96 protein-coding genes and 1 other annotated feature (1 of these 97 running past the window's edge) are annotated in these 115,343 nt (G+C 62.8%); of the genes, 60 read left to right on the top strand and 36 right to left on the bottom strand.

The genetic code is table 11. The annotated features are described in order from the left end of the window. Positions 1-142: 142 nt before the first annotated feature. Both B5F27_RS00910 and B5F27_RS00915 read right to left on the bottom strand, forming a co-directional pair. The gene (locus B5F27_RS00910) at positions 143-814 is read right to left on the bottom strand and encodes a P-II family nitrogen regulator (protein ID WP_087363987.1); all 672 of its coding nucleotides are present in this window, start codon (positions 812-814) and stop codon (positions 143-145) included. Then, positions 815-2,344, bottom strand: a complete 1,530-nt coding sequence (locus B5F27_RS00915) for a DUF1538 domain-containing protein (RefSeq protein WP_242962013.1) — start codon at positions 2,342-2,344, stop codon at positions 815-817. Positions 2,345-2,756: 412 nt separating this feature from the next. On the opposite strand from B5F27_RS00915, the gene infC reads away from it, so the two are divergent. From infC to B5F27_RS01030, 23 genes are all read left to right on the top strand, one after another. After that, positions 2,757-3,308: a translation initiation factor IF-3 gene (infC, locus tag B5F27_RS00920; protein WP_087248107.1), complete on the top strand. Its 552-nt coding sequence runs from the start codon at positions 2,757-2,759 to the stop codon at positions 3,306-3,308. Between the two features lie 20 nt (positions 3,309-3,328). Then, complete coding sequence (gene rpmI / locus B5F27_RS00925; protein ID WP_087248105.1) at positions 3,329-3,532, top strand: 50S ribosomal protein L35; 204 nt, start codon at positions 3,329-3,331, stop codon at positions 3,530-3,532. Positions 3,533-3,591: 59 nt separating this feature from the next. Then, positions 3,592-3,942: a 50S ribosomal protein L20 gene (rplT, locus tag B5F27_RS00930; protein WP_087248103.1), complete on the top strand. Its 351-nt coding sequence runs from the start codon at positions 3,592-3,594 to the stop codon at positions 3,940-3,942. Positions 3,943-4,120: 178 nt separating this feature from the next. After that, positions 4,121-4,903, top strand: coding sequence for an RNA methyltransferase (locus tag B5F27_RS00935; RefSeq protein WP_087363993.1), 783 nt, complete (start codon positions 4,121-4,123; stop codon positions 4,901-4,903). Beyond that, positions 4,900-6,039 (top strand): DNA-processing protein DprA, encoded by a 1,140-nt coding sequence (gene dprA, locus B5F27_RS00940; RefSeq protein ID WP_242962015.1) that lies wholly within the window; start codon positions 4,900-4,902, stop codon positions 6,037-6,039. The genes B5F27_RS00935 and dprA overlap by 4 nt, the downstream gene beginning before the upstream one ends. Before the next feature lie 141 nt (positions 6,040-6,180). Further along, positions 6,181-8,274, top strand: a complete 2,094-nt coding sequence (topA, locus tag B5F27_RS00945) for a type I DNA topoisomerase (protein WP_087363996.1) — start codon at positions 6,181-6,183, stop codon at positions 8,272-8,274. A 4-nt stretch (positions 8,275-8,278) separates the two neighbouring features. After that, entirely contained in the window at positions 8,279-9,643 is a 1,365-nt protein-coding gene (gene trmFO / locus B5F27_RS00950) for a methylenetetrahydrofolate--tRNA-(uracil(54)-C(5))-methyltransferase (FADH(2)-oxidizing) TrmFO (protein WP_087363999.1), read from the top strand. An 85-nt stretch (positions 9,644-9,728) separates the two neighbouring features. Then, on the top strand, positions 9,729-10,760 hold the full coding sequence (gene plsX, locus B5F27_RS00955) for a phosphate acyltransferase PlsX (RefSeq protein WP_087364002.1): 1,032 nt from the start codon (positions 9,729-9,731) through the stop codon (positions 10,758-10,760). Positions 10,761-10,777: 17 nt separating this feature from the next. Then, on the top strand, positions 10,778-11,452 hold the full coding sequence (gene rnc, locus B5F27_RS00960; protein ID WP_087248093.1) for a ribonuclease III: 675 nt from the start codon (positions 10,778-10,780) through the stop codon (positions 11,450-11,452). A 3-nt stretch (positions 11,453-11,455) separates the two neighbouring features. Continuing rightward, on the top strand, positions 11,456-15,013 hold the full coding sequence (gene smc / locus B5F27_RS00965; RefSeq protein WP_087364005.1) for a chromosome segregation protein SMC: 3,558 nt from the start codon (positions 11,456-11,458) through the stop codon (positions 15,011-15,013). Positions 15,014-15,058: 45 nt separating this feature from the next. After that, positions 15,059-15,991, top strand: a complete 933-nt coding sequence (gene ftsY, locus B5F27_RS00970; RefSeq protein WP_087248089.1) for a signal recognition particle-docking protein FtsY — start codon at positions 15,059-15,061, stop codon at positions 15,989-15,991. A gap of 2 nt (positions 15,992-15,993) precedes the next feature. Next, a complete protein-coding gene (gene rdgB, locus B5F27_RS00975; RefSeq protein WP_087364170.1) occupies positions 15,994-16,632 on the top strand; it encodes an RdgB/HAM1 family non-canonical purine NTP pyrophosphatase in 639 nt (212 codons plus the stop codon). Positions 16,633-16,677: 45 nt separating this feature from the next. After that, complete coding sequence (locus B5F27_RS00980; protein ID WP_087248087.1) at positions 16,678-16,974, top strand: YhbY family RNA-binding protein; 297 nt, start codon at positions 16,678-16,680, stop codon at positions 16,972-16,974. Continuing rightward, positions 16,971-17,636: a nicotinate (nicotinamide) nucleotide adenylyltransferase gene (gene nadD / locus B5F27_RS00985; protein WP_087248085.1), complete on the top strand. Its 666-nt coding sequence runs from the start codon at positions 16,971-16,973 to the stop codon at positions 17,634-17,636. Before B5F27_RS00980 ends, nadD begins: the two co-directional genes overlap by 4 nt. 26 nt (positions 17,637-17,662) lie before the next feature. Beyond that, a complete protein-coding gene (yqeK, locus tag B5F27_RS00990) occupies positions 17,663-18,238 on the top strand; it encodes a bis(5'-nucleosyl)-tetraphosphatase (symmetrical) YqeK (RefSeq protein ID WP_087248083.1) in 576 nt (191 codons plus the stop codon). Positions 18,239-18,498: 260 nt separating this feature from the next. Next, positions 18,499-19,998 (top strand): LCP family protein, encoded by a 1,500-nt coding sequence (locus tag B5F27_RS00995; RefSeq protein ID WP_242962017.1) that lies wholly within the window; start codon positions 18,499-18,501, stop codon positions 19,996-19,998. A 22-nt stretch (positions 19,999-20,020) separates the two neighbouring features. Beyond that, the gene (rsfS, locus tag B5F27_RS01000; RefSeq protein WP_087364011.1) at positions 20,021-20,407 is read left to right on the top strand and encodes a ribosome silencing factor; all 387 of its coding nucleotides are present in this window, start codon (positions 20,021-20,023) and stop codon (positions 20,405-20,407) included. 71 nt (positions 20,408-20,478) lie between these two features. Beyond that, on the top strand, positions 20,479-23,028 hold the full coding sequence (leuS, locus tag B5F27_RS01005) for a leucine--tRNA ligase (protein WP_087248078.1): 2,550 nt from the start codon (positions 20,479-20,481) through the stop codon (positions 23,026-23,028). Positions 23,029-23,190: 162 nt separating this feature from the next. After that, positions 23,191-23,367, top strand: coding sequence for a 30S ribosomal protein S21 (rpsU, locus tag B5F27_RS01010; protein WP_087170910.1), 177 nt, complete (start codon positions 23,191-23,193; stop codon positions 23,365-23,367). A gap of 117 nt (positions 23,368-23,484) precedes the next feature. Next, a complete protein-coding gene (locus B5F27_RS01015) occupies positions 23,485-23,988 on the top strand; it encodes a YqeG family HAD IIIA-type phosphatase (RefSeq protein WP_087248076.1) in 504 nt (167 codons plus the stop codon). Next, positions 23,985-24,854 carry a TIM barrel protein gene (locus B5F27_RS01020; RefSeq protein ID WP_087364014.1) on the top strand — a complete coding sequence of 290 codons (870 nt, stop codon included), beginning with the start codon at positions 23,985-23,987 and terminating at the stop codon, positions 24,852-24,854. The genes B5F27_RS01015 and B5F27_RS01020 overlap by 4 nt, the downstream gene beginning before the upstream one ends. Before the next feature lie 113 nt (positions 24,855-24,967). Then, complete coding sequence (gene efp, locus B5F27_RS01025; protein ID WP_087248073.1) at positions 24,968-25,525, top strand: elongation factor P; 558 nt, start codon at positions 24,968-24,970, stop codon at positions 25,523-25,525. A 71-nt stretch (positions 25,526-25,596) separates the two neighbouring features. Next, complete coding sequence (locus tag B5F27_RS01030) at positions 25,597-26,145, top strand: CD1247 N-terminal domain-containing protein (protein ID WP_087364017.1); 549 nt, start codon at positions 25,597-25,599, stop codon at positions 26,143-26,145. Between the two features lie 125 nt (positions 26,146-26,270). Here B5F27_RS01030 and B5F27_RS01035 read toward each other — a convergent pair whose 3' ends face one another. The 3 genes from B5F27_RS01035 to B5F27_RS01045 form a co-directional block, all read right to left on the bottom strand. Then, positions 26,271-26,561, bottom strand: coding sequence for a hypothetical protein (locus tag B5F27_RS01035; RefSeq protein WP_087248069.1), 291 nt, complete (start codon positions 26,559-26,561; stop codon positions 26,271-26,273). A gap of 452 nt (positions 26,562-27,013) precedes the next feature. Next, positions 27,014-30,277: an FtsX-like permease family protein gene (locus tag B5F27_RS01040; RefSeq protein WP_242962019.1), complete on the bottom strand. Its 3,264-nt coding sequence runs from the start codon at positions 30,275-30,277 to the stop codon at positions 27,014-27,016. A 6-nt stretch (positions 30,278-30,283) separates the two neighbouring features. Continuing rightward, positions 30,284-30,988: an ABC transporter ATP-binding protein gene (locus B5F27_RS01045; RefSeq protein WP_087248067.1), complete on the bottom strand. Its 705-nt coding sequence runs from the start codon at positions 30,986-30,988 to the stop codon at positions 30,284-30,286. A 1,038-nt stretch (positions 30,989-32,026) separates the two neighbouring features. After that, positions 32,027-32,298 (top strand) — a binding site (T-box leader). An 88-nt stretch (positions 32,299-32,386) separates the two neighbouring features. On the opposite strand from B5F27_RS01045, the gene B5F27_RS01050 reads away from it, so the two are divergent. From B5F27_RS01050 to B5F27_RS01075, 6 genes are all read left to right on the top strand, one after another. Then, positions 32,387-34,039 carry a 2-isopropylmalate synthase gene (locus tag B5F27_RS01050; RefSeq protein WP_087246463.1) on the top strand — a complete coding sequence of 551 codons (1,653 nt, stop codon included), beginning with the start codon at positions 32,387-32,389 and terminating at the stop codon, positions 34,037-34,039. Positions 34,040-34,064: 25 nt separating this feature from the next. Next, positions 34,065-35,324 (top strand): 3-isopropylmalate dehydratase large subunit, encoded by a 1,260-nt coding sequence (gene leuC, locus B5F27_RS01055; RefSeq protein ID WP_087364020.1) that lies wholly within the window; start codon positions 34,065-34,067, stop codon positions 35,322-35,324. A 21-nt stretch (positions 35,325-35,345) separates the two neighbouring features. Continuing rightward, positions 35,346-35,840, top strand: coding sequence for a 3-isopropylmalate dehydratase small subunit (gene leuD, locus B5F27_RS01060; protein ID WP_087246465.1), 495 nt, complete (start codon positions 35,346-35,348; stop codon positions 35,838-35,840). Positions 35,841-35,855: 15 nt separating this feature from the next. Next, positions 35,856-36,932, top strand: coding sequence for a 3-isopropylmalate dehydrogenase (leuB, locus tag B5F27_RS01065; RefSeq protein ID WP_087246466.1), 1,077 nt, complete (start codon positions 35,856-35,858; stop codon positions 36,930-36,932). Positions 36,933-37,166: 234 nt separating this feature from the next. After that, positions 37,167-38,372, top strand: a complete 1,206-nt coding sequence (gene ilvA / locus B5F27_RS01070) for a threonine ammonia-lyase (protein WP_087364023.1) — start codon at positions 37,167-37,169, stop codon at positions 38,370-38,372. Between the two features lie 382 nt (positions 38,373-38,754). After that, positions 38,755-39,126, top strand: coding sequence for a RidA family protein (locus B5F27_RS01075; protein ID WP_087364026.1), 372 nt, complete (start codon positions 38,755-38,757; stop codon positions 39,124-39,126). A 72-nt stretch (positions 39,127-39,198) separates the two neighbouring features. Here the strand turns inward: B5F27_RS01075 and B5F27_RS01080 are convergent, their stop codons facing one another. After that, positions 39,199-40,197 carry a GDSL-type esterase/lipase family protein gene (locus tag B5F27_RS01080; RefSeq protein WP_087246469.1) on the bottom strand — a complete coding sequence of 333 codons (999 nt, stop codon included), beginning with the start codon at positions 40,195-40,197 and terminating at the stop codon, positions 39,199-39,201. A gap of 180 nt (positions 40,198-40,377) precedes the next feature. Here B5F27_RS01080 and B5F27_RS01085 point away from each other — a divergent pair, with 180 nt between their 5' ends. The 4 genes from B5F27_RS01085 (at position 40,378) to B5F27_RS01100 (ending at position 45,202) form a co-directional block, all read left to right on the top strand. Beyond that, positions 40,378-41,529: a cysteine desulfurase family protein gene (locus B5F27_RS01085; RefSeq protein WP_087364029.1), complete on the top strand. Its 1,152-nt coding sequence runs from the start codon at positions 40,378-40,380 to the stop codon at positions 41,527-41,529. 77 nt (positions 41,530-41,606) lie between these two features. Then, complete coding sequence (gene thiI, locus B5F27_RS01090) at positions 41,607-42,806, top strand: tRNA uracil 4-sulfurtransferase ThiI (RefSeq protein ID WP_087246471.1); 1,200 nt, start codon at positions 41,607-41,609, stop codon at positions 42,804-42,806. A 14-nt stretch (positions 42,807-42,820) separates the two neighbouring features. Further along, the gene (locus tag B5F27_RS01095) at positions 42,821-44,137 is read left to right on the top strand and encodes a competence/damage-inducible protein A (RefSeq protein WP_087364032.1); all 1,317 of its coding nucleotides are present in this window, start codon (positions 42,821-42,823) and stop codon (positions 44,135-44,137) included. Between the two features lie 87 nt (positions 44,138-44,224). Continuing rightward, positions 44,225-45,202, top strand: coding sequence for a hypothetical protein (locus B5F27_RS01100; protein ID WP_087364035.1), 978 nt, complete (start codon positions 44,225-44,227; stop codon positions 45,200-45,202). A 113-nt stretch (positions 45,203-45,315) separates the two neighbouring features. Here B5F27_RS01100 and B5F27_RS01105 read toward each other — a convergent pair whose 3' ends face one another. From B5F27_RS01105 to B5F27_RS01130, 6 genes are all read right to left on the bottom strand, one after another. After that, a complete protein-coding gene (locus B5F27_RS01105) occupies positions 45,316-46,758 on the bottom strand; it encodes a TrkH family potassium uptake protein (RefSeq protein WP_087364038.1) in 1,443 nt (480 codons plus the stop codon). Further along, entirely contained in the window at positions 46,755-48,131 is a 1,377-nt protein-coding gene (gene trkA / locus B5F27_RS01110; protein ID WP_087246475.1) for a Trk system potassium transporter TrkA, read from the bottom strand. The genes B5F27_RS01105 and trkA overlap by 4 nt, the downstream gene beginning before the upstream one ends. Positions 48,132-48,294: 163 nt before the next feature. Next, positions 48,295-49,029 (bottom strand): J domain-containing protein, encoded by a 735-nt coding sequence (locus B5F27_RS01115; protein WP_087246476.1) that lies wholly within the window; start codon positions 49,027-49,029, stop codon positions 48,295-48,297. 161 nt (positions 49,030-49,190) lie between these two features. Then, positions 49,191-50,024, bottom strand: a complete 834-nt coding sequence (locus tag B5F27_RS01120; protein ID WP_087364041.1) for a DUF5685 family protein — start codon at positions 50,022-50,024, stop codon at positions 49,191-49,193. A gap of 1 nt (position 50,025) precedes the next feature. Next, on the bottom strand, positions 50,026-50,421 hold the full coding sequence (locus B5F27_RS01125; protein ID WP_087364044.1) for a hypothetical protein: 396 nt from the start codon (positions 50,419-50,421) through the stop codon (positions 50,026-50,028). 215 nt (positions 50,422-50,636) lie between these two features. Further along, on the bottom strand, positions 50,637-53,045 hold the full coding sequence (locus tag B5F27_RS01130) for a glycoside hydrolase family 2 TIM barrel-domain containing protein (RefSeq protein ID WP_242962020.1): 2,409 nt from the start codon (positions 53,043-53,045) through the stop codon (positions 50,637-50,639). A 225-nt stretch (positions 53,046-53,270) separates the two neighbouring features. Between B5F27_RS01130 and rsmD the strand changes: the two genes are divergently transcribed. The 12 genes from rsmD to B5F27_RS01195 all read left to right on the top strand — a co-directional run bounded on the left by rsmD (position 53,271) and on the right by B5F27_RS01195 (position 67,715). Next, positions 53,271-53,843 carry a 16S rRNA (guanine(966)-N(2))-methyltransferase RsmD gene (gene rsmD / locus B5F27_RS01135; protein ID WP_087246479.1) on the top strand — a complete coding sequence of 191 codons (573 nt, stop codon included), beginning with the start codon at positions 53,271-53,273 and terminating at the stop codon, positions 53,841-53,843. Continuing rightward, the gene (locus B5F27_RS01140; RefSeq protein WP_087246480.1) at positions 53,840-54,298 is read left to right on the top strand and encodes an ATPase; all 459 of its coding nucleotides are present in this window, start codon (positions 53,840-53,842) and stop codon (positions 54,296-54,298) included. The genes rsmD and B5F27_RS01140 overlap by 4 nt, the downstream gene beginning before the upstream one ends. Before the next feature lie 351 nt (positions 54,299-54,649). Next, complete coding sequence (gene mraZ, locus B5F27_RS01150; RefSeq protein WP_087246481.1) at positions 54,650-55,069, top strand: division/cell wall cluster transcriptional repressor MraZ; 420 nt, start codon at positions 54,650-54,652, stop codon at positions 55,067-55,069. A 215-nt stretch (positions 55,070-55,284) separates the two neighbouring features. Beyond that, entirely contained in the window at positions 55,285-56,253 is a 969-nt protein-coding gene (rsmH, locus tag B5F27_RS01155) for a 16S rRNA (cytosine(1402)-N(4))-methyltransferase RsmH (RefSeq protein WP_087364049.1), read from the top strand. Positions 56,254-56,292: 39 nt separating this feature from the next. After that, positions 56,293-56,814, top strand: a complete 522-nt coding sequence (locus B5F27_RS01160) for a cell division protein FtsL (RefSeq protein ID WP_087364051.1) — start codon at positions 56,293-56,295, stop codon at positions 56,812-56,814. A gap of 118 nt (positions 56,815-56,932) precedes the next feature. Further along, complete coding sequence (locus B5F27_RS01165; RefSeq protein ID WP_087364054.1) at positions 56,933-59,425, top strand: penicillin-binding protein 2; 2,493 nt, start codon at positions 56,933-56,935, stop codon at positions 59,423-59,425. A gap of 135 nt (positions 59,426-59,560) precedes the next feature. Continuing rightward, a complete protein-coding gene (murF, locus tag B5F27_RS01170; RefSeq protein WP_087364057.1) occupies positions 59,561-60,961 on the top strand; it encodes a UDP-N-acetylmuramoyl-tripeptide--D-alanyl-D-alanine ligase in 1,401 nt (466 codons plus the stop codon). A 26-nt stretch (positions 60,962-60,987) separates the two neighbouring features. Next, positions 60,988-62,013, top strand: a complete 1,026-nt coding sequence (locus tag B5F27_RS01175) for a hypothetical protein (protein ID WP_087246486.1) — start codon at positions 60,988-60,990, stop codon at positions 62,011-62,013. A 66-nt stretch (positions 62,014-62,079) separates the two neighbouring features. Next, positions 62,080-63,405, top strand: coding sequence for an FtsW/RodA/SpoVE family cell cycle protein (locus B5F27_RS01180; protein ID WP_087364060.1), 1,326 nt, complete (start codon positions 62,080-62,082; stop codon positions 63,403-63,405). Between the two features lie 97 nt (positions 63,406-63,502). Then, positions 63,503-64,630: an undecaprenyldiphospho-muramoylpentapeptide beta-N-acetylglucosaminyltransferase gene (gene murG, locus B5F27_RS01185; RefSeq protein WP_087246488.1), complete on the top strand. Its 1,128-nt coding sequence runs from the start codon at positions 63,503-63,505 to the stop codon at positions 64,628-64,630. 146 nt (positions 64,631-64,776) lie between these two features. Next, positions 64,777-66,222, top strand: a complete 1,446-nt coding sequence (locus tag B5F27_RS01190; protein WP_087364063.1) for an FtsQ-type POTRA domain-containing protein — start codon at positions 64,777-64,779, stop codon at positions 66,220-66,222. Positions 66,223-66,236: 14 nt separating this feature from the next. After that, on the top strand, positions 66,237-67,715 hold the full coding sequence (locus tag B5F27_RS01195; protein ID WP_087364066.1) for a UDP-N-acetylmuramoyl-L-alanyl-D-glutamate--2,6-diaminopimelate ligase: 1,479 nt from the start codon (positions 66,237-66,239) through the stop codon (positions 67,713-67,715). Positions 67,716-67,795: 80 nt separating this feature from the next. Here B5F27_RS01195 and B5F27_RS01200 read toward each other — a convergent pair whose 3' ends face one another. Then, a complete protein-coding gene (locus B5F27_RS01200) occupies positions 67,796-68,956 on the bottom strand; it encodes a phosphoglycerate dehydrogenase (protein ID WP_087246491.1) in 1,161 nt (386 codons plus the stop codon). A 24-nt stretch (positions 68,957-68,980) separates the two neighbouring features. Continuing rightward, positions 68,981-70,063, bottom strand: a complete 1,083-nt coding sequence (serC, locus tag B5F27_RS01205) for a 3-phosphoserine/phosphohydroxythreonine transaminase (RefSeq protein ID WP_087246492.1) — start codon at positions 70,061-70,063, stop codon at positions 68,981-68,983. A 307-nt stretch (positions 70,064-70,370) separates the two neighbouring features. Here serC and B5F27_RS01210 point away from each other — a divergent pair, with 307 nt between their 5' ends. The 3 genes from B5F27_RS01210 to B5F27_RS01220 all read left to right on the top strand — a co-directional run bounded on the left by B5F27_RS01210 (position 70,371) and on the right by B5F27_RS01220 (position 72,348). Further along, the gene (locus B5F27_RS01210) at positions 70,371-70,790 is read left to right on the top strand and encodes a BlaI/MecI/CopY family transcriptional regulator (protein WP_087246493.1); all 420 of its coding nucleotides are present in this window, start codon (positions 70,371-70,373) and stop codon (positions 70,788-70,790) included. A gap of 259 nt (positions 70,791-71,049) precedes the next feature. Beyond that, on the top strand, positions 71,050-71,514 hold the full coding sequence (locus B5F27_RS01215; protein ID WP_087364069.1) for an Hsp20/alpha crystallin family protein: 465 nt from the start codon (positions 71,050-71,052) through the stop codon (positions 71,512-71,514). Between the two features lie 369 nt (positions 71,515-71,883). Beyond that, the gene (locus tag B5F27_RS01220; RefSeq protein ID WP_087364072.1) at positions 71,884-72,348 is read left to right on the top strand and encodes an Hsp20/alpha crystallin family protein; all 465 of its coding nucleotides are present in this window, start codon (positions 71,884-71,886) and stop codon (positions 72,346-72,348) included. Between the two features lie 163 nt (positions 72,349-72,511). On the opposite strand, the gene B5F27_RS01225 is transcribed toward B5F27_RS01220, so the two are convergent. Further along, positions 72,512-73,381 (bottom strand): phosphoribosylaminoimidazolesuccinocarboxamide synthase, encoded by an 870-nt coding sequence (locus tag B5F27_RS01225; RefSeq protein ID WP_087364075.1) that lies wholly within the window; start codon positions 73,379-73,381, stop codon positions 72,512-72,514. A 222-nt stretch (positions 73,382-73,603) separates the two neighbouring features. After that, positions 73,604-74,491, bottom strand: a complete 888-nt coding sequence (locus B5F27_RS01230; protein ID WP_343214620.1) for a YitT family protein — start codon at positions 74,489-74,491, stop codon at positions 73,604-73,606. A gap of 464 nt (positions 74,492-74,955) precedes the next feature. Here B5F27_RS01230 and B5F27_RS01235 point away from each other — a divergent pair, with 464 nt between their 5' ends. The 5 genes from B5F27_RS01235 to B5F27_RS01255 all read left to right on the top strand — a co-directional run bounded on the left by B5F27_RS01235 (position 74,956) and on the right by B5F27_RS01255 (position 81,177). Continuing rightward, positions 74,956-76,632: a glutamine--tRNA ligase/YqeY domain fusion protein gene (locus B5F27_RS01235; protein WP_087246497.1), complete on the top strand. Its 1,677-nt coding sequence runs from the start codon at positions 74,956-74,958 to the stop codon at positions 76,630-76,632. A gap of 38 nt (positions 76,633-76,670) precedes the next feature. Then, on the top strand, positions 76,671-77,069 hold the full coding sequence (locus B5F27_RS01240; protein ID WP_087364078.1) for an FMN-binding protein: 399 nt from the start codon (positions 76,671-76,673) through the stop codon (positions 77,067-77,069). 69 nt (positions 77,070-77,138) lie between these two features. Next, a complete protein-coding gene (locus tag B5F27_RS01245) occupies positions 77,139-78,164 on the top strand; it encodes a leucine-rich repeat protein (RefSeq protein ID WP_087364081.1) in 1,026 nt (341 codons plus the stop codon). A gap of 26 nt (positions 78,165-78,190) precedes the next feature. Continuing rightward, positions 78,191-79,624, top strand: coding sequence for a VWA-like domain-containing protein (locus tag B5F27_RS01250; RefSeq protein WP_087364084.1), 1,434 nt, complete (start codon positions 78,191-78,193; stop codon positions 79,622-79,624). An 11-nt stretch (positions 79,625-79,635) separates the two neighbouring features. Then, positions 79,636-81,177: an ATP-binding protein gene (locus B5F27_RS01255; RefSeq protein ID WP_087364087.1), complete on the top strand. Its 1,542-nt coding sequence runs from the start codon at positions 79,636-79,638 to the stop codon at positions 81,175-81,177. 78 nt (positions 81,178-81,255) lie between these two features. On the opposite strand, the gene B5F27_RS01260 is transcribed toward B5F27_RS01255, so the two are convergent. The 12 genes from B5F27_RS01260 to B5F27_RS01315 form a co-directional block, all read right to left on the bottom strand. Beyond that, entirely contained in the window at positions 81,256-81,858 is a 603-nt protein-coding gene (locus B5F27_RS01260) for a VTT domain-containing protein (protein ID WP_087364090.1), read from the bottom strand. Positions 81,859-81,964: 106 nt separating this feature from the next. Beyond that, positions 81,965-82,963, bottom strand: coding sequence for a 3'-5' exonuclease (locus B5F27_RS01265; RefSeq protein ID WP_087364093.1), 999 nt, complete (start codon positions 82,961-82,963; stop codon positions 81,965-81,967). A gap of 20 nt (positions 82,964-82,983) precedes the next feature. Continuing rightward, positions 82,984-83,811: a Cof-type HAD-IIB family hydrolase gene (locus B5F27_RS01270; RefSeq protein ID WP_087246504.1), complete on the bottom strand. Its 828-nt coding sequence runs from the start codon at positions 83,809-83,811 to the stop codon at positions 82,984-82,986. Between the two features lie 183 nt (positions 83,812-83,994). Beyond that, entirely contained in the window at positions 83,995-85,917 is a 1,923-nt protein-coding gene (locus B5F27_RS01275; protein WP_087364097.1) for an ABC transporter ATP-binding protein, read from the bottom strand. Continuing rightward, the gene (locus B5F27_RS01280) at positions 85,917-87,668 is read right to left on the bottom strand and encodes an ABC transporter ATP-binding protein (protein WP_087364100.1); all 1,752 of its coding nucleotides are present in this window, start codon (positions 87,666-87,668) and stop codon (positions 85,917-85,919) included. Before B5F27_RS01280 ends, B5F27_RS01275 begins: the two co-directional genes overlap by 1 nt. Positions 87,669-87,889: 221 nt before the next feature. Continuing rightward, a complete protein-coding gene (locus B5F27_RS01285) occupies positions 87,890-88,378 on the bottom strand; it encodes a MarR family transcriptional regulator (protein WP_087246507.1) in 489 nt (162 codons plus the stop codon). Positions 88,379-88,547: 169 nt separating this feature from the next. Next, positions 88,548-89,588, bottom strand: a complete 1,041-nt coding sequence (locus B5F27_RS01290; protein ID WP_087246508.1) for a glycerophosphodiester phosphodiesterase family protein — start codon at positions 89,586-89,588, stop codon at positions 88,548-88,550. Positions 89,589-89,807: 219 nt separating this feature from the next. Further along, on the bottom strand, positions 89,808-91,205 hold the full coding sequence (locus B5F27_RS01295; RefSeq protein ID WP_087364103.1) for a glycoside-pentoside-hexuronide (GPH):cation symporter: 1,398 nt from the start codon (positions 91,203-91,205) through the stop codon (positions 89,808-89,810). Positions 91,206-91,596: 391 nt separating this feature from the next. Then, on the bottom strand, positions 91,597-92,559 hold the full coding sequence (locus B5F27_RS01300) for a carbohydrate kinase (protein WP_087364108.1): 963 nt from the start codon (positions 92,557-92,559) through the stop codon (positions 91,597-91,599). 156 nt (positions 92,560-92,715) lie between these two features. Further along, the gene (locus tag B5F27_RS01305) at positions 92,716-94,110 is read right to left on the bottom strand and encodes a glycoside hydrolase family 32 protein (protein WP_087364110.1); all 1,395 of its coding nucleotides are present in this window, start codon (positions 94,108-94,110) and stop codon (positions 92,716-92,718) included. Beyond that, complete coding sequence (locus B5F27_RS01310; protein ID WP_087246512.1) at positions 94,107-95,495, bottom strand: PTS transporter subunit EIIC; 1,389 nt, start codon at positions 95,493-95,495, stop codon at positions 94,107-94,109. The genes B5F27_RS01305 and B5F27_RS01310 overlap by 4 nt, the downstream gene beginning before the upstream one ends. A 186-nt stretch (positions 95,496-95,681) precedes the next feature. Next, on the bottom strand, positions 95,682-96,698 hold the full coding sequence (locus tag B5F27_RS01315; RefSeq protein WP_087246513.1) for a LacI family DNA-binding transcriptional regulator: 1,017 nt from the start codon (positions 96,696-96,698) through the stop codon (positions 95,682-95,684). Between the two features lie 210 nt (positions 96,699-96,908). Here B5F27_RS01315 and B5F27_RS01320 point away from each other — a divergent pair, with 210 nt between their 5' ends. Then, positions 96,909-99,692, top strand: a complete 2,784-nt coding sequence (locus B5F27_RS01320; protein WP_087364112.1) for an insulinase family protein — start codon at positions 96,909-96,911, stop codon at positions 99,690-99,692. A 75-nt stretch (positions 99,693-99,767) separates the two neighbouring features. On the opposite strand, the gene B5F27_RS01325 is transcribed toward B5F27_RS01320, so the two are convergent. The 5 genes from B5F27_RS01325 to B5F27_RS01345 form a co-directional block, all read right to left on the bottom strand. Further along, complete coding sequence (locus B5F27_RS01325; protein ID WP_087364114.1) at positions 99,768-100,373, bottom strand: helix-turn-helix domain-containing protein; 606 nt, start codon at positions 100,371-100,373, stop codon at positions 99,768-99,770. A 184-nt stretch (positions 100,374-100,557) separates the two neighbouring features. Further along, positions 100,558-102,033, bottom strand: a complete 1,476-nt coding sequence (locus B5F27_RS01330) for a glycoside hydrolase family 32 protein (protein WP_087364116.1) — start codon at positions 102,031-102,033, stop codon at positions 100,558-100,560. Between the two features lie 74 nt (positions 102,034-102,107). Further along, on the bottom strand, positions 102,108-103,772 hold the full coding sequence (locus B5F27_RS01335) for a substrate-binding domain-containing protein (RefSeq protein WP_087364118.1): 1,665 nt from the start codon (positions 103,770-103,772) through the stop codon (positions 102,108-102,110). Between the two features lie 42 nt (positions 103,773-103,814). After that, complete coding sequence (locus tag B5F27_RS01340; protein ID WP_087364120.1) at positions 103,815-104,723, bottom strand: carbohydrate ABC transporter permease; 909 nt, start codon at positions 104,721-104,723, stop codon at positions 103,815-103,817. Positions 104,724-104,736: 13 nt separating this feature from the next. Then, a complete protein-coding gene (locus B5F27_RS01345; RefSeq protein WP_087364122.1) occupies positions 104,737-105,684 on the bottom strand; it encodes an ABC transporter permease subunit in 948 nt (315 codons plus the stop codon). Positions 105,685-106,001: 317 nt separating this feature from the next. Between B5F27_RS01345 and B5F27_RS01350 the strand changes: the two genes are divergently transcribed. From B5F27_RS01350 to B5F27_RS01365, 4 genes are read left to right on the top strand one after another with little or no spacing between them, the layout of a single operon-like run. Then, positions 106,002-107,060 (top strand): LacI family DNA-binding transcriptional regulator, encoded by a 1,059-nt coding sequence (locus tag B5F27_RS01350; RefSeq protein WP_087246520.1) that lies wholly within the window; start codon positions 106,002-106,004, stop codon positions 107,058-107,060. Next, the gene (locus B5F27_RS01355) at positions 107,057-107,704 is read left to right on the top strand and encodes a DUF624 domain-containing protein (protein WP_087246521.1); all 648 of its coding nucleotides are present in this window, start codon (positions 107,057-107,059) and stop codon (positions 107,702-107,704) included. Before B5F27_RS01350 ends, B5F27_RS01355 begins: the two co-directional genes overlap by 4 nt. Beyond that, positions 107,691-108,314 (top strand): hypothetical protein, encoded by a 624-nt coding sequence (locus tag B5F27_RS01360; RefSeq protein WP_087364124.1) that lies wholly within the window; start codon positions 107,691-107,693, stop codon positions 108,312-108,314. Before B5F27_RS01355 ends, B5F27_RS01360 begins: the two co-directional genes overlap by 14 nt. 22 nt (positions 108,315-108,336) lie before the next feature. Further along, positions 108,337-109,269 (top strand): carbohydrate kinase, encoded by a 933-nt coding sequence (locus tag B5F27_RS01365; RefSeq protein ID WP_087364126.1) that lies wholly within the window; start codon positions 108,337-108,339, stop codon positions 109,267-109,269. A gap of 127 nt (positions 109,270-109,396) precedes the next feature. On the opposite strand, the gene B5F27_RS01370 is transcribed toward B5F27_RS01365, so the two are convergent. From B5F27_RS01370 to B5F27_RS01380, 3 genes are all read right to left on the bottom strand, one after another. After that, positions 109,397-110,245: a carbohydrate ABC transporter permease gene (locus B5F27_RS01370; protein WP_087246524.1), complete on the bottom strand. Its 849-nt coding sequence runs from the start codon at positions 110,243-110,245 to the stop codon at positions 109,397-109,399. Positions 110,246-110,247: 2 nt separating this feature from the next. Beyond that, positions 110,248-111,591 (bottom strand): extracellular solute-binding protein, encoded by a 1,344-nt coding sequence (locus tag B5F27_RS01375; RefSeq protein WP_087364128.1) that lies wholly within the window; start codon positions 111,589-111,591, stop codon positions 110,248-110,250. 134 nt (positions 111,592-111,725) lie between these two features. Further along, positions 111,726-114,080 carry an AraC family transcriptional regulator gene (locus B5F27_RS01380; RefSeq protein ID WP_087364130.1) on the bottom strand — a complete coding sequence of 785 codons (2,355 nt, stop codon included), beginning with the start codon at positions 114,078-114,080 and terminating at the stop codon, positions 111,726-111,728. A 202-nt stretch (positions 114,081-114,282) separates the two neighbouring features. On the opposite strand from B5F27_RS01380, the gene B5F27_RS01385 reads away from it, so the two are divergent. Both B5F27_RS01385 and B5F27_RS01390 read left to right on the top strand, forming a co-directional pair. Further along, positions 114,283-114,558, top strand: coding sequence for a hypothetical protein (locus tag B5F27_RS01385; protein WP_087248059.1), 276 nt, complete (start codon positions 114,283-114,285; stop codon positions 114,556-114,558). Continuing rightward, positions 114,555-115,343: the 5' portion of a phage terminase large subunit gene (locus B5F27_RS01390; RefSeq protein ID WP_164488766.1), read on the top strand. The gene runs 657 nt beyond the window's last position; only the first 789 of its 1,446 coding nucleotides appear in the window; the start codon lies at positions 114,555-114,557; its stop codon lies off the right edge, out of view. The genes B5F27_RS01385 and B5F27_RS01390 overlap by 4 nt, the downstream gene beginning before the upstream one ends.

A 115,343-nucleotide genomic window follows, 5' to 3' on the forward strand; every position in this document is an offset into this window, starting at 1 on the left:
CTTGGATATGTGTGTATTTTTGTCTGGACATACGAACACCCCCTGTATAGGTTTATTTTCCTACACAGGGGGCGTTTTGTCTATTGTCCGTTTTTACTGGTTCGGTTCAGAAGGGCGGGGGCTGTCTTTATAAGGGGAACAATCAGTTGTCGTCCATCTTCCGCAGGCCGATGACCTGGGAGACCGGCAGCGAGAAGCAGATGGCGCCGGCCTTGGTGCCTGCGCCGGTGGTCTTGTTGATGGCGGTCATGATGGCGGCCTTCTGCTGGGCCGTGGCCACAATGTACAGGATGTCCTTCTCCTCGGCCAGCGAGACGCCGAAGAACTTTTCCGCCTGTTTGGTGCCGGTGCCGCGGGCGTGCAGGACGGTGCCGCCGCCGGCGCCCGCGGTGCGGGCCGCGTCCATGACGGCGTCCGAATAGCCCTCGTTCAGGACGGCGATGATGAGCTCGTGCTCAAAGTTCATGTCGGGTGCGCCCCCGGCGGGGGTCTTGTTGCCGGTGAGATATGCCAAGGTTCTCCCTCCTCCTACGCTTTTAATGGGGACAGTCAGCATGATGCCGTTGCCCGGAATGTCCATGAACAGCTTCCGCTTGGCGGCGCGGAACAGCTGGCGGGCGCTCTCGCCGTCCGCCACCGTCGAGACGATGGCCTTTTCGGTGTTGGACAGGCCATAGATGGACAGCTGTTCGCTGGTGGCGGTGCCTTTGCCCAGCATGGCCAGGCCCATGTTCAGTTCCAGGCTCTGAAACAGGGCGGCCAGCTCCTGAATCTGGTCCCGGTCGGTGATGCTGATGACATAGTTGAGCTCCATTCAGGCCACCTCCCACAGTTCAATGATTTCGTCGTCACCATAAACCGGCAGGGGCTGGGCGGCAGGAGCCACCGAGCGGCGCAGCTTGATGACGTAGATGGCGCCCATCACCTGGACGGTGATGAGGGGCATCATGGCCACCAGCGCCACCAGGCCAAAGGCGTCGGTCATAATGTTGCCCCCCAGCACATTGCAGGCGCCCATGGCAAAGGGCAGCATAAAGGTGGCGGTCATGGGGCCGGAGGCCACGCCGCCCGAGTCAAAGGCGATGGCTGTGAAGATGGGCGGCACCACAAAGGTGAGGGCCAGGGCGATCAGATAGCCGGGAATCAGGAGCCACAGGATGGGCAGCCCGGTCAGCACCCGCAGCATGGCCAGACCGTTGGCGGTGGCCACCGCGATGCACAGGCTCAGGCCCATGGCCCGGGCCGAGATGGCGCCGCTGGTCAGGTCCTCCACCTGCTTGTTCAGGACGTGGACCGCCGGCTCGGCGTTGATGATGAACCAGCCCATCAGCACCGCCAGGGGCACCAGCAGCATGCCCATGCCCTGGGCCACCATCTCGCCGCCCAGCACATAGCCCAGGGACGAGAAACCCACGTTGACGCCGGTGAGAAACAACACCAGGCCCACATAGGTGTAGACGATGCCCACCATGATGCGGGCCAGCTGGGGCATGGGCAGCCGCAGGGCCGCAAACTGGAACAGGATAAAGAACACAAAGATGGGGGCCAGAGCCGAGGCCACCTCCATTATGTATTCGGGCAGGGCCTCCAGATACCCCCAGCCCAGGCTGGTGGAGTCCTCAAACTGGGCGATAACCATGCTGGAGGAGCCGGTGCTGCCGGGGTAAAGGAAACCCAGCAGCAGGACCGCTAGGATGGGCCCGATGGAGCACAGGGCTACCAGGCCGAAGCTGTCGTCCTTGGCCTTTTCGTCGCTGCGGATGGAGGCCACGCCCACGCCCAGAGCCATCACAAAGGGGACGGTCATGGGGCCGGTGGTGACGCCGCCCGAGTCAAAGGATACCGACAAAAAGCCGGGATCGGACAGGGCCGTCAGGGCGAACACCGCCCCGTAAAACACCAGCAGAAGCCAGCGCAGGGGGATGCCCAGCAGGATGCGGACCATGCTGACCATCAAAAACAGGCCCACGCCCACCGATACGGTGAAGATCAGGGCGGTGCGGTCGATGGCGGGGACGTTGGTGGCCAGGACCTGCAGGTCCGGCTCGGCCACCGTGATCACCACGCCCATGATGAAGCTGAGAAGCAGAATCAGCCAGATGTTGCGGGACTTGGTCAGCCGTGCGCCGATCAGAATGCCGATCTGGCTCATGGACTGCTCAGACCCCAGGGTGAACAGGGCCATGCCCACAATAATCATGGCGGTGCCCACCAAAAAGGCCAGCAGCAGACCCGATTCCACCGGCACAAAGAAAAAGCACAGGACGCTGACAATCAGCGCAATGGGCAGGACTGAATCCACCGCTTCCTTCAGCTTTTCGTAAAGTACGTTTTTTCGGATCAAATCGTTCTCCTTTCTCTGAAAAATTGTGTGTGCGCTTCACTTCAGTATACCATATCAGCGTCCGGATGGCAAATCAGGGAAAAAATTGCCTCTCAAATTTCACCCGCACCCTTCATACAATGCAGCAGGGGAGAAGCCAAGCACCACTCTGCCGCCCCGGCGGGCCGAAAATCCCGTTCTCCGGGCGAAAATTTGCTCCGATTCCCCCTTGACACCGGCGCGCAGCTGTGGTAAAATCATCGGGTAAAGAAAGCAGCTACGGCCATGCCGCGCTCGCCTTGTGGGTTTTTCAGGCCCCGGGCTATACGGAATCCAGCCCAGAAGTTTCGTTGGGCTGTGTTTTTGTGTGGGTTTGTGCGCGGCTGTCCGAGAAATTGGATGGCCGCGTTTTCTACGTTGACTTGATGGATTATTGTTTGGAGGTGTATCGACAATCGCTACCACTGGAAAATCGAAGGAACTCGAGATCAATGGTCAGATCCGTGATCGTGAAGTTCGTCTGATCGGAGCAGACGGCGCACAGCTGGGCGTCGTCAACATCCAGGCGGCCATGCGTGCCGCAGAGGAAGCCGGGCTGGATCTGGTAAAGATTGCACCGCAGGCCAAGCCCCCCGTGTGCAAACTGCTGGACTACGGCAAGTACCGCTTCGAGCAGCAGAAGAAGGAGAAGGAAGCCAAGAAGAACCAGAAAGTGGTCGAGGTCAAGGAGACCCGCCTTTCGCTCAATATTGACACCAACGACTTCAATACCAAGGTGACCCAGGCAGGCAAGTTCCTGTCCGCAGGCCACAAGGTGAAGGCCTCAATTCGTTTCCGTGGCCGCGAGATGGCGCACAGCGCCCTGGGCGCAGATGTGCTCAAGCGCTTCGCCGCTGCACTGCCGCAGGCGTCGATGGATAAACCGCCGGTCCTGGAAGGGCGCACCATGTCCATTCTGTTGACCCCGAAACCCAATAAGGACTGATTATTAGGAGGATACCGAAAATGGCTAAGATGAAACTGAAGACCCATTCCGGCGCAAAAAAGCGCTTTAAGCTCACCAAGAATGGCAAGATCAAGCGCGGCCACGCCTTCCGCAGCCATATCCTGACCAAGAAGACCACCAAGCTCACCCGCGGCTATCGTCAGCCCTGCTACGTGGACAGCACCAACGCCGCTACCCTGAAGCGGATGCTGCCCTACGGCTGATTGCCCCCGTCTGTGTGTGACAGGACCTGAGATTTGATCGTTAAAAGGAGATAGAAAAAATGGCACGTATTAAAGGCGCTACGATGACTCACAAACGTCGCAAGAAGATGCTCAAGCTCGCTAAGGGCTTCTACGGCTCCAAGAGCAAGCATTTTAAGATGGCCAAGCAGCAGGTCATGAAGAGCGGCAACTACGCTCTGGCTGGCCGCCGCATGAAGAAGCGTCAGTTCCGCAACCTGTGGATCTGCCGCATCAACAACGCTGTTCGTCCTCTGGGCATGAACTACTCCACCTTCATGGCTGGCCTGAAGAAGGCTGGCATCGAGCTCAACCGCAAGATGCTCAGCGAGATGGCCATCAATGATCCGGGCAGCTTCGCCGCTCTGGTCGAGAGCGTCAAGAACGCCTGATTAAAGCTTATCCAGACGCCCGCGCGCATACGCGGGCGTCGATTTTGTATGTGTTGGAATGCAAGGCCCTGAACGCCTGGCAGGCAGACAGAACAGGGCCCGAGCCCTGCCGCGGCACAACCGCCCGGCGGGACGGCCCTGTTTTTGTTTTCCTGTCTGCCGCGTGAGGAGGATGACCATGGACGAAAAGATCACCAGCCGGGACAACGCCAGGATCAAATACGCCTGCCGCCTGTCCGCCAGCGCGGCGTTCCGCCGCAGCGAGGGCCGCTTTTTCGCCGAAGGGCGCAAGCTCTGCCCCGAGCTGGCCAAGGGCGCAGAGCTGGAAATACTGTTTTATACCGCTGCCGCGGCCGGGAAATGCCCCGAGCTGGCCGGCCTGCCCGGCCAGCACTACCTGGTGGAGGACCATGTGGCCGACAAGCTGGCCGGGGTTCCCGCCCATCAGGGGGTGTTCGGGGTGTTCCGCACCCCGGTTCATACCCTGGACGAGGTGAAGGCTGGGGGCCGCTATCTGGCTCTGGAGTCGGTCCAGGACCCCGGCAATGTGGGCACCCTGCTGCGCAGCGCGGCGGCCTTCGGGTTTGACGGGGTGATCCTGTCGGAGGGGTGCGCCTCTCCCTATGCCCCCAAGACCCTGCGGGCCTCCATGGGGGCGGCGGTGCAGCTGCCGGTGATTGAGGCGGGGGAGATGCCCCCGGTCATCGCCCAGCTGCGGGCCAAAGGGGTGGAATGTCTGGCGGCGGCCCTCTACCACTCCCAGCCCCTGGGCGCCGCCCAGACGGCGGGCCCCGGCGGGGTCTGCGTGGTGATTGGCAGCGAGGGCCAGGGCCTCACCGAGGCCACCATCGCCGCCTGCGACCGGACCGTCCGCATCCCCATGACCGACCGGGTGGAAAGCCTCAACGCGGGGATTGCGGGCAGCATTCTGCTGTGGCATTTCCGGGGGGCCGGCCTGTGATCCCCCCGGAAGAAGGGGAGCAGCTGGGGCTTTTCCCCAAGGAGGCAACCCCCGAGCCGCTGCTGTGCTGGCTCTGGCTGGCCCATACCCTGGGCTTTGCCAGCCCCCGGGCCGAACGGGTGGTGGACTGGTGCGACGACCCTGTCCGCATCTGGGAGGAACGGGACAGCCTGGCCTTTCGGGAGGCGGCCGGACCTTCGGCGGCCCGCCGCGCCGTGGCCCCCGGAAACACCCCCTGGGCCTTTCGGACGGTGGTGACCCAGTGCCAGCGGCTGGGGATTCATATTCTGACCTATGACCACCCCGACTACCCCCTGGCCCTGACCCGCATTCCGGACCTGCCCCTGGTGCTCTACTGCACCGGGGACCCCTCCTGGCTCAACGCCCCCAACCTGGTGGGAATGGTGGGCAGCCGCCGCCCCGACAACTATGGCCGCTGGGGCGCTTCCTCCCTGGGCCAGGATCTGGCCCGCAGCGGGGTGGTGATTGTCAGCGGCCTGGCCGACGGCCTGGACAGCGAGTGCCATCAGGCCGCCGTGGACGTCCATGCCCCCACCATCGGGGTGCAGGGTGTGCCCATCGACCGGACCTATCCCGCATCCAACCGGATGCTGCGGACCCATATCGAGGATTACGGCTGCGTCATCGGGGAATATGGCCCCGGGGAGGAGACCCATGTCCGCAGCAGCTTTTTGCAGCGCAACCGCTTGATTGCGGGCCTGGTGCAGGCTTTGGTGGTGGTGCAGGCCCGGGAAAAGAGCGGCACCATGTCCACCGTGGGCCACGCCGAGCGGTATGGCCGCCCGGTGTACGCCCTGCCCGGCGACGCCAGCCGGGAAAATTCCAGCGGCACCAACCGGCTGATCCAGACCGGGCGGGCCAAAATGATCCTCTGTGCCGGGGACCTGCTGGAACAGCTGGGGCTGGAGGAAACCGCGCCGGCCCCGGCGAAGGCGCCCGCCCTCTCGGACAAGGAGCGCCGGGTGCTGGCCTGCCTGAAGCAGGAGCCTGCCAGCCTGGAGGATTTGTCCGCCGGCTGCGGGCTGGAAGCCGCCGCCCTGTCGGCGGTGCTGATGAGCCTGGAACTGTGCGGTTATGTCAAGTCTCTGCCGGGGCAGCGGTATATCCGGCTGTGAGGCGGGGAAATGCAAGGAGAGATACAGCGGCCTCCGCGGGCCGCGATTTGAAATAGATTTTCAGCCATCTGGATATAGTATTGCAAGAAGGCCCCGGGTCCCACCGACCCAAGACAGGGGCAGATCGAGGTAAGAGAAAGAATGGCGAAACTGGTTATTGTGGAATCGCCCGCCAAGGCGAAGACCATCGGCAAATACCTGGGCAAGGATTATGAGGTGACGGCCAGCATGGGCCACATCCGGGACCTGCCCACCTCCCAGCTTGGCATTGATGTGGAGCACGACTATACGCCCCAGTACATCAATATCAAGGGCAAGGAGAAACTCATCAAGGAGCTGAAGGCCAAGGCCAAGAAGGCCGACGGCATCCTGCTGGCCACCGACCCGGACCGCGAGGGCGAGGCCATCAGCTGGCATCTGGCCAGCCTGCTGGGCATCGACCCCAAGGAGTCCAACCGCGTGACCTTCGACGAGATCACCAAGAAGGGCGTCAAGGAGGGCATGGCCCATCCCCGGCCCATCGACGAGGATCTGTTCAACGCCCAGCAGGCCCGCCGCGTGCTGGACCGCCTGGTGGGCTATAAGCTGAGCCCCTTCCTGTGGCGGAAGATCCGCCGGGGCCTGTCGGCGGGCCGCGTCCAGAGCGTGGCCGTCCGCCTCATTGACGACCGGGAGAAGGAAATCGAAGCCTTTGTCCCCGAGGAATACTGGAATGTGGACGCCACCCTCTCGGCCAGCGGGAAAAAGTTCACCGCCCGCCTGGCTTCGGACGCCGCCGGCAAAAAGCTGCTGCCCCGCACCGAGGCCGAGGCCCGCGCCATTGAGCAGGGCCTGAAGGGCGCCGCCTACACGGTGGGCGAGCTCAAGCGGGGCAAGCGCACCAAACAGCCCACCCCCGCCTTCATCACCAGTACCCTTCAGCAGGAGGCGTCCCGGCGGCTGGGCTTCACCGCCACCCGCACCATGCGGGCCGCCCAGACCCTGTACGAAGGCGTGGATATCGCCGGCCACGGCACCATGGGTCTGATCACCTATATGCGTACCGACAGCCTCCGCATCTCGGATGAGGCGGTGGCAGCGGCCAAGGAATATATTGCGGGGGCCTATGGGGAACAGTATATCTGTCCCTATAAGCGCACCTGGAAGACCCGCAGCGCCACTGCGGCCCAGGATGCCCACGAGGCCATCCGTCCCTCCATGCCCTCCCTGACCCCCGACGAGGTGGACAAGAGCATCTCGGGGGACACCGCCAAGCTGTACCGGATGATCTGGAGCCGCTTCATGGCCAGCCAGATGGCCGACTGCCAGATGGATACCGTCTCGGTGACCGTCTTTGCAGGGGATTACCGGTTCAAGGCCAGCGGCTTCACCGTCACCTTCGATGGCTTCACCGCCCTGTACGAGGAGGCCGTGGAGGAAAAGGAGAAGAAGGAGACCGCCCTGCCGCCCCTGGAACAGGGCCAGGAACTCAAGCTGGTCCAGCTCAAGAGCGAGCAGAAGTTTACCCAGCCCCCCGCCCGCTACACCGAGGCCTCCCTCATCAAAGCCCTGGAGGAAAACGGCATCGGCCGCCCCTCCACCTACGCCCCCATCATCACCACCATCATTGACCGCGGCTATGTGGAGCGGGATCAGAAAAAGCTCAAGCCCACCCCCCTGGGCCGCACGGTGGACAGCCTGATGCTGGAACAATTCCCCCGGATTGTGGACGTGGACTTCTCGGCCCAGATGGAAAAGAATCTGGACAAGATCGAGAGCGGCAAGGCCGACTGGCGCCAGACGGTGGATGAGTTCTACAAGAGCTTTGACGCCAGCCTCCAGGCCGCCGAAAAGAACATGGAGGGCAAGAAGATCAAGGTCCCCGACGAGCCCTCCAGCGAGGTGTGCCCCCTGTGCGGCAAGCCCATGGTCATCAAGGTGGGCAAGTACGGCAAGTTTTTGGCCTGCAGCGGGTTCCCCGACTGCCGGGGCACCAAGCGGCTGGTGAAGGACACCGGCGGCATCTGCCCCAAGTGCGGCCAGGGCCGCATGCTGGAGCGCAAGAGCGCCAAGGGCCGGATTTATTACGGCTGCGAGCGCTACCCCGACTGCGATTTTATGACCTGGGATGTACCGGTGCCCAACAAATGCGAAAAGTGCGGCGCCACCCTGTTCCGCCACGGTTCCAAGCTGTACTGTGCGAAGGAAGGCTGCGGCTTTGAGATGCCGGTCCCCAAAGGCAACGGAAACGGATAAAGGAATGAAAGATACACTGCATGCAACCATTCTGGGGGCAGGCCTCGCCGGGTGCGAGGCGGCCCTCTGGCTGGCTGGCCAGGGGGTGGAAGTCACCCTCTGGGAACAGAAGCCGGCCCATTTTTCCCCCGCCCACAAGAGCGCCGGCTTTGCCGAGCTGATCTGCTCCAACAGCCTCAAGGCCGAGCGGCTGGATTCGGCTTCCGGCCTGCTGAAAGAGGAGATGCGCCGGATGGGCAGCAGCCTGCTGCCGGCGGCCGAGTCGGTGCGGGTGGCGGCGGGCGGCGCCCTGGCGGTGGACCGGGACGCCTTCAGCGCCCGGGTCACCGAACTGGTGGAGCAAAACCCCCATATCACCGTCCGGCGGGAGGAAGTGACCTCCATCGACGAGAGCCAGCCGGTGCTGGTGGCCACCGGCCCCCTGACCGAAGGGGCCCTGGCGGCCGAGATCGCCCGTCTGACCGGGGACAGCCGCCTGCACTTCTATGACGCGGTGGCCCCCATCGTCACCGCCGAGAGCCTGGACTACGACAAGGTGTTTGCGGCGTCCCGATACGACCGGGGAGAGGCCGACTACCTCAACTGCCCCTTCAACAAGGCCGAATATGAGGCCTTCCACGCCGCCCTGGTGAGCGCCGAGCGGGCGCCCCTCCACGAGTTTGACCAGAACGCCCAGGCGGCCCCCGACCCCGACGCGGTGGGCAAAAAGGCCGACACCGTCACCGTCTACGAGGGCTGTATGCCCATCGAGATCATGGCCGCCCGCGGGGCGGATACCATGCGGTATGGGCCGCTGCGCCCGGTGGGCCTCACCGATCCCCGCACCGGCCACCGTCCCTGGGCCAATGTCCAGCTGCGGGCCGAGAACCGGGAGCGCACCCTCTACAACATCGTGGGCTTCCAGACCAACCTCAAGTGGGGGGAGCAGAAGCGGGTCTTCTCCATGATTCCGGGCCTGGAAAACGCCGAGTTTGTCCGCTACGGCGTCATGCACCGGAATACCTTCCTGGATGCGCCCCGGGTGCTCAGCGAGGGGCTGTACCTGAAGGACCACCCCAACGTCTTCTTTGCCGGCCAGATCACCGGCTTTGAGGGATATATGGAGAGCGCGGCCTCCGGCCTGCTGGCCGCCCGCAGCCTCTACGCCCGCCTCACCGGCGGGGCCTACATGCCGCCTCCCCCCGACACCATGTGCGGGGCCCTGATGCGGTATCTCACCACCGAAAATAAACATTTCCAGCCCATGGGGGCCAATATGGGGATTCTTCCTCCGCTGGAGGACCGTCCCCGGGACAAGCGCCTGCGCTATATGGCCCAGGCGGAACGGGCGGTGGCCAGCTTTCAGCGCTGGCTGGACGGCGGCTGCTGAGCCGCTGAGCCTCTGCCCCTGAGTCCGGCGGCCCCGCGCGGCCTGCCGGATGCGATGCCTTGCAACAGGCAGAAAGGAAGACGCTATGAAAATCATTCTGGATCTGATGGGCGGCGACAACGCCCCTCTGGCTCCTCTGGACGGAGCAGCCCAGGCCGTCAAGGAGTACGGCGTGGAGATCATCGGCCTCGGCGATGAGGCCCTGATCCGCAAGACCGCCGCCGAGAACAACATCTCTCTGGACGGCATCCAGCTGGTCAACTGCACCGAGAACATCGAGATGTGCGACGAGCCGGCCCGGGCGGTCCGCCAGAAGAAGGATTCCTCCATTGTGGTGGGCCTGAATATGCTGAAGGACGGCAAGGGCGACGCCTTTGTCTCGGCCGGCAGCACCGGCGCCCTCCATGTGGGCACCAGCCTCATTGTCCGGGCTCTGCGCGGCATCAAGCGCCCCGCCCTGGCCACCATGATCCCCGCCCAGAAGAAGGCCTATCTGCTGCTGGACTGCGGCGCCAACGTGGAGTGCCGCGCCGATATGCTCATCGCCTTCGCCGTCATGGGCACCTGCTATATGCAGCGGGTGGAAGGCCGTCAGGACCCCTCGGTGGCCCTGGTCAACAACGGCGCCGAGGAGTCCAAGGGCACCCCGCTGCTGCGTGAGGTGCACCAGATGCTGAAAAAGACCCCCGGCATCCGCTTTGTGGGCAACGTGGAGCCCCGTGACGTGCCCACCGGCAACGTGGACGTGGTGGTCTGCGACGGCTTCACCGGCAACGTGGTCCTCAAGCTCACCGAGGGCGTGGCCAAGATGATTATGGGCATGGTCAAGGGGATGTTCCTGTCCGGCCTGGCCGGCAAGCTGGCCTACCTGCTGGTCCGCGGCCAGGTGGGCAACCTGAAAAAGCAGATGGACAGCGAGGAGTACGGCGGCGCACCCTTCCTGGGCGCACGTCAGCCGGTCATCAAGGCCCACGGCTCCTCCAAGGCCAGAGGCATCAAGAACGCCATCCGCCAGGCCAAGAAGTGCGTGGAGAACGATCTGTGCGGCACTATGCAGGCCGCTCTGGATGACGCGGCCGCCGCCCATGCGCCGGACAACGCCGCAGAAAAAGAATAAAAAGGAGGGTGCAACCTATGGCGCATCCGCTCGAAAAAATCATCGGGCATACCTTCAAGAATCCTGACCTTCTCACCACCGCCCTGACCCATACCAGCTACGCCAACGAGAGCCGGGTCCCGGTGGCCCACAACGAGCGGCTGGAGTTTCTGGGGGACAGCGTCCTCCAGATAGTCTCGGCCGACTACCTGTTCCACGCCTACGCCGACCGGCCCGAGGGCGATCTGACCCGCATCCGGTCCAGCCTGGTCAGCGAGGGCGCACTGTTCCAGTTCGCCCAGGAGATTCACCTGGGAGATTACCTGCGTCTGGGCAAGGGCGAGGAGCGCTGCGGCGGCCGGGAGCGGCCCAGCGTGGTGTCGGACGCCTTTGAGGCCCTGATCGCCGCCCTCTACCTGGACGGCGGCATGGAGGTGGCCCGGGCATTCATCCTGCCCTTCATCACCGAGGGCAAACACGCCGAGGCCGACTACAAGACCCGCCTGCAGGAGATCGTCCAGCAGAACCCGGAGGAACGCCTCAGCTATATTGTGGAAAAGGAGACCGGCCCCGACCACGACAAGCATTTCGTGGTGGCGGTGCGGTTCAATTCGGACTGCGTGGCCCGGGGCGAGGGCCGGAGCAAAAAGGCCGCTGAGCAGCACGCCGCCCGGGAGGCCCTCAAGCTGCTGGGCGTCCTCGGGGAAAACTGACCGATGGTATTAAAAGAGCTGGAGATCCAGGGCTTCAAAAGCTTCCCGGACAAGGTCAAGATCACCTTTGACAAGGGGGTCACCGGGGTGGTGGGGCCCAATGGCTCGGGCAAAAGCAACCTGTCCGACGCGATCCGCTGGGTGCTGGGCGAGACCAGCAGCCGCCAGCTGCGCAGCGCCGGAAAGATGGAGGATGTCATCTTCGGCGGAACGCGGCGCCGGGGGGCCATGGGCTACGCATCGGTCCGGCTGACGCTGGACAATGCCGACCACACCCTGGACCTGGAGGCCGACCAGGTGGTGATCGGCCGGCGGTACTACCGCTCGGGAGACAGCGAATACACCATCAACGGCCAGGTCTGCCGCCTGAAAGATATCTACGAACTGCTGCTGGACACCGGTATCGGCCGGGATGGCTATTCCATCATCGGCCAGGGCCAGATCGCCGAGATTGTGGCGGCCAAGGGCAGCGAGCGGCGGGAGATTTTTGAGGATGCCTGCGGCATCGCCAAGTACCGCTACCGCAAAAACGAGGCCGAACACCGCCTCGCCGCCGCCGAGGCCAACCTGGAACGGCTGCGGGATATCCTGGCCGAGCTGGAAAGCCGGGTGGGCCCCCTGGCCAAGGAAGCCGAAAAGGCCAAGGCCTATCTGGCTCTGGCGGACCGGCGCAAAAGCCTGGAGATCACCCTCTGGGTGGAGAATATCCGGGCCGCCCGGGCCGCGCTGCAGCAGCTGCGGCGGGACTACGACACCGCCCAGGCCGCCTGGGAGCGCCACGACAAAAAGGACAAGGCATTGCAGCAGGAGGCTGAGGAGATCCGTATGCAGGCACAGCGTCTCACGGTGGAGATCGAGCGCCTGAATGGGGATATCCGCAGTATCACCCAGCAGATCAGCGGCAGCGACAGCCGGATTGCGGTGCTGGAAAACGACCGGGTTCACGCCCGCCAGAGCGCCGAGGCCCTGCGCCAGGAGCTGGCCCAGGGCCAGACCGAGCAGGAGGCCGCCGCCGCGGAACTGGACCGGCAGAAGGCCGCCGCCGCACAGATGGAGCAGGAGGCCGCCGCCCTGGCCCGGGAGATGGAGGAGCTGAGCGGTCAGCTGGCCGCCCTGCAGAGCCGCACCGATGCGGCCAGCGCCCGCCAGGAAGAACTGCGGGCCCGGCTCAGCGATGTGACCGCCCGGGAGACGGCGGCCCGGGTGGAGGAGGCCGCAGCCCATGCCGCCGCCGAATCGGCCCGCAGCCGCCTGCCTGAGGCCCAGGCAGGGGCGAAAGCCCAGATGGATCAGCTGGCCCAGCTGGAAGAAAACCAGGCCGACACCCGGAAGTATCTGGAGATGCTGGCCGCCGGCGAAAAGCAGCTGGCCAACGTCCGGGCGGGCCTGACCCTCAAGCTGAACAGCCGCCGGAAGGCCCTGGCCGCCGCCGAGGAGGCGGAGCGGGAGCTCTCCCGCAGCCGGGACGCCGCCGCGCAGCGGCTGTCGGTGCTGAAAGAGCTGGAAAAGAACATGGAAGGCTACCAGCACTCGGTCCGTGCCGTGATGCAGGCCGCCGCAGGAGGACGCCTGCGGGGGATCATCGGGCCGGTGTCCTCCATCCTGACGGTGGAGGCCGGGTGTGAGCTGGCGGTGGAAACCGCCCTGGGCGCCGCCATGCAGAACATTGTGGTGGAGAACGAGGCCGCCGCCAAGGCAGGCATCGCCCTGCTGCGGCGGGAAAACGCCGGCCGGGCCACCTTCCTGCCCCTGGACACCGTTCAGCCGGGACTGTTCCGGGGCGAATTGCCCCTGTCGGCCCGGCTGGCCAGCAGCCTGGTGCGGGCGGACAGCCGGTATCAGAACATTGTCTCCAACCTGCTGGGCCGGATTGTGGTGGTGGAGGACATCAACGCCGCGGGCAAGGTGGCCCGCGCCCTCCAGTACCGCAACCGGGTGGTCACCATGGACGGCCAGGTGGTCAACGCCGGCGGCAGCTTCACCGGCGGCAGCATCCAGCGGTCGGCGGGCCTGTTCACCCGCCGGCAGGAGATTCAGGAACTGAAAGAAAAACTGGCCCGGCTGGAACAGGACTGCGCCGCTGCCCGCCAGAAAACCGCCCAGTGCAAGAGCCAGACCGACGCAGTGACCGCCGACCTGACCGCCACGGAAAGCGAGGAGCGGACCGCGGCAGAGGACCGGGTCCGGGCCGAGGCCGAGCGCAAGCGGCTGGAACTGGCGGTGGAACAGGCCCGGGAGAACGCCGGACAGCGTTCCGCCGAGGCCCAGGCCCTGGAGGCGGAAGCCGCCGCCCAGGAACAGGCCGCCCAACAGGCCGCCGCCCGGCGGGAAGCTCTGGCCGGAGAGGCCGAACAGCTCGCCGGCGAGCTGGCCCGCCTGACCCAGGGCGGGGACGACTTTGCAGCCCAGCAGAGCCGCCTGTCGGGGGCTTTGGCCCAGAAACAGCTGGACCAGCTGGCCCGGCAGAAGGATGCCGAGCTGTGCCGCAGCCGGGTGGCCGACTGGGAACAGCGGCTGGCCGAGGCCGGCGCCCGAAAAGAGACCCTGGAGGAAAACATCCGGGCTCTGGAAGCCCAGGACCAGGAGATGGTCCGGGCCATCCAGCAGGTAAAGGATGAGGCCGAACAGGGCCGGCGCACCATTCAGGAGAAGGAGGCCGCCATCCGCAAGGCAGCTGACGCCCGGATGGAACAGCAGGCCGCCGAGACCAAAGCCCAGGCCGCCGCCCGGGCCGCCGCCGAGGAACGGGAGGAGGCGGGCCGGGAGATGGCCCGCCTGTCCGAGCGCAAGAGCGCCGCAGAAGGGGAATACGACCAGCTGGCGGCCAAGCTCTGGGACGAATACCAGCTGGCTCCCACCGATGCGGCCAAATACTGCGTCGAGTATACTTCCATGGTGGCCCTGCGGGCCCAGGTGGCCGAGGTGCGGGGAAAAATCCGCGCCCTGGGCAGCGTCAACGTGGGGGCGGTGGAGGAATACCAGGAAGTCCGCACCCGCTACGACACCCTGAAAACCCAGGTGGAGGACGTGGAGGAGAGCCGCAGCCGGCTGATCCGGATGATCGGAGAGCTGAACGGCCAGATGCGGGACCTGTTCAGCCGCAACTTTGCCGCCATCAACCAGAATTTCGGCCGGGTCTTTGCCGAATTGTTCGGCGGAGGCGAAGCGTCCCTGTCCCTGGAAAATCCCGAGGACATTCTGGGCAGCGGCATCGACATCCAGGTCAGCCCCCCGGGCAAGGTGATCCGCAATCTGGAAGCCCTCTCGGGCGGAGAGCGGGCCCTGGTGGCCATCAGCATCTACTTCGCCATCCTGGCGGTGAACCCCTCGCCCTTCTGCATCCTGGACGAGATCGAGGCCGCCCTGGACGACGCCAACGTGGTGCGGTTCGCCCAGTATCTGCGGCGGATCGGGGAAAAGACCCAGTTCATCGTCATCACCCACCGCCGCGGCACCATGGAGGCCGCCGACGTCCTCTATGGCGTGACCATGCAGGAAGACGGGGTGTCCAAGCTGCTCCGGCTGGATCTGGACCAGGTGGACGCCACCCTCGTCTCATAACATACAGACCAGACAGACTTACATACTAGCAGGAGGATTCCCCCTATGGGTTTGTTCGGAAGAAAAAACAAGGAAAAGATGGAAAACGGCCTCAAAAAGACCCGCACCGGCTTTTGGGGCAACATCATCAACACCCTCACCGGGGCCGAGATCACCGACGATCTCTACGATGACCTGGAGGAACAGCTGATCCTGGCCGACGTGGGCGCCGAGGTGGCGCTCCACCTGGTGGAACGGCTGCGTGAGGAAGTGAAGAACCAGCACCTCAAGACCGGCGACCAGGCCATGGACGCCCTGCGGGAAATCCTGCGGGAGGAGATGGAGCCGGGCACCGAGATGGACCTGAGCGGCCATCCCGCCGTCATCCTGGTGATCGGCGTGAACGGCGTGGGCAAGACCACCAGCATCGCCAAGCTGGCCAACTATTACCGGGAGCAGGGCCGCCGCGTCATGCTGGCGGCAGGCGATACCTTCCGTGCTGCGGCCAGCGAACAGCTGGACATCTGGGCCGGGCGGGCCGGGGTGCCCATCGTCAAGGCCGGCGAGGGCGCCGACCCGGCGGCGGTCATCTTCGACACCGTCAAGTCGGCCCAGGCCCGGGGCTATGACATGGTGATTGCCGACACCGCCGGCCGTCTGCACAACAAGGCCAACCTGATGGCCGAGCTGTCCAAGATCAGCCGCAGCGTCCGCAAGGCCGCCCCCGACGCCAGCCTGGAAACGCTGCTGGTGCTGGACGCCATCACCGGCCAGAACGCCATCAGCCAGGCCCGGGAATTCTGCCGGGCCGCCGACGCCAGCGGCATCATCCTGACCAAGCTGGACGGCACCGCCAAGGGCGGCTGCGTGGTGGCGGTCAAGCGGCGGCTGGGCCTGCCGGTGCGGTTCATCGGCGTGGGCGAGGCCATCGACGACCTGCTGCCCTTTGATGCAGCGGGCTTTGTCGAGGAGCTGCTGCCCCGCAAATGGAGGAGCTGACCATGAAAATCTGTGCAGCAACCGGCAATCCCGGCAAGCTCAAGGAGCTGCGCCGGATTCTGGAGGCCCAGGGCCATCAGGTCCTGAGCCAGAAGGAGCTGGGCCTGGACCTGGACCCCGAGGAGACCGGCACCACCTTTGCCGAGAATGCCGCCATCAAGGCGGCAGCCTTTGCGGCGGCCAGCGGCCTGCCCACCGTGGCGGACGATTCGGGCCTCTGCGTGGAGGCGCTGGACGGGGCGCCGGGGGTCTACAGCGCCCGCTACTGCGGCCATCACGGGGATGACGAGGCCAACAACGACAAGCTGCTGGAGGCCATGCGGGATGTCCCGGCGGGAAAGCGGGGCGCCAAGTTTGTCTCGGCGGTCTGCTTCCGGATGCCGGACGGCCGCACCCTGACCTGTATGGGCGAGTGCCCCGGCCAGGTGGCCTTTGACCGGCAGCCGGGGGACTATGGCTTTGGCTATGACCCTCTGTTCATCCCCGACGAGCGGGGCACCGCCGACGGCGGCAAGCGCCCCAACACCGAGCGGGACAGCTATGCCCAGCTCACCCCCGACGAAAAAGATGCCATCAGCCACCGCGGCCGCGCCCTGGAGGCGCTGGAAGCCCGGCTGGAGGCGTTCCTGCAGGAAAAGTAACGTGTGAGATCCGCCCAGGGCGGAGGACATAAAAGGAGAAATCGTATGCTGACAAGTAAACAGCGCGCCATTCTGCGCGGCAAGGCCAACACCATGGACCCGGTCTTTCAGATCGGCAAGGGTGAGATCGACCAGACCCTCATTGACGCTGTGAAGGCCTGCCTGGACGCCCGGGAGCTCATCAAGCTGAAGGTGCTGGAGACCAGTATGTACAATGCCCGGGAGGCCTCCATCGTTCTGGCTGAGGCCACCGGCGCCGACTGCGTGCAGGTGATCGGTTCCAAGTTTGTGCTGTACCTTCAGAAGAAAAAGGACAGCGCCTACGCCGACCTGCTGAAATGAAGGTCCTGCTGTATGGCGGCACCTTTGACCCGCCTCACAACGGCCACCTGAACAATTTGCAGGCGGCGGCGGAGCGGGTGAGGCCGGACCAGGTGGTGGTGATGCCGGCGGGGGTGCCCCCGCACAAGGCGGCCAGCTCCACCCCGGCGGCCCTGCGCCTGGAAATGTGCCGCTGTTTTTACGCCCTGGAAGGGACGCCGTATCTGCCCCGGATCACGGTCAGCGACTGGGAAATCCGCCAGGCGGCCGCCGGACAGCGCAACTATACCGTTCGGACCATCGAGATGCTGGGCCAGACCTATCCGGAGGCCCGGCTGTATCTGGCGGTGGGCAGCGATATGCTGGAATCCTTCCAGGCGTGGTACCGCTGGCAGGATATCCTCCGCCTGGCCCAGCTGGTGGTGGTGAGCCGGGAAATCGGGGACGACTGTGTTCTGCACAGCGCCGCCCGGGCCCTGGACCCCACCGGCAGCCGCATCCTGATGACCCAGGTGGAGGCCCTGCCCATGGCCAGCCGGGAGATCCGGCGCCGGCTGGAAGCGGGGGAGGACTGTGCCGCCGCCCTGCCGGAGCAGGTGCGGCAGGTGATCCGGCGGGAGGGGCTGTACACCGGCCCCGGCCATGAGGCCATCCCGCACCCCTGCCAGCATCCGGAACCCTGATTGGATCAAGAAAGGAAGGCTGCTCTATGGATCTGAAGGAAGCAAAAGATGTGGCCCGCAAGCGCCTGGGGGACAAGCGCTACCGTCACACCCTGAACGTGGAAAAAATGGCCGTCAAACTGGCCGAGCGCTACGGCGCCGACTGTGACCAGGCCGCGCTGGCGGCCCTGCTCCACGACACCGCCAAGGAAATGCCGGTGGCGGACCAGCTGGCGCTGCTGCGGGCCCATCCCGACCTGGCAGGGAACACCGAAAACCGCCCCACCCCCATTTGGCACGGTGTCTGCGCGGCCATCCTGGCCAAAACCGAATGGGGCGTCACCGACGAGGCGGTTCTCTCGGCGGTGGCCTGCCACACGGCGGGCAAGCCGGGGATGACCCTGCTGGACAAGATCCTCTTTCTGGCCGACATGACCAGCGCCGAGCGGGACTTCGACGGGGTGGAGGAGCTGCGGAAACTGGAGATGGAGGACATTGACCAGGCCATGTACCAGGCTCTGGACCAGTCGGTCTCCTTTGTGAAAAAGGGCGGCCGGCCCCTGGACTCCATGTCCGCCGCCGCCCGGGAGGACTTCCGCAGGATTCTGGACCAGCGGGCCTGAATTTGACCTATCCGTGAAGGTTTGTCAAAACGGATTGCAGATTCTGCCCGAGAATGCTATACTACTAAGAGATTGCGCCGCCAGCATGCAGGAAACCCCTTCCCCCAGGCTGCGGCGCACCGGCTTTGGTTTTGGGGCGCTGCCCCGGCCAGAGGTTAAGAAGAAAGAAAGTGACTGCGTCCTTCCCGGTGGCACGGGATGGATGAATTTTGAAGGAAAGTGATCGCCTGCCCCGGACAGGCCGATGAAGGAGACAAGCTATGAGTGGAACGCCTCGCCGCATCAATACCGACCGTTCACTGGGAACTCCCACTGCAGGGAGCGGCGCAGGGGGCAGCGTTCCGCCCCGCCCGCCCGTCCGGCCCCAGGGGCCGGCGCCGCAGGAGGATGACGGCCAGAGCTTCTTCCGGATGGAGTCAGGGGAGGACAGCCGCCCGGCGGCCCGTCCGGTTCCCCAGGAGCGGACCGAAAGCCGTCCCGCCCATTCGGCCGGCGGCAATGGCGGCGGCAAGGAGCCGCCCCGCCACACCGGAGGCTCGGGCGGCCATGGCGGCGGACGGAAGCGCAAGCGCCGCCGCTCTCCCATCTGGCTGCCGCTGGCGGTGGTGCTGGGCGTGGTAGCCCTCATCGGCTGCGGCGTGGTCTATGCGGTGAATTACGTCAACCGGGTGCAGGAGAGCATCCGCCCCGAGTCGGACGCCCCCTCCATTGTGGAGGAAATCCAGACGCTGGAGGAGTACAAGGGGGATGTGGTCAACATCCTGGTCTGCGGCATCGACTATGAGGAAGGCCGCGCCTACGGCGACGGCAGCAACGACGGCATGACCGACATGATCCTCTACTGTCAGTTCGACATCAAGAACGGCGCGCTGCGGATGCTGCAGATCCCCCGCAACACCCTGGTCACCACCGAAAACCGCACCATCACCCTCTCCAGCGGCAAGACCTACAAGGCCTCCAACTACCAGATCAACTCGGTGGCCCTGTCCAACGGCGGCAGCATCGCCGCCCTGGCCGAGGTCATCTACGACCAGTACAAGCTGCCCATCGACTATTACGTCTCCATCAACATGGAGGCCCTCACCGAGGTGGTGGACAACTTCGGCGGCATCGAGGTCTATATCCCCCAGGATATCGAGTACAACGGCAGCTACCTGGCCAAGGGCTACCGCAACCTGGACGGCGCATCGGCGGAGTTCTTTGTCCGCAACCGCCACGGCGCAGGCTATGAGAACGCCGACATCGACCGCCTGAACATGCAGCGCTACTTCTACGCCGCCCTGTTCAAGCGGGCCCGTTCCATGGGCATTCAGGACATCCTGAACCAGATGCCCATCATCTTCAACAACTATATCCAGACCGATATGGATCTGATTACCCTGGGCAAGCTGGCCGTCTCCTTTATGAAGGTGGACAGCGCCAACATCATGATCGCCCAGACCCCCGTCTTCTCGGGCGGGGTGCCCTATATCGGCGCCACCGACATCTTTGCAGGCTACTCCTGCGTGGTGCCGGATGCCGGCTCCATCGCAGAGCTGCTCAACACCTATTTCCGCATCTACACCGGCCCGGTCAGCGAGGATGAACTCAACCTGACCACCGACCATTGGCCCCACGGGTCGATGTCCACCAGCGCCAACATTCAGTTTATGGGCCAGCTGGACAAGGAGTCGGACGACGCCATTCTGGAAGGCGACACCGACGTGCAGGGCGCAGTGACCACCGACGGTCAGCCCGCAGGCGGGCAGGCCGCTCAATAAAATCTCAAGAGAAAGGGTTCCTATGGAAAATCTGAACGACAGCAAGACTCTTGCCATCCGCATCGCAAAGATCCTGGATAAGAAAAAGGCACAGCAGATCCGTGTGCTGAAGGTGCAGAATCTGACCGTTCTGACCGATTATTTCGTCATCACCTCCGGTACCTCCACCACCCAGGTGGCGGCCCTGGCCGACGAGGTCCAGTTCCAGCTCTCCCAGGAAGGGGTTGAGCCCTATCACACCGAGGGCTTTGACTCCAAGAACTGGATTCTGCTGGACTACTCGGGGGTGATGGTGCACGTCTTTGTCCCGGGCACCCGCACCTATTACGACCTGGAGCACCTGTGGGCCGACGCCGAGACGGTGGACGTGTCCGAGTGGCTGGATCAGGCCGGCGAGGACGCCCAGTGACAAGCCCCAACCCGAGAGGGAAGCAATATAAAGCAACACCAAGTAAGTCAAAAGTCTGGAGCTGATACGAGATGAAGTATGATTACAAGGCCGTCGAGGCCAAATGGCAGAAGGTGTGGGAGGACGAAAAGACCTTCCACGCTGAAGTGGACCATTCCAAACCCAAGTTCTATGCGCTGGTGGAGTTCCCGTACCCGTCGGCTGCCGGCCTGCATGTGGGCCATCCCCGCAGCTACACCGCCCTGGACGTGGTGGCACGCCGCCGCCGTCAGTGCGGCTACAACGTTCTCTACCCCATGGGCTGGGACGCCTTCGGCCTGCCCACGGAAAACTACGCCATGAAGAACCACATTCACCCGGCCATCGTGACCAAGAACAATGTGGACCGCTTCCGGGCACAGCTCAAGTCCCTGGGCTTCTCGTTTGACTGGGACCGCGAGATCAACACCACCGACCCTGAGTACTACAAGTGGACCCAGTGGATTTTCCTCCAGCTGTACAAGCACGGCCTGGCCTACAAGAAGGAAATGAACGTCAACTGGTGCACCGGCTGCAAGTGCGTCCTGGCCAACGAGGAAGTGGTCAACGGCGTCTGCGAGCGGTGCGGCAGCGAGGTGGTTCACCGGGTCAAGAGCCAGTGGATGCTCAAGATCACCGAGTACGCCGACAAGCTGATCGACGGCCTGGACGGCCTGGACTACATCGACCGCGTTGTGGCCCAGCAGAAGAACTGGATCGGCCGCAGCTACGGCGCTGAGATTGACTTCGGCACCACCACCGGCGACACCGTGACCGTCTACACCACCCGGTGCGACACCCTGTTCGGCGCTACCTACATGGTCCTCTCCCCCGAGAACGCCCTGCTGGGCCGCTGGATGGAGGAGGGCATCATCCAGAATGCCGACGCCGTCAAGGCCTACCAGGCCGAGGCCGCCCGCAAGAGCGACTTTGAGCGCACCGAGATCAACAAGGAAAAGACCGGCGTCCGCCTGGAGGGCGTCATGGGCATCAACCCGGTGAACAACCAGGAGATTCCCATCTTCATCTCGGACTACGTCCTGGCTACCTACGGCACCGGCGCCATCATGGCTGTGCCCGCCCACGACAGCCGCGACTGGGAGTTCGCCAAGAAGTTTGGCCTGCCCATTGTGGAGGTTGTCAAGGGCAAGACCGAGTCCAACCTGGACAAGGAGGCCTTCACCGACGTGGCCACCGGCACCCTGGTGAATTCCGGCTTCCTGGACGGCCTGTCGGTCACCGACGCCAAAGAGAAGATGGCCGCCTGGCTGGAAGAAAACGGCAAGGGCCACAAGAAGGTCAACTACAAGCTGCGCGACTGGGTGTTCAGCCGTCAGCGTTACTGGGGCGAGCCCATCCCCATGGTCAAGTGCGAGAAGTGCGGCTGGCAGCCTCTGCCCGAGAGCAGCCTGCCCCTGACCCTGCCCGACATCGTGGACTTTGAGCCGGGCCCCGACGGCGAGAGCCCCCTGGCCCGCCACACCGACTGGGTCAAGACCACCTGCCCCTGCTGCGGCGGTCCCGCCGTCCGTGAGACCGACACCATGCCCCAGTGGGCTGGCTCGTCCTGGTACTTCCTGCGGTATATGGACCCCCACTGCAAGGACGCCATCGCCTCCAAGGAGGCCCTGGAGTACTGGTCCCCGGTGGACTGGTACAACGGCGGCATGGAGCACACCACCCTGCACCTGCTGTACAGCCGGTTCTGGCATAAGTTCCTGTATGACATCGGCGTGGTGCCCACCGCCGAGCCCTACCAGAAGCGCACCTCTCACGGCATGATCCTGGGCCTGAACCCCCACAACTTCGCCAACCTGCCCGCTGAGGAGCAGAAGAAGCTGCTGGAGGAGTACGGCAGCCAGAAGGCCGCCGAGAAGGCTCTGGAGGAGAAGTACGGCGAGATGAGCCGTCACCCCGTGGTCAAGATGTCCAAGTCTCTGGGCAACGTGGTCAACCCCGACGACGTGGTGGACGCCTACGGCGCCGATACCATGCGTCTGTATGAGATGTTCATGGGCGACTTTGAGCAGGCTGCCCCCTGGCAGACCTCGGCCATCGCCGGCTGCAACCGCTTCCTGGACCGCGTCTGGGGCCTGATGGACAAGCGGGTGGAAGGCGAGGGCTACCGTCCCGCCGTCGAGACCCTGATGCACCAGACCATCAAGAAGGTGGGCGCAGACATTGAGGGCCTCAAGATGAATACCGCCATCGCTCAGCTGATGACCCTGGTGAACGCCCTGTACGACAACGGCGGCGCCACCAAGGCCGAGTTTGAGACTCTGGTGCAGCTGCTGAACCCCTTCGCTCCCCACATGACCGAGGAGCTGTGGGAGAAGCTGGGCCACAGCCACGACCAGCAGCTGGCTTATTATCCCTGGCCCAGCTACGACGAGGCCAAGTGCGTGGAGTCCACCGTGGAGATCGCTGTGCAGGTCAACGGCAAGGTCCGCGCCCGCCTGAGCGTCCCCGCTGACATCACCGCCGAGGACGCCATCGCCACCGCCAAGGCCGAGCCCGCTGTGGCCGAGGCCCTGGCCGGCAAAACCCTGGTGAAAGAGATCTACGTCAAGGGCCGCCTGGTCAATCTGGCCGTCAAAGGCTGATCCCACAGACCCCTGAAGGACTCTTTTCACGATTTGTTCAGAAAGTGGAGCGGAAAAACTTCGCCAAAAAGGTTGACTGAAACGCAAAAATGCGTTATACTGTCTCTGTTAGTTACCATGTAACAACGAAATTCCCGCCTCACGGTCCAAGGGAGGGATAAGATGTCGGAAATTCGTGTTAAAGAGGGCGAGTCGCTGGAAAGCGCACTGCGTCGCTTTAAGCGGAGCACTGCCCGCAGCGGCGTGCTCGCAGAGGTTCGTAAGCGCGAGGCTTACGAGAAGCCCTCTGTTCGCCGCAAGAAGAAGTCGGAAGCGGCCCGCAAGCGCAAGTACAAGTAATTGAGCCTTGCCCACGGTCCTGATGACCGCTGCGTTGCTAACGCCGATGTGGGAGAACCCTGTTTGGGGTTCTCCCATTTTTGTTGACCTGCTGCTCTGCAAAGGAGTTTTGCCTTTATGCTCATCACCCCGGAATATGTCTTTCAGGACGTGACCCACATCACGCCGGCCTTCCTGGCCGGCAAGGGGATCACCGCCCTGGTTCTGGATATCGACAACACCCTGACCGACGACGGCAGCCAGGAGCTGAGCGAGGATGTAGCAGCCTGGCTGGACACCATGCGCCGGGCCGGCATCGGGCTGACCATCGTGTCCAACGGCACCCCCCGGCGGGTGCGGCCCTTTGCCGAGAAAATCGGCCTGGACTACGTCTGCTGGGCGGCCAAGCCCCTGACCTTGGGTCTGTCGGTGGCCCGGCGGCGTCTGGGGGTTCCCCGGAGCCGGATGGCTATGGTGGGGGATCAGCTCTACGCCGACCGGATGGCCGCCGCCCTCTATGGCATCCCGGCCTTCATGGTGGTGCCCCGCGGCCCCGACCGGGGCGCCCAGGTCAAGATGAAGCGCAAATGGGAGCGCAGCCACTGGCAGGCCTATTATGACCGGGGAGGGAAGCTGCTGTGACCGAGCCGCAGATCCGTTTCGGCCCTGCCGGCATGGGAGACAGCTTCGCCGCCCAGGGCTACAAGACCAGCCTGGATATCCCCGCCTATACCGCCGGCATGGGCCTGAACGCCTTTGAATACCAGTGCGGCCACGGCGTCCGCCTGGCCGAGGACAAGGCCCGCAGAATGGCCGCCCTGGCGGCGGAAAAAGGGGTGGTGTTCAGCGTCCACGCCCCCTATTATATCAGCATGTCCAGCCTGGACGAGGAAAAGCGTCTGGGCAGCATCCGCTATCTGCTCCAGAGCTGCGCCCTCTGCCGGGCGCTGGGCGGACAGAGGGTGATCTTTCACCCCGGCAGCTGCGGCAAACAGAGCCGCGCCGCCGCCCTGGAAAAAGCTCTGGACACCCTGCGCCGGGCCATGGAAGCTCTGGACGAGGCCGGCTACGGCGACATGACCCTCTGCCCCGAAACTCTGGGCAAGATCGGCCAGCTGGGCGACCTGGAAGAAGTGCTGGCCCTGTGCCAGGTGGACAAGCGTCTGGTGCCCTGCATCGACTTCGGCCACCTGAACGCCCGCACCCTGGGCGGCATCCAGGGCAGGGAGGACTATGCCGCCATTCTCGACCGGCTGGGTGAGGCGCTGGCCGATGACCGTGCGCGGCAGTTCCACGTCCATTTTTCCCGCATCGAGTTTTCCGCCGGCGGGGAAAAACGCCACTGGACTTTTGCCGAGACCCAGTACGGCCCCGAACCCCAGCCTCTGCTGGAACTGGTGGCCCAGCGGAAGCTGGCCCCCGTCATCATCTGCGAGAGCGCAGGCACCCAGGCGGAGGACGCCCGGGCCATGCAGCAGATGTGGAAAGCCGCACAAGGCGCTGTTTAAGCCGCCTTTTTGCCCCTTTTTTGCCGAAACCCCTTGCCAAACAATGCGCAATTGGGTACAATATTCTTAGATATGCGCGAGCATGAGATACTAAATTAATGGAGGAATTCCTTATGATTTCTGCAGGCGAATTTCGCAATGGCGTGACCTTTGAGCAGGACGGCCAGGTTCTCCAGGTCGTTGAGTTCCAGCACGTCAAGCCCGGCAAGGGCGCTGCCTTTGTCCGCACCAAGACCAAGAACGTCATCACCGGCGCTGTCATCGAGACCAGCTACAACCCCACCGCCAAGTTCCCTCAGGCCTTCATCGAGCGCCGTGAGGTGACCTACAGCTACCAGGACGGCGACCTGTACCACTTCATGGACAACGAGACCTACGACGATATCCCCGTCAACGCCAGCGATGTCCCCGATAACTTCAAGTTCTGCAAGGAGAACGAAGTCTGCAAGCTGCTGTCCTACAAGGGCAAGGTTTTCAGCGTCGAAATCCCCAACTTCATCGAGCTGACCGTCTCTGAGACCGAGCCGGGCATCCGCGGCAACACTGCCACCAACACCCTGAAGCCCGCTACTCTGGAGACCGGCGCCACCATCCGTGTGCCTCTGTTCATCAACGAGGGCGATGTGATCCGCATCGATACCCGCACCGGCGAGTATATGGAGCGCGTCTAATCTGACACCAAGCCGGGCTTGCGGGCTGACCGCCGGTCCGGCTTTTTGATTTTCACAGGGAGGGATAGACTATGGAACTGATCGAAAAAGCTGCCTATCTTCAGGGCTTGCTGGAAGGCCTGGAGCTGGACGAGTCCACCAAGGAAGGCAAAGTTTTTCACGCAATGAGCGATCTGCTGGCCGATATGGCCGCCACCATCAAGGCCCTGGAGCAGGACATCACCCAGGCGGAGGACCATCTGGAAGCCCTGCGCGGCAACGTTGAGGAGCTGCAGGCCGACGTCTACGAGGACGACGAGGAGGACGACTCCGAGGCCCCCTGCTATGAGGTGGATTGCCCCAACTGCGGTGAGACGGTCTACGTCACCGAGGAAGATCTGGACGCCGGCGAGGCTTTCTGCGCCAACTGCGGCTGCACCTTTGAGGTGGCCCTGGACGACGCAGAGGAGGACGACGACCAGGCCCAGGAAGATCTGGAGGCCGAGGACGCCAGCTATGAGGTCACCTGCCCGCTGTGCGGCGCTGTGACCGTGCTGAGCGAGGACGAGCTGCTGTCGGGCAAGGCCCGCTGCGCAGGCTGCGGCAAGCCTCTGGAGATCGATCTGCCGGCAGAGGAGTAAAGCTCCCCCCGGCGTGCCCCCCGCAGGCAAAACCCAAACAAAAAACCCCCGCCCGGTCAAACGCCGGGACGGGGGATTTTTTTGCGCTTACGAAAACCTGAAAAGCTTCTCCATGCAGCAGGTCATCAGCGGGTGGCGGCCAGGGCCTTTTCCAGCCAGATGGAACCGATGTCCAGGGCATTGTACAGCCCGTGGCGGACCGACTGGCGGGCGGTGCGCTCCTTGATGGGCTTGGACAGGTCGGTGGACAGGAGGGTGACCTGGACCTTGTCGGGGGTCTCGTTGCCGTCCACCGGGGCGGTGGTCAGGATCTGGAGATAGAGCACATAGGGGTCGGTCATCCAGCCGTAGTAGAGCTCATTGTCCTTGCGGACGAGGGGCTTGCCTTTATAGGTCATTTTGGGTTTATAGGACATTCCAAAGCCTCCCTTATCTTTGAAGCCCGCTGCCCGGAGCAGCCGCACAGCTGGGCTGATTATAAAAAACTCTCTCTTAGTATAACATAAAAGCAAAGGCTTTACAAATGATAAATTTGCGAATGCCTCCGCAGCGCCGCAGATTGGACGCATCTTCGATGGAAAAAACCGATGTCCGGGGCTTTGCCCGGGCCGGTGCGGACGGTAAATCCGCGGGTGAAAAGAAGCGAAAAAAGGAAACCGTCCCGCGCTTGCGGCTGCACGGGACGGTTCATTGCGGTATTCGGTTTGGTATGAGGAGGAATCATGTGTTACAGGTAGCGGTTGCGGCCCCGCCGTCCCTGTGTCTATAAGATACCAAAGATTTATACATAAACTGTTTTGAATCTATGAATCTTTTGTAAACTCTAACCATCTTTTTCCCCATTGGTCCGCCGCAGGGAGAACCGGGGTTATTCGGGAGCCTTCATGCTCTCCACCATGCTGATGTTCCGCACCTGACGGCGCATCATCCGGCAGACCGCCACCGTGAACAGCAGGGTCAGGGCCACGCTGTACAGGAAGCTGGTGGGCTCCAGAGCGCGAATGAACATCATCTGTTCCGACTCCACGGTACGGATGACAAACTGGTGCATGGGGGCGCCGATGAGCAGGCCCACCACGGCGCCGATGAGGCTCAGCAGCTCAATCTCCCGGAAGATATAGCGGTAGACTTCCTTGTCAAAGAAGCCCAGCACCTTGATGGTGGCCAGCTCTTTTTTCCGCTCGCCGATGTTGACGCTGATGAGGTTGTACAGCACCACCGCGGCCAGGGCTGCCGCACAGGCGATGATCAGCAGAACCACATAGTTGATGCAGGTGATGGTGCTGTCGTACATGGCGGCGGTGTCGGCGGTGAAGGAGGTGCTGGCCACATAGTTGCAGCCCAGCAGGACGGTGCTCAGGTTCTCCCGGTCCGAGTCGGTCTCACAGGAGGTGGACACATAGACGGTGTTCCATGCGGGATCGGTCACCAGGCGGTCCAGGGTCTTCTGGGTCACATAGAGGTAGGCTCCCAGATAGTTCTTGGCCACGCCGGTGAGGGTCAGCTCCACATAGGAACCGTTGGTGCCCTGCACCCAGAAGGTATCTCCGGCCGACAGGCCCAGCAGCTCGGCGGTCTTTTCGCTCAGCACCACGCTGCCGTCGGTGAAGGGCAGCTCATTGCCCGTGCGGCTCTCCAGGGTGAAGTACTCGGTCAGCTTCTGGGGGGCCTCGGCGGCCACCAGGGTGACGCTCAGCTCGTTGCTGCCGTCCTTGGTGTCCGACACCGAGACGGTGCGGGTGTAGAAGGCGCCCCAGCTCTCCACCTCATCCCGGGAGGTGAGGGCCTCGGTGAGGCCGCCCTCCACTTCCAGGGCCTTGTCGCTGGACAGGGAGATGGTCAGGTCGGCCTTCTGGATGGTGTCATACTGCCGGGTGACGATCTCCACAATGGAGTCCTGCAGGCCAAAGCCGATCAGCAGCAGGGCGGTGCAGCCCGCCACGCCCAGCACCGTCATATAGAACCGCTTTTTGTAGCGGAACAGGTTGCGGGCGGTGGTCTTCTGGGAGAAGGTCATCCTGCGCCACAGGGGGCGGATGCGCTCCAGGAAAATCCGTTTGCCGGCGGCGGGAGCCCGGGGCAGCAGCAGGGCGGCGGGTTTCTCCCGCAGGGAGACCCGGCAGGCCGCCAGGGTGGTGAGGCCCACCACGCCGGTACTGATGAGGATGCTCATGACTGCCAGGCCGGGATAGACCCGCAGCTGGAAGGTGGGCAGGTCAAAGACGGTGGAGTAGGCGAACCAGATGACGGCGGGCAGGCCGTAGAAGCCCAGGATCATGCCGCCGGCACAGCCCAGCAGCCCGGCGGTGATGCCGTAGACCAAATACTTGGCGGTGATCTCCCGGTCGCTATAGCCCAGGGCCTTGAAGGTGCCCATCTGGGTGCGGTTTTCCTCCACCATCCGGGTCATGGTGGTGCTGGCCACCAGGGCCGCCACCAGGAAGAAGAAGATGGGGAATACCCGGGCGATGGACTCGATGCGGTCGGCGTTCTGCTCGAACATGACCATCGAAACCACGCTGCCCCGGTCCAGGACGTACCATTCGCCGCTGGTGATGTCGTCCACCTGTTCCTGGGCGTCGTTCAGCTGCTGACGGGCGTCGGCCAGCTGGGCCTCGGCGTCGGCCTTCTGCTGGGCGAATTCCGCGGCGCCCTCGTTGTACTCGGTCCAGCCCTGGTCCAGCTGGGCGCGGGCGGATTCCAGCTGTTTTTCGGCGGCGTCAAAGGCGGTCCACGCCTGGGCGTTGCCGGTGTTCAGGGCCAGCTGGCCCGAGAGAAGATCCAGTTTCATCTGCCGCAGGGCGGCTTCCGCCTCGGTCACCAGTTCCTCGTTGGACAGGTTGGGGGAGGAGATCAGGCCCTGCTGGTACATCTGGCGCTTGCCTTCGTCCAGCTGGGCCTGGTAGTCGGCCAGCTGCTGATAGGTGGAGTCATAGAGGGCCTGGGCACGGGCCAGCAAGTCCCGCAGCTCCACATAGTTGACGTCGTCGGGCTCGGCCTCCTCCAGGGCAGCCTCGGCATTGGCCAGAATGCCCTCGGCGTAGCCCAGCATGGGGTCGGCCACGCTTTTCAGGGTGACCAGCTGTTTGATCTGTTCCAGTTGGGCCTCAAAGTCCAGCACCTGCGCCTGGGCGTCCACCAGCTGGTCGGCGCCGCTGGCCATGGAGTCGGGCAGAGCGGCCTTCTGGGCTTCCAGCTGGGCCAGGCCGCTGGCGTATTCGGCCTCGCCCTGATCCAGCTGGGCTTTGGCGTCGTCCAGCTGCTGCTGGGCCTCGGCCAGCTGGGCCTGGGCTTCCGCTTCCTTGGCCTCAAACTCGGCCCGGGCGTCATCCAGCTGGGCCTGGGCGGAGTCAATCAGGTCGTTCCGCCGCTGGTCCGACTGCTGGGCGCTGATGGCTTCCAGCCGGTCCATGACGGTGTCCACGGCGGCCTGGTATTCGTCGGAATAGTTGTCGTACTGGGCGGCGTCCGCCACCTTGATGTAGCAGGAGGCGTAGTAGTCCATGGTCAGACTGCCGTCGGGGGTGTAAATGGCCATCCCCAGAGCGCCGTTGCCGGCGGTGGTGCTCTCGGTCTCATTGGAGAAGTAGAGCGGGTCTTTGACAAAGCCCACCACCGTCAGGGTATCGGTCTCCACGTCGGAGGCGCCCGACAGGGTGATGACGTCCCCCAGCCGGATGCTGGAGGCCGCGCCTGGGTCCAGCACCTGGACCACGCACTCGCCGGAGGCCTCGGGCATCCGGCCCGATTCCAGCACCAGGCGGTTCATGGTGGCCTCGTCGGTGAGGGTGGGGTAGACCGGCAGCTGCTGCACCCGCACCGCCAGGGTATTGCCCTTGCGGTAGCTGGCCTCACAGTCCACCGATTTCACCGGCATGACGGCGGCCACGCCTTCCACCGCCGAGATGGCCTCAATGTCCTTTTCGCTGAGGCCCAGGGTGGACACCACCCGGATATCAAAGACATTCTGCTGGGTGTACCAGGTGTTGCCGGCCCGGCGCATGCCGGGGGCGACGCTGAGCAGGCCCGACAGCATCATGACACCCAGCAGGACGATGCCGAACACCGAGGCAAAGCGGCTTTTACTGGCGGAAAGTTCCCGCCACATATTTTTCCGATAGGTCTTTTTCACATTGGCTCACCACTCGATCTCTTCCACCGGGACAGGGTGCTCGTTCACCTCGTTGGAGATGATCTGGCCGCTTCGCACCTGTACGATCCGGTCGGCCATACCGGTTAAGGCTGTGTTGTGGGTGATGACGATGACGGTACGGCCGGTCTTGCGGCAGGTATCCTGCAGCAAAGCCAGCACCGACTTGCCGGTCTTGTAGTCCAGAGCGCCGGTGGGCTCGTCACACAGAAGGATCTTGGGGTTTTTGGCCAGGGCGCGGGCGATGGCCACGCGCTGCTGTTCGCCGCCCGACAGCTGGGCGGGGAAGTTGTTGAGCCGCTGGCCCAGGCCCACGCTTTTCAGGGTTTCGGCGGGGTCCAGGGGATTGCGGCAGATCTCGATGGCCAGCTCTACGTTTTCCAGGGCGGTGAGGTTCTGCACCAGGTTATAGAACTGGAACACAAACCCCACGTCGTACCGGCGGTAGGCGGTGAGCTCTTTTTCGTCAAAGCGGCTGACCTCGGCGCCGTCCAGGACAATACGGCCCTCGTCGCAGCGGTCCATGCCGCCCAGCATGTTCAGCAGGGTGGTCTTGCCAGCGCCGGAGGGGCCCACGATGACGCAGAACTCCCCCTTGTTGACATGAAAGGTCATGTGATCCGCCGCGGCGACCCGGACGTCGCCGGTCTGGTAGTATTTCGACACGTCCGAAAAACTGACAAATGCATCCATGGATACCACCTTCGCTTTCCGTATCTTTGCGCGCCGCGCAGGCGCGTTTCTTTTGCTACTCTAATAGTACAACAAACTGCCCTGCGGATGCAAGGTTAAGCCGTTTGTTTTAATGCAAACTTTACAAATCACCCCGCTTTTTCGAGAAAAAGCTTGGCAAAAAGCTTTACTGGGTACCATGAACTCTGGCCGCTCTTTATACACCCCTGCCGGCGGCAAACACGCCTTGCTCACACGACGTTTGCGCCTGCGGCGCGGTACGATGCATGGTTTTGTGGGGACTGATTCATCTGGTGCCGCTGACTGTTGCAGTCCTCACCAGGTCCTGCCGGAGGTCAGGTTTCAGCGCACTATGAACTCTGGCCGCTCTTTATACACCCCTGCCGGCAACAAACACGCCTTGCTCACACGACGTTTGCGCCTGAGGCGCGGTACGATGCCTGGTTTTGTGGGGACTGATTCATCTGGTGCCACTGACTGCTGTCGTCCTCGCCAAGTTCTGTCGGCGGCCAGGTTTCAGCTGCTTTATCACTTTATGAGGTTCCCGGCCTGCGGCCCTGTGCGTCCGGGAACCGTGCAGTCCGATCTTTGGGGAACCATCGGCAGGGCCCCGAGCGGATCATGGAAGTCGGTGGTACGATGAAATCAGGCCAGGGAAAACCTTGTATCGCATCGCGCCACAGACGCAAACGCCGGGTGCCTTCTAGAGCGGCTGACAATGCTTGACCTGTAAAATCGGGTTTTGAGTCCGTTTGCATCGTACCGGGGCGCAGCCCCAGACGCCGGGAGCCTTCTAGAGCGGCTGACAATGCTTGACTTGTAAAATCAGGTTTTGAGTCCGTTTGCATCGTACCGGGGCGCAGCCCCAAACGCCGGGTGCGAGCCTGGGCGTAGAGGTCCCGCGGAAGTGCCGGAGACCCGGAAAGTGTATGGTACCCAGTGAAGTTTTTTGCCAAGCTTTTTTTCAAAAAAGCGGAAAAGTCGGGGGTTGACTTTAGGGGCGTAGAGTGATAAAATAAGCGCAATGTTAGCAATCAACCAAATGCGCTGACGGGGAAAAATCGAAGGATGTCCCGCTTGCAGAGAGCCGCCGGGTGGTGTAAGGCGGTGTGGGAACTTTCGGCTACTGGCCCCTGAGCAGCGAAGCTGAACGATCATTTCCAGTAGGCTTCGACGGATGCCCACCGTTATTGGGGCAGCGATTCGCCGCCAATGGCTGGCTGATCGTGTCGAGCGGCCGCATCATCTGCGGCAAAGAGAGTGGTACCACGGGTGCCCTGTAAAAGAACTTACAGGCTCTCGTCTCTCAGGGCTTTCGCCCCCTGAGCGACGAGGGCCTTTTTGTATGCGCAGCCAGGGATTCGACGTATTTTACGCATCGTTTAGGAGGATACCGCTATGATGGACGCCACCAAGTACGCACCCGGATACTACCCCGCACCCGCCGGCTATGACAGCTGGGTCAAGAAAGACCACATCGAGACCGCTCCCGCCTTCTGCAGCGTGGACCTGCGGGACGGCAACCAGGCTTTGATCGTCCCCATGAGCCTGGAGGAAAAAATCGAGTTCTTCCAGATGCTGGTCAAGATCGGCTTCAAGGAGATCGAAGTGGGTTTCCCCGCCGCCAGCGAGACCGAGTATGAGTTCCTGCGGACTTTGATCGAGCAGAACATGATCCCCGAGGACGTCACCGTCCAGGTTCTGACCCAGTGCCGCGACCACATCATCCGCCGTACCTTCGAGGCCGTCAAGGGCGCTCCCCGGGCCGTCATCCACTTCTACAACTCCACCTCGGTGGCCCAGCGGGAACAGGTGTTCCACAAGTCCAAGGATGAGATCAAACAGATCGCCATCGACGGCGCCAAGCTGGTCAAACAGCTGAGCGAGGAGTATGAGGGCAACTTCCTGTTTGAGTACAGCCCCGAGAGCTTCACCGGCACCGAGCCCGACTACGCTCTGGAAGTCTGCAACGCCGTCATCGACATCATGGAGCCCACCCCCGACCGTCCCATGATCATCAACCTGCCGGTCACGGTGGAAATGAGCATGCCCCACGTCTACGCCAGCCAGATCGAGTACTGCTCGGCCCACCTCCACAACCGGGACAGCGTCATCCTCTCCACCCATCCCCACAACGACCGCGGCACCGGCGTGGCCTGCGCCGAGCTGGCCGTCCTGGCGGGCGCACAGCGGATTGAGTGCTGCCTGTTCGGCAACGGCGAGCGCACCGGCAACGTGGACGCCATCACCCTGGCCCTGAATATGTACAGCCACGGCGTGGACCCCAAGCTGGACTTCTCCGACCTGCCCGCCATCTGCGAGACCTACGAGCGGGTCACCCGGATGCACGTCTATGAGCGCAGCCCCTACGCCGGCCAGCTGGTGTTCGCTGCCTTCTCGGGCAGCCATCAGGACGCCATCGCCAAGGGCATGAACTACCGCAAGGCCAACGGCGAGCACCGCTGGACCTGCCCCTATATCCCCATCGATCCCCACGACATCGGCCGTACCTACGACGCCGACGTCATCCGCATCAACAGCCAGAGCGGCAAGGGCGGCATCGGCTTTGTGCTGGAACAGAACTTCGGCTACAACCTGCCCGCCAAAATGCGGGAGGACCTGGGCTATAAGGTCAAGGCCGTGTCCGACCACAGCCACAAGGAACTGTCCGCCGCCGAGGTCTGCCGCATCTTTGAGCAGGAATACCTCAACAAGCAGAAACCCCTCAACGTGGCCGAGGCCCACTTCATCCAGAAGAGCGGCATCACCGCATCGGTCACCCTGGAGATGAACGGCTCCACCCGCGAAGTGGTGGCCATCGGCAACGGCCGTCTGGACGCTGTGGCCAACGCCATTCAGACCGCCACCGGCATGGACTTCCACCTGGAGCAGTACTCCGAGCACAGCCTGGACGGCGGCTCCACTTCCCGCGCCGCCTCCTATGTGGGCCTGGTCTGGGGCGACGGCACCACCACCTGGGGCGCCGGCACCGACACCGACATCATTGTGGCCGGTATCCGGGCGCTGGTGTCGGCCATCAACAACAAGTGAGAATGGATGAAGGGAGAACCATATCATGGGAATGACTCTGACGCAGAAGATTCTGGCCGCTCACGCGGGCCTGGACCAGGTCAAGGCCGGCCAGCTCATCAACGCCAAGCTGGACATCGTCCTGGGCAACGACATCACCACCCCGGTGGCCATCAACGAGTTTGAGAAGGCCGGCTTTGACAGCGTGTTCGACAAGGAGCACATCGCCATCGTCCTGGACCACTTCGTCCCCAACAAGGACATCAAGAGCGCCACCCAGTCCAAGCAGTGCCGCACCTTCGCCAACAAATACGACATCCTCAACTTCTACGACGTGGGCGAAATGGGCATTGAACACGCCCTCCTGCCCGAAAAAGGCATCGTCACCGCCGGCGACTGCATCATCGGCGCCGACAGCCACACCTGCACCTACGGCGCTCTGGGCGCCTTCTCTACCGGCGTAGGCTCCACCGACATGGCCGCCGGCATGGCCACCGGCATGGCTTGGTTCAAGGTTCCCGCCGCCATCCGGTTCGTCCTCACCGGCTCGCTGCCCGAGCGGGTCTCGGGCAAGGACCTGATCCTCTCCATCATCGGCCAGATCGGCGTGGACGGCGCTCTGTACAAGTCCATGGAGTTCACCGGCCCCGGCGTGGCCAGCCTCACCATGGAGGACCGTCTGTGCGTCTGCAACATGGCCATTGAGGCCGGCGCCAAGAACGGCATCTTCCCGGTGGACGAGGTGACCAAGGCCTATCTGGCCGGCCGCAGCCAGCGCACCCCCGTTTATTACGAGGCAGACCCCGACGCCGAGTACGAGCAGACCATCGAGATTGACCTGTCCGCCCTGGTGCCCACCGTCAGCTATCCCCACCTGCCCGAGAACACCCACCCCGCCAGCGAGGGCGGCGACATCAAGATCGATCAGGTGGTGATCGGCAGCTGCACCAACGGCCGTCTGGAGGACATGGAGGCCGCCTACAACATCCTCAAGGGCAAGCACATCGCCAAGGGCGTCCGGGGCATCATCATTCCGGCCACCATGGCAGTCTATAAAGAGTGCATCCGCCGCGGCTGGGCCGAGGCCTTCATCGATGCAGGCTGCATCGTCTCCACCCCCACCTGCGGCCCCTGCCTGGGCGGCTACATGGGCATCCTGGCCGAGGGCGAGCGCTGCGTCTCCACCACCAACCGCAACTTCGTGGGCCGCATGGGCCACGTCAAGAGCGAGGTCTACCTGGCCAGCCCGGCCACGGCAGCCGCCTCGGCCCTCACCGGCTACATCACCGACCCCCGCACGGTCTGACGACGAAAGGAGCACACTGCAATGAACGCGAAAGGTCATGTTTTCAAATATCCCGACAACGTGGACACCGACGTCATCATCCCGGCCCGCTACCTGAACACCCAGGACGCCAAAGAGCTGGCCTCCCACTGCATGGAGGACATCGACAAGGAATTTGTCGCCAAGGTCCAGCCCGGGGACGTGATGGTGGGCGGCTGGAACTTCGGCTGCGGCTCCTCCCGGGAGCACGCACCCCTGTGCATCAAGACCAGCGGCATCTCGGTGGTCATCGCCAAGAGCTTTGCACGTATTTTCTACCGCAACAGCATCAACATCGGCCTGCCCATCCTGGAGTGTGAGGCAGCCGCCGAGGCCATCGAGGCCGGCGACCTGGTGAGCGTGGACTTTGACACCGGCGTCATCACCGACGAGACCACCGGCGCGGTCTTCCAGGCCGAGCCGTTCCCGCCCTTCATCCAGGAGATCATCGCCGCCGGCGGCCTGATGAACTCCATCCAGGCCAAGAACGCCAAGTAAGAAAGGGATACCGCCATGGAAAAGAACATTGCCGTCATCTGGGGCGACTGCGCCAGCCCCGAGATTGTCCGCCAGGCCCTGCGGGTGCTGGATAAGGTCGCCGAGAAATACGGCCACACCTTCCACTACATTGACACCGCCATGGGCGGCGAGGCCATCGACAAATACGGCGACCCGCTGCCCCAGCACGAGCTGGACAAATGCCTGGCCGCCGACAGCGTTCTGCTGGGCGCGGTGGGCGGCCCCAAGTGGGAGGGAATGCCCGGCGACAAGCGCCCCGAAAAGGGCCTGCTGCGCCTGCGGGCCGGCATGGGCCTGTACTCCAACAGCCGCCCGGCCAAAATCTGGCCCCAGCTGGCCCCGGCCAGCCCCCTCAAGCCCGAGATTGTGGCCCAGGGGATTGACTTCATCATTGTACGGGAGCTGACCGGCGGCGTCTATTTCGGCGAGCACCGCACCGACACCCTGCCCAGCGGCGAAAAGCAGGCGGTGGACCTGATGCCTTATTCCGAGCACGAGATCGAGCGGATCGGCCGCATCGGCTTTGAGACGGCTCAGAAGCGCCGCAAAAAGCTGTGCTGTGTGGATAAGGCCAACGTTCTGGACACCAGCCGCCTGTGGCGTGCGGTGATGCACCGCCTCCAGGCCGAGTATCCCGATGTGGAGTACAGCGAGATGTTTGTGGACAACTGCGCCATGCAGATCGTCAAGAATCCCGCCCAGTTCGACGTCATCGTCACCGAGAATATGTTCGGCGACATCCTGTCGGATGAGGCTTCCATGATTACCGGTTCCATCGGCATGATTCCCTCCTCCTCGCTGGGCGAGGGGACCCGGGGCCTCTATGAGCCCATCCACGGCTCGGCCCCCGACATTGCCGGCAAAGACGTGGTCAACCCCACCGCCTGCATCCTGTCGGCAGCCATGATGCTGCGCTACAGCTTCGGGATGGCGGCCGAGGCCGACTGCATTGAGGCGGCCGTGGGCAAGGTGCTGGACGCCGGCCTGCGCACCGCCGACAACATGAGCGAAGGCTGCACCTGCCTGGGCTGCGCCGCCATGGGCGACGCCATCCTTCAGGCGATGGACTGAACGCTGCGATTTCCTGTTATTTGAGACAAAGGCCCCTGTCCGATGCGGCTCGGATGGGGGCCTTTGTCGTTTGGAAGGGGCCGGTCCGCGTCTCCGGCGGCGGTAGCCGGAATGCGTCGTGAAAGGATTTCATTTGACAAAACAGTTTATGTAATCTATACTGGTGTCTATCAGACCTTTTTACAGAAAGAGACACAGGGCGTCCCGGTCCTGTATTTTGTTGGGAGAGGGATTATGCTTACACTGGATAAAATCTACCACGCCGCCTTTGTGCTGAAGGACATCGCCCGCCGCACCGACCTGATCGAGGCACCCCTGCTGTCCAAGGACTGCCATCTCTACCTGAAAACCGAGAATCTCCAGGTGACCGGCAGTTTCAAGGTACGGGGCGCCTATTATAAGATCAGCCAGCTGTCGGAGGAGGAGCGCAGCCGGGGCGTCATTGCCTGTTCGGCGGGCAACCACGCCCAGGGCGTGGCCCTGGCCGCCACCCGCCGGGGGATCAAGAGCATTGTCTGCATGCCGGACGGCGCCCCCATCATGAAGGTGGAGAACACCAAGAACCTGGGCGCTGAGGTCTGTCTGGTGCCGGGCACCTACGACGACGCTCACGACAAGGCAGTGGAGCTCCAGGCCGAGACCGGCATGACCTTCATTCATCCCTACGACGACGAGCTGGTCATCGCAGGGCAGGGGACCATCGGTCTGGAGATTCTGGACCAGCTGCCCGACCTGGACGCAGTGATTGTGCCCATCGGCGGCGGCGGCCTGATTGCCGGCATCGCCTTCACCATCAAGTCCCTGCGGCCCGAGGTAAAGGTCTACGGCGTCCAGGCGGCGGGCGCGCCCAGCATGTACCAGTCGGTGCAGCAGCACAAGTATCAGACCCTGGACGCCGCTTCCACCTTTGCGGACGGCATCCAGGTCAAGACCCCCGGCGAGCTGACCTATGAAATGTGCGAAAAGTACGTGGACGAGGTGGTCACCGTCAGCGAGGACGAAATCGCAGCGGCCATCCTCTCCCTGATGGAGAACCAGAAGCTGGTGGCCGAGGGAGCCGGCGCGGTGCCGGTGGCGGCGGCCCTGTTCCACAAGCTGCCCATTCAGGGCAAGAAAGTGGTCTGTGTGGTGTCGGGCGGCAACATTGACGTCAACATCCTCAGCCGTGTCATCACCCGCGGTCTGGTGATGAGCGGGCGGAAGTCCAATCTGACCATTGCCCTGGAGGACAAGCCGGGCCAGCTGACCAAGGTATCCCGGATTGTGGCCGAGTGCGGCGGCAACGTGGTATCGGTTCAGTACGACGGTTCCGATCCCGACATGCCCATCTCCAGCTGCTTCCTCAAGCTGGGCATGGAGACCCGCGACGCCGCCCAGATCGAGCAGATCCGCACCGAGCTGGCCAAAGCCGGTTTCCAGCTGGTCGCCGAACGCACCTAATTCCGCTTTTTCGAGAAAAAGCTTGGCAAAAAGCTTCACCTGGTACCGCTGACTGCTGTGGTCCTCACAAGGCCCTGCCGGCGATAAGGTTCCAGCCGCTTTAAGAGGTTCCCGGCCTGCGGCCCTGTGAGTCCAGCGTCGTGCCAGTCTGATTTTTCGGTCTTTGCGTCTGCTTTTGAGAGAAAATGGGCAGACAGCCGCAGAAGCAGGTCAGGCGAAAGGGGACAGTTTCCCGGTAGCTTTATAAGGCTCCCGGCCTGCGGCCCTGTGAGTCCAGCGTGATGGGCCGGGCCGTTCTGTTTCGGATGATTTGGCACAGGGGCCTTCATTCGACGAATATACATCACCCAGGCGCAAGCCTGCCGCAAAAGGAGAACTTACCATGAACGTTGTTTCCACTTCCAACGCACCCGCCGCCATCGGTCCCTACAGCCAGGCTCTGGACCTGGGGGATCTGGTCTTTGTGTCGGGTCAGATTCCTGTGAACCCTGCCACCGGTTTGATGGCTGACACCGTGGAGGAGCAGGCCGCCCAGAGCCTGGCCAATATCAAGGCCATTCTGGCTGAGGCCGGCCTCACTATGGCCAACGTGGTCAAGACGGTGATTTTCCTAGCCGACATCAACGATTTCGCCGCAGTGAACCAGATCTACGCCCAGGCCTTCAGCGAGCCCTACCCCGCCCGCAGCTGCGTGCAGGTGGCCGCCATCCCCAAGGGCGCCAAGCTGGAGATCGAGTGCATCGCCAAGCGGTAACAAAAACCACAAAAGAAAAGGGACAGCGGTCGGATGACGCGCTGTCCTTTTTGTTTGTGCTGTGAGGGGAAATCAGGCCGGGATGCTGGCTGCGGCGGGGAGACTTTCGGTCTGGACGCCGGCCTCAGCGGTCTGGACCTGTTCCTCGGTGGGGTTCACAATGTCGTTGTGGGCCACATGGGTGCGCAGGTACTCCACCCAGGCGGTGTAGCCCGCGGGCAACAGATGGTAGCCGTCGGGCTGGGCGTATTCGGCTTTCAGGTCGCCGTTTTCGTCCGCCAGCACCTCCCAAAGATCCAGGAAGTAGCAGCCTTTTTCCACCGCCAGGGCCGCCAGGTCATTGTTGACCCGGATGAACCGCTCGGCATACATGCCGGCGTGCTTGGCGTCGGCGCTGACCTCGGGGCGCACCGGCGTGATGGACTGGACATAGATGTCCGCGTCCGGCAAAAGGTTCCGGATGCGGTCCAGCATCAGGCTGTAGTAGTTGAGGAAACTGGTGTAGTCGGTGTCCTGGGTCAGGACGTTGGTGCCCAGCAGAATGTACACGGATTCGGGGGCATAAGATACCATTGCATCCAGCGGCACTTCCTGGACGCCGTCCACCCGGGTGCAGGTGGTGCCGTTGACCACCGCGCTGGGGCCTACCCCGCGGTAGGCACAATAGTGGGCGTTGGGAAGGCCGGTGTCGTAGATCTGCAGGCCCTGGGTCAGGCTGTCTCCCAGAAAGACGGCGTTGTCAAAATAGCTCAGGTCCACCGGCGCGGTCTGGGTTTCGGGCATGGACGCCAGCCGGAAATCCATGGCGGTGGTAATGCCGTCGGTCAGTTTCTGGACGGTGAGGCTGGTCTGACGGGTGTAGCTGAGGGTACGCCATTCGGTGCTGGGCAGGGTCTGTTCCAGCAGGGTGACCTGGGGCGTTTTGTTTTCGCGGCGGGTGGGGTAGAGCTGACGCCACAGCACCCATACGCCGCACAGCAGCACCAGCATCAGAAACGCCAGCACGGTGGAAAACGTCCTGCGCCACCGCCTGTGCAGAACATGGCGGCGGTATTCCTGATAGTCTGCCATAGGGTCCTCCTTGCCCCGGTTTCCCGGGGACTTTTGATGATTGATTCTATTATACAGCGCCCGCCACCGCCGCGCAAGGCGGCAGGTGAATTTTGCCAGGGGGCGGCGGGGCCTTTCTTCCTGGCTTGATTTATGCTATACTTATAAAATAGGAATTCTTGACAGAAAGCAGGTAATTTGATGCGCACAGACCCTTCGCTGCATTATCTGGACAACGCGGCCACCACCATCGTGGACCCCGCGGTGGCCGATGTCATCCATACCGCCATGCTGGAGCACTGGGCCAACCCTTCCTCCCTCTACCGGCCCGGCGCCGAGAGCGAGGCGGCCCTCGGCCATGCCCGGGCCGCTCTGGCCCGCACCATCGGCTGCAAGAGCAAGGAGTTTTATTTCACCTCCTGCGGCAGCGAGGGAAACAACCTGGCCCTGCTGGGCGGCGCTCTCACCAAGACCTTTGGCAAAAAGATCATCTGCTCGGGGTTTGAGCATCCCAGCGTCCGCCGTCCTCTGGAGCAGCTGGCTTCCAGCGGCTGGCAGGTGGTGTTTGTGGCCCCTGAAGCCGATGGCCGGCTGGACGTGGACCGGATGCTGGAACAGGTGGACCGTTCCACCGTCCTGGTGGCCTGCATGATGGTGAACAACGAGACCGGCGCCCGCTGCGACGTGGAGCGCCTGGCCCGGGAGGCCAAAAAGATCAACTCCCGGGTGATGGTCCATGTGGACGGCGTCCAGGCCTGGATGCGGCTGCCGGTCAAGCTGGCGGACAGCGGCATCGACAGCTTCACCGTCAGCGGCCACAAGATTCACGCCCCCAAGGGGGTGGGCGGTTTGTTCCTCAGCGACAAGCTGATCCAGAGCTTCCGGCCGCCCTATCTGGGAGGCGAGCAGGAGCGGGGCATCCGGCCCGGCACCGAGAACCTGCCCTATGCCCTGGGCCTGGCGGCGGCCGCCCAAAAGCTGGCCCCCACCCTGCGGGAGCGCACCGCCCGTGTGCGGGAGCTGAATGACCGGCTGCGGACCGGACTGGCGGCCTTCCCCACGGTGGAGATCAACAGCCCCGCCGACGGCGTGCCTGAAATCCTGAATTTCAGCCAGAACCGGATCAAGAGCGAGACCATGCTGGCCTGGCTGGCCGAGGCAAAGGTGTATGTCTCCTCGGCGTCGGCCTGCGGCCGGGGCGAGCCTAGCCATACATTGGCGGTCATGGGCCGCAGCGATCGGGCCATCGACACCGCCATCCGGGTGTCCTTCTGCGCCGATAACACCCCCGAGGATGTGGACGCCTTCCTGGAGCGGTTTGAGGCCGGCATGAAAACCCTGGCGTCCTTTTAAAGGAACCGGAAACGGCCGGTCCGGCCCGGGCCGGACTGGCTTTTGTTTTGACAGATTGTTATAGTAGGAGAATGTATATGCAGGAAGTAATCATTGGCTACCAGGGCGAAATGTCCCTCAAGGGCCTCAACCGGAATCAATTTGAGTCCGCTCTCATGAAAATTCTGCGCTTCCGGCTGAAGGACGCCGGCAAGTTCAACGTCTGGTGCGCCCAGTCCACCTTTTACATGGAGCCGGAGGAGGACGGGGCCGACCTGGACCTGGCCTTTGAGCGGGTGAGCAAGGTGTTCGGCCTGGCGGCAGTCAGCCGCAGCGCCGTCTGTGAAAAGGATTTTGACGCCATCTGCCGCACCGCCGAGTCCTATCTGGGAGACAGCCTGCGCCATGCCGTCACCTTTAAGGTGGAGGCCCGCCGTTCGGACAAGACCTTCCCCATGGACAGCCCCGCCCTGATGCGGGAGCTGGGCGCCTATCTGCTGGAGCGTCATCCCCGGCTGAAGGTGGACGTCCACAACCCGGACTGCAAGGTGATTGTGGAAATCCGGGACCGCGGGGCCTACGTCCACGGACCCAAGACCCCCGGCGAGGGCGGTCTGCCGGTGGGCACCAGCGGCCGCGCCCTGAATATGCTGTCGGGCGGCATTGACAGCCCGGTGGCGGCCTACCGGATGGCCAAGCGGGGTCTGGCGCTGGATCACATCCACTTCGCTTCGCCTCCCTATACCTCTGAGCGGGCCCGCCGCAAGGTGATCGCCCTGGCCCAGCGCACCACCGTCTACACCGGCAGCTGCAACCTGTTTGTGGTGCCCTATACCCGGCCCCAGGAGTATATCCGGGACAACGCTCCCGCCATGCTTTTCACCGTCCTGATGCGCCGCAGCATGATGCGGATTGCGGGCCAGATCGCCCAGCGCCAGGGCTGCGAAGCCCTCATCACCGGCGAGAGCCTGGCCCAGGTGGCCAGCCAGACCGTCCACGCCCTCCGCTGCACCGATGCAGCTCAGGACCTGCCGGTGCTGCGCCCCCTGATCGGCATGGACAAGACCGAGATTGTGGAGACCGCCCGGCACATCGGCACCTTTGAGACCAGCATCCTGCCCTATGAGGACTGCTGCACCATCTTCACCCCGCCCCACCCCAAACTCCGTCCCACCCTGGAGGAGATTCTGGAGGCGGAGGCCGCCATGCCCGGCCTGGCCCAGCTGGAGGCCGAGGCGGCGGCCCAGACCGAGCGGCTGCGCATCCGCATCAATGACGAGCTGGAGCTGGAAGACTGAGGGGAGGCCGAGCCATGACGGCAGAAATCATCAGCGTGGGCACCGAGCTGCTGCTGGGGAATATCCTGAACACCAATGCCCAGTTCCTCAGCCAGGAGCTGGCCCAGCTGGGCATCACCGTCCAGCGCCAGAGCACCGTGGGGGATAACCATGAGCGGCTGGCCGACTGGGTGCGGGAGGCCAAGGACCGCTGCGACCTGCTGGTTTTCACCGGCGGGCTGGGGCCCACCGACGACGACCTGACCAAGGAGACGGTGGCGGCCTGCTACGGGGATACGCTGGTCTTTGATCCCGAGGAGTGGGAGAAGATCGTGAGCTTTTTCACCCGGATGGGCCGTCAGACCACCCCCAACAACCGCAAACAGGCCATGGTGCCCGTTCGCGGCCGGAAAATCCCCAACGCCCACGGCACCGCGCCGGGGGCCTGGTTTGAGCAGGACGGCCGCTGCGCCGTCCTGATGCCGGGGGTGCCGGCCGAGATGAAAGCCATGTGGGCGGAACAGGTCCGGCCCTGGCTGCTGGCCCGGCAGAACTGCACCCTTCACTCCCTGACGCTGCGGGTTCTGGGGGGCGAGAGCGAGATTGAATACCGTGTGCGGCACCTGCTCAGCAGCCCCAACCCCACCGCGGCCATCTACTGCAAGACCGGCGAGAGCGAAATCCGCATCACCGCCCGGGCGGCCAGCGACCAGGACGGGGAGGCCATGTGCCGGGCATATGCCAAAAAGTTCTATGATATTCTTGGCGACGCGGTGTATGATGAAGATGTACCTGGTTTGGCGCATACCGTGATCCACACCCTGGAGGCCAAGGGCATGACCCTGGCCACCGCCGAGAGCTGCACCGGCGGCCTCATCGCCCAGCAGCTCACCGCAGTGCCGGGGGCAAGCCACGTGTTCGGCTATGGCTTTGTGACCTATTGGGAACAGGCCAAGGCCCGGCTGCTGGGGGTGGACCCGGCGGTGATTGAGCGCTACAACGTGGTGTCGGGACCGGTGGCGGCCCAGATGGCGCTGGGCGCCCGGCAGGCTGCCGGCGCGGATCTGGCGGTCTCGGTCACCGGGCTGGCAGGCCCGGGGGGCGGCGACCAAGTGCGCCCGGTGGGCACCGTCTATATTGCCGGTGCCACAGAGGACGGCGTTTGGGTGGAGAAATTCCACTACGTCCGCTCGGGGCGGGAAAATGTCCGGGCCCGGGCGGCCCATGCGGCCCTGGAGCTGGCCCTGCGGCTGATGCAGGGCAAGGCCCCGGCGGGCTGCTGCCGCCTGACGGCCGAGGACTGCACCCGGCCTGAGGCGCTGGAGGCACTGGACCAGGCGTTGATCTTATAAGGTCCATCTGAAACCCTTCAGCGCGCCATCACCCTTGCCGGACCGGCTTTCAGATGCACCGCAGAAAGCGACAGGAGGAATGCAAGGATGGATGGGGCAAATGAGAGCTGGGTGCTCCGGTTTTTTGGTGTACAGGAGGCGGAGGTGTGCCGGGCCGCCTCCGGCCTGGCGGGCCGGTATGGCCTGACTCAGGTGGAGAGCCGGTCCCAGGGGCCCGAGACCCTTCTGGCCCTGACGGCCCCGGCCCCCGCGCTGCACAAGGCGGAGGGACGGCTGCGCCGGACCTTTCGGGCGGGGCTGTACGGCACAGGGGAACAGACCCTGGCCGATTGTGCCGCCCGGGCTCTGGTGAAGCGGGACCGTCTGCTGGCCTGTGGGGACAAGCTGGCCCTGGAACTGCTGGCCCCCCGGCTGGAAGGGCGGGACGGGGTGGACCGCGTCTTTGACTTTGGGGCGGGCAGCTGTGAGGACCCTGACGCCGCCGCGCGAATCGAGGCCCTGGCCCTCCGGCGGGACAAAAAGGAAACCGCCGGCCCGGTGGCCCGGGAGCTGGACCGCCTGCGGGCAACCCTCAAGGTGACAAAGGCCGATCTGGCGGCGGGGGCTCTTTCGATGGAGAAGCGCACCCTGGTGGCGGTGGCCGGCCGGAAGGGCAGCTGGTTCTATCTGGCCGGCGCGGGGGAAAATCCCGCCCTCTGGCTGCTGGATATCCTGCGCCGTGCCGCCGAAGGCCGCCGCCAGTCCCCGGAAGTGTGCTTTGTGCCCCGGGGCAAACGGCCAGGCCCCCTGTGGGAGGCCCAGGCGGCCCCCGCCGAATCCGCTGCCCCTGGGGAGGAAGAAACGCCGGAAAACCCTGCCTCAACAGAGACAAGCCTCCCGGCGCCGCAGACGCATCGCCGCCGCTGGCCGGCGCGCCTGGCCTTTGTGCTGGGGGTGGTGGCTCTGGCAGGTCTGGCGGCCGCCCTGCGGGTGACCGACGGAGACCTGACCGCCCTGCCCAGCCTGGTGCAGAGCATGATGGAGGGGAGCCAGCTGCCGGCCCATTCGGGGGCGGCCCTGATCTGAATTTGAGAAAAATCCGCTGTTCCGTGCCGGATATCGGCAGGAATGGGCGGATTTTTTGTTTTGGGCCCAAAAAAAAGCCCCCTGCCGGCGGGCAGAGGGCGCAGAAAAGCGGATTAGAATTTTTTCCAAGTCTCGGGGGCGAACAGGAGCAGCAGGGGGAACAGCTCCAGACGTCCGGCCAGCATGTCGAAGGTCAGCACCAGCTTGGAAAAGCCGGAGTAGATGGAGAAGTTGGCGGTGGGACCTACGGCCGCCAGGCCGGGGCCGATGTTGTTGAAGGTGGCGGCCACGGCGGTGAAGTTGGTGGTGAAGTCGTAGCCGTCCAGGCTGATCAGCAGCACCGACGACGCAAACAGGATGATGTAGGCCGCCATGAACACGTTGATGGACCGGAGGGTCTCGTGGTTGATGGGCTTGCCGTCCACCCGGATGGGGGTGACTGCGTTGGGATGGACGGTTTGAAGCACCTCTTTGCGGATGCTCTTGGCCAGAACCATCAGACGGCTGATCTTCATGCCGCCGCCGGTACTGCCGGCGCAGGCGCCAATGAACATCAGGGCCACCAGGATGCTTTTGGAGAAGGAGGGCCACAGGTCAAAGTCGCAGCTGGAGAAACCGGTGGTGGTGATGATGGAGGCCACCTGGAAGGCGGCCTGCTGCATCGCGGTGAGGAAGCTGGGGAACAGGTCCCGGATGTTCCAGCTGATGAGCAGGATGGATGCGGCGATGACCGCCAGATACCACCGGACTTCCTCGATGGCGAAGGCCTTTTTGAACTTGCGGCGGGTCAGATAGAAATAGACGCTGAAGTTGACGCCGAACAGGATCATAAAGATGGTGACCACCACCTGGATGTAGGTGGAGTAGCTGCCCAGGCTGTCGTTCAGGACGCCGAAGCCGCCGGTGCCTGCGGTGCCGAAGGTCAGCAGCAGGGAGTCCATCAGGGGACAGCCGCCCGCCAACATGAACAGAATCTGAAGAGCGGTCATGCCCAAATAGATGGTGTAGAGGATTTTGGCGGTGGCCTGGACCGAGGGCACCATTTTTTCCACCTGGGGGCCGGGGCTTTCGGCCTTCATCAGGTTGACATGGCTGCCGCCGGTCAGGGGCATCACCGCCAGCAGAAACACCAGAATGCCCATGCCGCCGATCCAGTGGGTGAAGCTGCGCCAGAACAAAATGCCCATGGGCAGGCTCTCCACGTCGGCCAGCACCGAGGCACCGGTGGTGGTAAAGCCCGACACCGTCTCAAACAGAGCCTCGATGGGGTTGGGGATGGCCCCCGACAGGACAAAGGGAATGGCGCCCATGATACTGATGACAATCCAGGTCAGGGCGGCGGTGGCGCAGCTCTCCCGCATATGGAAGATCTTGCTGCGGGGTTTCAGGAAGGTGAGGGAAAGGCCGATCACAAAGCAGAGGGCCACGGTGAAAAGGAAAATCCACAGGATATCCCATTCGCTGTACAGAGCGCTGACCAGGGCCGGCAGGCACAGCAGGCCGCCCTCGCACAGCAGAATATAGCCCAAAAGCCGGAAAACAACAGCATAATTCATCGGCGTGCGCTCCCTTGTCCGGCCGCGATGTCCCGCAGGTCATGGAGGCCATGCTGCAGGGTCACCACGATGACAGTATCGCCCACCTGGATGGTGTCGCCGCCCCGGGGAATGATGATCCGGTCGCCCCGGGCGATGCAGCACAGCAGCAGATTGGGTTTCAGAGACAGGCTGCTCAGGGGGACGCCGGTGACGGCGCTGTTTTCGTGGACGGTGAATTCCAGCGCCTCCACCCGGTCGTCCAGAATGCGGTAGAGGGTCTTGATGTTGCTGCCGGCCTCGTTCTGGAGGGCGCGGACGTACTGGACGATGAAGTCGCAGGTCATGTACTTGGGATAGATGATGCTGCCCAGGTCAAAACTGGAGAGCATATCGTCGAATTCCAGCCGGTTGATCTTGGTGACCCGCTTGGCGCGGGAGTGGTTGCTGGCAAAGAGGGACAGCAGGATGTTTTCCTCGTCCATGTTGGTGAGGGAGACAAAGGCCTCGGTGGAGTCCAGGCCCTCGGACAGCAAAAAACTGCGGTTGGAGCCGTCGGCACAGAGGATCTGGGCCTGGGGCAGTTCCTCAGCCAGATAGTCGCAGCGGTTCAGGTCCCGCTCGATGATGCGGACCTTGACGTTGTCCGCCAGCAGGGACTTGCTCAGGTAGAAGGCGATGGCGCCGCCGCCCACGATCATGGCGTTTTTCACCGGCTTGACCGGGATGCCCAGCTTGAGGAAGAACTGGTGGGCCTTTTCCTGGGTGGCCAGGAAGGTGACCAGGTCGCCGCTGCGCAGCACAAAGCTGCCGTCGGGAATGGTTACCGTCTTGCCCCGTTCCACCGCGCAGACCAGAATGTCGCATCCCAGCCGGGAGGGGATGTCCCGGATGGGCATGCCGTCCAGGCCGTGGGGTTCCAGCAGGGCGAACTTGATCAGGCGGACCCGGCCGTCGGCGAAGGTGTCGATCTTGGTGGCGCCGGGGAACCGCAGCAGCCGCGAAATCTCAGCGGCGGCGGCCATCTCGGGGTTGATGATGGCCGAGATGCCGGTCTGCTGGCGGATAAAGTCCAGCTCGTGGCTGTAGGACGGGTTGCGGACCCGGGCGATGGTGTGGCGGCTGCCTGCCTTTTTGGCGAACATGCAGCACAGCAGGTTCAGCTCGTCCGAACCGGTGATGGCGATAAAGACGTCGTTGTCCTCGATGCCGGCCTCGGACAGGGTGGCAATGGAGGAACCGTTGCCCACCACGCCCAAAACATCGTAGTTCTGGACGATTTGTTCCACGCGGGCCTTGTTGGTGTCCACCACCGTGACGCTGTGGCCTTCCTCGCTGAGCTGACGGGCCAGGGCCGTGCCCACTTTGCCGCCGCCCACAAGTATGATTTTCATGCGTTAAGCATCCTTTCCAGTTGATTCAGACCGGGGGTAGGGCCGCCCGGTCACATTAATAATATATTAACATAATTTGTGGGAAAGGTCTATATCCAGCGGCAAGAAGAAAGCCCCTGTCCGGGCGGGACAGGGGCGAAACTGCGCGAAAAAACGGGGAACATCAGAAGGGCCGGTAGAAGAACCAGCGGTTGCCGCAGCAGCAGTTGCACAGCAGGTTCAACAGGATCATGGACCAGCACCACCGCATGATGCCGCCGCCGGCGTTGGTGTAGGTGGTCTGGGTCCGGTAGGTTTGGCCCGGATTCTGCAGCCGGTTCAGGTGAGAGCGGTACTCGGTGTTGTTGGGGTCCAGCTGGACGGCCCGGCGGGCGTCCTGCAGAGCGTCGATGCTGCGGCCCAGGCCCTGGTTGGCCAGGCTGGACAGATAGTACCAGCGGGCGTTCCGGTCCCGCTGGGAGTCCAGCACCCGGCGGGCCTCGGCGTAGCGGCCGTTGACGATGAAGTTGCGGGCGGCCTGGATCTCAGCCGGGTCGCTGCTGGAACTGCTGGGGCCCCGCTGCTGCTGGGTGTAGCCGTATCCGCCAAACCCAAAGCCGAAGGGGTCAAACCCATAGAAGCCATCCTCAAAGCCGCCCTGCTGGTAGCCCTGCTGATAACTCTGCTGACTGTATCCGCCATAGCCCTGCTGGCTGTAGCCGCCGGCGCTCTGGGGGCCGGTATCCCCCTTCATGATGGCGTCGTAGGCGGCCTGCACCTCTTTGAAGTGTTCCTCGGCGGTGGGGTCGTCGGGGTTCAGGTCGGGGTGCCAGCGCTTGCACTTGGCGCGGTAGGCTTTCTTGATCTCTTCCTCACTGGCGCCGCGCTGGACGCCAAGAACCTCATAGGGATCTTTCATCGAATAACTTCCTCACAACTCTCTATCGCAATGTGGAAAAGGAGCGCGCAGGCCGCCGCCCATGAGCGGGAAACACCCGCGCTCCCGGAAAGGTCTTCACAATCTCATCTATTTTATCGTATACAGGCTCAAAAAGCAAGCCCCACACCGCACAAGAAGGCTCAGCGGGGCTGTTTTCGGCTGTTTTTCACGTTGTATTTGAGCCAGATGCCGGAGTACAGGATGTTTTCCAGCAGATCGACGTCCTCGACGCAGGGCAGCCGCCGGAAGGCGGCCGCAGCCTGGGCCAGAAGCAGCTCGAAGATTTCCCGCATCTGGTTTTCATAGTCCGGCTCGGCGGACAGGCTGCGCAGAGGATTGTAGGAACCCTTCCGCTTGTCCCGCTCCAGGTCGTCCCAGGCGTCCAGGAGATAGATATATTTGCCGATGCTGTAGCCGATGGTGCGCAGCTCGCCGGACCAGCGGTCCTGCTTGTAGTCGAACAGCTCGGCCATCAGACCCCCGAAGGACCCCGACACCAAATCCAGGTCCTCGCAGCCGTCGGCCTCATAGGCGGCCAGCTGGGCCAGGCCGGTGGTGATGGCCTGGCAGGCCCGGGGCCAGCGGGCCTCGGCGTCCCGGCGGCGCTGGTCCAGCAGCTTCATATATCCAAGGCCCAGAGGGCTGCGGTCGTCCTCCCATTTGTCCTTGGCGCTGTAATAATGAAGGGCCAGGCCGATGTCGGCACAGTAATCGGTGGGGCCGCTGTACCGCCAGTGGATGGGCCGGATGGGATGCACCGGGCAGCGGCCGGTCTCGGCCACCGCCGGCGTCTCGCCCTCGTACAGGCTGGACAGCAGCAGGTTCAAAAAGGTCAGGTCGTAGCTCAAGGTCATCCGGCCAGCCATGCCATGGAGGGCCGCAGCCCGGCGGCACAGCCCGCAATAGGCGGTGCGGTAGCGGTCCCGGGCTTCGGGGGTCATGGCCTGCTGGTCGGGAATGATATAGCCGAACATATCAGCTCTTCTTGATGAACTGGGTGCCGCACCGGGGGCAGGAAATTTCGATCCGGCCCCGGCCCGTGGGCACGCGCAGCATCTGGCGGCACTTGGGGCACCGGAAATAGCGGTAGGTCTTGCGGTCGTCCCAGCGGCGCTTGATGCCGCGGAACTTGCCGGCCACCCGCTCTTTCAGGTTGTAGAAGCGGTAGTTCTCCTCGGTACGGCGGGAGATGTTGCGGCTGAAGGTGCGGAAATAGCAGTAGATCAGCGCGGCCAGGCCCAGCCAGGTGAAGATGCCCCAGCCGGTGACCAGCGAGAGCAGCAGCAGGACCACGGCCAGAATGCTCAGAAACTGATTGAGCGCATCGGTGCCGTAGCGGCCGGCCATAAATTGACGGATTTTCTCACGCATATGTGTATAAGCCCCCATGTCTTTGAAAAATAAATTGTGAACGTCGGAATCCAAACCGGAAAGCTGGGGCGGCACAGATCTGCACCGCCCCAGGGCCCTCCGGGCACTGGATGCGCAGAGGAATGCCTGTTAAATTTAGTATGCCAGCTGGAAATGATCAAATTTTGAACAGACTGCAAAGCAAACGTAAAAAGCGGGCGGAGTCTGGGTTTTTATCAGGCTTCACGCCGCCGGATGATGACCGAGACCTCGGTGTCCAGGGCGCCCTCCATTTTGCAGTGGAGGGTGGCCCGGCCGGCCACCCCGTCGGTGGCCAGATAGGTGCCCGCCATGCCGCCCCGCAGGGGAACCACCGAGGGGCCGATCAGCTTGGCGGGGCCCTCCACCGACAGTTGGACCGCCTCGCTGCAATAGGGCAGGAGGCTGCCGTTCTGGTCGATGGCCCGGAGGGACACCGCGGCGCAGTCCCAGGTGGGGCCGTCGGTAAGGATGGCGTTGCGGACGGTGCATTCCAGGCGGACCCGCTGGGCGGGTTCCTGCACCACCGTGCGGGCCACACGGCCCTTCCACACCGCATCAAACCGGTAGGAGGCGGTGGGGCCGCCCAGCACCCCGATATAGGTCTGGTACAGCCGGATCAGGTGGGACTCGTCCATCCGCAGAGCCCGCAGCAGCCGGCCCAGACGGGCCCGCAGCAGGGGAGAGGGAATGTTGGGGTCCCGGCGCATGGCGTTGAGACAGCCGGCCAGCTGGACCGCTTCGCTGTGGGCGATGCCCTCGTATTTTTCCAGCAGGGAGCCCACAAAGTCGTCGATCTGGATGGGCGGATAGGGCAGGGCGGCAAACCGGCCCTGACGGTCGGGGGAGAATTCGGCGATGAAATCCCCGTTGCGGTACACCCGCACCGTGTCGGCGTTGGTGAAAGCCCAGCATCCGCCGGGATATCCGGCGGGCATATCCCCGAAGGCGGCCGCCGGGGATACCTCCAGCACGATGTCGGAGGGGACCCGGGGCGGCTTCTGGCTGGCAAAGACGGCGGCGGCCAGCTTGGGGTTGCGAAACAGGTCCAGCACGCCCTGATAGCTGACCCGGTCCCCGCTGCCGTAGGCCGGATGGGTGTTGTAGTCGGTCATGCACCAGCCAAAGCTGCCGGCCACCCCCTGCTGGGCGGCGGCATCGTTGAGGACGGCGCCGTAGCGCAGGGCCTGGCTCAGCCGCTGGGCGTTGCCGTCAAAACTCTTGGTGGGGTACATCATCCCGCCGTAGCCGCTGATGAGGTAGCCGCGGCGCAGGTCCGGGGTGACCGATGCCCGGGGCAGACAGCCCGGCCCCGCCCCGGCAAAGGAAAAGTCGTCGTAGGCGTAGACGTCCTCCAGCAACTGGCCCTTTTTGGCCCGGTGGGTGCCCGCCGTGGGGCGGGTGGGGTCCAGGCGGCGGGCCGCCTCGTTGGTCTTTTTATAGAAGGCTTCGTCGTCGGCGCTGCCCGGCACCCGCACGCCCCACAAAAAGACGCTGGGGTGGTTGCGGTACTGACAGACCATCTCGCGGCAGTTCTGAAGAGCCTGGGCTTTCCAGGCAGGGCCGCCAATGTGCTGCTGCCCCGGCATTTCCACAAAGGCCAGCAAACCCAGCTCGTCGCAGGCGTCCAGGAAAGCCGGGCTGGGCGGACAGACGCACCGCACCGCGTTGCAGCCCAGCTCCTTGCGGAGAATCTGGGCGTCCAGGCGCTGGATGCTGTCGGGCATGGCGTAGCCCTGGTAGGGATAGCTCTGGGGACGAACCAGACCCCGCAGATGGGTGCGGACCCCGTTGAGGTACAGCCCGCCCGCCACAAACTGGATGGTGCGGAAGCCGAACCGGATCACCTTCTGGTCCAGAGCCCGGTCGGGCAGGCCGCTGGTGCCGGGGCGGATCAGCCGCACGGTGAGGGTATAGCGGGTGGGGTGCTCACAGCTCCAGGGCTGGACCCCGTTCAGGGTGCCGTTGATGGGCAGGGAGAGCTCGCCCACATAGGCGGCCCGCCGCCCCGACGGGGAGCGGATTTCGGCCTCCAGGGTGCAGCCCACCGTCTCGCCCTCGGCGGCGGAGTAAATGCGGAAAGACCCGTCGGCCCCCGCCTGGATGAACACATCCCGCAGCCAGGCGTTTTCCTTGACGTCCAGGGACACCCCGCGGTAGAGGCCGCCGTAGGTCAGGGTCTCGGTCTGGCCGCCGAAGGGGGGAATGTCCAGCGTTTCCCGGCTGTCGCACCGGACCACCAGAATGTTTTCCTGCCCCAGCCGGACTGCATTGGTGAGGTTGACGGTGAAGGCGGTGTACCCGCAGGCGTGATGCCCCACCCGCTGGCCGTTGCAGTAGACGGTGGCGTCGTGGGCCGCCGCGCCGAAGGTCAAAAGCAGGGTGCGGCCCTCCCAGCTCTTGGGCGCAGTGAACACACGCCGGTAGCCGCTGACCAGCTGGTAGTCGTTTTCGTTGCAGTAATTGAAGGGCAGCACTTTGACGGTGTGGGGCAGCCGCACCGGCTCCAGATCCAGGCCGCCGATCTCCGGCCCCAGCAGGGCCGGGTCATAGCGGGGGGTGAAAAACCAACCGTCGTTCCAGTCGTAATGTTCGATGCGTTCCATCTGTTGCAGACTCCTTGACCGGTCAGGATAGACCAAATTTAGCACAAAAATTCATTTTTATCTTAACACAAAGATATGAACGAATAAAGAATGTAAATCCCCAGGAGCAAGATTTTTTGGCGAAAACGGGGACAAATCCGCACCACCCCCCGCCAAGGCTTGACAAGTCCGGCCTGCTCTGTAATAATGAAAGGAACAACGTACCACTGAAAGGAGCGGATGCAGATGCGTGTGATCGCAGGTGAAGCACGGGGCCGCCGTCTGGAGGCGCTGCCCGGAACAGATGTGACCCGGCCCACCCTGGACCAGGTCAAGGAGGCGATGTTCAGCATCGTCCAGTTTGACCTGCCTGGCGCCCGGGTGCTGGATCTTTTTGCCGGCAGCGGCCAGCTGGGCATCGAGGCGCTGTCCCGCGGGGCGGCGCGGTGCGTGTTCCTGGACCAGAACCGGGATGCAGCCGCCGTGGTGATGCGCAACTGCAAGGCCTGCGGCCTGTTTGACCGCAGCCGGGTCAGCGTGGGCGAAGCTGCACGCTGGCTGTCGGCCTGCCATGAGCAGTTTGATCTGGTATTGCTGGACCCGCCCTTCGGCCAAGGAACCCTGGAGGAGATTTTGCCCGCGGTGGACAAGGTGGTGGCGCCCGGCGGCATCGTCCTGTGTGAGAGCGAGGCAAAGCTGGTCCTGCCCGCCGAGGTGGGGGGCCTGACCCTGCGCAAGCAGTACCGCTATGGCCGTGTGCTGCTGTGGCGCTACACCAAGCCCCACGCCGGCGAACTGGAAGGGAGAGACACCGTATGAACATCAATGAACTGTTGGATACCATCGAGGATGCCCTGGAGGAGAGCGCCAATATGCCGCTGTCGGGGGGCAAACGGATCGTGGATGTAGACCAGATACGGGATTATCTGGATGAAGTCCGGGCCAACCTGCCCGGCGAACTGCGCCAGGCCCAGGCCATCGTGAACGACCGGGCCCAGATTGTGGACTCGGCCAACGCCCAGGCCCAGGCCATCGTCCGCAAGGCCGAGGAGCGGGCCCGCATCCTGGTCAGCGAGTCGGAGATCGTCAAGAACGCCCAGCAGCGGGCCTCCGAGATCATGGCCCAGGCCCAGGCCGAGAGCCGCACCCTGCGCCAGACCACCGCCGACTACTGCGACAACATGCTCAAGAACACCGAGGAAGTCATGCTGTCCAACGCCGCCCAGGTCAAGAGCGTCCGCGCCAGCCTGCGCACCCCGCCCAGAAAACAGTAATTACATGGTCCCAAAGCCCCTTCCGCCCCTGCGGCGGAGGGGGCTTTTTCCGTGCCGGGGCAAAATTGCCAGAAAAAGGATTTTTGGGCCGGCCGGAACGCAGAAACCCGGGGAGTTATTCCGCCCCCGGCGCACATCTCCCGAAAAGCTTAAACTGGGATACAAAGAGATCAACTTTATTGCGGAAACGGACGATGTTTTGGATATCCTGCGGAAAATTAATGGAAAAAGTCGGGCGAAAACTATTGCATTCAAAGGTCCGTTTTGTTACAATAAAACCATATCAGTGGAGTAAAGTAGAGAGAAGTGGGGAACGCGCCCCGCACAGCTCCACAAAAGGAGGCGGTCAGGGTGTTCTTTGGACGTTACGACTGTACCATTGACGCCAAGGGCCGCCTGAATTTCCCGGCCAAGTTCCGGGACGGAATGGGCGACAGCTTTGTGGTGATGGAATGGCTGGACCAGTGCCTGTTCGCACTGCCCATGTCGGAGGTGGAGCGCATCTCCGAACGGATGGGAGCGGACGAGCTGATGGACAGCTGGGAGATCACCGGCGACCTGTTCAGCACCGCCTGCGAGGTGACGCTGGACAAGCAGGGGCGAATCCTCCTGCCGGCCAGCCTGCGCCAGTATGCGGGCCTGGGCAAGACGGTGGCCGTCATCGGCAACCGCAACCATGCTGAGATCTGGGACGCCGCCCGCTGGGACGCCCGCCGGGCCGCCATCACCAACGAACAGCGGGCCGCCCGTCTGCGGGAACTGCACATCTGACACGGCTGCAGAGGGAGCGCAGGATGCAGCCTGTGGAGATGAGAAAAACCGGGCTTCGTGACGGCGCCTGAGCCCCGTCCCTGCCTGCCCGGGCGGGGTCAGGGGACAGGCTACGCCGTCCCTTGTCTTTTCAACCATGGCGGACAGGCCCTCTGCGCCGGGCCCGGGCCGCTGGAAACATGCGAATGAATGATTTGAGAAAGGAGGCGGGCCCAATGGAAGCAGAACAGGAACAGCAGGCATTTGACCCGGCCTCGTTTGAACACGTGCCGGTGCTGCTGGAGGAGTGTCTGGAAGGGCTGGCCATCCGCTCCGACGGCACCTATCTGGACGGCACCGCCGGAGGGGCAGGACATTCCCGGGCCATTGCGAGCCGGCTGGACGCCGCGGCAGGCGGACGGCTGATTGCGCTGGACCAGGACCCCGACGCGGTCCAGACCGCGCGGCAGCGGCTGGCAGGCCTGCCCGCCACAGTGGTACAGACCAACTTCCGCTATGCAGCCGACGCGCTGGCAGGTCTGGGGGTGGCCCAGATTGACGGCGCGCTGCTGGATCTGGGGGTCTCCAGCCATCAGCTGGACGACGCAGAGCGGGGCTTCTCCTATCGGGCGGACGCTCCGCTGGATATGCGGATGAGCCAGGAGGGGACAAGCGCCGCCGACCTGGTGAACACCCTGGACCGGGAAGAACTGGCCCGCATCCTCCGCGACTACGGCGAGGAACCCTACGCCTGGCAGATTGCCGGGCGAATCGTCGAGGCACGGCAGGAAACCCCCATTGAAACCACCCTTCAGCTGTCCGGGCTGATCGCTTCGGCGGTTCCCCCGGCGGTGCGGCGCAAGGATAAAAACCCGGCGCGCCGCAGTTTCCAGGCATTGCGCATTGCGGTAAATCATGAGCTGGATGCACTGGAAGAAGGATTGGATGCGATTTTCGGCGCCCTGGCGCCCGGCGGACGGCTGTGTGTCATCACCTTCCACTCTCTGGAGGACAGGCTGGTGAAAAACAAGTTCCGCCGCTGGGCCACGGCCTGCACCTGCCCGCCGGAATTTCCGGTCTGCGTGTGCGGCGGCAAGGCCAAGGCAAAACTGATCACCCGCAAGCCCATTGAGGCAAAACCCGACGAGCTGGCCGACAACCGGCGCAGCCGTTCGGCCCGGCTGCGGGTCCTCGAAAAACTGTAAGCAAGCGCTCCGTTTGGTGCGTAGAAGGAGAGATAGATCATGGGTCAGCCTGCATACGATATTCATTATTCCGGAACTGTCTATGCACAGACTGTCCGCCGCCCGGCTCCCCAGCCCGAGCGGCGGGTAAACCTGCGTGTCGAGCAGGGCGGCAAAGCGGCCATTTCGCCGCTCCGCGCGATGATGCAGCACGGGGTGCAAATCCTGGCGCTGGGGGTTCTGGCAGGACTTTCGGTGGCGCTGCTGTTCAGCGAGGCGCGCATCGTGGAGCTCAGCGGCGACATCCGCCAGGCCAAGGCAGAGCTGGTGTCGGCCCAGAGCCAGAACGACTACTACAACACCACCCTGAACGTTCAGTCCAGCATCAGCAATGTGGAGGATGTGGCCGGACGTCTGGGTCTGATGAAGATCGACGACAGTCAGATTACTTACATCCGTCTGGACGATCAGAGCGTCCTGACCCGCCGCGAGAGCGCGGTGGAAAAGTGGACCGATACCCTGGAGGCAGGGGTCTCGTCCCTGCTGCGGACCATCAATCCGCCGTCCAGCGCTGCGCAGTGACCTGCGGCCGGCTGAGACGGCCTGTACAGACAAACTACCCGGAGAAGCGTGCGGCAGCGCACGCTTTTTCGGTTTTTGGCGCCTGTGAGCTCAGACCGGGCGCCGTCAGGAGAAGCAGATGAATCAGGAAAACAACAGGCGCCGGCGGAACTACATGCTCCGCCGGGAACCCGACGCCACCCCCATTCCACGCCGGACCCGGACCATTGGGATGGCCGTTTCCATCGGTGCGGTGGCGCTGGCCACCCTCATCGTGGTGGGCAGCCTTTATAATATTCAGATCCGCAATGGCGAGATGTTTACCCGCTACGCCAGCGACCAGCAGCTGCTGGACACTACCATTCAGGCTACCCGGGGCGAGATCTACGACGCCACCGGCAAAGTCCTGGCTTCCACCAGCGTAGTCTGGGATATCTGGTGCGACCCCAGCTATTCCTCCGCCCTCTACGACAGCCAGACCATCACCTCCACCGACCCCGAGACCGGGGAGGAAGTGGAGTCCACCGCCCACACCCTGAATGCGGCGGCCTGCGCCGAAATCAGCCGGGAACTGACCCTCCGGCTGCTGTCGGGGGACGGCGTCAGCCTGGACAAGGTGAACACCACCTCCGACGCCTATGTGGCCCAGTACGAGAAGATTTACAATGCCCTCAGCAAGATTGATTCCTCCTATCAGGTGTTGGCCGAGAAGGTGAACAACGCCGTCAAGGAGTCCATCGAGAGCTACGTCTCCGACCGCAACGCCAAAAAGGGCACCGGCCGGCTGTCCATTTCCAGCTCCCGTACCTATCAGCGGAACTATCCCTACGGGGCCTTTGCGGCGTCGGTGCTGGGCTTCACCAATGCCGACGGCGAGGGCTTCTACGGGCTGGAAAAGTCCTATAACGACGTGCTGGCCGGCACCGACGGCCGCACCGTCACCATCCGCAACGCCCGGGGCAACGCCATCGCCGACAGCGGCGCGGTGACCTACGACGCCAAGGACGGCAACAGCATGATCCTGACCCTGGACAGCACCATTCAGGAAGTGGTGGAGCGGTATCTGAACGAGGCCATCGCCGCCAACACGGTGGAAAACCGCGGCTGCGCCATTGTGATGGACGTCAAGACCGGCGGTATCCTGGCCATGGCCTCCAAGCCGGATTTTGACCCCAACAACCCCAACGACTACACCGCCAACCAGGCCTATCTGGAGGAACTGGTCCGGGCTGAGCCGGAACTGTACGGCATCTACCTGAAAAACGAGGACGGCTCCTACGTCACCGACGAGGAGGGCAACAAGATCCTGGACCCGGAGGTCGACTACTCAGGTTACTTCCGGGATATCATGTGGAAAAACAAGAACATCACCGAGCTGTACTACCCCGGAAGCGTCTTTAAGGTAATTACGGCGGCTATGGGCCTGGACTCGGGCAACGCCACCTACAACACCACCTTCAACTGCTCCGGCGCCTATGCGGTGGCCAAGGAGACCTACCACTGCGCCGGCCGTCACAGCCACGGCGTTCAGAACCTGGCTCTGGCTCTGCAGAACAGCTGCAACATCTACTTTATCCAGCTGGGCCAGCGGATCGGCGTCCAGTCCTTCTATCAGTATTTCAAGGCCTTTGGCTTCACCGAACAGACCGGCGTGGACCTGCCCAACGAGACCTCCTACATGCAGTACTACACCGACAAGAACATGGGCGAAGTGGAGCTGGCCTCCTCGGCCTTCGGCCAGTCCATGGCGGTGACCCCGCTGCAGGTCTGCACCGCCATTGCGGCCTCGGTCAACGGCGGCTATCTGGTGACCCCCCATGTGGTGGACCAGATTGTGGACGCCAACGGCAACGTGGTGGAGCAGATCGGCGCCAACGTCCGCCGCCAGGTCATCAGCGAGAGCGCCAGCGAGACCATCCGCCAGATCATGGAGTATGAGGTGGGCGACGGCACCACGCAGGTGGGCGGCTACCGTGCCTATGTGGCCGGCTACCGCATCGGCGGCAAGTCGGGCACCTCCGAGCTGCTGAACATGGACCGCCGTGCCGACGGTGATTACAAAAAGGCGGCTTCCTTCGTGGCGGTCCTGCCGGCAGACGACCCGGAGATCCTGGTCTATGTGATGCTGGACGACCCCAACAACGCCAACAGCGACTACTCGTCGGTTCTGGCCGCGCCGGTGGTGGGCAACATCATCAGTGAGATTGCCCCCTATCTGGGCCTGGCCACCGACGGCATCGACCGCAGCGGCACCACCGTCAAGGTGCCCAACCTGATCGGCACCGAGTGGAGCAACGCCCAGGTGTCCCTGAACATCCGGGGCCTCAAGCACCAGCTGGTGGAGAGCGAGGCCGACAACACCGCCGCGCCGGTCACCTGGCAGTATCCCACCGCCGGGTCCACCGTGCCCAGCGGCACCACCGTCTACCTCTACACCGACGGCTCGGGCGGCAAGACCACCGAGGTGCCCGACCTCACCGGCAAGAGCGCCGACTTTGCGCGGCAGATGCTGCTGGCGGCGGGTCTGAACTGCACCGTGGAGGGCAGCGCCGGAGGCCTGGTCCAGAGCCAGAGCGCCGCGCCGGGCAGCAGCGTTCAGCTGGGCACCATCGTCACCATCACCTGCGGATGAGTCCGCGCCCCCGGCCCGAAGGCCCCGAGAGGTGAAAACGAAGCGAAAAGAAAAGGTCTTTACTTGCCAACTGCGGTACGCTATATTTATAATACATATAGATAAGAATGAAACAGGAAAGGGGATCAGAACGATATGGAACACATCGCAGCAAACATCCTCCTGGCAGGCCTGGCGCCTGCGGAACGGATCGGTGAAGAAAAAGTCACCCTGGTGACCACCGACAGCCGAGAGGTTGTGCCGGGATGCGTCTTTGTGGCGTTTCCGGGCGAGCACTTTGACGGACACAATTTTGCAGCCAAAGCGCTGGCAGACGGAGCCGCATGGGTGGTGCTGAACCACCCGGTTGAGGGAGTCCCCGAGGAAAAGACCATCCTTTGCCCCGACAGCTATCAGGCCATGATGCAGATGGGCGCCAATTACCGGGCCCAGTTCTCGCCCAAGGTGATCGGCGTCACCGGCAGCGTGGGCAAGACCACCACCAAGGAATTCTGCGCCACCGCTCTGTCGGTCCTGGGCAACACCATCAAGACCGAGGGCAACCAGAACAACGAGCTGGGCCTGCCCCGGACGCTGTTCCGGATCGACGCCTCCACCGAATACGCCGTGATCGAGATGGGGATGAACCACGCCGGAGAGATCAGCCGTCTGTCCCGCTGCGCCAAACCTGATATCGGTATCATCACCTGCATCGGCCTGTCCCACATCGGGAATCTGGGCAGCCAGGAGAATATCTGCAAGGCAAAGCTGGAAATCTGTGAGGGGATGCCCGAGGGCGCGCCCCTGATCCTCAACTACGACGACGAATTCCTGCGCAAGGCCCAGCTGCCCAGCCACGTCCGCCCGGTCTGGTACAGCATGACCAGCCAGGAGGCCGACGTCTACGCCTCCGCCATCCGGCAGGAGGACGACGGCATGAGCTTCCTGCTGGACGACGCTGAGAATGGCTGCTTCATGGTCCACATCAGCGCGCTGGGCCGCCACAATGTGGCCAACGCCCTGGCGGCCTACTGCGCCGCCATCCAGGCCGGCCTGGAGCCCCGGGACGCCCTGAAGCAGATGAAGGAGTTCCGCCAGACCGGGATGCGCCAGCAGATGCTGGACAGCCACGGGGTGCGGATCATCAAGGACTGCTACAACGCCAACCCCAACAGCATGAAGGCCGCCCTGGAGATGTTCAAGGAATATCCCTGCAAGCGCCGTTTTGCGGTGCTGGCGGATATGCTGGAGCTGGGCGAGCATGGCCGTGAAGCCCACGAAGAACTGGGCCGCCTGGTGGCCCAGAGCAACATTGACGTGCTGATTACGTACGGCGACCTGGCCCGCCGTACCGCCACCGTGGCCGCGGCCAAAGGGGTGCGGACCATCCACGCCAACAACTACGATGAAATTGCCGGTTTCCTGGCGCGGGCAGCTGCGCCGGGGGATGCGGTCCTCTTTAAGGGCAGCCGCGGGATGGCGCTGGAAAACGCCATCGAAAAGCTGAGCGCCCTGCAGGACGCCGAGGCCAGAGCAGAGAGCGAAAACGGCGACTGAAAACCAACGGATCGGAGATAGAAAGCATGATACGTTTTGCCTTGATCGTGGCGTCGGTGCTGGGATTCGCCCTGACGACCGCGGTCGGGAACCTGTTGGTCCCGCTGCTGCGGGCCCTTGTCCCACCCGAAAAAGAGACCGGCGCCGGCGCAAAGCCGGATTCGCCGGAATCGGAGCGCCAGCCGGAGCCGCCTGAGCCCAGGGGCCTGCCCACCATGGGCGGCCTGTGCTTTATCATTGGCACCCTGGCGGCGGTGGGCGTGGGCTGGGTGGTGGTCTGCCTGGTCCAGCCGGAACTGCTGGGCGGCGGGCTCACCGGCCGGCTGATGCTGGGGCTGGGGTCGGGCTTCCTCTTTGGAGCGGCGGGCCTGGCCGACGACCTGGCCCGGCTGCGGCCCCGCCAGGTGCTGGGCCTGCGGACGGGGCCCCGGCTGGCTCTGGAAGGGGCGGCCGCCCTGGTGACGGTGGCGGCCCTCTACCTGAACGGCGCCATGCCCACCGGCCTGACCCTGCCCGGCGTCGGATATCTGGAGCTGGGCGGCGCGGCAGCCCCCCTCTGGGCGGTCATGCTGATGGCTCTCAGCGAGTCGGCCCGGATGTCCGGCCCCGCCGACGGCGCGGCGGCCGGCGCGGCCTTTGTGGCCATGCTGGGCCTGATGGGAGCCGAGACCATCCTGGGATTTTTCCCCCTGGCGGTGCTGCCTGCAGCCCTGGCAGGGGCTTTGATGGCTTTTCTGCTGTGGAACTTTTACCCGGCGCGGCTGCTGCCGGGCTCGGTGGGAAGTATGTTCCTGGCCGGTGCGGTGGGAGGCATCCCCCTGTCCATTGGCCGGGCGGACATCGCCCTGGCGCTGGCCCTGCCCTTCTGGGTGGAGGGCCTGGCCGGCCTGCTGCAGGCGCTGTGGCGCCGGGTGCGGCGGCGTCCTCTCTTTCGGGAGGGCAGCTTCGACGCCTGGCTGTGCCGGCGGGGCGGCCCGGTGACGGTGTTCTATGTATTCTGTGCGCTGGCCCTGGCCGGGACGCTGGCCGCCCTGCGCACCGCACAGCTCTGAGTGTGCGGCCTGTCTCCGCCTGACCGGGCGGGACGGCATCCAATCCAACGAAAGAGAGATGTTCCTATGGCTGTTGCAAGAAGACGACGCCCCGACCCCAACGGGCCGGTGGTGGTGTTTCAGCGCAACCCCGGGCCGTGGACCCCGCTGACCATCGGCTGGCTCGCGACCCTTATCCTGATCGTGATTTTTGGGCTGGTGATGCTGTTCAGCGCCAGCTATACCACCGGTTACCTGCGGATGGGGGACAGCTTCTACTATATCAAGTCCCAGACCCTCTACGCCGCCATCGGAATGGGGGTTATGTTCCTCTTTTCCTACATCGACCTGCGGTTCATCCGCAAATTTGTCTGGGCCGGGTACATCGTCAGCCTGATTCTGCTGGTGCTGGTGCTGTTCTGTGAGCCGCTGAACGGCTGCCGCCGCTGGATCAACATCCGCGGCCTGCCCACTTTGCAGGCCTCCGAGCTGGTGAAGTTCGAGATGATCCTGCTGACGGCCCATCTGGCCAGCCGCACCCCCCATCTGGTCCTCCAGGGAGAGCCCGGGGCCCGGCGGGTGGCAAAGAACTTTGGCCGGTGGCTGTATCAGAAGGTGGTGCGGGAACTGATGGTCCCGCTGATCCCTCTGCTGCCCATCATTGTGCTGCTGGCGCTGGAACCCCATATGTCCGGCATCGTCCTGATGTGCGCCATCGTGGGCAGCATCCTGCTGCTCAACGGCAGCGGCGGCATCATTACTTACGGCGGCGCAGCGGCCGCCATCCTGCTGCTGGAGAGCATCCTGTCCCACATTGACTCCATCCCTTACCTGCAGGCCCGTCTGGACGGCTGGACCCAGGATCTCACCAAGATGACCGACCAGACCCTCCAGAGCCTGTACGCCATCGGCTCGGGCGGCCTGACCGGCCTGGGCCTGGGCAACAGCGTGGAAAAACAGCTCTGGCTGCCCGAGTGCACCAACGACTTTATCTTCAGCGTGGTGTGCGAGGAGCTGGGCTTTGTGGGCGCTGTGGTGGTCATCCTGCTGTTTGTACTGCTGCTGGTGCAGGGCTTCTGGATTGCATTCCAGGCCGCGGACCGGTTCAGCACCCTGGTGGGCGTGGGCATTATGGCTCAGGTGGGCTGGCAGGTGTTCTGCAATGTGGCGGTGGTCACCAACACCCTGCCCAACACCGGCATCAGTCTGCCCTTCTTCTCCTCCGGCGGCACCAGTCTGCTGCTTCTGATGGCCGAGATGGGCGTTATGATCCACATCGGCCGCAACGGCGCCCGGGCTGCGGAAGCCCGCCGCGCTGCGCAAATGGAAAAAATCCGTCAGGAATCGGCCCGGCCGCCCATTGTTCTGAATGGCCTGGGCCGCCGGTCCGCCGGGCATCAGCCCGGGCTGTGAGTCCGGACGGCATCTGTGCTGTTTCTCCCGTCCGTCAAACAGGCGGATGGGTTTTTCATGGAAATCGTCCGGCCAGACCGGACAGGAGGAATCGGATATGCGCGTATTGATCGCAGCCGGCGGCACCGCCGGCCATATCAACCCGGCCCTTGCCATTGCGGGGGCGCTGCGGGCGGCGGACCCCTCCGCCGAGATCCACTTTGCGGGGCGGAAAGAGGGCATGGAATACCGTCTGGTGACCCAGGCGGGCTACCCCTTCCACCACATCGAGGTGACCGGCTTTCAGCGGCGGCCGTCCCTGGAAAACCTGCGGCGGAATGTTGTCACCGTCTGGAATCTGGCCCGCTCGGGACCCCGCTGCAAGGCCATCCTCAATGAGGTGAAGCCCGACCTGGTCATCGGCTGCGGCGGCTATGTGTCGGGCCCGGTGGTCCGTGCGGCGGCCAAGCGGGGGATTAAGACCGCCATCCATGAACAGAACGCCTTCCCCGGTGTCACCAACAAGCTGCTGGCCCCCGAGGTGGACGTGGTCTTTGCGGCGGTGCAGGCCGGCGCCGACCGTCTGGGCGCACCCGGCAAGACCCTCGTGGTGGGCAACCCGGTCCGTCCTGAGGTCTTTGACTGGGCCAAGCGCCGGGACGAAGCCCGGGCCAAGCTCAATGCAGGGGACCGCACCGTGATCCTGTCCTTTGGCGGCAGCCTGGGGGCACGCCGGATCAATGAAGTGGTGGCCGACCTGTGCGCCTGGGAGCAGAAAAATCACCTGAACACCCTGCACCTCCACGCCACCGGCCAGTACGGCGTGGAGCTGTTCCGCAACCTGGAAAAGGAGAAGGGCTTTGCCCGGGGGGACAGCCTGATTGTGCGGGAGTACATCGACAATATGCCCGAGCTGCTGGCAGCGGCGGACCTGGTCATCAGCCGGGCCGGCGCGCTGACCCTGGCCGAGCTGGAGGCCGCCGGCCGGGCCGCCATCCTGATCCCCAGCCCCAACGTGGCCGAGAATCACCAGTACTACAATGCCCTGGAGCTGGCCAAGGTGGACGCAGCGGTGGTCATTGAGGAAAAGGACCTGACCGGCGAAAAGCTGGTGGAGGAGGTGCGGCAGCTGCTGGCCGAGGACACCAGACTGGCCCGGATGGGCCGCAACGCCCGTACCCTGTCGGTGGACGACAGCCTGAACCGGATTGTGGACCGGCTGCAAAAGCTGGTGCGGGAGCCGTAAAGAACACAAAGACTGCGCCGCAAGGAGAGAGCTGCCCGCACAAGGGGCAGACCCTCTCTCTTTGAGCGCCCGGGCCTCTGCGGACCGCAGGGCCCCAAAAAGATTGGATTGCGCTTTTGAACGAGAAGGAAAGGAGGCGGAGCGGTATGCCTTCCAAAAAGCGCAGGCGGAGGCCGGCAGGGCGATCCGCCCCGCAGCGGCCCCAGCAGGGGCAGAACAGACAGCGTCCGACCCCGGCGGCGGGGAGTGACCAGAGGGTGGAGGACAGCTTCTTTTATGAGCATCCGCCCCGGGCCCGCCGCCAGGATAACCTGGTGGAATTCCCCACCGGCCAGACCCGGCCCAGCCAGCGGCCGGGGGAGCAGCGGACCCGGAACCGGGCCCGTCCCCAGCAGGTGCGGCCGGTCCGCAGCGCCAATGGAGCCCGGCGGCCCGCACAGGCCCGTCCGTCCGCCTCGGCGCCCCGGCGGGAAGGCCGCCGCCGTCGCCGTCTGACCCGCAAAATGCTGCGCCGCCGCCGGATGATGCGCCGCCTGACTGCGGTGTTCCTGGTGCTGTGCGTGGCGGCGGCGGGCGTCTACCTCACCGTCACCATGCTGTTTAAGATCAACGCCATCCGGGTGGCGGGCCCCGACGGGGCTACCCTCACTGAGGCGGGGCCTTACACCAGCAGCCAGATTCTGGAGACCCTGGGAGTACAGGTGGAGGAAAACATCTTCAGCTTTGACCCCGGCGAAAAGGCCGCCATGCTGGAGAAAACCTTCCCTCTGCTGGAACAGATCGAAGTCAAGCGGGTGTATCCCAGCACCGTGGTGGTGCAGGTGACCCCGGCCACCCCTGCCTATACCATGCAGACCTCCACCGGCTGGATCAACCTGTCGGCAGGGCTCAAGATTTTGTCCACCGAGACCCAACAGCCCGACCTGCTGGTGCTCTACGGCGGCGACCCGGTGAGCGTGACCCCCGGCGATCAGCTGGCCTACGCTCTGGCGGACCCCGCCCTGAGCGGGGCAGACTCCGCAGAGGCATCCAGTGCAGCGGACAGCGAGAGCGCCGCACTGGCCCAGGACGGGCGGATTGACGCCCTCACCACCCTGCTGACCGCTCTGGAAGAGCGGGGCCTGCTGGGGGACGTGACCCGCATCGAATACGCCGATGTGGAGGAGATTGCCTTCCTGTATCAGGACCGGATCAGCGTCCTGCTGGGCACCCTGAACGAGCTGGACTATAAACTGGACTATGCCGAGTACATGCTGCTGAACAAAGAGGGCAAGGGCTGCGCCGAGACCGACACCGGTCAGCTGGACTGCAGCCACGTCAAGACCGACGGCACCCTGCAGGCCATCTTTGCCCAGGGCGTGCCCGAGCTGCCCTCGGGCTATGTTGTGCCGGAGGAGGTGCCTGTACCGGACACCGAAACCACAGATCCCGCCCTGACCGGTGAAACCGCCGCAGAGGGGGCGCCGGCAGGAGAGACCGGTGCAGACCCGGCGGCAGATCCGTCCGCCCAGCCGGCGGACCCCGCCGCGGAAAACCAGGCCGCCGGAGACGGAACGGCCCCAGAGACCCCCGCTGAGGGGACAGACCAATGAGGAGTGAATCCGCTATGAAATTATCTGCATTGACGGAAGGCGTCGCCTGCACCCTGGTTCAGGGCAGCATGGACACCGAAATCACCGATATCGTCTATGACAGCCGGAAGGCCGCCCCCGGCGTTCTGTTTGTCTGCATTGTGGGCACCCAGCGGGACAGCCATGACTTTGCCGCCGACTGCGCCGCCAAGGGCGCGGCGGCCATCGTCATCCAGCACGACATCGACCTGACCGGAATGGACGGGGTCACCGTCCTGAAGGTGGACAGCAGCCGCTATGCCATGGCCCGGATGAGCGCCAACCTCTTTGGCAACCCGGCCCGCCGGATGACCATGATCGGCGTCACCGGCACCAAGGGCAAGACCACCACCGCCCACATGATCCGCAGCGTGCTGGAGGCGGCGGGCCGCAAGGTGGGCATGATCGGCACCAACGGCGTGTCCTATATGGGCCGCCATGAGGACACCGCCAACACCACCCCCGAGAGCTACGAGCTGCAGAAGATTTTCCGGACCTTTGTGGATGCGGGCTGCGACACGGTGGTGATGGAGGTTTCCAGCCAGGGCCTGATGATGGACCGTGTGGGAGGCATCCACTACAACGTGGGCGTCTTTACCAACCTTTCCCCCGACCACATCGGCCCCGGCGAGCACGCCAGCTTTGAGGAGTACCGCAGCTGGAAGGGCAAACTGTTCCAGCGGTGCGACGTGGGCATTGTGAACGCCGACGACCCCAACACCGAGGCCCTGCTGGAGGGCCATACCTGCCGTCTGGTGACCTACGGCATGGGGGAGAAGGACGACTACCGGGCCGGGGACTGCCAGCTGCTGCGGACCCACGACTTCCTGGGCGTGACCTTCCACGTCAGCGGCAAAGACGAGATGGACGTCCGGGTCAATATGCCGGGCGCATTCAGCGTCTACAACGCCCTGGCCGCCCTGGCGGTGGGCAAGGAGCTGGGTGTGCCCGATCGGGCCATCCACGACGGCCTGGCCCGCTGTGTGGTCAAGGGCCGGGTGGAGCTGGTGCCCATCAGCAAAAAGTTCACCATCCTCCTGGACTACGCCCACAACGAGGTCTCCACCGAGAGCCTGCTGACCACCCTGCGGGCCTATCAGCCCCACCGTCTGGTGGTGGTGTTCGGCTGCGGCGGCAACCGCTCCAAGCTGCGCCGCTACGGTATGGGCGAAATCTGCGCCAAGATGGCGGATTTCTCCATCCTCACCGAGGACAACAACCGCTTTGAAAAGGTGGAGGACATCCTGGCTGACATCCGTCAGGGCATGGTCAAGGGCAACCCCGACGCCAAGTTTGTGGAGATTCCCGACCGTCTGGACGCCCTCCACTATGCGGTGGATCACGCCCAGCCCGGCGACCTGATCGCCGTCATCGGCAAGGGCCACGAGACCTACCGCGACCGGATGGGCGTCAAGACCCCCTTCCTGGAGCGGGAGCTGCTGGAAGAGTACGCCAAGGAAATCGGGCTGGAATAATCCCATAAAAATACCCCCGGGCCGCTGCGGTGTGCAGACAGCCCGGGGGCTTTTTGGGTAATGGAGGATAGTGAGATTTATCACAGGATGCGAACCCGGATGACGGCCGGGATTTCATCCAGCTTTTCTTTCAGACCGTTGTCCATGGGACCGGTGACATCCAGCATGGTGTAAGCCATGTTCTTCTTGCTCTTGTTCACCATGTTCTCGATGTTCAGGCCGGCGGCAGTGGTCAGAGCCGTGATCTGGCTGATGACGCCCGGCTCGTTCTTGTGGATGATGCAGACCCGCTTGCCGCCGGCGCGGGGCTGCTGGACGTCGGGCATATTCACCGAATGGGTGATGTTGCCGTTGCGCAGATAGTCGCTCAGCTCCTGGGCGGCCATGATGGCGCAGTTGTCCTCGGCCTCCGGGGTGGAGGCGCCCAGGTGGGGAGTGCAGATGACGCCGGGATTGTTCAGCAGCTCCTCGGCGGGGAAGTCGGTCATGTACTGGGCCACCTTGCCGCTCTCCAGAGCTTCCAGCATGGCGGCATTGTTCACCAGCTCGCCCCGGGCGTAGTTCAGGACCTTGACGCCGTCTTTGCACAGAGCCAGGGTCTGGGCGTTGATGGTGTCCTTGGTGGTGGGCAGGTAGGGAACATGGATGGTCAGGTAATCGCACAGGGGCAGCATGTCATTCAGGTTGACACAATGCTGCACGCGGCTGCTCAGGTTCCATGCGGCGTCAATGGAGATATAGGGGTCGTAGCCGTAGACCTCCATGCCCAGCTCGATGGCGCAGTTGGCCACCCGGGAACCGATGGCGCCCAGACCGATGACGCCCAGCACCTTGCCCGAGATTTCATTGCCGACAAACTGCTTTTTGCCCTTTTCCACGTCCTTTTTCAGGTTGGGGTCGCCAGCCAGGCCCTGGGCCCAGGCCGAGGCCGCCGGAACATTGCGGCTGCCCGCAATCAGCATGCCCACCACCAGCTCGGCCACCGCGTTGGCGTTGGCGCCGGGGGTGTTGAACACCACGATGCCCTGCTCACTGCAGCGGTCCAGGGGGATGTTGTTGACGCCGGCGCCCGCCCGGGCGATGGCCAGCAGGTTGGGCTTGAACTCGGTGTTCAGCAGGTCGGCGCTCCGCACCAGGATGCCTTCGGGGTCCTCGGCGTTCACCGACACCTCAAACAGGTTTTTGGGCAGTTTGGCCAGGCCCACCGGGCTGATGGCGTTGAGAGTCTGAATCGTAAACATGGGTGTATTCCTCCCTGGAAAAGCTCAGGCGTTGTTCTTGCGGAAGGTCTCCATAAAGGCGACCAGCTTGTCGATGCCCTCGGCCGGCATCGCGTTGTAGATGGAGGCGCGCATGCCGCCCACCAGGCGATGGCCCTTCAGGTTGACAAAGCCTGCCTCGGTGGCCTCCGCGCAGAATTTCTTGTCCATGTCGGGGTTGGGGCTGGTGAAGGTGACGTTCATGGTGCTGCGGTAGCGGTGCTCCACAGGGTTGGTGTAGAAGTCCTGGCTGTCCAGATAGTCATACAGGACCTTGGCTTTGGCCTCGTTGATCTTCTGCATCTCGGCCAGGCCGCCCACTGCGTTCTCCAGGTAATCCAGCACCAGGCCGGTCATATAAATGCACCAGCAGGGCGGGGTGTTGTACATGCTGTCCTTGCCGATGATGGTGGTATAGTTCATCATGGTGGGGACGGTGTCGGCGGCGTGGCCCAGCAGGTCCTCCCGGATGATGGCGATGGCCATGCCGGCGGGGGCGACGTTCTTCTGAACGCCGAAGTAGATGCAGCCGTACTGGCTCACATCCACCGGGCGGGACAGGATCATCGAGCTCATGTCCGCCACCAGGGGAATGTTCTCCACCTGGGGGATCTCCACATACTGGGTGCCGAAAATGGTGTTGTTCTGGCAGATGTGGATGTAGCTGGCGTCGGGGTTATAGGGGATGGCCTTGACGTCCGGAATATAGGTGAAGTTCTTGTCCTTGCTGGAGGCGACGATGCGGGCCTCGCCGAACTTGGCGGCCTCTTTGGCGGCCAGGTTGGAGAAGTTGCCGGTGACGATGTAGTCGGCCTTGCCGGTGGTCATGAAGTTCAGGGGCACCATGGCGAACTGCTGGGTGGCGCCGCCCTGGAAAAAGCCCACTTTATAGTTGTCAGGAATTTGCATCAGGCGGCGCAGGGAGGCCTCGGTGTTCTGGATGATGTCGTCAAACCACTTGCTGCGGTGGCTCATCTCCATGACGCTCTGGCCGCTGCCGTGGTAGTCGAGCATTTCGGCCTGTGCCTTTTTCAGGACTGCCTCAGGCAGCATGCTGGGCCCGGCGCTGAAATTGTAAACTCTTGCCATGATGAATTCCCTCCGTCTGTATGATTCAGATTGCTCTGTGTTGGCGTGTTTGATGGTACAAAGTATAAAGGTTTTGGGACGGCAAAAACAAGAGCTCTTTTGCACAAAAAAGACCGGTGCAGACAAGCAGTGAAAGCGCAGAACACACAAATGTGTGTCATGTAAGGACAAAAACAAATACAAATGTAGTAGAATGGCCTAAAATGCCCATTCCAGGCCCAAAAACACCCCTTGCCACCCAGGCTCAGGTCTGTTATACTGAGTAAAACTACTACAAATGTAGAGATAAGAAAGAGGGGATTTTGGGATGTACGGCATACCGGAGCACTGCAAACCGCTTTCAGCGGCGGAGGAACAGGTCCTTTTGGCCCTCTGGGAGGCGGCTCCCGCCTCCCGGCGGGACATTGGCCGGAAGCTGAAAGAGAAAGGCTGGGCCGACGGGACCCTGCTGACCTTTCTCAGCCGGCTGGAGGCCAAGGGCTGGGTGAAGGTCACCCGGAACGCCAACTATAATATCTATACCCCCACCATCACCCGGCGGGCCTATGGGGTCTATTGTATGCGGGAGCGGCTGGACACCCTGTTCGGCGGGGATCTGGCGGCGGCGGTGCGAGCCCTGGTCAGCGAGTCGGGGGCAGGGCCCAGCCAGCTGGAACAGGCCGGGGCGGTCATCGAGGAGATGAAAGCCCAGGCGGAGGAGTACGACAGCTACGACGCATTTTTCTAAGTATGTGAGGTGCGGCCGGGCAGAGTGAGCAAAAAATACGCAATAGCGTATAAAACAGCGAGAGATTGCATGAGATGTGAACAAACTGTGTCTACAAAGTGAATTTTAGCAGTCAATGCTTGACAGCGCTAAAAGTCCGTGTTATAGTATAGCTGTGCTCAGGAGGAAGGGCACCAGAGATCCAAACAACCTCCGGTTCCCATTCCGCCGGGAGCAAAGCTCAGCCCGTTTCGGGGCTGTTTGATTGGAGGTTTGACTTATGCTTCTGCCTGCTGTTTTTCATGAGAATCTTTTCGATGATTGGTTTGATCCGTTCTTCGATGATATGGATCGCGAACTGAACCGCGAATCCCACCAGGTTTTTGGCAAGCGCGGCGCGAACATGATGAAGACCGACGTCCGGGACACCGGCAGCGCCTATGAGGTGGCCGTGGATCTGCCCGGCTGCAAGAAAGAGGACGTCAAGATGGAGCTGGAAAACGGCTATCTGACCATCCAGGCCGTCCGCAGCCACAGCCACGACCAGACCGACCAGAATGGCCGCTATGTCCGCCGGGAGAGCTTCTCCGGCACCTGCGCCCGCAGCTTCTATGTGGGCGAGGATGTGAAGAAAGAGGACATCCACGCAAAATTTGAGGATGGGGTGCTGAAATTCTCCCTGCCCCATCCCCAGGTCCAGCAGCAGCTGCCCGCCGCCCAGCAGAATCTGATCGAGATTGAGTAACCAGGCGGCGCGTTCCGAAAACGCATCAAAATGCCCCCGAGAGACCGAAAAGCCTCTCGGGGGCGTTTTTGTGTCCGGAGATGCGAGCGGAAGGAATGCGCAAGCGCTGGACAGAGTGCGGACGTGAGATAAAAAACGCGTACAGAAAAGAAAAAGTGTGCATCCTGTCGGAAAATGTGACAGGATTATGAAGAAAGAATTAACTTTAGCACTCTGCACTTGACAGTGCTAAAAATGCGTGCTATACTAAGGCCGTGGTCAGGAGGAAGGGCCCCGGAGGAAACCAAAGAACCCCGGCAGAGGCCTTCCCGCCCTGAGAATTTCAGATGATATACCAGCCCCTGAGGGCTGTGATAGGAGGTTTGACTTATGTTACTGCCTGCTGTTTTTCATGAGAATTTGTTCGATGACTGGTTTGATCCGTTCTTCAGCGATATGGAGCGGGAGCTGAACCGCGATACCCGCAACACCTTCGGCAAGCGGGCATCCAACATGATGAAAACCGACGTGAAGGAAGTCGAGAACGGCTATGAGATGGATGTGGACCTGCCCGGCTGCAAGAAGGAGAACGTCAAGATGCAGCTGCAGGACGGTTATCTGACCATCCAGGCCGTCCGCAGCCACACCACCGGCAACGAAGGCCAGAATGGCCGCTACGTCCGCCGCGAGACCTTCTCGGGCACCTGCACCCGCAGCTTCTATGTGGGCGAGGAGATCAAGAAGGAGGACATCCACGCCAAGTTTGAGGACGGTGTCCTGAAGATCACCCTGCCCCGTCCTGAGGTCAAGAAGCAGCTGCCCAAGCCCAACAGCAACCTGATCGACATTGAGTAAGGCCCGCAGGGCTCCACCAAAGAACCATCCGCCCCCGGAAGGCATCCAGCCCTCCGGGGGCTTTTGTTGTCTGTGGATGGAGGGCGCGCCTTTGCATCCGGGCATAGAAAAACCCGCCTGCGGCGCGGGGCCAGACAGGCGGGGGAGGAGCATTTTTAAAGACTTACAGCTTGGTGCCGGTCAGCAGCTCGTAGGCCTCCAGGTACTTGTCGATGGTCTTGTCGATGACGTCCTGGGGCAGCAGGTAGTCGCTGTCGGGATTGGCCTTCAGCCAGTCGCGGACAAACTGCTTATCGAAAGAGGGCTGGCCGTGGCCCGGCTCATAGCCCTCCAGGGGCCAGAAGCGGGAAGAATCGGGGGTGAGCATCTCGTCGCCCAGCACCACGTTGCCGGCCTCGTCCAGGCCGAACTCAAACTTGGTGTCGGCAATGATGATGCCGCGGCTCAGTGCGTAGTCGGCGCACTTCTTGTACAGGGCGATGGTGTAATCACGCAGCTTGGCGGCGTACTCCTCGCCCTTGCCGGGGAAGTGCTTCTCCAGCACGGTGATGCTCTGCTCGTAGGAGATGTTCTCGTCGTGGTCGCCCAGGTCGGCCTTGGTGCTGGGGGTGTAGATGGGCTCGGGCAGCTTGTCCGACTCCTTCAGGCCCTCGGGCAGGGTGATGCCGCAGACCTTGCCGGTCTTCTGGTAGCTGGCCCAGCCGCTGCCGGTGATGTAGCCGCGGACGATGCACTCGATGGGCAGCATGGTCAGCTTGCGGCAGAGCATGCTGTTGCCCTCGAACTGGGGCTGACGGAAGAACTCGGGCATATCGGCGGTGTTGACCGAGATCATGTGGTTGGGCAGCAGGTCCTTGGTGTAGTCGAACCAGAATTTGCTCATCTGGGTCAGGACGGTGCCCTTCTTGGTGATCTTGTTCTTCAGGATCACGTCAAAGGCGGAAATGCGGTCGGTCGCAACCATCACCAGGGCGTCGCCCACGTCGTAAATCTCGCGGACCTTGCCCTCTTTGAAAGGCTTGTATTCAGTCATCGAAAAACACTCCTTCTTCTTTCAAGCGGCCGCCGGGGCCGCGATCATTCTTACGGCCTTATTGTATCATATCTGCCCCGGTTTGACTACCGCCAGAACGGTGGAGTTGCTGCCCGGTTGGGTGTGAATTCTGGTGAAAACTGCAAAAAAGCCGCCCTTTTGGACGGCTTTTTTTGCGAATAAGTATGACTTTGCCGGCTTTGGGCAGCCGGCGAAGGCGGGTCAGTTGAGGGCGCGGAAACCCTTGCCGATGATCTCGCTGGAGTTGACGATGGTGATGAAAGCGTGGTTGTCATTGGTCCGCAGGAAGTTGCGCAGGCGGGCGGCCTCGCGGCGGGTCAGGACAGTGATGATGACGGTCAGATCCTTGCCGGTGTAGGCGCCCTGGGCGTCCTCCACGGTGGCCGAGCGGTGCAGGTCGTCCAGAATGAAGTCGATAATGTCCTCGGGGTTGGAGGTGACCACCGTGCACACCTTGCGCTGGTTGATGTTTTCAATGACGCCGTCCACCACAAAGGACTTGCCGATCAGGCCCAGGATACAGTACAGGCCGGTGGACACGCCGAAGATGGCGGCTGCGCCAATGATAATCAGCACGTCGCTGACCATCAGGGCGGTGCCGATGTTCAGGGATGAATGCTTGGTAAGGATCAGGGCAACAATATCGGTGCCGCCGGTGGAGGCGCCGATGTTGAAGACAATGGCGGCGCCGATGGCGGGCAGCAGCACGGCGAAGATCAGTTCCAGCAGCTTGTCGTCGGTGAAGGGATGGGGCATGGGCCAGATGGCCTCGCACAAAGAAACGTAAAAGGACAGTGCAAAGGAGGAGAACACCGTCCAGCCCATGCAGCTGATGCCCAGGAACACAAAGCCCAGAACCACCAGGATCAGGTTCAGCACCCACATGAAAAAGCCCACGTTGAACTGGGGGAACAAAGCCGACAGCAGCACCGACAGGCCCGATGTGCCGCCGAAGGCGAAGTGGTTGGGGGTCTTGAACCAGACAATGCCCAGGGCCGTCAGGATGAGGCCCAGGTTCAGCAGAACAAAAAAGCGGAGGTTTGCAATCAGTTTTTCCTTTTTAAAAGCGTCTTTGACTAGATCCATCATAATTTTGTTTCCTCGTTGCACAGTGCTTTCCAAAGCACAGAAAATTTCACACCATGCAGAACTATACGATACTTCATGGCGGATGTCAAGCATTCTGCACGAATTACCGGCAGAAAAAAACCGGGCGGTGAATCAAAAGAGAAAACTGGGTCCGTCCTTCTTGCAGGAAAGCTGAAAATGTTGTATGATATACCATTATAAGGGTGTGTCTGCAACACACTCAGCGGGAAAGCGGCCTGGCGTGCACCAAAAGCATGCACGGGCAGCTTTCTCTGTGGTTTTTTGGGCTGGAAGGCCGGTATTCCACGGGCCGCGGCGGCCGGGTGGAAAAACAGCCCGCACCCCGCGGCAGACAGCCGGGGAACCTTTTCCCGCCGGCCTATTTTCCCGCAGACGTTCCGCGGCGCAGCCTGCGCCGGAGGGACGATATCCGAGCAGCGAGCAGTATGAGGGAGAACTGTATTATGGCAGACAAAAACTTTTTGACCGATATCATCGACGCCGACCTGGCCGAAGGCAAGGTCAGCGAGGTCCACACCCGGTTCCCGCCGGAGCCCAACGGCTACCTGCACATCGGCAGCGCCAAGGCGATCTATATCAACTGGTCCATCGCCAAGGCCTACGGCGGTAAATTCAACCTGCGCCTGGACGACACCAACCCCGCCCGTGAGGACGTGGAGTACGTCAACAGCATCCTGGAGGACCTGCACTGGCTGGGCGCCGATCCCAACGGCGGCATCTTCTACGGCAGCGACTACTTTGAGCAGTGCTACGCCTACGCCGAGAAGCTGATCCTGGAGGGCAAGGCCTACGTGGACGACCTGACCCGGGACGAGATGCGGGAGTACCGCGGCACCGACGCCGGCAAGCCCAGCCGTCCCTCGCCCTGGCGTGACCGCACCCCCGAGGAGAACCTGGACCTGTTCCGCCGGATGCGGGCCGGTGAGTTCAAGGAGGGCGAAAAGACCCTGCGGGCCAAGATCGACCTGGCCAGCCCCAACATGAATATGCGTGACCCGGCCATCTACCGCATCAAGTACGAGAGCCATCACCGCCAGGGGGACAAGTGGTGCATCTACCCCATGTACGACTTTGCCCACCCCATTCAGGACGCCATCGAGGGGATCACCCACAGCATGTGCAGCCTGGAGTTTGAGAACCACCGCCCCCTGTACGAGTGGGTCATCACCAACATCTTTGGCACCGAGTTCCCCAAACAGCGGGAGTTCGCCCGCCTGAACATGACCAATACCGTCATGAGCAAGCGCTACCTGCGTGAGCTGGTGGAGCTGGGCATTGTGGACGGCTGGGACGATCCCCGGATGCCCACCCTCTGCGGCCTGCGCCGCCGCGGCTATACCCCCTCCTCCATCTTCACCTTTGTGCGGGAGGCCGGCATCGCCAAGTGCGACAACCTGATCGATATGCGCCAGCTGGAGGCCTGCGTCCGCAGCGAGCTGGACCTGAACGCACAGCGCCGTGTGGCGGTGCTGCACCCGGTCAAGCTGATCGTGGACAACTACCCCGAGGACAAGACCGAGACCTTTGCCCTGGCCAACAACCCCAACCGGGAAGCCAACGACAGCTCCACCCGTGAGGTGACCTTCAGCCGTGAGGTCTGGATCGAGTCGGAGGACTTCGCAGAGGTGCCGCCTCCCAAGTTCAAGCGCCTGACCATCGGCAGCGAAGTCCGCCTGATGGGCGCCTATATCGTCCGGTGCACCGGCGTGGACAAGGATGCCGAGGGCAACGTCACCGCCATCCACTGCACCGCCGACCTGGAGACCGGCTGCGGCAATCCCGCTGACGGCCGCAAGGTCAAGGGCACCATCCACTGGGTCAGCGCCGCCCACTGCATCGAGGCCGAGATCCGCCTGTACGACAAGCTGTTCACCCGCGAGAACATGAACAACCTCCCCGAGGGCACCAGCTACCGGGATTTCCTGAATCAGGACAGCGTCACCGTCTGCTCCGGCTGCAAGCTGGAGATGGCTCTGGCCGACGCCAAGCCGGGGGACAAGTTCCAGTTTGTCCGCAACGGCTTCTTCACCCCCGATTCCAAGCACCCCGGCGTCTTTAACCGGGTGGTCACCCTGCGGGACAGCTTCAAGCCCGCCAAGCCGGTGGAATGCCCCCAGTGATCCAATTCAAACCATGAGGAAAGGAGGGCCTTGCCACAATGCCGAAACGGTTTTTGCGCAATGCTCTGCTGATGGCTGTCGTCACCGTTCTGATGGCGCTCAGCCTGGTGTTCTATATCCACAACACGAACCCGCTGCCCGGCGGCGAAAACCCCAACAACGTTTTGCTGCTGGATGGGGTGTACACCTCGGTGCAGCAGGGCTACCTCAGTGAGGTGACCGTCACCGTCACCATCTCCAGCGGGATGGTGTCGGATGTCCAGGCGGATGCCTCGGGCGAGACCCCCGCTCTGGGCGGCGTGGCCGCTGCCCAGCTGGCCACTGCCCTGACCGAGGCCGGCTCCTCTGCCAACGTGGACGTGGTGTCCGGCAGCACCTATACCAGCGAGGCGGTTCTCGCCGGTATGGATGACTGTCTGGCCCAGGCTGCGGGCTGATTCACAGGAAAAAAGCGCTTCCCGGCGGCAACACGCCGCGGGAGCGCTTTGTTTTGAAGGGAGGCATCCATGCGGTATACCTTTGATTATACGGTGCAGCCCGACGGCACAGCGGCTCTGGCCCGGGCCTACGGGGAGGAACCCATCCTCACCCTGCCCGAGGCTCTGCCCGGCCCCGAGGGGCAGCTTCTGCCCCTGGCCCGGCTGGGAGGCTACTGCTTTGCGGGAACCGTCCGGGACCGGATGCCGGGACAGCTGCTCCGCTGTGGGTGGGACGGCGAAGGCCGGCCGGTGTACGCCGGTCCTGCCTCCAAGTCGGAGGACCTGCACCCGGTGGCGGGGAACTTCCTGGAGGAAATCACCCTTCCGGCCTCCCTGCGGGAGGTGGGCAGCTGCGCCTTCTACAACTGCCGGGCCCTTCGCCGGATGACGGTGGGGGACGGGCCTCTGGCGGTGGGCAGCGATGTCTTTCTCAACTGCTTTGCCCTGACCGAGGTCCGGGTCTGCGCCCAGCCCGACGCGGTCACCGGCCTGTTTGCCATCGTCAACAACATTTCCAGCAACCTGCGGGCGGTTTTCCTGCCGGACGGGCCCGAAGGGGACACCGCGGCGGTGTTCCGCTACCCGGAGTACTGGGAGGACATTGAGGAGACCCCCGCCCACATTCTGCTCCACACCTTCTCGGGCCAGGGGTATCACTACCGCCAGTGTTTCCGGGACGGACGGCTGCGCTGCGAGGAGTACGACGCCATCTTTGCCCAGGGCCACGGCGGGGATGATCCCACCTATATGGCCCTCCTCTGCCTGGACCGGCTGCGGTATCCCTGGCAGCTGGGGGAGGAGGCTGCCGGGCGTTACCGGGTCTTCCTGGCCCAGCAGGGGGCGGCGGTGGCCGCGGCCCTCATCCGGGCCCAGGACCGGGAAGCGCTGGGGGCATTGCTGGCCTTGAACGTCCTGGACGGTCCGGCCCTGGCAGCTGCCTCGGCGGCAGCCCAGCAGGCCGGAGCCGCCCAGTCTGCCGCCCTGCTGGCGGATGCGGAGTACCGCGCCCGGCCCGCCCGGCCCAAACGACGTTATACATTTGATGATTTTTGAGATAAATATTCCGGGAGGTGATCTGTATGGCCCGCAAAGCACCGGTGGATTTCAACGCGCCCTTTCAGTCGGCCCGGCCCGAAACCCATGAGGAATGGCAGGCCCGGATGGGCGGCGAGGTGCTGGCTGTGCTGCGCAGCGAGCTGTACCTGGACTTCCGCTTTCTGGATCAGGCCCTGGGGGCCCTGACCCCCGTTCCCGACGAGCGGTGCGGCGTCCTGGCCACCGATGGCCAGAGCCTGTTCTATCAGCCCAGCGCCCTGCTGCGGCTCTACCGGGAAAACCCAAAATACCTCAAACGGTTATATCTTCACACAATATTCCACTGCGTATTCCGACATCTCTGGCTGCAGGGCAGCCGGGACCCGGCTCTGTGGCATGTGGCCTGCGACCTGGCGGTGGAAAACGTCATCGACGGCCTGGGGCGCAAGAGCATCCTGCGGCCCCTGACCTACGTCCGCCGCCGGGCCTATGAGGCCCTCACCGAGGGAGGCCATGTGGCGGCGGCAGCCCCGGCCTACCGCTGGCTGCTGACTCAGACCCCCGGCGTCCAGAAACAGCTGGCCCGGGAGTTCTACGCCGACGACCACCGTCTGTGGCCCAAGCCCGGCCAGCCCAACCAGCCCGCCCCGTCCCCCCAGCTCCAAAAGACCTGGCAGAAGATCGGGCGGCGGATGGAGACCGAGCTGGAGCTGAACGACAAAGAGGCCGGCGCCAACGCCGGCAATCTGGCCGAGGCGGTGAAGGCCGCCAACCGGAGCCGCAGCAGTTACCGGGATTTTCTGCGCCGGTTCTGCGTGCTGCGGGAGGAACCCCATCTGGACCCCGACACCTTTGATCTGAACTTCTACACCTACGGGCTGTCGGTCTACGGAAACATGCCCCTCATTGAGCCGGTGGAGACCCGGGAGAGCAAAAAGATCGAGGAGATCGCCCTGGTCATCGACACCAGTTATTCCACCTCGGGCGCGCTGGTGCGGAGCTTCTTGTCCGAGACTTACGCCCTGCTGAAACAGCGGGAGAACTTTTTCCGCCGGATGAACCTCCACATCATTCAGGCCGACAACAAGGTCCAGCGGGACCATCTGGTCACCACCGAGGACGAGCTCATCGACCTGATGAACCATTTCGAGCTGGCGGGAGGCGGCGGAACCGATTTCCGCCCCGCCTTCGCCTATGTGACTCAACTGTGCGAGGAGAAAAAGTTCCAGAACCTGCGGGGCCTGCTGTATTTTACCGACGGCATGGGAACCTATCCCGCCCGCCGCCCGGCCTACGAGACGGCGTTCCTGTTTTTGGGGGACAAGTTCGACGACGCCAATGTGCCGCCCTGGGCCATCAAGGTGGTGCTGGACGAGGACGAGTTCACCCGGCCCGATTCAGTTCCCAGCCCGGCCGGCAGCCTGGCTGCGGCCCTGGATGAGGACCAGGACCTCTACCGTGACCTGAACAATTCGTGAGGAATCTGCCTATGAATATCAAGCGTGCAAAAGATGAGATCAAGCGGTCGGTCCGGGCCTATCTGGCCAAGGACGCCCTGGGGGAATATGCCATTCCGGCCATCCGTCAGCGGCCCATCCTGCTGATGGGCCCTCCGGGCATCGGCAAGACCCAGATTCTGGAGCAGGCCGCCCGGGAGTGCGGGGTGGCTCTGGTGGCCTACACCATCACCCACCACACCCGCCAGAGCGCCGTGGGTCTGCCCTTCATCCGCCAGAAGCACTACGGCGACCGGGATGTCTCGGTCACCGAGTACACCATGAGCGAGATCATTTCCTCCATCCATGAGAAGATGGAGACCACCGGCCTGAAAGAGGGCATCCTGTTCATTGACGAGATCAACTGTGTCTCCGAGACCCTGGCCCCCACCATGCTGCAGTTTTTGCAGTGCAAGACCTTCGGCAACCAGGCGGTGCCGGCGGGCTGGGTGATTGTGGCGGCGGGCAACCCGCCCGAGTACAACAAGTCGGTGCGGGATTTTGACATCGTCACCCTGGACCGCGTCCGCCGGATGGACATTGAGCCCGATCTTCCCGCCTGGCGGGATTACGCCCGGGCGGTGGGCATCCACGGCGCCATCCTGAGCTATCTGGAGCTGCATCCCCAGAACTTCTACCAGATCAACGCCGACGTGGAGGGCACCCAGTTCGTCACCGCCCGCGGCTGGGAGGACCTGTCCAACCTGCTGGATACCTACGAATCCCTGGACCTCCAGGCCGACGAGGAAGTGATCCGGCAGTATCTGCAGCACAAGCAGATCGCCGAGGACTTCGCCTCCTATCTGGACCTGTACTATAAGTACCGGGACGACTACGGCGTGGAGGAAATCCTGGCGGGCAAGCCCCGTTCGACGGCCTTTGCCCGGCTGCTGCAGGCGCCCTTTGACGAGCGGCTGTCCCTGGTCAGCCTGATGCTGGCAGGGCTGAAATCCCGCTTTGCCGCCTCCTGCCGCCGCAACCAGGTGACCGACGACTGCTACGCCCTGCTGCGTCAGCTCAAACAGGACCTGGCCCTGCTGCCCGACGCCGAGCCCTCCGACCCGGAACGGATGCTGCAGCAGCAGATTTCGGACTATGAGGCGGAGACCGCCCGCCTGCGCACCGCCAACGCCCTGGACAAGGAAGCCCTGGCCCACCGTCTGGGGGTGGCCGCCGCCCTGCGGGAGTGGGCCGGCAAACTGCGCCGGGCCAACGCCGCCGGAACCAAGGAGGCGCTGGACCTGCTGCGGAGCTACTTTGAGGAGCTGGCCGATGAGCGGGAAAAGATCCAGGAGGAGGCTTCTGCCGCCCTGGAGGCTGCCTTCGACTTCATGGAACAGGCCTTTGGCGAGAGCCAGGAGATGGTGATTTTCGTCACCGAGCTGACGGTGTCGCCGGCAGCCCATACCTTCATCACCGAGAACGGCTGCGACCGCTATTTCCGCTACAACAAGGACCTGCTGCTGGACAGCCGGAAAGCCGCGCTGGACCACGAGCTGGCCGCCGAGGAGCTGCGCAACCCGCTCCGCGGATAAATTTCAAACAGGCAACAAAAAAGCCCGCACAGGGCCTCCCTTTGGAGGCTGTGCGGGTTTTTGCTTTTTGTGTCCGGATCAGTCCAGATGATGCTTGCGGCAGAACACCTTGGAGGCAAAGTACATGCCCACCCACAGGGCCACCGCCAGAATCAGATAGAGGGGGTTCTCCAGGGCGTTGCTGAGGGACTCCCCAAACAGGGCCATCATGGCCACCATCACGAATTTGCCGGCCAGCAGCGTGGCGATATACCGGCGGCCGTCAAAATCCGAGATGCCGAAGGTCAGGTGGAGAAAAGAGGTGGGGGTGAAGGGCAGCATGGCCAGGGTAAACAGGGTGGAGGTGTCGCAGTTGCTGACCCAGCCCTGGGCCTTGCGGAACCACGCGTATTTGCTGGCGTGGCGCCAGAAAAAACGCTTGACCACCCGCCGCCAGAAGGCAAACATCAGGATGCCGCCCAGGGCCACGCCGCACCAGCTGTACAGAAAGCCCATGATGGGCCCGTGGGCTGCCACGTTCAGGGCCACAATGGCGATGAGGGGCAGGGGAGGAACAAAGGATTCCACCATCGCCAGCAGGATGGGCACAAAGGGACCCAAACCCACAAAGCTGTCCAGCAGCGACTGCCAGAACTCCAGCGAAGTGATCTGATTGCTCCAATAAAGAAGCGTTTCTTCCATGTATTGTCCTCCCATCGTATCCGACTGTCTCTAGTATACCCAGTGAATATGACAAACCAGTGAACGAATTGTCAAGTTCCTGCACAAAAAGACAAAATGACGATGGTTATTCCTCTTTGGCCGCGGCCCGGGCTTCGGCGGCGTGGAGCCGGTCCATCTGCTGGCGGCGCTGCTTGTGCCATTTGGTCAGCAGGTCCTCGGTGGGCATCTGAAGGCAGCGGGCATAGGTCCAGTGGAGGCCGTCCCGGCGGGCCAATTTATACCGCAGGAACACCCCCTGTCCGGCTTCGCTTTCGGTGCCGGCGCAGTGGGGGCACTGGGCCAGGGTGTACCAGCTGTTGCTGCCCTTCTTGAGCCAGATTTCATCCGGCGTCAGGGCCGCGCCGCAGACCGGGCACTGGGCGTGGAGAAGGCTGGGGTCGTTGCGCCAGGCGAACTGCTCCACATAGCCCTCCCACAGGCGGAAGTCCCGGTAATCCCCCGGAGGCGGACAGAGACTCTGGCGCAGCTGCTCCTCCTCGGAGGGGTACTCGGCCAGGCCCCGGGCCAGGTCGATGCAGCGGCAGATGTCGGCGGTGTAGAGGGCGTCGGACAAGGCGTCATGGAAGGGCCGGTCGGTGGGCAGGCCCAGACGGGTGACCACGCTCTCCAGGGTCAGGCCGTCCCCCTCCTTGCGGGGGTACTGGCTGAGGAAAATCTGCTGCAGGTTGTACCAGACGGTGGGATGGCTCTCGTCCAGGTTGCACAGGAAAAGATTCTGTTTGAGGACCGGCACGTCGTCCAGGCCCCACTCGGCAAATTCGGCGTCGGGGCCGCACCACTTCATAAAGCGGCGCAGGCCCTGCAGGATGGGCTCGCCCCGGTCCAGGTCGGCCTGGGTCAGGCCGGTGACCTTGGCGATGTGATGCTGCAGTTTGCGGAAGATCCGGGGCCGCAGATGGATCGAAAAGGTGTCCAGGACATTGCCCTTTTCGTCGATCTTGACGGCGCCGATTTCAATGATCTCCCCCCGCAGGGTCTGCTCGACCCCGTGATAGTTGAAGGTATAGGGATGGTAGCCGATGTTCCATTCCAAATCAAAGATAACCAAGTTGCGCTGAGGCATGATTGTATTGTTCCCCATTCTTATAGTATGAATCGCTCCACCGCTTCGGCAACGCCGTCGTGGTTGTTGTCGGCGGTGGTGACGTAGTCGGCCTCGGCCTTGACGGGGCCTTCGGCGTTGGCCATGGCCACGCCCACCCCGGCGTAACGGATCATGGAGCGGTCGTTCATTCCGTCGCCGCAGGCCATCAGGTTGTCCCGGGTCAGGCCCATCCGGTCCAGCAGGGCCGCCAGGCTGCGGTCTTTGGCCACGCCCAGGGGCACCGCCTCAATGAAGAAGGGGCTGGAGGAATACAGGTCGATCTGGCCTGCAAACCGCTCCAGGCCGGCCTTCAGCACGTGGGGCAGACGGACCGGGTCCAGGGTGATGAGCATTTTGTTGACCGGATAGTTGACGTAGGCGGCCAGGTTGTCCACTTTGATCATGGGCAGCTTGTTGGTGAAGCCTTCCCGCTGGGCCCAGGGGTCCTCGGGGCGCTCGGTGACAATGCCCTGATTGTTGTAGGTCACAATGGCCACGTTCTGCTGGGCGGCAAAGTCGCACAGGGCGGGAACCATGGCGGCGGGCAGGTCCTGATGCCACAGGACCCGGTGGCCGGGGCCGCAGTCCACAATGGCGCCGCCGTTGTAGGACAGGATGGCGCCGGCCCGGCCGGGCTGGCCCAGAGCCAGGTCCTGGGCCACCGGCGTGACGCCGGCGGTGGGCCGGCCCGAGGCCAGAACCACCGTCACCCCTTTGGCCAGGGCGGCGTCCAGGGCAGCCCGGGTGCGGGGAGTGATTTGCTTTTCGTCGTTGGTGAGGGTGCCGTCCAGGTCAAGGGCCAGCACGCGGATATCAGATTTCGCCATAAAGAGCGTTTCTCCTTCTCGTAAACAGTCTCAGCTTTTATTGTACAATAAAACGGCGCAGGTTTAAAGAGAGAAAATCGTTTTTTCCGGAAAAACGCTAAAAAACCCCGTTCCTCCGAGGAACGGGGCCAGGTAAAAACCGCTTGAATTGGCTCAAAATGCCATGAACTGGAAGAAGCTGGATTACTCCGCCAGGTTGCCGGTGTAGAGCTGGTAATACTTGCCCTTCTTGGCGATCAGCTCGTCGTGGCTGCCGCGCTCGATGATCCGGCCCTGCTCCAGCACGATGATGCAGTCGGAGTTGCGGACGGTGGACAGACGGTGGGCAATGACGAAGGTGGTGCGGCCGTACATCAGGCCGTCCATGCCGGCCTGGACCAGCGCCTCGGTGCGGGTATCGATGGAGCTGGTGGCCTCATCCAGAATCAGCACCGGGGGATCCGCCACGGCGGCCCGGGCGATGGCCAGTAGCTGGCGCTGGCCCTGGGACAGGTTGGCGCCGTCGCCGGTCAGCATGGTGTTGTAGCCATCCGGCAGGCGGCGGATGAAGCCGTCGGCGTTGGCCAGCTTGGCGGCCACGATGCACTCCTCATCGGTGGCATCCAGACGGCCATAGCGGATGTTGTCCATGACGGTGCCGGTGAACAGGTGGGTGTCCTGCAGCACGATGCCCAGAGAACGGCGCAGATCCGCCTTCTTGATCTTGCGGATGTTGATGCCGTCGTAACGGATTTTGCCGTCCTGGATGTCGTAGAACCGGTTGATCAGGTTGGTGATGGTGGTCTTGCCGGCGCCGGTGGAGCCGACAAAGGCGATCTTCTGGCCCGGCAGGCCGTAGAGCTCGATGTCGTGCAGAACCGTCTTTTCGGGCACATAGCCGAAGTCCACCGAATTGAACCGGATGTCACCCTCCAGCTTGGTGTAGGTGAGGGTGCCGTCGTGGTGGGGATGCTTCCAGGCCCAGATGCCGGTCCGCTCGCTGGTCTCCACCAGGTTGTTGTCCTTGTCGTACTTGGCGTTGACCAGGGTGACGTAGCCGTCGTCGGTCTCGCTGGGGGCGTCCATCATGGCGTAGATGCGCTCGGCGCCGGCCAGCGCCATGATGACGCTGTTGGCCTGCATGGACACCTGGGTGATGGGCATGTTGAAGCTCTTGTTCAGGGCCAGGAAGGCCATGACGGTGCCCAGGGTCATGCCGCCGATGCCGCCCACCGCCAGGGCTGCGCCCAGAATGGCGCACAGCGCATAGCTGACGTTGCCCAGCTGGGCGTTGACGGGCATCATGATGTTGGCGTAGCCGTTGGCGCGGATGGAGCTCTCCTTCAGCTTGCCGTTCAGCTCGCGGAAGCCGGCCAGGGTTTTGTCCTCATGGGTGAAGACCTTGACCACCTTCTGGCCTTCCAGCATTTCCTCGATGTAGCCGTTGACGGCGCCCAGGTCGCGCTGCTGGGAGATGAAGTACTTGCCGCTCTGTTCGCTGATCTTCTTGGAGCAGAACAGCATCAGGGCCACCATGCACATGGTCAGGATGGTCATGGGGATATCCAGGATGCACATGCTGATGAAGACCGAGGCGATGGTGATGACGCTGGAAATCAGCTGGGGAATGCTCTGGCTGAGCATCTGGCGCAGGGTATCCACGTCGTTGGTGTACACCGACATGATGTCGCCGTGGGGATGGGTGTCAAAGTAGCTGATGGGCAGGCTCTCCATGTGGGTGAACAGCTGAATGCGGATGTTCCGCATGGTGCCCTGGGTCACGTTGACCATGATGCGGGCATTGGCCCAGGAGGCCAGGATGCCCAGCAGGTAGATGCAGCCCACCTTGACCAGGGCGCCGATCAGGGGCCCGAAGTCGGGGTTCTGCTGCTGCAGCATGGGGGCGATATAGTCGTCGATCAGGGTCTGCAGGAACAGACTGGCCTGCACGTTGGCAAAGGCACTGAGGAAAATGCAGATCAGAACAATGACGCAGTGGGGGGCGTAGTGCTTGAACACCTCGCCCATGATCCGTTTGAGCAGTTTGCCGGGATTGGCTACCTTGGGACGGGGGCGTCCGGCCATGCCCCGGGGATTATGAACGGTACGGACATTCTGTGCGGCCATTATTCTTCACCTCCCTGCTTGTCGAAGTCGCCGCCGCCCTGAGTCTGGCTGGTGTAGACTTCCTGATAGATCTTGTTGGTGGCCAACAGTTCCTCGTGGGTGCCCAGGCCGTCGATCTGGCCGTTGTCCAGCACCAGGATGCGGTCGGCATCCTGCACCGAGGAAATGCGCTGGGCGATGATGATCTTGGTGGTGCCGGGCAGCTTCTCACGGAAGGCCTGGCGGATCTTGGCGTCGGTGGCGGTATCCACCGCGCTGGTGGAGTCGTCCAGAATCAGGACCTTGGGTTTGCGCAGCAGGGCGCGGGCGATGGTCAGGCGCTGTTTCTGGCCGCCCGACACGTTGGAGCCGCCCTGCTCAATCCATGTATTGTATTTGTCGGGGAAGCGCTCGATGAATTCATCGGCGCAGGCCAGACGGCAGGCCTCGATGCACTCGGCCTCGGTGGCGTTCTCGTCGCCCCAGCGCAGGTTATCCAGGATGGTGCCCGAGAACAGCACGTTCTTCTGCAGCACCATCGAGACGTCGTGGCGCAGGACGTCCAGGTTGTAGTCCCGGACATCCACGCCGCCCACCTTGACGCTGCCCTCGGCCACGTCGTACAGGCGGGGGATCAGCTGGACCAGGGAGGACTTGGCGCTGCCGGTGCCGCCGATGATGCCCAGCGTCTCACCCGGCTGGATGCGGAAGGTGATGTCGCTGAGGACCGGCTTGCCGGTGCCGTGCTTATACTTGAAGGTGACGTGGTCGAACTCCACGCCGCCGTCCTTGACCTCGTTGACGGGGGTCTTGGCGGGAGGCAGGTCGGTGGTTTCGTCCAGCACCTCAATGATGCGGTGGGCGGAGGCCGCCGACATGCTCAGCATGACGAACACCATGCTCAGCATCATCAGGGACATCAGGATGTTCATGACGTAGCCGAACAGGGCGTTGAGCTGGCCGGTGGAAATGATACCGTTCAGGACATAGTGGGCGCCGAACCAGGACAGGGCCAGGTTGCAGCCGTAGACGGCCAGCAGCATGGAGGGGTTGTTGAAGCTCAGGCGGCTCTCAGCCTTGACGAACTGTTTGTACAGATCCTGGCAGGCCTTGGTGTACTTTTCGTCCTCGTGCTGCTCCCGGACAAAGCTCTTGACCACCCGGATGGCGGCCACGTTCTCCTGAACCGAGGCGTTCAGGTTGTCGTAGTTCTTGAACACCTGGTCGAAGATCTTGATGGTGGGGAACATGATGCAGGACAGCACCACCAGCAGGAACAGGATGGCCACCAGGAAAATGCCGGTCAGATGGGGATTGATGATGACCGACATCACCAGGGCGAAAATCAGGTGAACCGGGGCGCGCACACACATGCGCATCAGCATCTGGAAGGCGTTCTGCACGTTGGTGACGTCGGTGGTCATGCGGGTGACCAGGCTGGCGGTGGAGAACTTGTCGATGTTGGTGAACGAGTAGTGCTGAATCCGCTCAAACATGGCGTCGCGCAGATTCCCGGCGTAGCCGGCCGATGCCTTGGCCGCCATGCGCCCGGCCGTCAGGCCCAGGAACAGCGCGAACAGTGCCACCAGGAAGGTGAGCAGGCCATACTTGAGGACGGCGTTCATGTCTCCTTTCTCGATGCCCTGGTCGATGATGTAGGACATCAGAAGGGGGAGCAGAACGTCCATGACGGCCTCGAGCGCGGACAGAAGCGGCGTGACCATGGCCGCGCGCTTGTACTCGCCGAGATGGGAGGCCAACTTTTTAATCATGGGTTATTCCTCCTTGCTTCTGGGGGCCCAGCCGGCCCAGCCTGCGGCGGGATGCCAGGGGGTTCGGTCGGTTTTGCCCGGTGTGTTGAAATGTTCGTTCTCGAACAAAAAAGTTTTGCATCGAACATTGTATCCAAACATAAACCGGTTGTCAACCGGTTTATGGAAGGTTTTAAAGTCTGTTCACATTTTGTTCAACAGCGGGCGCAGGGGAGCGGGATTCACTCCAGCCCGGCCCGCAGCTTGTTGAGCAGGCGGAGAAGCTCGGTGTTTTCCTCCTCGGTGAGGAGGCTGGAAATGCACTGATCGGTCTGGCGGAGGCTGAGCATGATCTGCTGATGGGCCTGGGCGCCCTCCTCGGTCAGCACCAGGCGCTTGAGCCGGGCGTCCTGGGGGACGCTCATCCGGCGAATATACCCCTTTTTCTCCATCAGCTGGAGGATGTTGGTGACAGTGGAGCGGGTGATGGAAAAAGCCCGCTCCACATCCCGCTGAAAGACCTCCCGGTCCCGGGACTCATACAGATAGGCCAGAATCCAGCCGTGCATGGCGGTGACGTCCTCCACGCCGTTGAGGCGGCTGTAATAGTTGACGCGGCGGGAAATCAGGTTGTTGACCCGGCGGATCTGGGCCGGGACCACCTGGGGCAGGTCTTTGGGGGTTTTTTTAAACATTTCTTCCACGGGGATGGTGAGTTCGGATCGCTGCATACACATACCGGTTCTCCTTTGAACAAAACGGACAGGAACAAAATGGTTTTGCCCTTGGACTGTCCGAGTAAAAACAATTTGATACAAAACCATTATGAAAAAACAAAGCGGATTTGTCAAGACGAAATTGTGACAAATCCGCGGAGAATGATAAAAAAATGCAGCCCCATCATCCCAGCATGGCGGCGGCCTCCGGGGGGATGGTGTAGGAGGGGTCCAGCATTTCTAGCAGCCGCTCGGGGCGGTTGGTGACGATGGCGGCCGGGTCCATGTCCAGAATGCTTTTCAGATCGTAGATGGCGTCCACCGGCCAGGGGGCGGCCTCAATCCCCATGGCCTGAATCTGCTGGACCAGGTCCCGGTCCCGGAAACAGGTGTTGTACTGGCAGCTGAGGACCTCGGGCTTGAAGTCCAGGCTGGATACATAGGAGACCAGGTTGTGCTGGGACAGCAGGCTCTGGAGCAGTTCAAAGAGGTTCTGCCCCGGGTAGTCCGAGGTGATGGCCCAGATGCGGTCCATGGTCCAGCGGGCCGGGTTGACGTTTTCGTCGTCCAGAAGGCCCTGCTGGGACAGCTCCAGCAGGGTGCGGGTGGCCTCCTCCTCGTCGGGCAGGCCGTTTTCGCCCCCCAGACCCCAACCGAAATCCAGGCCCAGGGCCTGGAGCAGGGCGGGAGGCGGCGCAAAGTAGGAGTCCACCGAGTTCAGGGTGAGGACGCCCACCCGTTGGTTGGGGGACAGCCGCTTGACCCGGCTGAGAATCCCGTGGTTGAAGGATGTGACCACAATCTTGTCGGCCAGGCCGGAGCTCTCCACTTCTTCCAGAATCAGCTCGGCAAAGGCGTCCTGGTCGGTGGTGGAGTTGGCCCCCAGAGGGGACTTGAACTCCACCTGGATGGTCTCCACCGAGCTGCAGGCCTCCACGGCCTCCGCAAAGGTGGGGATCTTCTCGCCGGCCCACTGTTCCCCCTTCCAGCTGCCGAAGTCCAGTTCCTTCAGCTCGGCCAGGGTGCAGTTGGGAATCGCCTTGTGGGCCGAACAGTGCAGGTCGGTGATATATTCGTGATGGACCACCAGCTGGCGGTCCGCTGTGAGCAGGGTGTCAAATTCGATGCCGTCCGCCCCCAGGCTGGCGGCAAGACGAAAGGCAGCCAATGTGTTTTCGGGTGCCAGATAGGATGCGCCGCGGTGCGCAATGACTTTGGGTCTCATGGATAGCCCCCTTTCCGTATCGGTGTATCAGTATACCGGTCCGGCCCCGGGTTGGCAAGGCTTTTCACAAAAAGTTTTCGGTGTGGAGTCTTGTTTTAACCCTCCGCCCCCAACAGAAAGGCCCTCCGGCTGGAACCGGAGGGCCCTTCTGTTTCATATGGCTAGGAGGTTGGAACATCTCTCATCGGAGAATGAGAGAAGGAGCATGAGCTGGTAAAATTACTTTTTCTCTGCGCGGCGGGCTTCCAGAATCTTGACGTTGTTGTCCACGGTCTTCTTGTTCAGCGGATAGACGAACAGCAGGACCAGAGCGATGGCAACAAAGCCGATGACGGGAGCGATGCAGGCGATGGTGTAGATGCCGCTCTGGACAGCAGGCTCGAACTGGGTCTCGGCGGTGTAGCCGATGATTCCCAGCAGGGCGCCCACCAGACCAGCGGAAGCGGCCTGGCCCAGCTTGCGGGCGAAGGAGTAGACGGAGTAGATGGTGCCGTCCTCACGGATGCCCTTGCGGACTTCGCAGTCGTCGATGACGTCGGTGATCATAGCCCAGACAACGGTGTTGAACAGGCCCATGCCGATGTAGGCCAGGGTGTAGAAGCCCAGGTAGACCCAGGCGTTCTCAGGATGCACCAGGTAGCAGATCAGGAACAGGCCGGCGCCAACCAGAGAACCGACCACGGAGATCTCCTTCTTGCCGAACTTGGCCGAGAGCTTCGGAGCCAGAGGAGCGGCAATCAGCAGGGTGCCGAAGGAAGAGCACATGGCCACAGCGGACTGGGCGGCGGTGTTGCGGAAGTAGTAGGGGAAGATGTAGGGGTTCATGCCGGACATGGTCAGCATGGTGAGCAGCAGGCAGATGGCAGCCAGGATGATGCCGATCAGGGAACGGCTGGTAAAGACAGTCTTGAACAGCTTGACAAAGCTGAACTTCTCGGTCTTGGGAGGAATGACAATACGCTCGGTGGTCAGGTTGAAGCACAGCATGTAGCAGACAATGGCGCAGACGCTGAAAACGCCGGCCACGACCAGCATACGGCTGCCGCTCAGAACGGGGTTGCCGTTGACGGTCTCATAGGCCACCAGAGGAGTAGCGGTGCCGATGACCAGGCTGGCCAGGGTGGCGCCGATGCTGCGGTAGGTGGACAGCTGGGTGCGGTCGTCCGCATTGGGGGAGATGGCGGAAGCCATCGAGCCGTAGGGGATGTTGATGGAGGTGTAGAACACCGAGCCCCACAGCAGGTAGGTGACGAACATCCACACGACCTTGAAGGCCATGGGCATGCCGGCGAACTCGGACTGGTAGATCAGGAAGGAAGCAATGGCCACCGGGCCGCACATCCGCTTGATCCAGGGTCGGAAACGGCCGTCCTTGGTCGGCTTGGAATAGTCGATGATCTGGCCCATGGTGACGTCGGTGAAGGCGTCAACAAAGCGGGCTACCATCATCAGCAGACCGACGATGACGGAGGGAACGCCCATGATGTCTGTGTAGAACACCATCATGAAGCTGGAGGAAAGCATGAAGGTGAAATCGTTGCCGAAGTCACCGAACATGTAGCCGATTTTGTCCCTCATGCCGAAGGGGCGCACGGCTGTGGTTCCGGTGTTTGCCATAGATGATTACTCCTTTTTTGGCTGGGGGCCGTCCGCGGGGTACCGCCTGCCCCGGACTGGCCCAAGTGGGTTTGCGTACATCACTTTGCACAGTCTGAACTGGACAAAGTTGCGGAATATTGGTTACCGTGCTTGTAGTATATCACAACATCGGAGTGAAAATTAGAAATATTTTGCGTTGTATCCCTACATTTTAATGGTGTTGAAACAACAATACGCCAAAAAAGTGGCGGATTTTTTGTGCAGAACTTCCAAATAAGCCGCATAATAGGGTCTTATTTGGGGATTTCTGGCGGAAAACCACCTTTTGAAAATAGTAAAAAATCCAGGCCGGGCAAAAACTGCCTGCGGCCTGGATGGGATGAAATATTCTGGATTCAGGAGAAAGGGATCAGAGGTTCATTTCGGCGGGGGTGGGGTAGCTGTCGATGGCGCCGTAGCGCTGGACGCTCAGGCCGCAGAACCGGTTGGAGAAAGCCAGATACTCCTCCAGCTGGCTGGCGGTGAGGCCGGCCAGGGTATCGCGGGTGACGCCGTCCCGGGCCAGCTGCCACAGGAACGAGCCGATGAAGCCGTCTCCGGCGCCGGTGGTGTCCACGGCCTGGACCTTCTGGCCCTGGGCAAAGGCGTGGGCGGCGCGGGTGTAGGCGTGAGCACCGCCTCCGCCGCAGGTGTAGAGGATCAGCTGGACGTCGCCGGTGAACAGCTGGGGCAGGGCGGCGTCGATGTCCTCGGTGCCGGTCAGGAAGGCCAGTTCCTCGTCCGAAATCTTGAGGACCGAGGCCTTGGGCATAAAGTCCAGAACGGTCTTTTTCAGGGCGTCATGGTCGGGCCAGAGGGGGAACCGGAGGTTGGGGTCAAAGCTGATGAGGGCTCCGGCCCGGGCGGCGGCCTCAATGGCGGCAATGTGGGCCTGCTTCATGGGGCTTTCCACCAGGGACACGCTGCAGAAGTGGAGGGCGAAAGCGTCGTCAAACCAGGCCGGGTCAATCTGCTGGGCGCTGTAGAGCAGGTCGGCGGAGGGATTGCGGTAGAAGCTGAAGGTCCGGTTGCCGTCGGCGCCCAGGGTGACAAAGGCCAGAGCGGTGTTGGCCTTGTCGGTAAAGGATACCCGGCTGACGTCGATGCCGTGGCCGGCCAGTTCGTCTGCAATCTTGTGGCCGAAGGGATCGTCCCCCAGCTGGGTCAGCAGGGCCGAGTGGCCGCCCAGCGCGGTGAAGGCGCCGCAGACGTTGGCGGGCGCGCCGCCCACCCGGGGGCTGAAAGCGGGCACTTCGGCAAAGGAACAGCCGCTCTTGGTGGGGATCATGTCAATGAGGGCTTCGCCGATGGAAAAGAGAGTGTGACCGGACATTGGTGGTTCCTCCTTCATGGTATGGGTTGAAATCAACGCCGCACAGCACCCAACGGCGGGCAGGGAAAACCTGTCCGCCGTTGAATGGCGCGGATATTTACCTTCTTATTTATATGGGGTCCAGCGCCCTGCGCTGCCCAAATGTGGAAAACCCGTTCAGGAAAGGGCCAGAGGCCAGAGGGTGGCGTCGGTGCCGTTCAGGCGGACCGGCACCGGGCCGGGGGCCGGATAGTAGCGGGTGCTCAGCACCGCGGCACCGCCGTTCAGGAAGATTTCCAGGCTGGAGGCGTCGGCCAGCACCTGCAGGGCCCGGCAGGGTTCTTCCAGAGTCAGGTGGCGCTCCTCCCGGCCGCTGCCCAGGGCGGCGTCGGTGAACCGCAGGGAGACGGTCCGGCTGGCCTCATCGTAGGAGAGGACCAGGCCCTCGGCCACCGTCAGGCAGAAGCTGCCCAGCGGGACGGCAGCCAGCTCAAAGCAGGGGCCGACGGTCTGGGTCTGGTTGGCGGCCAGGGAGACCGCCTCTCCGCGAAGGGCTTTCAGCTCGGCGGCGGGGGTCTGGAGCAGGGAGTCGTCGGCGGCCCGGGTCAGCTCCCGGGGCACCGTCAGGCAGTGCTGCCAGCCCTGCCGGGCGGTGGGGTTGGTGTAGGATGCGTCGGGCATTCCCATCCAGCCGAACTGAAGCCGCCGCACCCCGTCGGTGAAGCTCTGGGGGGCGTAATAGTCAAAGCCGTGGTCCAGCAGGTGGAATTCGCCCAGGGTGTATTCGCCCCGGAAGTCCCCGTACAGGGGGAAGTAGCCGCAGCCGTACTGGTTCTGGCACTCCATCCCCTGGGGAGAGGTCATCAGATACCACTGGCCGTCCAGCTCGAACAGGTCGGGGCATTCCCACATGTACCCGGTGGGCTGGGGAGTGGTCAGGGTGTTGCAGTGGTGCCAGTGGAGCTTGTCGCTGCTCTCAAACACCAGGACTTCGCCCTGGCCGTCGGCGGTGCGGGCGCCCATCACCAGATAGTACCGGCCGTCCTGGGCCCAGACCTTGGGGTCCCGGACGTGGCAGGAAAGCCCGTCGGGGTAGTCCCGGTTGTGGAGCAGGCAGGTCTTGGTGTCGATGGTGATGCCGTCCCGGCTGGTGGCCAGACAGAGGTTGTTCTCCCGGCCGGTGTTGATGTGGTCCCCCTCCGGCAATTTGATGTTGCCGGTGTAGAACAGCCAGAGCTGGCCGTCCTCGTAGAGGGCCGAGCCCGAGTAGGCGCCGTGGCAGTCAAAGGGCTCGTCGGGGTAGAGGATCACCGGCTGCTGCTCCCAGTAGAGCAGGTCAGTGCTGGTCACATGGGCCCACATCTTGACCCCGCCGTCGGGGTTGAAGGGGCTGTACTGGTAGAAAACGTGGTAGGTGTCCCCGATTTTGCACAGGCCGTTGGGGTCGTTGAGCCAGCCCACCGGCGGCTGGATGTGAAACTGCTGGCGGTGGGGGTCAGCAGCCACCCGGGGAGTCTCCAGGCTCTCCATCAGGGGGACCAGACGTTTCAGGTCGCGCTGCAGTGCATTCATGCGGCAGTGTCCTCCGGCTTCCAGATCACCCAGGTGACCACAAAGGCCACCACGAAGGAGATGGCGATGGTGATGATGTACTGAATGGGCTGATGCAGGCACAGCAGAACGCCGAAGATGCCGGTGACGCCGGTGCCGGTGGCGCCCAGACCCACAATGCTGGCGTACAGCGCGCCGCAGGCGCCGCCGGCCAGACCGCCGATGAAGGGCTTGAAGAAGCGGAGGTTGACGCCGAAGATGGCGGGCTCAGTGATGCCCATGCAGGCCGACAGGGCAGAGGGCAGAGCCATGGACTTGACCTTGGCGTTCTTGCTCTTGAGGGCAACCGCCAGAGCAGCGCCGCCCTGGCCCATGTTGGCTGCGCTGGCCAGGGGCAGCCAGTAGGTGAAGCCGTACTGTGCCAGCTGGCCCAGGTCGATGATGGTGTACATATGGTGGATGCCGGCCACCACGGTGATGGCGTAGAGGCCGCCCATCACAAAGGAGCCGATGCCGAAGGGCAGGGTGATCAGGGCCTGAACGCCGCCGATGATGCCGTTCTCAATGGTGGTGAAGATGGGGCCGATGACGGCCAGGGTCAGGTAGCCGGTGACGAAAACCGATACCAGCGGGGTGACGAACAGGTCGATCATGGCGGGGACCACCTTGTGGAGCCGCTTTTCAATCTGGCACATGACCCAGACGGCGATGATGACCGGGATGACGTGGCCCTGATAGCCCACCAGAGGCACCGAATAAAGGCCGCCGAACACCGGCTGCATCACCTCGACGCCCGACGAGACGGTCCAGGCGTTCTGGAGGTTGGGGTGAATCATGATCATGCCGATGACGGCGCCCAGGAACTGGTTGCCGCCAAAGACCTTGGCCGCCGCAAAGGCGATCAGGATGGGCAGGAAGGTGTAGGCCGTGTTGGAAAACAGGTCTGCAAACACATAGATGGAGCCGGAGGTGTCAATGTCCAGAAAGCCGTTGTTGACCATGAACTTGAGGGCTTCCATAATGCCCATCAGGAAGCCGGAGGCCACAATGGCGGGGATGATGGGGACAAAGATGTCGCCCAGGGTCTTGATCAGACGCTGGGGCAGGGGAGCCTTGGCGGCTGCGGCCTGCTTGACGTCCTCCTTGGTGCCGCCCTGGACGCCCGACAGGGCGATGAAGGCGTCATACACCTTGTTGACGGTGCCGGTGCCGAAGATGATCTGGAGCTGGCCCTGGGCCTCAAAGACGCCCTTGGCCCCCTCGGCATCTTCCAGAGCCTTTTTGTCCACCTTGCTGTTGTCCGCAATCACCAGGCGGAGCCGGGTGGCGCAGTGGGCCGCCGATACAATGTTGCCGGAACCGCCGACGGCATCCAGGACCTGCTGCGCTGCCTTGTTGTAATCCATAAACGCTTCTCCTTTCTCATAAAAACCGTGTGCGCGGATCGCTCCGCCTTTGCAGAAAGGAAGGCGGTAACGATTTCACTTTGTGCCTCTAGTATAGACGGTTTTGCGCAAAATTTCCATTCGCAAATGAGACAAAGTAGGGGATATTGCGTTATCGATTTCAGAATGTTTCAGGACGAAACCCCGTCATTCTGCCCAGATGTTCTCCTCCGGGGAGGCGTCGCCGGTGGAGGCGCGGGGACGCAGGACATAGTCCAGCACCCGGTTCTCGGGTTTGGCGTGGGGGTCGGCCAGATGCTGCAGCAGCATTTCAGCGGCCATCTGCCCGGCGGTCCGGTAGTGGAGCTGGACGCTGGTGATGGGGACATAGGCCACCCGGCCCGCCTCGCTGTTGCCCACGGCGGCCACCATCAGGTCCTCGGGGACCCGAATGTTGTGGCTGCGGCAATATTGCAGAGCGCCGATGGCGATGGAATCCGTTGCGCAGAACAGGCAGTCCAGGGAGGGGTCCCGTTCCAGCAGGGTGCTGGCCTGCTCGTAGCCCGACTCCATGTTGAAGGCGGCGATGCTGGTGCGGCCGGGCCGCAGGGGGACCCCGGCCTCCCGCAGGGCGTCCTCAAAACCCCGGCGGCGGTCCAGGCCGGCGGCCTTGTCCAGCATGGTCACCCCCAGGAATCCCGGGGCCCGGCGGCCTTTGGCCAGCATGTGGGCGGTGGCGGCGTAAGCCGCTCCCCGGTCGTCGTGGGACACCGAGCAGAAGCCGGGATATTCCTGGCCCAGAATGATGACCGGCAGCTTGAGGCTGGCCAGCACCGTCCGGTGTTCGGGGGTGAAGATGGTGGCGATCAGAATGACGCCGTCCACCGTGTTCTGCTGCAAAAGGTTGAGGGCGGCCACCTCCCGGGCGCTGTCGTTGGCGGTGTTGACCAGGAGCAGCTGGTAGCCGTTCTGGTCCAGCACGTCCGAAATGCCCTCCACCATCCGGGCGCAGCTCTCGCTGGACAGCTTGGGCAGGATCACCAGGACCTGCCGGGTGCGGCGGGTCCGCAGCATCTGGGCCTGGAGGCTGGGATGGTAGCCGGTGGCCTCCACCGCGGCAGCAATGCGGGCGCGTTTTTCCTCGCTGAGGTAACCGCCGTTGAAATAGCGGCTGACGGCCGCTTTGGATACGCCGGCGTAGGCGGCGAATTCAGTGATATTCATGAGGATTCCTCCGTTTGGATGGGTGACTGAAAACGATTTCTATTTGATAAAAGTATAACGCAGGACAGAATATTTTGCAAGGAGCGGGCGGCAAAATTCGAACGCCCGGCCCGCCGGGCGGGAAAAGGGATTTTTCCCGGTTGATTGCCTTTCCCGCCGGGGAATGATACAATAGAAACAAACCTTTACCCCCTTATAAGGAGAACCAACATGAAGGATCAAGAAAAGAACCCCACCCCGGGGGCCGTGTACCCCGGCTATACCCTGGTGAAACGGGAGGAAAGCCCCATCTTCCACGGGACGGCCACCACCCTGACCCACGACGTCAGCGGCGCCACCGTCCTCCTGATTGAGAACCAGGACGAGAACAAAGCTTTCGGCATCGGCTTCGGGACCTTCCCCTGCGACGACACCGGCGTATTCCATATTCTGGAACACTCGGTGCTGTCGGGGTCGGAGAAGTACCCGGTATCTTCGCCGTTTATGCAGCTGGTCAAGAGCAGCATGGCTTCCTTCCTCAACGCCATGACCTTCCCGGACAAGACGGTGTATCCCTTCGCCACCCCCAACGAGGCGGACTTCCGCAACCTGATGGACGTCTATCTCAATGCGGTGTTCTGCCCGCTGGCCATGAAGGAACGTTCGGTCTTTGACCAGGAGGCCTGGCACCGGGAGGAGGACGGCCATTTCAGCGGCGTGGTCTACAACGAGATGCAGGGCGCCCTGGCCACCCCCGAGGCCCAGCTGGACGCCGCCCTCAACGCCGCCCTGTTCCCCGACAACGGCTATGGCTTTGTGTCGGGCGGCGACCCGGCCTCCATCCCCGGCCTGAGCTATGAGCAGTATGTGAAGATTTACCGCCGCCACTACCGGCCCGACAACTGCTGCATCACCCTGTACGGCCGGATGGACATGGCCGAAAAGCTGGCCTTCCTGGACGAGAACTATCTGAGCCGGATGCCCAAGGGGGCACCGCGGCCCCGCACCCCTCTTCAGTATCCCCAGGCTGGAACCCAAAAAGTGGTGACCTACACCACCGAGACCCCCGAGACGGTGCCGGTCCAGTGTGCGCTGGGCTGGTACACCGGCCGGTTTGACGAGGCGGAAAAGCAGACGGCGGTGAACCTGCTGCTGGATGCCCTGCTGAGCACCAACCAGTCCCCCCTGAAAAAATACCTGCTGGAACAGAACCTGGGCGCCGACATTGACGTGGGCTTTGACAGTTCGGTTCAGCAGCCGGTGCTGGAGCTGCTGCTCAAGGGCACCGACAAGGAGCGTGCTGCCCGCTTTGGGGCGGCGGTCAAGGAGGGCGTGGCCAAAATCTGCGCCGAGGGCATCCCGGATGAGATGCTGACCGCCTCCATCAACTCTCTGGAATTCCAGGTCACCGAGCGGCCCGGCAGCCTGCCGGACGGCGTGCTGGCGGCCATCGAGGCGGTGACCGGCTGGCTCCATACCGATGACCCCATGTCCGACCTGCGGCCGGAGGAGATTTTCGCCTTCCTGCGGGGCAAGCTGGGGACCGATTGGTATACCCAGCTGCTGGGCGAGCTGTTTGCGCCCGACCCGGTGGAGGTGATTCTGGTCCCCGAAAAGCCCCGGGATGAGGATGCCCCCTCGGCCCGGCAGGAGGGCAAACTCCAGCTGGACCACCCCCTGACGGTGGCCGACCTGAGCGAGCCGCCCCACTTTGCCGCCGCCCAGGTGGAGGACGTGGCCGGCCTGACCCTGGTGACCCGGCCCACTACCGGCAGCCTGTACCTGAACTTCTACTACGATATGGGCGCCCTGACCCCCGAGGAGATGAGCGACGCGGCCCTGCTGCCCTTCCTGCTGGAAGAGCTGGACAGCAGCCGCCATACTGCCATCGAGCTGACCACCCTGCGGAACACCTGGCTGGGTGAGAGTGTGGTGTCCACCGACCACTGGGCCGGCCGCCAGGAGGGCCAGCCCTGCATCGCCAAGTTTGAGGCCCGGACCAGCCTGCTGGAACGGAACCTGGACAAGGCGGTGGAGCTGATGAGCGAGCTGCTCTACGAGACCCGTCTGGACGGCCCCCAGGCCGAGGCGGCCTTTGAGCAGGTGCTGGAACAGTTCAAGCTGAACTTTGAGCAGGACTTCATCCAGAGCGGCCACAATTACGCCATCCTTCGGGCGGGCCGCTGCTTCTCGGTGAATGCCGCCCTGGGAGAGCGGAACGGCGGCGTCAGCCTGTACCGCCATATCTGCGCCCTGCTGGAAGCCAAAGACTGGGCGGGCCTGTCGGCCCGTCTGGAGGCAGTTCGGGACAAGATTCTGAATCACTGCGCCCTGACAGTGGCCTGTCACGGCAGCGAGGCCGCCTGCCGGCGGCTGCGGGAGCTGCTGCCCGGCAGCGCCTTTGCGGCGGAGGGCCGCGCCCCGGCCCAGCCCTACAGCGAACCCCTGCCCGCGCCCCGGAACGAGGCTTTTGTCATCCAGGGCGGGGTGAACTACGACGTCCTGGCCTGGCCGGGAACCGGCAGCGCCGCCCGGAAAGTTCTGGCCCGCTTCATGAGCTATGAGTATCTGTGGCAGGTCATCCGGGAAAAGGGCGGCGCCTACGGCACCGGCATGCTGAGCCGGGCCGACATGGAGCTGATTTACACCTACCGCGACCCCCACGCCGGCGGCAGCTACAAGCGCTTCGCCGAGGGTCCGGCCCTGCTGGCGGAAAAGGAATACACCCCCGCCGCCCTGAACGAGTGCATTGTGGGCACCGTGGCCCAGGTGGACCCGCCCCGCAAGCCGCGGCAGCAGGCTCTGGAGGCAGACCGGCGGTATTTCTGCGGTGTGACCGATGCCATGGCCGCCGCCGACCGGGCTGCCATCTGCGGTGTCACCAGCGAATGGCTGCAGCAGGAGTTTGGATGCCTGGCCGAAAAGATGGCCCAGGGCGTCCGCTGTGCCTTTGGCAGCAAGGAGGCCATCGACCGGGCCGCCGGGCTGTTTGATACCATTGAAAACTTAGGGTAAACCAAACGCAAAAAACAACAGAGCGGCATGACCGGAAGGGCCATGCCGCTCTGTTTGTTGGGGCGGAATCTTGCTTCAGCGGATGATGCGGTGGCGGCACATGCTGGTTTTGCCGCAGGTGGGGCAGGTGAGACGGCGCCGGGTCAAGGTGTGATAGCCTTTGACATAGGCGCCCAGGGTGGGGACAAAGGTCGCCCCACAGGCGGGACACTCATAGTAGCCGGCCTGGGCGTCCAGCACGGCGGCCGCCCCCACGCCGGCCACGGCGGTGGCCAGAGCCAGCAGAATCAAAAGAATCCGCACGGCGATGGGCAGTTCCAGATAGGACGCGATGATGACCAGGGAGCACACTGCGATGACGGTGATGGTGCCGCAGATGACAGACAGAACCATCCGCTTTTTGTTTTCCTGATTTTCCTTGATGAGATCCATCATATTTTCCTCCGCTTTGGTCTGATAGTCGGATGCAGAGACCTTTTCGCCGGTGAGAAGGTCGTTGACGGTGATCTCCAGCGCCCGGCACAGGGGCAGCATCAGGGAGACATCCGGCAGACCTTTGCCGGTCTCCCATTTGCTGACCGTCTTGTCGCTGATGGACAGAGCGTCGGCCAGCTGGCGCTGGGTGAGGTTTTTGGCTTTGCGGGTGTCGGCAATGAAATGCCCGATCTTGATCTGATCCATGGGGCGGGGCCTCCTTTCGCTATCAGTGTAGCAGACGGGCGGGCCGATGTACACACACGGAGCGTAGAGTTGGGGCAATCTGCGGGGCGGAGGGGCAAAAAGGCGGGCCCCCGCCTTGGCGCTGCGCCAAAGCGGGGGCCTGCTTGCCTGTATGGCTTGGAGAATGTGAAGAAGATCGGGAAAATCAGAAGGAGAGCTGGTACTGTTCGGCGGTGACCAGGGCTTTGCCGTCGGCGGCAAAGGTGATGCCGTCGGCCTCCTGGGGGGTGTAGATGCAGGCCGTCATGGTCTGCTCGCCGCCGTTGATAAAGACCTCGACGCTGTTGCGGTCCAGCAGGATGCGCAGGCTGAGCGTTTCGCTCTCGCCGCGCACCGTGCAGCTGCGGATGTGGACAATATCCTGATGGAACCCTGCCTGGCTCCGGTCAAGGGTGAGCCGCCGTGTGCGCGGCTCATAGGTGAGGGTGGTGCAGTGGCCGGCGTCTGCGGCCAGCTTGACGGTGAAGGTGCGGCAGCCCGCCTCGGGGGTGACGGTCAAGGTCAGGTCGGCCACCCGGCCGCCGATGCCCTCCAGGGCGGTCTCCCCCTCGATGCGGACGTTTTCGTGCAGGACGCGCGCGCCGCGCACGGCGTCCAGCTCCCGGACAGGGGTCTGAATGATGCGGCCGTCCCGGATGTGCAGCTCCCGCGGGCAGATGGTCTGCCCGAACCATTTGGCCCCGTGGGGTTTGTCGCTGATGCCGGCCCAGGCCTGCATCCAGGCCGTCATGATGCGGCGGCCGTCGGGGGCCAGCAGGGTCTGGGTGGCGTAGAAGTCGATGCCCTCGTCCATCAGCTGGACGCTTTCACGGGTGAAGCGGCAGGTCTCGGGGTCGTAGCTGCCGATCAGGGCGATGACACAGTGGCCGTTGTGGTACTCGTCCCGGGCGTGCATCTCCATCGGGCCGACCATCAGCACCTGCTTGCCGTCCAGCTCGAAGAAGTCGGGGCATTCCCACATGACGCCGTACTCGCCGCGGCTGGCGTCCAGAATGGTGACATATTCCCAGTGGAAGCCGTCGGCGCTGCGGAACAGCAGGGCCGCGCCGCCCTCCGTCCTGCCCTGCCCGACGATGACGGCAGAGTAGCTGCCGTCCGGCTCCTGCCAGATCTTGGGGTCCCGGAAGTCGAACCGGCTCCAGCCCTCCGGCAGGTCTTTGGCGTCCAGGACCGGGTTCTGGGCGGGCTTTTCGTAGTTGAGGCCGTCGCCCACCGCCACACACTGGGTCTGGATGTCCCGGACTTCCCCGTCGGGCTGCTGTTCCCGGCGGACGCCGGTGTACAGCAGAAGCATCCGCCCGTCCGGCAGCTGGGCCGCCGACCCGGAGAAGCATCCGTCCTGGTCAAAGGGAGCGTCGGGAGCTAGGGCTGCGGGCAGGTACTCCCAGTGGAGCAGGTCCCGGCTGACGGCGTGGCCCCAGTGCATGGGACCCCACACCGTCTTGTAGGGGTAATACTGATAAAACAGATGGTACTGACCCTGATAGAAGCAAAAGCCGTTGGGATCGTTCATCCAGCCCACCCAGGGGGTCAGGTGATAGACGGGTCGCTGTCCGGCGGGAATCTCCGGGCCGTGCTGCGCTTCATAGGCGCGGGCTTTCTGTAAAATCGGGCTGTTCATGGTGTCTCCTGTGGGAGATCACCCCGGGCGGGCCGCCCGGGATGCTCCGTATTCGGTATAGTGGGGAAAGAAGATCAGGCGTAGTAGGCGTCCAGATACTTCTGCATGATGTTCAGGTAGTCGGGCAGACGGTAGGCGTCCAGCTTGTCCAGGTACTCGTTCCACTCGGCGTCGGTCAGACCGTTCATGATCCAGTTGGCCTTGCAGGTGTTCATGTAGGAGGTCAGGTCGGCCTGGAGGTTGGAAATCTCCACCGTGTCCTCACTGCTCATAAAGACGTTGGGGTAGACGTACTCGTTGTTCATGTAGGGGGTGTAGATCTGCTCGATCCAGTCCAGACGGTACTGGGCGTCGTCGGGGCAGGTGACGTAGACGTCGTAGTACTCGTCCAGCACCGCCAGAGGACCGCCCACGCACTCGGCCTCGCGGACTTCCACGGGGGAGGCGTCGCCCAGAGGAGCGTGCTTCAGCATGGGCTCGCCGTCGGCGTTGGTGGACATCTCGAAGATATCAAACTCGTCCTCCTCGCCGTAGGTGCCCCAGTTGTTCTGGGCCGACTGGATGGGAATGTACATCTGGTCCAGCCAGGCGCAGACCAGGGCGGGGTTGGCCGCCTTGGCGGTGACCACGCAGCGGCCGCGGTTGAAGCCGCTGGTGAAGGAGCCGTTCTGCGGGGTGATGTTGGTGGTGTCGGCGGCCAGCGGGGGCAGGGGCTGCCAGTCGGTCAGGTTGTCAATGTTGGCCACGTCCCAGCTGAAGCAGACGCCATAGCGGCCGGCCTTGCCCTTGGAAACGTAGGTGGACCACTCCTGGGTGAAGCACTCGGGGTCGATCAGGTTCTCGGCGTACAGCTTGTGGAGCCATTCCAGGCCGTCGCGGTAGCCCTGCTGGGTGGCGGCGCAGATGACCTTCAGGTCATTGGTGACGGCGATGTGGCGGCTCTTGTCCATGTCGCCGTAGCCCTCGCCGAAGCCGTTGATCAGGATGCCGGGGTCCTGGTCGCCGTCGTTGATGATGCAGGACATGGGGATGATATCGCCGTCGATGCCGTACTCGCTCTTGATGGAGGCGGCGTTGTCGCGGAAGGCGATCAGCACCTGCTCGAACTCATCCACGGTGGTGGGCATGGACAGGCCCAGGAAGTTCAGCCACTTGGTGTTGATGAAGCTCATGCCGCCCACCGTCTGAATGGCGGTCTTGTTGGCGCCCAGCTGCTCGATCCAGGGCAGGGCCCAGATGTGGCCCTCGGTGTCGGTGCACATGGTGCGGTACTCGGGGTACTTGTCAAAGACGGTCTTGAGGTTGGGCATGCAGGTGTCGATGTACTCCTCCAGGCTGACGATGACGCCCTGGTCTGCGTAGCGCAGCAGGTTGCTGTCCGAGAAGTCGGCGCTGAAGATGAAGTCGGTCAGGGTGTTGGGGTTGGCCATGGTCAGGGAGATCTTGTCGCCCCACTGGTCGGACTGGATGGCGGTCCACTCGATGTGAATGTTGGTGGACTCCTCCAGGCGCTTGAAGATGGTGCGGTTATTGGGCTGGGACTCGCTGCCGGCGGGATAGCTGGTGGTGCCGGTGAGGGTCACCGTCTCGGCCAGAGGGAATTCCACCGGGCCGGTCACTTCCACAGCGGCGGTTGCATCGTTGGAAGAACCTTTGCTGCCGCAGGCAGTCAGGGCAAAGGCGGAGCCGGTTACAGCGCAGGCTTTGAGGAAATTGCGGCGGGAAATCAGCTTTTTCATAATCGTTCTCCTTATCAGTACAGGTTGGATGGTGGGGTGGGATCAGCCCTTGATGGAACCGGCCATGATGCCGGAGTCGAAATACTTCTGGAAGAAGGGGTACATGACGATCAGAGGCAGGCTGGAGATGATGATGGTGGCGTATTTCAGCAGCTCGGCCAGCTGGGCGCGCTCGGCGGTGCTCTGGATGTCGGCGATCATGCCGGACTCGGGCTGGCTCTGGATCAGGATGGAGCGGAGGACCAGCTGCAGGGGCTGCTTGGCGGTGTCGTTCAGGTAGATCATGGCGTCAAAGTAGCTGTTCCACATGGCCACGAACTGCCACAGGGCCAGCACGGCCACCACCGGCATACACACCGGCAGCAGGATCTTGAAGAAATAGAGCATCTCGCTGGCGCCGTCCACGTCGGAGGCTTCCCGCAGCTCGTGGGGGATGCCCTGGTAGTAGGTCCGGGCAATAATCATGTTCCAGACGCTGAAAGCGCCGGGCAGAATCACTGCCCACATGGAATCCAGCAGGCCCAGGTTGTTGATCAGCAGGTAGGTGGGGATCAGGCCGCCGCCGAAGAACATGGTGATGACAAACAGGGTGTTGAAGATTTTCTTGCCCTTGAAGTCGGGCAGGGACATGGGGTAGGCGGCCAGCATGGTCACCGCCACCGAAATGATGGTGAACAAAATCGAGTAGACGACGGCGTTTTTGAAGCCGATCCAGATCTGGGCGTCGGAGGCCACCCGCTCGTAAGCGGTGAGGGTCCATTTGCTGAAATCAAAGGTGATGCCCTTGTTCTGGAGGGTGACGGGGTCCATGAAGGATGCGAAGATGATGTACACCACCGGCACGATGATGGCGATGACGAACAGGGCCAGCAGGAAGTAGCCGAAGTACAGGATGGCCTTGTCCTGGCGGGTGTAGAGGGCCATTTTGGATTTTTTCTTCTTGACTGTCATGTGGGGCGCCTCCTTACAGTCCCTTGCCGTCGTTGAGCTTGGCGACAACCTTGTTGACGGCGATGAGCAGGATGACATTGATGACGGTGTTGAACAGGCCCACAGCCGTGGAGAAGCTGTAGTCGCCGTCCAGCAGGCCTTTTTTGTAGACGTAGGTGGCGATGATCTCGGAGGAGCTGAGGTTCAGGTCGGTCTGGAGGGCGTAGGCCTTCTCAAAGCCGATGCTCATGATGTTGCCGGCCTGGAGGATGAACTGGATCACCACCATGTCCTTGATGGCGGGCCACTCCACCGTGACAATCTGCTGCAGGAGGTTGGCGCCATCGATCATGGCGGCTTCCTTCAGGTCCTTGCTGGCGTTGGACAGGGAGGCGGTGTACATGATGGAGGCCCAGCCTGCGCCCTGCCAGATGCCGCTGATGATGTAGATGGGGCGGAAGGCCTCGGGCAGGGTCATGAAGTTGATGCTGGTGTTCAGCAGGCCATTGACCGGGCCGGTGACCGACAGCAGCACACGCACAATGCCGCACAGGACGATGACCGAGATGAAGTTGGGCATGTAGAGGACCAGCTGGACCTTCTGCTTGATCTTTTTGCTCTCGATGCGGTTGAGCAGGAAAGCGAGGATGATGGGGATGGGGAAGCCCCACAGCAGGCCATAGACGCTCAGCTTAAGGGTGTTGACCAGATAGCGCTGGAAGTCGGGCGACGACATGAACCGGACAAAGTTGTCGAAGCCCACCCACTCGCTGCCCAGAATGCCCTTGAAGGGGTTATAGTTCTGGAACGCGATCAGGACGCCGCCCATGGGCGCGTACTTGAAAATCAAGGTCAGCGCAACGGCCGGCAGAATGAACAGCAGGTACAGCTGCCAGTGACGCCGTACATAGACACAGGTGTTGTGCCAGCGCTGCCGGGATGAGACCGCAACCGTCCCGGACGGAGACGCTTTTGCTTTCATGGATTCAAATCCTCCCTTTCAATGTGATCTTGGTGACGTTTGAAGTTACGTTTGCACATCTGCTTGTGCGTGAACTGAGCTGGAAGTGTGCAAATGTAAATTCCTGACAGCATCTTTATACCATACCTGTGGTCAAAAGTCAATGATATTTTCCGTGAATCCGAAAGAATTTTTGTGGATTTATCTGGTTGCACAAAATGCGAAGTGTGCATTTGTGCAAATTTCCGTTTTACATTTTTACATTTGACTAATCCGTGCATTTGCACTATACTAGCAATCAGAACCAAACTTTTATTATAAAGAAGGAGGGGGACACCATGGCCAACAAAGTGACGATTCAGGACATTGCCAACGAGCTGCAGCTGTCGCGCAATACGGTATCCAAAGCCATCAACAATACCGGCGCGCTGGCGGACGCCACAAGGGAAAAGATCCTGCGCAAGGCCGCCGAAATGGGGTACAAGCAGTTCGCCTATCTGCCCCTGTTTCAGGAAGACAACCGCGAGCCGGCCAAGCCCGACGGCAAGCGGGAAATCGCGATGCTGACCACCTGCTTTTTGAGCAATTCCCATTTTTCATCCATGATGCAGGACCGGTTCCAGTCGGAAATTCAGCATCTGCACTACTGCATGACCATCCACCGGATTTCGCCGGCCGATCTGAAGGCCTGCAGCCTGCCGGCCTCGGTTGACCTGGAGCGGACGGCCGGAATCATCTGCTTTGAGGTCTTTGACTACGACTATGCACAGATGCTGTGCGGGCAGGGGATTCCGCTGCTGTTTGTGGATACGCCGGTGATGGACCTGCACCCCCCGCTCAAGGCCGACCGGCTGTACATGGACAACCGGGTGGAGGTGCAGAACGTGGTCCGGCTGATGGCCCAGCGGGGCAAAAAGCGGATCGTCTACGCGGGCCCCATCTGGCACTGCCAGTCCTTCTATGAGCGGTACATGGCCTACAAGAGCGCCATGGAGTGGCTGGGCCTGGCGGACAGTCTGCGCTGGTGCATGGTGGACAGCGCAGAAGGGGAATACGCCGAGTACATCCGGGCCAGGCTGGAAACCTTTGACCAGCTGCCCGAGGCCATCGTCTGCGCCAACGACTTTGTGGCCATGGACGTGCTGCGGGCCCTCAAAACCCTGGGCTATTCCGCCCCGGAAAACGTCTGGATCTGCGGCTTTGACGACAGCCAGGAGGCCTCCTTCATGACCCCCAAGCTGACCTCCATCCACATCCATGGGCAGATCATGGGCTTTACCGCCGCCGACCTGCTGATGACCCGGATCAAGGAGCCCTCCCTGAACTACCGGACGGTGTACACCGAGACCAATCTGGTGCTGCGGGAGTCCACCGGAGACTGTGAGGCGAGCGTATGAGAGACCTGCTGAACCCCGACCGCCCGCTGCTGTCCTTCATCACCAAGATGACCTACAGCGCCTATCTGAACATTCTCTGGCTGCTGTGCAGCCTGCCCGTTGTCACCATCGGGGCATCCACCACCGCCCTGTTCTATGTCACCCTCAAGATGGCAGAGGACCGGGACGAGGGTCTGACGGGGATGTTCTTCCGGGCGTTCCGCCAGAACTTTGTCCCCGCCACCAAGGTGTGGCTGATTCTGCTGGCGGCGGGCGGATTTTTTGCGGTGGACGGCTACGTCCTCAGCCGGATCTGGAGCGACAGCATCCTCTGGACCCTCATCGCCGCGCTGCTGATTGTGGCGGCCATCGTCTACGCCATCGTCCTGCTGTATGCATTCCCGCTGCTGGCGCGGTTTGAAAACACCACCTTCGGCATTCTGAAAACTTCCCTGCTGGTGGGGCTGCGGTATCTGGTCTGCACCCTGCTGATGGCGGCCATCTACGCCGCCATGTTCTGGGTGGTGGTCTGGGTGTTTACCCCGGCGTTTTTGCTGGGGTTCGGGTGCTGCGCCATGCTGTGCTCATTTTTCCTGGTGAAGGTGATCCACGCCTGCGGCGGGGCGCCGGAACCGGTGGAAGAGGAAGAAAATGCAGAACACTAAATGGAAAGAGGACTGGCAGACCATCCAATCCCTCCACGGCCGTAAGCGGCTGGACCACATCTGGACCTATTACAAAATCCCCATCATCCTGGTGCTGATTGTGGTGTATATGGCGGCCTACATCGGCTACCGGCAGGCCACCCGGAAAGAGAACGTGCTGTATCTGGCCCTGGTGAACGTGTCGGCAGGGCAGGACCTGACCGAGGATTTAACCACCGGCTTCCTGGAACAGCAGGGTTTGAGCAGCGAAAAACAGCAGGTCTACTTCTACAATGGCCTGCTGCTGAGCGAGGACGCCGATCCCCAGTATGCCTACGCCTCCCGCATGAAAATCATGGGGGCCCTGGCGGCGGATCAGCTGGATGTGGTCCTGATGGACCAGGAGGCCCGGGACGCCTTTGTGCAGGAGGAGTATCTGGCCGACCTGCGGACCCTGGACCCGTCTCTGACCCGGGAAGAAGGGCTGGATGAATCGGGCCTGTGGATGGATGTTTCTTCGTCGCCTTTGCTGGAGGCGGCAGGCTTTTCGGACCGGGTGTATCTGGGGGTGATTCGGGAATCCCCCAACCCCGACCGGGCCGCCGCCTTTATCCACTATCTGATGTCATAAAACCGAGAAGGAGATGCTGCAAATGGACATTGTAACGATTGGTGAGGTCTTGATCGACCTGACCCAGACCGGACGGAACGAACAGGGAATCCCCCAGTTTGCGGCCAACCCCGGCGGCGCGCCCGCCAATCTGGCGGTGGCGGCGGCCCGGCTGGGCGCAAAAACCGCATTCATCGGCAAGGTGGGGGCGGATGCCTTTGGCCGCTACCTGACCGAGGTGCTGGAGGAGAACAAGGTGGACGTGTCGGGTGTGGCGGTGGACCGCGCTCACCCCACCACCATGGCGGTGGTCTCAGTGGATGCGTCGGGCGAGCGGGATTTCAGCTTTTACCGCAGCGCCAACGCCGACGTCATGCTGACGGCGGAGGACATCCCCGACCAGGCCCTGCAGGGCGCCACCATGGTGCACTTCGGCTCGGTGAGCCTGACGGCAGACCCCTCCCGGTCTGCCACCCTGGACGCGGTGCGCCGCGCCAAAGCCATGGGCGCCGTCATTACATACGATCCCAACTACCGCGCCAACCTCTGGCCCGACCCGGAGACCGCTGTGGCCCAGATGAAGACGCCTCTGGAGATGGTGGACATCCTCAAGGTGTCGGATGAGGAGCTGCCCCTCCTGACCGGGACCACTGACTGCGCCAAGGGCACCGCCCAGCTGGCCCGGCAGGGCATCCGGCTGATCTTTGTCACCCTGGGTCCCGACGGCGTCTTTTACCGGATGGGAGACACCACCGGCCATGTGGCCGGCGTCCCCTGCAAGGTGGGGGACACCAACGGCGCCGGAGATACCTTCTTTGGCGCGGCGCTGTCCAAGCTGTGCAAAGAGGATCTGAACGCCCTCTCTGTAGAGAAGCTGGAACAGATTCTGGCTTTCGCCAACCGGGCCGCCAGCATCACCACCAGCCGCCGCGGAGCCATCCCCGCCATGCCCACCCTGGCCGAGGTGGAGGGATAACGGCCGACCCAACCCAAAAAGAAAACAGGACAACAAAAACCGGACTTCACGAGGCTGTGAAGTCCGGTTTTTTGCGCGGCCGGCGGGGGCCGGCCCGCGGGACGGGAGAAGAAAGGAACGTTGCGCCTTATTCCTTGACAGCTCCGGCAGCGACGCCGGCCAGAATATAGCGCTGGAAGAAGATGTAAATCAGGATGGTGGGCAGCATGATGATGACGATGCCCGCCGCCAGGGACTGCCAGGAGCCCTGCTGGGCGTTGGCGTAGTCCATCAGGAAGGTGGTGAGGGTCCGCAATTTGTTCTTGGGCATGTACAGGTAGGGGATGTACATGTCGTTGATAATGACGATGGCCTTGATGATGACCACGGTGGCGGTGGCCGGGGCCAGCAGGGGGAAGATGATCCGGGCGAACAGCTGGAAGTAGCTGCAGCCGTCCAGCAGGGCGCTTTCGTCCAGAGCCGGGGGAATGGTGGAGATGAACTGGCGGTAGATGTACAGCTGCATCAGGTCGGAGGCAATGTAGATCAGGATGGGGGCGCCCAGGGTGTTGTACAGGCCCAGACCGTTGATGATCTTGAAGCGGGCAATCTCGGTGACGAAGGTGGGCACCAGCATGCCGGCAAAGAACAGGCCCACAATCACCTTTTTGCCACGGAAGGTAAAGCGCTCGATGATAAAGGCGGTGATGGTGCCCAGCAGCACGTTGAAAATCAGGCTGACCGCCAGGATGATAAGGGTGTTTTTGAAGCCGATCCAAAGATACTTGTTGCTCAGAACGGTCTGGAAGTTCTCCAGGGTGATCCGGTCAAAGGGGGGCAGCATCAGGGGAGAGGTGTTGACCATGTCGCCCTTGGTTTTCAGGGCGGCAAAGACGGTCAGCAAAATGGGGGTGATGACGATGAGGGTCATGCTCAGGCAGACCAGCTGCTTGAGGAACTGCGCCAGAATGGCGCGGGGAGAACGCTGGTTCAGCATCTTCACTTGTCCTCCTTTAAGATCACGCCGTGGATGATTTTATTCTGGATGACGTAAATCACGATGATCAGCACCATGATGGCCACCGCCATGGTGGAGGCCAGACCGAAGTTGGAGAAGGTGAAGGCGATCTCGTTCTGAATGGCGGTGAAGTCGTCGCCGCCGCCGTCGTACATGACCATCTCGCCATCCGGCTGGGCTGCGTCGGCCTCAGCCAGGACGGGGTCCTTGTCCTTGGGGAAGTTGCTCATGGAGGAGGCGCTGGAAATGTAGGCGATGTAGCCGGGATACCAGTCCTCGCTGTAGAACCACTCGATGAAGGCGCGGGCCAGCTCGGGGTTCTTGGAGTGGGTGGTCACGCCCATGAAGCTGTCGCCCTGGACGATGTAGCGGAAGGGTTCGCTCTCGCTCTCGCGGACCGGCAGATAGAAGGCGCCCAGCTGATCGATGCTCTCTGCGCCGTTCTCGATGTTCTGCAGGCCCCAGTCGCCCAGCGCGATGATGGCGGCCTTCTTCTGGGCGAAGAGGGTGGTTGCCTGATCGTTGCCCAGGCCCAGGGGGTCCTTGCCGAAGACGCCGCTGGTGAACAGGTCATAAATCCGGTGATAGGCGATGTTGATGTCGGTGCCCTCTGCAAAGGGTGCGTCCACCTTGGCCATGTCGTTCCAGTTCTGGCCGTTGCCGTTCACCAGAGCGGGCATGAACTCCATGAAGGGGTAGTCGGGCCACTCGTCCTTGGCGCCCAGGGCAATGGCCATAAAGTCGGGGTCGGATGCGCCGAAGTGGTCCTGCAGTTTGGTGGCTGCGGCCTGGAAGTCGCCCCAGGTGGTGGGAACTTCCACGCCGGCTTCCTCAAACATATCCTTCCAGTAGTAGACGTACTCGTAGCCGGCGGTCATGGGAACGCCCAGAATTTTGCCGTCCACGGCGTAGCCGGCGGCCAGGGTGTTGTTCTTGGCGGCCTCGGTGTCGGACAGGTCCAGCAGGTAATCCTTGAACCGGGACAGGGTGAAGGGCTTGTTGAACATGACGTCGGGCAGCTGGTTGGCCGAGGCGCGCATCTTCATGGCGTTCCAGTACTCGCTGTCGTCCTTGATCTTTTCCACTTCGATTTCAGCGTCGGGGTACTTCTCCTGGAACTTGCCCACCATGTCGTTGGAGTCGATGTATTCCATCAGGTTGTTGTCCCAGATGGTGAAAACCAGTTCGCCCGAGAGCTCGCTGCCTGCTGCAGCTCCGCCCGAAGCAGCAGTGGTGCTCTGGGAACCGCCGCAGGCGGCCAGACCCATGGTGGCGGCAGCAGCGCCGGCAACCTTCAGAAACGAGCGGCGTGAAATCTTCTTCATTGTTCAGATCCTCCTCTTTCTTGTGGGGCACAAGGACGGCTGCGTGTCGGTCCGTCCTCTCCTTACGTTGTCTATAGTATAGCAGCCGCACCGGGAGGAAAATAGGAACTCGGGTTGGATTTCTTGATGTTTTTTCAGATATTTTCACCCGATTGACGGTAGATTTTGGGCGTTACGCCCGTCTTTTTCTTGAAAACATGGTTAAAGTGCTCAACATTGTGGTAGCCCACCGCCTCACAGACTTCATAAATTTTCATGTCGGTCTGGAGCAGCAGCTGGCCGGCCTGCTCGATCCGCAGCCCGTTCAGATAGCTGATGAAGGTGCAGCCGCACTCCTTGGCAAAGCGGGTGCTGAAATATTTTTCGTTGAAGCCCACATAGTCGGCCACCGTCTTTAGGGTCAGTTCGGGGTTGACGAAATTGTCCCGGATGAAGGCCCGGGCCCGCTCCATGACGTCGGGCTGGGCCTGGCTGGCGCCGGCGGTGCAGGCGGTGCGGACCCGGCGGAGAATCCCATGGAGCCAGAGCTCCCGCTCCCGGGCGGATTCCATCTGCTGCAGGACCCCCAGCAGGTCGGGCTGTTCGGGCAGGATGGCACCCAGGCTCTGGCCGTACTGGGCCAGGCGATGGCTCAGCCCCGCCAGCAGGGCGGCGCACCGGCCGGTGTGGCTTTCGCCGGTCTCTCCCCGCAGGCCCACAAACCAGGCGGCGGCCTCCCGCTGAAGTTCCTGGGGATTGTCGCCCCACAGAGCGTCCAGAAGGGGCGCGCAGGCGGGGGCCTCCCGGGCGCAGAGCCCGGCCAGGGCTCCATACCGCCACTGGGTGCAGATGGAGCCGGGGCCCCGCAGCTGGGCCAGGGCACAGAGCCCGGCGCACTGCCGGGCCGCCTGGACCGCTTCGGTGTGGGGGACCATCTCGCTGACCCCCACCGCCACCTCCAGGTTCATCATGTCTTTCCAGACGTGCTGGATCTGGCGGACGGCCAGGTCCACCGTGCTCTGAACCCGCAGGGGATCGCTGACCCGATAGTACAGCTCATAGTAGGAGGGATCGATAGCCCGGATGACCCCATGATTGCTGAGGCGGGGAATCTGGCGCACCAGCTCCAGCATGGGGCGCTGCATCCGCTCCCGCACCTCCCCGCCGTACCGCTGGGCCACCTGGGGAAAGTTCTGGACCGAAAAGGCCGCCGCCATATCCCGGATGCCGTCGTAGCCCGCCACCTGGGCCATGAACCGGATGGAGTTGAGGCTGTTGACCACGAAATGGGGGTTGATCTGGCTCTGTAGGGCCTGCATCTCGGCGGTATGCTTGCGGCGCTGGGCCTCGGCGTTGATGGCCAGCATGTTTTTCAGGCTCAGGACCATCTGGTTGAAGGAGTCCATCAGATCCCGGATTTCCTGGTGGCCGCTGGGCTGGACCTGGACGTCCAGATTGTTGTTTTCCAGCTGGCGCATCCCCTGGACCACCGTCTGGACCGGCACCACAATGGCGTTGAGGAAGTACAGGGAGAACACACAGAACAGACCCAGCAGCAGGGCCACCACCAAAAGCAGCAGTCCGCCCACCATATGGAACCCCTGGGTCAGCAGCCGTTCCTCCACAAAGGTGACCACCGTCCACCCGGTGTCGGGGATGGAGCGGGTGCGGAACAAAAATCCGGCGGTGCTGCCGTCGGGGCGCAGGGGCGCCCGCAGGCTCTTGCTGCCGGGGGTGAACTCCCCGGCGTGCTGGGAGAAGAAGTCCCGCAGGGCGTCGCTGCCGAAGTCGCCGTAAAGGACATGGCCCGTCTCGTCCAGCAGAACGGTGGAGCCCAGCTCGCTGCGGCCCCGGGCCCGGCGGATGACGTCGCCGGCCTGGGTGGCGGTGAAAAAGGCCATCAGGTCAATCTGATTGCTTTTGTCCACCGAGCGGTCCAGGGCCATGGCGGTGACCAGGACAAAGACGTTGTTCTTCTGGCCGGGATAGGTCAGCCGGACCCGGCTGGTGTCGTAGCCGCCGATGCGCACCTGATTGGGAGAGGCCTGGGCCGCCGTATACCAGGAGGCGGCGCGGACCTCGCTGGAGGTGAGCATGATCTCTTTGTTCATGTAGATGCTGCCGCCGTCCCGCATATAGAACATCCCGCCCAGAATGTCCTCCGACGGGGTCATGGCGGTGTGAAAGGCCCGCTCCAGCTGCTGGCTGGTGGTGTAATACTGCACCGTCCCGGCCGAGTCGTACACCTGGGCGGCCATGGCGGGGAACTCCCCGTCGTTGACGTACACAAAGTGGGACAGCTGCAAAGAGGCTGTCCGCACGTCGGTCTGAAGGACCGAGGCGACGCTCTCCTGGAAGGCGTCGATGGTCTCGATGGAGGCGGCCCGGATCAGGTAGCTGACAATGCTGAAAGCTCCGATGAACACCACCAGAAGAGGAATCACCACCAGAATGATGAAGCTGCGGAAATAAAGCTGTTTAAGCACCGACTGCTTTTTTGTGCGCGCCATAAAATCTCCCCCAAAGGCTCTGGAAGTTGTTTTGCAGTCTGTTATAAGGGTTTGCAAACTTTTTCACAAAGGGCCCTTTGGGGGCATTTTTTTGCGGCTTTTGCAAGCGAAAAAGGGAGCCAAAAGGACACACTGGGGGAAACGCAAAAACGGTGGTAGGATGTTGTCAGGCGGCCGGGAAACGGCAGAAAGGAGCGAAACGATGGCGAGAAAAAAGAACGGCAGCCTGTCAGACTTGCAGCGGACCACCGATTTGCTGAGCGGCCTGCTGGTGCAGGAGGCAAGGGCTTTGGACCAGCGGCGGCGTCAGGAGGGCGGGCCGGGGGACATGAAGGCCCTCAAGGAAATCACAGCGGTGCTCAAGGACCTGGCGGCCGTGGCCAGAAGCCTGAGCGAGCAGGGCGGCGAGAGCGGCGGGCCGGAGTGCGGCGTGGTGCTGCTGCCGCCGGTGGAGCCGGGAAAGGAGGAATCAACATGAACCGGCAGGCCCCCATTATCTGGCAGCCCCAGCCCCGGCAGCGGGCGTTTATGGAGCGCAGCGAGCCGGAAGCCCTTTATGGGGGCGCGGCCGGCGGGGGAAAGAGCGACGCGCTGGTGATCGAGGCGCTGCGGCAGGTGGACATCCCCCACTACCGGGCTCTGATTTTGCGCAAGACCTTCCCCCAGCTGAGCGACCTGGTGGACAAGAGCATGAACTACTACCGGCGGGCTTTTCCCGACGCCCAGTACAATGCCACCGCCCACGTCTGGATTTTCCCCAGCGGGGCCAAGATCTACTTCGGGTCCATGCAGTACACCAAGGACCGCACCAACTACCAGGGCAAGGCCTTCGACTTCATCGGCTTTGATGAGCTGACCCACTTTGAATGGGAGGAGTACAGCTACATGATGAGCCGGAACCGTCCCACCGGGCCCGGCACCCGGGTGTATATGCGGGCCACCACCAACCCCGGCGGGGTGGGCCACGGCTGGGTCAAAGAGCGGTTCATCACCCCCGCCCCCGCTGGCACCCCCATTTTGGAGGACTACCAGGTGCGGATGCCCGACGGCACCACCCGGACCTTCACCCGGGCCAGGGTGTTCATCCCTTCCAGCGTCTTTGACAACCCCGCCCTGCTGGCCAACGACCCGGGGTATCTGGCCAGTCTGGCCGCCCTGCCGGAGGCCGAAAAGCAGGCGCTGCTCTACGGCAGCTGGGACAGCTTTTCGGGTCAGGTGTTCACCGAGTGGCGCAACGACCCCGAACACTACCGGGACCAGCGA

Source organism: Faecalibacterium sp. An192 (assembly GCF_002160175.1).
Taxonomy (GTDB): Bacteria; Bacillota; Clostridia; order Oscillospirales; family Ruminococcaceae; genus Faecalibacterium.

Coding starts and splice junctions, on each gene's coding strand:
- B5F27_RS00980 (WP_087248087.1), top strand. CDS start 16,678: ATGCTGACAAGTAAACAGCGCGCCATTCTGCGCGGCAAGGCCAACACC.
- leuC (WP_087364020.1), top strand. CDS start 34,065: ATGGGAATGACTCTGACGCAGAAGATTCTGGCCGCTCACGCGGGCCTG.
- B5F27_RS01140 (WP_087246480.1), top strand. CDS start 53,840: ATGAACATCAATGAACTGTTGGATACCATCGAGGATGCCCTGGAGGAG.
- rplT (WP_087248103.1), top strand. CDS start 3,592: ATGGCACGTATTAAAGGCGCTACGATGACTCACAAACGTCGCAAGAAG.
- B5F27_RS01330 (WP_087364116.1), bottom strand. CDS start 102,033: ATGAACAGCCCGATTTTACAGAAAGCCCGCGCCTATGAAGCGCAGCAC.
- B5F27_RS01370 (WP_087246524.1), bottom strand. CDS start 110,245: ATGCTGAACCAGCGTTCTCCCCGCGCCATTCTGGCGCAGTTCCTCAAG.
- B5F27_RS01180 (WP_087364060.1), top strand. CDS start 62,080: ATGGCTGTTGCAAGAAGACGACGCCCCGACCCCAACGGGCCGGTGGTG.
- B5F27_RS01255 (WP_087364087.1), top strand. CDS start 79,636: ATGAATATCAAGCGTGCAAAAGATGAGATCAAGCGGTCGGTCCGGGCC.
- smc (WP_087364005.1), top strand. CDS start 11,456: ATGGTATTAAAAGAGCTGGAGATCCAGGGCTTCAAAAGCTTCCCGGAC.
- plsX (WP_087364002.1), top strand. CDS start 9,729: ATGAAAATCATTCTGGATCTGATGGGCGGCGACAACGCCCCTCTGGCT.
- B5F27_RS01235 (WP_087246497.1), top strand. CDS start 74,956: ATGGCAGACAAAAACTTTTTGACCGATATCATCGACGCCGACCTGGCC.
- rsmH (WP_087364049.1), top strand. CDS start 55,285: ATGGAAGCAGAACAGGAACAGCAGGCATTTGACCCGGCCTCGTTTGAA.
- B5F27_RS01200 (WP_087246491.1), bottom strand. CDS start 68,956: ATGTTTACGATTCAGACTCTCAACGCCATCAGCCCGGTGGGCCTGGCC.
- leuD (WP_087246465.1), top strand. CDS start 35,346: ATGAACGCGAAAGGTCATGTTTTCAAATATCCCGACAACGTGGACACC.
- trkA (WP_087246475.1), bottom strand. CDS start 48,131: ATGAAAATCATACTTGTGGGCGGCGGCAAAGTGGGCACGGCCCTGGCC.
- rpmI (WP_087248105.1), top strand. CDS start 3,329: ATGGCTAAGATGAAACTGAAGACCCATTCCGGCGCAAAAAAGCGCTTT.
- B5F27_RS01280 (WP_087364100.1), bottom strand. CDS start 87,668: ATGATTAAAAAGTTGGCCTCCCATCTCGGCGAGTACAAGCGCGCGGCC.
- B5F27_RS01245 (WP_087364081.1), top strand. CDS start 77,139: ATGCGGTATACCTTTGATTATACGGTGCAGCCCGACGGCACAGCGGCT.
- B5F27_RS00995 (WP_242962017.1), top strand. CDS start 18,499: ATGAGTGGAACGCCTCGCCGCATCAATACCGACCGTTCACTGGGAACT.
- B5F27_RS01050 (WP_087246463.1), top strand. CDS start 32,387: ATGATGGACGCCACCAAGTACGCACCCGGATACTACCCCGCACCCGCC.
- B5F27_RS01220 (WP_087364072.1), top strand. CDS start 71,884: ATGTTACTGCCTGCTGTTTTTCATGAGAATTTGTTCGATGACTGGTTT.
- B5F27_RS01100 (WP_087364035.1), top strand. CDS start 44,225: ATGGATGGGGCAAATGAGAGCTGGGTGCTCCGGTTTTTTGGTGTACAG.
- ftsY (WP_087248089.1), top strand. CDS start 15,059: ATGGGTTTGTTCGGAAGAAAAAACAAGGAAAAGATGGAAAACGGCCTC.
- B5F27_RS01305 (WP_087364110.1), bottom strand. CDS start 94,110: ATGAATGCACTGCAGCGCGACCTGAAACGTCTGGTCCCCCTGATGGAG.
- B5F27_RS01080 (WP_087246469.1), bottom strand. CDS start 40,197: ATGGCAGACTATCAGGAATACCGCCGCCATGTTCTGCACAGGCGGTGG.
- B5F27_RS01270 (WP_087246504.1), bottom strand. CDS start 83,811: ATGGCGAAATCTGATATCCGCGTGCTGGCCCTTGACCTGGACGGCACC.
- B5F27_RS01035 (WP_087248069.1), bottom strand. CDS start 26,561: ATGTCCTATAAACCCAAAATGACCTATAAAGGCAAGCCCCTCGTCCGC.
- B5F27_RS01310 (WP_087246512.1), bottom strand. CDS start 95,495: ATGGATTACAACAAGGCAGCGCAGCAGGTCCTGGATGCCGTCGGCGGT.
- B5F27_RS01275 (WP_087364097.1), bottom strand. CDS start 85,917: ATGGCCGCACAGAATGTCCGTACCGTTCATAATCCCCGGGGCATGGCC.
- B5F27_RS01385 (WP_087248059.1), top strand. CDS start 114,283: ATGGCGAGAAAAAAGAACGGCAGCCTGTCAGACTTGCAGCGGACCACC.
- B5F27_RS01375 (WP_087364128.1), bottom strand. CDS start 111,591: ATGAAGAAGATTTCACGCCGCTCGTTTCTGAAGGTTGCCGGCGCTGCT.
- rnc (WP_087248093.1), top strand. CDS start 10,778: ATGGCGCATCCGCTCGAAAAAATCATCGGGCATACCTTCAAGAATCCT.
- B5F27_RS01335 (WP_087364118.1), bottom strand. CDS start 103,772: ATGAAAAAGCTGATTTCCCGCCGCAATTTCCTCAAAGCCTGCGCTGTA.
- B5F27_RS01125 (WP_087364044.1), bottom strand. CDS start 50,421: ATGCGTGAGAAAATCCGTCAATTTATGGCCGGCCGCTACGGCACCGAT.
- leuB (WP_087246466.1), top strand. CDS start 35,856: ATGGAAAAGAACATTGCCGTCATCTGGGGCGACTGCGCCAGCCCCGAG.
- B5F27_RS01260 (WP_087364090.1), bottom strand. CDS start 81,858: ATGGAAGAAACGCTTCTTTATTGGAGCAATCAGATCACTTCGCTGGAG.
- B5F27_RS01175 (WP_087246486.1), top strand. CDS start 60,988: ATGATACGTTTTGCCTTGATCGTGGCGTCGGTGCTGGGATTCGCCCTG.
- rpsU (WP_087170910.1), top strand. CDS start 23,191: ATGTCGGAAATTCGTGTTAAAGAGGGCGAGTCGCTGGAAAGCGCACTG.
- B5F27_RS01165 (WP_087364054.1), top strand. CDS start 56,933: ATGAATCAGGAAAACAACAGGCGCCGGCGGAACTACATGCTCCGCCGG.
- rsfS (WP_087364011.1), top strand. CDS start 20,021: ATGGAAAATCTGAACGACAGCAAGACTCTTGCCATCCGCATCGCAAAG.
- B5F27_RS01250 (WP_087364084.1), top strand. CDS start 78,191: ATGGCCCGCAAAGCACCGGTGGATTTCAACGCGCCCTTTCAGTCGGCC.
- B5F27_RS01225 (WP_087364075.1), bottom strand. CDS start 73,381: ATGACTGAATACAAGCCTTTCAAAGAGGGCAAGGTCCGCGAGATTTAC.
- B5F27_RS01210 (WP_087246493.1), top strand. CDS start 70,371: ATGTACGGCATACCGGAGCACTGCAAACCGCTTTCAGCGGCGGAGGAA.
- topA (WP_087363996.1), top strand. CDS start 6,181: ATGGCGAAACTGGTTATTGTGGAATCGCCCGCCAAGGCGAAGACCATC.
- B5F27_RS01285 (WP_087246507.1), bottom strand. CDS start 88,378: ATGCAGCGATCCGAACTCACCATCCCCGTGGAAGAAATGTTTAAAAAA.
- trmFO (WP_087363999.1), top strand. CDS start 8,279: ATGAAAGATACACTGCATGCAACCATTCTGGGGGCAGGCCTCGCCGGG.
- B5F27_RS01365 (WP_087364126.1), top strand. CDS start 108,337: ATGGACATTGTAACGATTGGTGAGGTCTTGATCGACCTGACCCAGACC.
- B5F27_RS01195 (WP_087364066.1), top strand. CDS start 66,237: ATGAAATTATCTGCATTGACGGAAGGCGTCGCCTGCACCCTGGTTCAG.
- B5F27_RS00935 (WP_087363993.1), top strand. CDS start 4,121: ATGGACGAAAAGATCACCAGCCGGGACAACGCCAGGATCAAATACGCC.
- rsmD (WP_087246479.1), top strand. CDS start 53,271: ATGCGTGTGATCGCAGGTGAAGCACGGGGCCGCCGTCTGGAGGCGCTG.
- B5F27_RS01105 (WP_087364038.1), bottom strand. CDS start 46,758: ATGAATTATGCTGTTGTTTTCCGGCTTTTGGGCTATATTCTGCTGTGC.
- B5F27_RS01085 (WP_087364029.1), top strand. CDS start 40,378: ATGCGCACAGACCCTTCGCTGCATTATCTGGACAACGCGGCCACCACC.
- B5F27_RS01120 (WP_087364041.1), bottom strand. CDS start 50,024: ATGTTCGGCTATATCATTCCCGACCAGCAGGCCATGACCCCCGAAGCC.
- nadD (WP_087248085.1), top strand. CDS start 16,971: ATGAAGGTCCTGCTGTATGGCGGCACCTTTGACCCGCCTCACAACGGC.
- B5F27_RS01350 (WP_087246520.1), top strand. CDS start 106,002: ATGGCCAACAAAGTGACGATTCAGGACATTGCCAACGAGCTGCAGCTG.
- rdgB (WP_087364170.1), top strand. CDS start 15,994: ATGAAAATCTGTGCAGCAACCGGCAATCCCGGCAAGCTCAAGGAGCTG.
- B5F27_RS01290 (WP_087246508.1), bottom strand. CDS start 89,588: ATGAGACCCAAAGTCATTGCGCACCGCGGCGCATCCTATCTGGCACCC.
- murG (WP_087246488.1), top strand. CDS start 63,503: ATGCGCGTATTGATCGCAGCCGGCGGCACCGCCGGCCATATCAACCCG.
- B5F27_RS01030 (WP_087364017.1), top strand. CDS start 25,597: ATGGAACTGATCGAAAAAGCTGCCTATCTTCAGGGCTTGCTGGAAGGC.
- B5F27_RS01345 (WP_087364122.1), bottom strand. CDS start 105,684: ATGAAAGCAAAAGCGTCTCCGTCCGGGACGGTTGCGGTCTCATCCCGG.
- B5F27_RS01265 (WP_087364093.1), bottom strand. CDS start 82,963: ATGCCTCAGCGCAACTTGGTTATCTTTGATTTGGAATGGAACATCGGC.
- B5F27_RS01240 (WP_087364078.1), top strand. CDS start 76,671: ATGCCGAAACGGTTTTTGCGCAATGCTCTGCTGATGGCTGTCGTCACC.
- B5F27_RS01095 (WP_087364032.1), top strand. CDS start 42,821: ATGACGGCAGAAATCATCAGCGTGGGCACCGAGCTGCTGCTGGGGAAT.
- efp (WP_087248073.1), top strand. CDS start 24,968: ATGATTTCTGCAGGCGAATTTCGCAATGGCGTGACCTTTGAGCAGGAC.
- B5F27_RS01190 (WP_087364063.1), top strand. CDS start 64,777: ATGCCTTCCAAAAAGCGCAGGCGGAGGCCGGCAGGGCGATCCGCCCCG.
- B5F27_RS01295 (WP_087364103.1), bottom strand. CDS start 91,205: ATGGCAAACACCGGAACCACAGCCGTGCGCCCCTTCGGCATGAGGGAC.
- B5F27_RS01230 (WP_343214620.1), bottom strand. CDS start 74,491: ATGATGGATCTAGTCAAAGACGCTTTTAAAAAGGAAAAACTGATTGCA.
- B5F27_RS01015 (WP_087248076.1), top strand. CDS start 23,485: ATGCTCATCACCCCGGAATATGTCTTTCAGGACGTGACCCACATCACG.
- B5F27_RS01380 (WP_087364130.1), bottom strand. CDS start 114,080: ATGGCGCGCACAAAAAAGCAGTCGGTGCTTAAACAGCTTTATTTCCGC.
- thiI (WP_087246471.1), top strand. CDS start 41,607: ATGCAGGAAGTAATCATTGGCTACCAGGGCGAAATGTCCCTCAAGGGC.
- B5F27_RS01320 (WP_087364112.1), top strand. CDS start 96,909: ATGAAGGATCAAGAAAAGAACCCCACCCCGGGGGCCGTGTACCCCGGC.
- murF (WP_087364057.1), top strand. CDS start 59,561: ATGGAACACATCGCAGCAAACATCCTCCTGGCAGGCCTGGCGCCTGCG.
- serC (WP_087246492.1), bottom strand. CDS start 70,063: ATGGCAAGAGTTTACAATTTCAGCGCCGGGCCCAGCATGCTGCCTGAG.
- ilvA (WP_087364023.1), top strand. CDS start 37,167: ATGCTTACACTGGATAAAATCTACCACGCCGCCTTTGTGCTGAAGGAC.
- B5F27_RS00910 (WP_087363987.1), bottom strand. CDS start 814: ATGGAGCTCAACTATGTCATCAGCATCACCGACCGGGACCAGATTCAG.
- B5F27_RS01045 (WP_087248067.1), bottom strand. CDS start 30,988: ATGGATGCATTTGTCAGTTTTTCGGACGTGTCGAAATACTACCAGACC.
- B5F27_RS01115 (WP_087246476.1), bottom strand. CDS start 49,029: ATGAAAGATCCCTATGAGGTTCTTGGCGTCCAGCGCGGCGCCAGTGAG.
- B5F27_RS01325 (WP_087364114.1), bottom strand. CDS start 100,373: ATGGATCAGATCAAGATCGGGCATTTCATTGCCGACACCCGCAAAGCC.
- B5F27_RS01355 (WP_087246521.1), top strand. CDS start 107,057: ATGAGAGACCTGCTGAACCCCGACCGCCCGCTGCTGTCCTTCATCACC.
- B5F27_RS01160 (WP_087364051.1), top strand. CDS start 56,293: ATGGGTCAGCCTGCATACGATATTCATTATTCCGGAACTGTCTATGCA.
- B5F27_RS01315 (WP_087246513.1), bottom strand. CDS start 96,698: ATGAATATCACTGAATTCGCCGCCTACGCCGGCGTATCCAAAGCGGCC.
- B5F27_RS01130 (WP_242962020.1), bottom strand. CDS start 53,045: ATGGAACGCATCGAACATTACGACTGGAACGACGGTTGGTTTTTCACC.
- B5F27_RS01340 (WP_087364120.1), bottom strand. CDS start 104,723: ATGACAGTCAAGAAGAAAAAATCCAAAATGGCCCTCTACACCCGCCAG.
- leuS (WP_087248078.1), top strand. CDS start 20,479: ATGAAGTATGATTACAAGGCCGTCGAGGCCAAATGGCAGAAGGTGTGG.
- B5F27_RS01215 (WP_087364069.1), top strand. CDS start 71,050: ATGCTTCTGCCTGCTGTTTTTCATGAGAATCTTTTCGATGATTGGTTT.
- B5F27_RS01300 (WP_087364108.1), bottom strand. CDS start 92,559: ATGTCCGGTCACACTCTCTTTTCCATCGGCGAAGCCCTCATTGACATG.
- B5F27_RS01360 (WP_087364124.1), top strand. CDS start 107,691: ATGCAGAACACTAAATGGAAAGAGGACTGGCAGACCATCCAATCCCTC.
- B5F27_RS01075 (WP_087364026.1), top strand. CDS start 38,755: ATGAACGTTGTTTCCACTTCCAACGCACCCGCCGCCATCGGTCCCTAC.
- yqeK (WP_087248083.1), top strand. CDS start 17,663: ATGGATCTGAAGGAAGCAAAAGATGTGGCCCGCAAGCGCCTGGGGGAC.